Origin of the sequence: Actinoplanes sp. NPDC023714, assembly GCF_040639855.1 — a bacterium.
Classification (GTDB): Bacteria; Actinomycetota; Actinomycetes; order Mycobacteriales; family Micromonosporaceae; genus Actinoplanes.
In genome coordinates this window covers 261,312-376,654 of record NZ_JBFAAR010000004.1, presented here as the reverse complement: position 1 = coordinate 376,654, position 115,343 = coordinate 261,312, and the positions used below count along the sequence as shown (strand labels likewise).

Genomic DNA, 115,343 nt, shown 5'->3' with positions numbered 1-115,343 from the left:
GCCGGCCGGCCCCGGCCGCGAGGGCCGGAGAGGCGCGCGACCCGGACCTCGACGAGCTGCTCGGCGAGCATCGCGTCGAGGTGCTTGCGGATGGCGGCCGGGCTGAGGCCGAGCGAAGCCCCGAGCTCGGCGGCGGTGGCCGCGCCACGCTCCAGGAGCAGCTGCGCGACCCGGTCACGGGTGCGCCCGTCGGAGGCCGTGGCAGACGCCACCGCACTCACCGGGATCAGCACCTCGTTTTTCACTACGCCAACGTTACGTATTTCCGCGAGGCCCTGCAAACCCGGCCCCGGTGATCCACCCCACCGGTGACCGGAGCTGCCAAAATTCCTGTCGGGGGGCGCGCGTACGATCCGTCGGGTGAAGTCCTCCCGATCGCTCCTGGAGTCCGCTTCGCTGTCCCGTCCCGGGCGGCGCCTGGCCGCGGCGGCACGCCCCCTCGCGCTCGCCTCCCTGGTGGCGAACGCCGGGCTGATCGTCACCGGCGCGGCGGTCCGGCTCACCGGTTCCGGTCTCGGCTGCCCCACGTGGCCGAAATGCACCGACGACTCCTACACGACGACGGCCGAGATGGGCGTCCACGGCATGATCGAGTTCGGCAACCGCCTGCTCACGTTCGTGCTCGTCGCGCTCGCCTTCGCCACCTTCTTCGCCACCCTCGTCCAGCGCCCCCGCCGCCGCTCGCTGATCGTCCTGGCGATCGTGATCGCGCTCGGCATCCCCGGCCAGGGCGTCGTCGGCGGCATCACGGTCCTCACCAACCTCAACCCCTGGGTCGTGGGCCTGCACTTCATCCTCTCGATCGCCCTGATCGCCGGCTGCTACGCACTCTGGCGCCGCATCGGCGAGGGCGACGGCAGACCGGTCCCCCTGGTGCCCGCCCCGATCCGCCACCTGGCCTGGATCACCGCGGTCGTCAGCTTCGCCGTGATCGCCGTGGGCGTCGTCGTGACCGGCAGCGGCCCGCACGCCGGCGACCAGGGCGCCAAGCGCAACGGCCTCGACCCGGCCACGATCTCCCAGTTCCACGCCGACCTGGTCTTCCTGCTGATCGGCCTCTCGGTGGCCCTCTGGTTCGCCCTGCGCGCCCTCGACGCGCCGCCCGCCACCATCCGCGCAGCCGCCGTCCTGATCGCCGTCGAGTTCGGCCAGGGCCTGATCGGCTTCGTGCAGTACTTCACCCACCTCCCGGTCCTCCTGGTGGCGGCCCACATGCTGGGCGCGGCCGTGACCTGGACGGCAACCCTCGCCGTCCTCTGGTCCCTCCGCACCCGCCCGTCCCTCATCGAGCCCTCGGAGACGATCCATCCGGCGCCGGCGAGGGAGTCGGTGGCGCTTTAACTTCTGTACGACCTAAGCCGTCCCCGACCGCACCACCGCCGTCCCGTGGCGCACCACACCTGCGGCCACCTTCCGCCGGCGCACCCAGCCGCCGGCCCCGGCGCACCCTGACGCTCCCAGCCCCCGGCGTGCCCTGACGCTCCCAGCCCCGGCGTGCCCTGACGCTCCCAGCCCCGGCGTGCCCTGACGCTCCCCGGGCCCCGGCGCGCCCTGACCCTCCGCCGGCCCGTTCCCCCGACGGACAAGGCACCCACGCGCAGCCCGTCATGCGCCCGCGCAGCGCCCGGCGTCCGCCACCAAGGGGCGGGCCCATCGCCGCCCGACAGTCGTTCCGAAGCAACAGCACGCAGCCACCTGACCTGCGCACTCAGGCCGTGCCCGATTTGCCGCTCTCCCGCACAGCCAACCGCGCCCGGCTGCACGCCATCGCAACATCCACGCCCGAATTGCCGCTCTCCCGCACAGCCGGTCGACGGCAGAGGAAGGCCACGGCCGGTCGCCCGCAGCACATATCACCGTTGCCTTGAGCGTCCTAGGAACCTAGGTTGCGGGCTGGGTTCGGTGAGGGCTTTCCGGCGGGCAAGGTGCGGCCCCGGCAGACGACGCGGCTCCGGCTTGGAGGGAAGACGCGGCTCCGTGAGAAGCGAACGCCCCAGCCTCGCACCCGAGGAGCTGGGAGCCGGGAGCCGGGGCGCTCAGAGACGCTTCAGGATTGCTTCGGCGAGGCGGGGGGCCGCGTCGGGCGCCGTACGCAGGAACAGGCTCGGCTCGGTCAGCTCCAGCTCGATCAGCGTCGGCTCGCCGTCCGGGCCCGGGATCAGGTCGACGCGGGCGTAGAGCAGCGCCTCGGTGCCGCCCGGGATGGCGGCCAGCGCCCGCCGGGCCACGGCGAGCTCGGCCTCGGACGGCACGCGCGGATCGATGGTCTCGTCGCCGGGCTGGATGGAGCCGTCGGCCGGGCCGGTCAGCAGCGGGCCCTTGCGGATGGCGTGGCTGTAGGAGAGCTCGCCGGACGCGTCCGGGGTGCAGAGCACGGCGGTCTCGCCGGCCGAGTCGACGGCGGCGAGGTACGGCTGGATCATCGCGGTGCGGCCGGCCGCCTGGAGCCGGGCCACGTGCGCGGAGGCCAGGTCGGCCTGGGCGGGCAGGGCGTACCGGCCGGTGTCCTGCGCGCCGGCGCTGATCGTCGGCTTCACCACCCACTCGCCCTCGGCGGGCGGCGCCCAGGTCGCGCCGGGTGGCACGAACGTGGTCGGGATCGTGGGGATGCCGGCCTCGGCGAGGTCGCGGAGGTAGACCTTGTCGGTGTTCCACTCGACGATCGCGGCCGGGTTCAGCAGGCGCGGCACGCGGTGCGCCCAGGCCACGAAGTCGTCGCGCCGGGCCACGTAGTCCCACGGCGAGCGGATCACCGTGAGGTCGAAACGGGACCAGTCCGCGGACTCGTCGTCCCAGCGGACCGCCTCGACGGCCACCCCGCGCGAGCGCAGCGCGTCGCGCAGGGGGTGATCGTCGTCCCAGAGGTCGGGGAAGGTCGCGCAGGTGACGAGCGCGACCGCCGGCGAGGAGCTGCTCACTAGCGGGCCATGCTCCGGCGCGCCATCGAACGCCACAGGTCGTTGCTGGGCCGCATCTGCTCGAGGAGCTCGCGCTCCCACTCGTTCTCCACGGCGACGCCGGCGCCCTCGCACGCCTCGCGGGCGACACCGGTGTCCTGGGCGAACTGGTCGGACCACTCGCCGTCCTCGCCGACGAGGACGATGCGGGCGCCGCGCTTACCGACGTACTCGATCACCGCCTTCGCACCGCCGTGCCCGGCGGCGAAAGACTTGATCTCGCGGGTCAGTGTCGTTACGGAACCTTCTGCCATGGACCGAAGCCTAAGCAGTCAGACGCGCCACGCGGGTACCAGCGGAGTTCTTTTGTGACTCCAATTACCTGCAGGTTTCGAAATCCGTTGCATTGTTATGAGCGGATTACGTCCGAATTGCGAGGTCGACCGAGACCAACCCTTCGAGTGACGGACAGTGACTGACACAAGCGACAAATCCGGTCATCCGGTGCGATAAATCCGAGCGAATGCGGGGTCAGATCAACACATCGACAGCGAGCGCCATGAATACGACGGTGAGATATGTGATCGACAGGTGGAACAGCCGCATCGGCTTCACCGTGTGTCCCTGCCATGTCCGCCAGGTGAGACGGATCGCCTCGGCGAGGAAGACCACGCCCATCACGATCGCCGTGCCGCCGTAGATCCACCCCAGACCGAACTCCCCGGCGCCGAGGGGCCACGCCACGAGCGAGGCGGCCACGGTGAGGACGGTGTAGACGAGGATCTCGACGTTCACCCGGTTCATCGACCGGACCACGGGCAGCATCGGGATGCCGGCGCGGGCGTAGTCGTCCTTGTACTTCACCGCGAGCGCGTAGAAGTGCGGCATCTGCCAGAAGAAGACGACGGCGAAGAGTGCCCAGGCCAGGGACGAGATGGACCCGGTCACCGCGGCCCAGCCGATCACCACGGGCGCGGCGCCGCAGACCCCACCCCAGAAGGTGTTCGCCGGAGTCCGGCGCTTCAGCCACATCGTGTAGACCACGTCGTAGTAGAAGATCGACGCTGCGGTGAGGACGGTGGCGAGCCAGTTCGTCAGCACCGCCATCAGCACCACGGAGATGACCGCAAGGGTCAGACCGAAGATCAGTACGGCGCGCGGCGTGATCTCGTGCGCCGGCAGCGGCCGGCGCTTGGTCCGCCGCATCAGCTGGTCGATGTCGCGGTCGATGTAGCAGTTCAGCGCGCTCGCGGCGCCGCCCGCCAGACCGCCGCCCACCAGGACCGCGGCGAACGTCACGGCGTCCGGCCAGCCGCCCGCCGCGAGCATCATCGTCGGCACCGTGGTGACCAGCAGCAGCTCGACGATCTGCGGCTTGGTCAACGCCAGGTATGCCCTGAAGAGCGCCATCCGGTTGCGAGGCGCAGGCTCCGCCCCGCCGGGCGACCGTCGGTGGACGGGACGCTCGGTGATCATGCTCACGGACAGCCACCTTCCGGCATCGGCTTTATTTCGCGGCCGTTGCCGGGTATTCACCCAGCGGCCCGCCCGGACAGCCTACGCGCAGCCGTCTCCGCTGCTCGGGGCACCCAGTACGGGTGCATACCGTCACACCACTTGATCCGGCGTGTCCGCCCACAGCGTATGTGTCTAGGGCGTTCACTGCGCACGTGTTTAGCCCGACTGGATAGGGTCAAGCCGAAAAGGGTTCCATTATTTTGCCCGAGGAGCACAACCGACGTGGCTGCCACAGATCCCGCTCTCAACTGGTCCGACCTTGACCGCAAGGCGGTGGACACCACCCGGGTCCTGGCCATGGACGCCGTGGAGAAGGCCGGCAACGGCCACCCCGGTACCGCCATGAGCCTGGCGCCGGCCGCCTACCTCCTCTTCAACCGCGTGATGCGGCACGACCCCACGGACCCGGAGTGGGCGGGACGCGACCGCTTCGTGCTGTCCTGCGGTCACTCCAGCCTCACGCTCTACGTCCAGCTGTTCCTCAACGGATACAGCACTTCGCTCGATGACCTCAAGGCCCTGCGCCAGTGGGACTCGCTGACCCCGGGTCACCCGGAGTACGGCCACACCCCCGGCGTGGAGATCACCACCGGCCCGCTGGGCCAGGGCATCGGCAACGCGGTCGGCATGGCGATGTCCGCCCGCCGCGAGCGCGGCCTGTTCGACCCGGACACCGCGGCCGGCCAGTCGCCGTTCGACCACCACGTGTACGCGCTCTGCTCGGACGGTGACATCGAGGAGGGTGTCTCCCACGAGTCCAGCGCCATCGCGGCGGTGCAGAAGCTCGGCAACCTCACGGTGATCTACGACGACAACGAGATCTCCATCGAGGACGACACCCGGATCGCCAAGTCCGAGGACGTCGGCGCGCGCTACGCGGCGTACGGCTGGCACGTCCAGACCGTCAACTGGCGCGGTGAGGACGGCTACCACGAAGACGTGGAGGCCCTCTGGAACGCGATCCAGACCGCCAAGTCGGTCACCGACAAGCCGTCGTTCATCGTCCTCAAGACGATCATCGGCTGGCCGGCGCCGAAGAAGCAGAACACCGGCAAGATCCACGGTTCCGCGCTGGGCGCCGACGAGATCGCCGCGACCAAGGAGATCCTCGGTTTCGCGAACGAGCCGTTCGCCATCGACGAAGAGGTCGTGAAGCACGCGCAGCAGGTCGTGGAGCGCGGCAAGGCGGCGCGCGCCGAGTGGCAGAAGGCGTTCGACGCCTGGGCCGCCGGCAACGCCGAGGGCAAGGCGCTCTTCGACCGCCTCGCCACCCGCACCCTGCCGGAGGGCTGGCACAACGCTCTGCCCGAGTTCCCGGCGGACGAGAAGGGCCTGGCCACCCGCGCCGCGTCCGGCAAGGTCCTGAAGGCGCTCGCGCCGGTGCTGCCCGAGCTCTGGGGTGGTTCCGCCGACCTGGCGGAGAGCAACAACACCACCATGGAGGGCGAGCCGTCCTTCATCCCGTCGGAGTACGCCACCAAGGCCTTCCCGGGCCACGAGTACGGCCGCACGCTGCACTTCGGCATCCGTGAGCACGGCATGGGCTCGATCCTCAACGGCATCGCGGTGCACGGCGGCACCCGCCCGTACGGCGGCACCTTCCTGGTCTTCAGCGACTACATGCGCGGCTCGGTCCGCCTCTCCGCGCTGATGAAGCTGCCGGTCGTCTTCGTGTGGACGCACGACTCGATCGGTCTCGGCGAGGACGGCCCGACGCACCAGCCGATCGAGACGCTGACCGCGCTGCGCGCCATCGTCGGCCTCGACGTGGTCCGCCCGGCCGACGCCAACGAGACCGCGTACGCCTGGCGTGGTGCCCTCGAGCACACCGACCGGCCGACCGCGCTGGCGCTGTCCCGGCAGAACCTGCCCACGATCGACCGCAGCAAGTACGCGTCGGCCGAGGGCACCCTCAAGGGCGGCTACATCCTGTCCGAGGCGTCCACCGGCACCCCGAAGGTGATCCTGATCGCCAGCGGCTCCGAGGTGTCCATCGCGCTCACCGCGCAGGAGCGTCTCGAGGCCGAGGGGACCCCGACCCGGGTCGTCTCGATGCCCTGTCAGGAATGGTTCTTCCAGCAGGACGTTGCATATCAGCAGCAGGTTCTTCCGCACGGCGTGAAGGCCCGGGTCTCGGTCGAGGCCGGCATCCGGATGAGCTGGGACCGCATCATCGGCGACGCCGGCGAGGCCGTCAGCATCGAGCACTACGGCGCCAGCGCCCCCGCGAAGATCCTGTTCGAGCAGTTCGGCTTCACCGCGGACAACGTCGTCGCGAAGGCCAACGCTTCGCTCGCCAAGGTCGGCGAGATCACCGGCCACAAGACCGGCAACTGAACTTCGAAGGAGCAAGGCAATGACGGACAGGCTGGCTGAGCTCTCCGCCCAGGGTGTGGCGGTATGGCTCGACGATCTCTCCCGGGTACGCCTGACCAGCGGCTCGCTGGACAAGCTGCGCCGCGATCAGCACGTGGTCGGCGTGACCACGAACCCGAGCATCTTCCAGAAGGCGCTCTCCGACGCCGACGCGTACGACGAGCAGGTGCGTGACCTCTCGGTGCAGGGCGTCACGGTCGAGGAGGCCATCCGCCTCATGACCGCGAAGGACGTCCGCTGGGCGGCCGACGTGTTCCGGCCGACGTACGACGCGTCCAACGGCGTCGACGGCCGGATCTCCATCGAGGTGGACCCGCGCAAGGCGCACGAGACCACCTCCACGATCGCCGAGGCGAAGACCCTCTGGTGGCTCGTGGACCGTCCCAACCTCTACATCAAGATCCCGGCGACGGTGGCCGGCCTGCCCGCCATCACCGAGGTGCTGGCGAACGGCATCAGCGTGAACGTCACGCTGATCTTCTCGGTCGAGCGCTACCGGGCCGTCATGGACGCGTTCCTGGAGGGCCTGGAGAAGGCCAAGGCGAACGGCCACGACCTCAGCAAGATCGGCTCGGTCGCGTCGTTCTTCGTCTCCCGCGTGGACACCGAGGTCGACAAGCGCCTCGACAAGATCGGCTCGGACGAGGCGAAGGCCCTCAAGGGCAAGGCGGCGATCGCCAACGCCCGGCTCGCGTACGAGGCGTACACCGAGGTCTTCGGCGGTGACCGCTGGAAGGCCCTGGCCGCGGCCGGCGCCCACCCGCAGCGTCCGCTCTGGGCGTCCACCGGCACGAAGAACCCCGACTTCCTCGACACCATCTACGTCGAGGAGCTGGTCGCGCCCGGCACGGTCAACACCATGCCGGAGTCGGTCATCTTCGCGTACGAGGACCACGGCACCACCAAGGGCGACACCGTCACCCCGAACTTCGCCGACGCCAAGAAGGTCTTCGCCGACCTCACCGCGGCCGGCGTCGACTTCGCGGACGTCTTCAAGGTCCTCGAGGAAGAGGGCGTGGAGAAGTTCGAGGCGAGCTGGAACGAGCTCCTGGAGCACGTCACCACGTCGCTGAAGGCCGGCAAGAGCGCCTGATCGGCAACATCTGCGGCCTGTCGTGGGACTCCCGCGACAGGCCGCTCCATCTCCGAAAACCTGGCAGGATGGCAACGTGGGTAATCCGCTGCGTACCGCACAGGACCGTCGGCTTCCGCGGATTCCGGAGCCCTGCGCTCTGGTGATCTTCGGGGTCACCGGTGACCTGTCCCGAAAGAAGCTCATCCCGGCCGTGTACGACCTGGCCAACCGCGGTCTTCTGCCGCCCGGCTTCGTGGTCGTGGGCTTCGCCCGGGCCGACTGGGGAGGCGAAGGCGACTTCGAGTCGCTCGCCTACGCCGCTGCCAAGAAGGGCGCCCGGACGCCCTGGCGGGAGGACGTCTGGCAACGGCTCAACAGCCAGTTCCACTTCGTCCCCGGCTCGTTCGACGACGACGGCGACTTCGACAAGCTGGCCGAGACTCTCGACGACCTCCGTGAGCGCAACGGCATCACGGGCAACACCGCCTTCTACTTCTCCATCCCGCCGGCCGCGTTCCCGCTGGTGCTCAACCAGCTGAACCGCACCGGCCTCGCCGACAACGCGAAGCTGGGCGGCTGGCGCCGGGTGGTCGTCGAGAAGCCGTTCGGCCACGACTACGCGTCCGCGGTCAGCCTGAACGAGCTCGTCGACGACGTGTTCAACCCGCAGGACGTCTACCGGATCGACCACTACCTGGGCAAGGAGACGGTCCAGAACATCCTGGCGCTGCGCTTCGCGAACAGCCTGTTCGAGCCGGTCTGGAACTCCAAGTACGTCGACAGCGTGCAGATCACCATGGCCGAGGACGTCGGCATCGGCACCCGGGCGGCGTTCTACGACGCCTCCGGCGCCGCGCGCGACGTGCTCCAGAACCACCTCCTGCAGCTGCTCGCGCTGGTCGGCATGGAGGAGCCCACGAGCTTCGACCCCCAGGAAGTACGGGCCGAGAAGCTCAAGGTCCTGAAGGCGATCAGCCTGCCGGCCGACATCTCCAAGGGCTCGGTCCGCGGCCAGTACCTCCCCGGCTGGGTGGCCGGCGAGCGCGCACCGGGCTACCTGGAGGAGGCGAACATCCCGCCGGATTCCAAGACCGAGACGTACGCGGCGGTCCGGCTCGGCATCCAGAACCGGCGCTGGGCGGGCGTCCCGTTCTACGTACGGGTCGGCAAGCGGATGCCCCGGCGGGTCACCGAGATCGCGATCCTCTTCAAGCAGGCGCCGCACCTGCCGTTCGACCCGGCCGACGTGGAGATGCTGGGCCACAACCAGCTGGTCATCCGCGTCCAGCCGGACGAGGGCGTGGTGCTGAAGTTCGGCTCGAAGGTGCCGGGCACCGCCATGGAGGTCCGCGACATCGCGATGGACTTCCAGTACGGCGAGGCGTTCACCGAGTCCAGCCCGGAGGCGTACGAGAGGCTCGTCCTCGACGTGCTGATCGGCGACCGCACGCTCTTCCCGGACGCGGCCGAGGTGGAGCAGTCGTGGCGGGTCATCGACCCGCTGGAGGCCGCCTGGGCCGGGACGACCCCGGAGCCGTACCGGTCCGGTGAGTGGGGCCCGCGGGCCTCGGACGAGATGCTGGCCCGCGAGGGCCGCGCGTGGAGGCGAGCATGATCGGCCTTTGGGACACCACCGGCAACGAGGTCGTCAAGGCCCTGGCCGCGGAGCGACGCAGCGCCGGCGGCGTGGCGTCGGGCCTGGCGCTCACGCTGATCGCGGTGGTCGAGGAGAAGAAGGTCCGCGAGGCCGAGGCGGCGGCGACCATCGCCGCGGCGGCCCACCCGTGCCGTCTGCTCATCGTGGTGCGCTCCGATCTGGAGGGCCGCAGCCGCCTGGACGCCGAGATCGTCGTGGGCGGGCGCCTCGGCCCGGCCGAGGCGGTCGTCATGCGGATGTACGGGCGTCTCGCGCTGCACGCCGAGTCGGTCGTCATGCCGCTGCTCGCGCCGGACGTGCCGGTCGTGTCGTGGTGGCACGAGGAGCCGCCCAACATGATCGCCAACGACTTCCTCGGCGTGGTGGCGGACCGCCGGATCACCGACGCGGCGCAGTCCCCCGACCCGGTCGCCGCGCTGCGGCAGCGGGCCGTCGACTACGCCCCCGGCGACACCGACCTCACCTGGACCCGGATCACCCTGTGGCGCACGCTGGTGGCCGGCGCGTTCGACTCCACCGACGCCCGGGTGACCGGCGCCCGGATCGTCGCGCCGGAGAAGGACCCCACCGCGTGGCTCATGCTGGGCTGGCTCAAGTCCCGCCTCGGCATCGAGCCGGTGCTGGAGCACACCGACCGGGCGCCCCGCCTGCACTCGGTGGAGCTGCAGTGCGAGAACGGCGACTGCGTCCGGGTCACCCGCGAGGAGGGCACGGCGCTGTTCAGCCGGACCGGCCAGGAGGACCGGTACATGCCTCTGCCGAAGCGGGCCGTCGGTGACGAGCTCGCCGAGGAGCTGCGCCGGCTCGACGCCGACCAGATCTACGCGGACGCGCTCGGCGCGATGGCCGGGGTGCCGAACCTCAACCACCGCGCGCCGATGCGCGTACACGTCTGGAAGGACCCGGCGCTCGCCGCCCGGGCCGCCAGCGCCGCCGCCTGACGACGAACATCGACGAGAGGGCCGTCCGCCGCATCGCGGCGGGCGGCCCTTTGAGAAGAACCGAACAAGGAGAAGACCTCAATTGAGTGAGACCGTGGTCGTGGTGGTTCCGGACGCCGACGTTCTGGCGTCCACGGTGGCGGCACGGCTCGTCATCAAGATCATCGACGCGCAGGCGGTGCACGGCGACGCGAGCGTGGTGCTGACCGGCGGCCGGGTCGCCGCGAAGGTGCTGCGCGCGGTCCGCGAGCTGCCGGCCTCCGCCGCGATCGACTGGTCCCGGGTGGACCTGTGGTGGGGCGACGAGCGGTTCCTGCCGTCCGGCGACCCGGACCGCAACGAGACCCAGGCCCGCGAGGCGCTGCTCGACAAGCTGCCGCTGGACCCGGCCCGGGTGCACGCCATGCCGGCCAGCGACGGCCCGGACGGCGACGACGCCATCGCGGCCGCCGCGCGGTACATCGACGAGCTCGGCGCCACCCTCCCCCGGTTCGACGTGCTGATGCTCGGCGTCGGCGAGGACGGCCACGTGGCGTCGCTCTTCCCGGACCACCCGGGTCTGCAGGCCGAGGGCGCCGCGGCCGCGGTCTTCGACAGCCCGAAGCCGCCGCCCACCCGGGTCACGCTGACGTTCGAGACGATCCGGAGCGCCGAGGAGGTCTGGCTGATCGCGGCCGGTCCGGACAAGGCCGCTCCCATCGGGGCGGTCCATTCCGGCGCTCATCTGCCGGCCGCGAGCGCCACCGGCGTACAGAAGACGCTCTGGCTCCTGGATCAGGCTGCCGCCGCCGAGATCCGCTGAGGACGCCGTTTCCTACACTGGCCCGGTGATGATCCGCAGTTACCGGGCCAGTGACCTCGAGGCGATCTACGACATCTGTGCCCGGACCGGCGCCGCCGGCCAGGACGCGCGCGGGATGTACAGCTCGGACCGCCTGCTCGGGGACATCTGGGCGGTGCCCTATGTGGTGCGGGAGCCGGAGCACGCGCACGTGGTCGACGACGGCACCGGACGCCCGGCCGGATACATCCTCGGCACGGCGGACACCCCGGCGTTCGTGCGGTGGTACCGGGACGAGTGGCTGCCGGCCACCGCGGACCGCCTGGTCGACGGTGATCCTCGCGACGAGGTGATGCTGGATCTGCACCGCGACCCGGAGCGGATGCTCCTGCCGGAGCTCGCGGCCTATCCGGCGCACCTGCACATCGACCTGCTGCCCGGGACGCAGGGGCAGGGGCTCGGCCGGCGGCTCATGACGGCCTTCCTGGACGGCCTGCGCGCGGCCGGCGTGCCGCGGGTGCACCTCGGGATGGCGCCGGAGAACCACGGCGCCTACGCCTTCTACAAGCGGCTCGGCTTCCACGACATCGCGACGCAGGACACCGGCGCGCTCTTCCTGGGACGCGACGTGTAGGTGGTGGAGGGCCGGCTGCCCCCGTGCAGCCGGCCCGACATCATCGTTCGCCGCGGCGCTGCCGCAGCTTCGCGAGCGCCTCGGCGAGGATCGCCTGGGCGTCCTCCTCGGAGCGACGCTCCTTCACGTACGCGAGATGCGACTTGTAGGGCTCCACGCGCAGCCGTCCCGGCGGGTTCGACCGGTCGAGGCCGGCCGGCTGACCGCAGCGCGGGCAGTCCCACGTCTCCGGGGCCGCGGCCTCCGCCGCGAACCAGATCTGGCTGTCGTGGCCGGCCGCGCAGAAATACGTGATCTGCCTGCGCGGTGCGGGTTCGGTGCGCTCGTCGGGCCGCATCGGGCTGGACCCGACACGACTGCCGCGGATAGCGCTGCCACTGGACACGGACGTCACTCCTGTCTCGAGGGGCCTCAGAGGCCGTCCGGACGGGGGTTTGTTTCGAGATCGTTCGAAACCGGACGGCGAGGACAAAAAACCGCGCGGCCGGAGAAACCGGCCGCGCGGCGATTGTACGGCTAGAGGCGCCCGCCAGGAAGCATTACGCCAGGGCGAGCTTCAACCAGAATCCGAGGCCCACGATGCAGGCGAACCAGATGATGCCCACCAGCACGGTGTAACGGTCCAGGTTCTTCTCCGCGACCGAGGAACCGGCCAGGCTGGAGGTGACGCCGCCACCGAACATGCTCGACATGCCGCCGCCCTTGCCCCGGTGCAGCAGGATCAGCAGGGTCAGCAGAATGCTGGTGATGATCAGCAACACGATCAACGTGTAAGCGAACGCGATCGGCATGGTCGGGTTCATTCCTCTCGAAGGGCACAGCAAGCCGTCCCACAATAGCCGGTGCCCGGCCGTTTGTTACGGCCGGGCACCAGCGTTGTCGGAGTAAATCAGCGAGCGACGTGCTCCGGGAAGCGCACGATGGCGGCGAAGCCCTCGGCGTCCAGAGCCGCGCCACCGACCAGGGCGCCGTCCACGTCCGGCTGCGCCATGATCGAGGCGATGTTGCCCGCCTTGACCGAGCCGCCGTACTGGATGCGGACCGCCTCGGCCACCTCGGCGCCGAACTTCTCGACCAGACGGGCACGGATCGCTCCGCACACCTCCTGGGCGTCCTCCGGCGTCGCGGTCTTGCCGGTGCCGATCGCCCAGACCGGCTCGTACGCGATGACGATCTGCTTGATCTGGTCTTCCTTGAGGCCGTCGAGGCCGGCGTCCACCTGCGCGGTGCAGTGCGGGACGTGGGCGGACTCCTCGCGGATCGACAGACCCTCGCCGACGCAGAAGATCGGGGTCAGGCCGGCCGCGAAGGCCGCCTTGATCTTCGCGTTGATCAGCTCGTCGCTCTCGTTGTGGTACTCGCGGCGCTCGGAGTGCCCGATCACCACGTAGGAGCAGCCGAGCTTCGCCAGCATCGAGCCGGCGATCTCGCCGGTGTACGCGCCGGACGCGTGCTGCGAGATGTCCTGCGCGCCGTACGCGATGCCGAGCTTGTCGCCGTCCACCGCGGTCTGCACGGTGCGCAGGTCGGTGAAGGGCGGCAGCACGACCGTCTCGACGGCTTCGAGCTGGGCCGGGGTGAGGCTCGCGGCCAGCTTCTGGACCAGCAGATTCGCCTCGAAGTGGTTGAGGTTCATCTTCCAGTTGCCGGCGATGATCGGCTTACGGGGGGTCGTCATTCACTTCTCCAGTGCGGCGACGCCCGGCAGCGTCTTGCCTTCGAGGTACTCCAGGGACGCGCCCCCGCCGGTGGAGATGTGGCCGAACGCGGTCTCGTCCAGGCCGAGGGTGCGGACCGCGGCGGCCGAGTCGCCGCCGCCGACGACCGAGAAGCCGTCGATCTTGGTGATCGCCTCGGCGACGCCACGGGTGCCCGCGGCGAACGGGGCGAGCTCGAAGACGCCCATCGGGCCGTTCCAGAACACGGTCTTCGCGCCGGCGATCGCCTCAGCGAACAGCGACGTCGAACGAGGGCCGATGTCGAGGCCGAGCCGGTCGGCCGGGATGGCCGAGGCGTCGACGACGTCGTGCGTCGCGTCCGCCGAGAACTCGGTGGCGGCGACGACGTCGACCGGCAGGACGATCCGGCCGTCGGCCTGCGCCAGCAGATCGGCGCACACCGAGACCATCTCGTCCTCGAGGAGGGACTTGCCCACCTCGTGACCCTGCGCCTTCAGGAAGGTGAAGCACATGCCGCCACCGACGAGCAGCTTGTCCACCTTCGGCAGCAGCGCCTGGATGACGGCCAGCTTGTCGGAGACCTTCGAGCCGCCGAGGACGACGACGTAGGGCTGCTCCGGGCTCTCCGACACCTTCTTGAGGACCTCGACCTCCTTGAGGACGAGACCACCGGCGTAGTGCGGGAGGCGGGCCGGCACGTCGAAGACCGACGCGTGCTTGCGGTGCACCGCGCCGAACGCGTCGTCGACGTAGAAGTCGGCGAACTTCGCGAGCTCGTCGGCGAACGCGCCGCGCTCGGCGTCGTCCTTCGAGGTCTCGCCCTTGTTGAACCGCAGGTTCTCGAGGAGCAGGACCTGGCCGTCGTTCAGTTCGGCGACCGCCTGGGTGGCCTCCGGGCCGACGGTGTCGTCGGCGAAGACGACCGACGACGCCAGCAGCTCGGCGAGTCGGGTGGCGACCGGGCGAAGCGTGAACTTCGGGTCCGGCTCACCCTTCGGGCGGCCCAGGTGCGACATCACGATGACGCGGGCGCCCGCGTCACGCAGGGCGATGAGCGTCGGCAGCACCGCGCGGGCGCGGCCGTCGTCGCTGATCACTGCGCCTTCTCCCTTGGCGGGGGCATTCTTGTCGAACGGGACGTTCAGGTCGGCGCGCACGAGGACGCGCCGACCCGAGACACCCTCGCCGAGCAAGTCGTCGAGAGTCTTCAAGGCAGATCAGGCCCCGACCAGCTTGACCAGGTCGACGAGGCGGTTCGAGTAGCCCCACTCGTTGTCGTACCACGAGACGACCTTGACCTGGTTGCCGATGACCTTGGTGAGGCCGGCGTCGAAGATCGAGGAGGCCGGGTCGGTGACGATGTCGGCCGACACGATCTCGTCCTCGGTGTAGACCAGGATGCCCTTGAGCGCGCCCTCGGCGGCCGCCTTGATCACCGAGTTGACCTCCTCGACCGACGTCTCGCGAGCGGCGGTGAAGGTGAGGTCGGTGGCCGAGCCGGTGGGGATCGGCACCCGGAGGGCGTAGCCGTCCAGCTTGCCCTTGAGCTCCGGCAGCACCAGGCTGACGGCCTTGGCGGCGCCGGTCGAGGTCGGCACGATGTTCAGGGCGGCGGCGCGGGCGCGGCGCAGGTCCTTGTGCGGGCCGTCCTGCAGGTTCTGGTCCTGGGTGTACGCGTGGATCGTGGTCATCAGACCCTTCTCGATCCCGATCGTGTCGTTCAGGACCTTCGCCATCGGGGCGAGGCAGTTCGTGGTGCAGGACGCGTTCGAGATGATGTTGTGCTTCGCGGCGTCGTAGAGGTTGTCGTTGACGCCCATCACGATCGTGATGTCCTCGTTCTTGGCCGGCGCCGAGATGATGACCTTCTTGGCGCCCTTGTCGATGTGCGCCTTGGCCTTGGTGGCGTCGGTGAAGAAGCCGGTCGACTCGATGACGACGTCGGCGCCCAGGTCGCCCCACGGCAGGTTGTTCGGGTCACGCTCGGCGAACGCCTTGAACGTGTTGCCACCGACGGTGATCTCGTCGGCGGTGGCCTTCACCTCGTGGCCGAGACGGCCCAGGATGCTGTCGTACTTCAGCAGGTGAGCCAGCGTGGCGTTGTCGGTCAGGTCGTTGACGCCGACGATCTGGATGTCGGCGCCGGACGCGAGAACGGCCCGGAAGAAGTTACGACCGATACGGCCGAAGCCGTTGATGCCAACCCGGATGGTCACAGGTGGTCTCCTCGTTTCGGTCCGCCGGGTTCTGCGACCGGCGGAGGGTCTGCATGCCCGCCAGGTGGAGGGCCGCGTCCAATGGCGCCCGGCCGCCGCGCCCGAAGGAGCGGATCACAGCGGGGGGTTCGGCCGGACTGCCGGCACCGTCGCCGTCACCAGTGACCCTAGCCGAGGCCGGGTATCGCCGGAGCGGCGGGGCCGCGACCTGAACGTTATCTAAACCGGGGCCCCGCGCCGAGGGCCGGAAGTCACTAGCAGGCCATCATCTCGGGGGTGACGGCCGCTTCGGTGTCCGGAATCCCGAGATCGCGGGCGCGCTTGTCGGCGAGGGCCAGCAGGCGGCGGATCCGGCCGGCGATCGCGTCCTTGGTGAGCGGCGGGTCGGCGAGCGCGCCAAGCTCCTCGAGGGACGCCTGCCGGTGCTCGAGGCGCAGCCGGCCGGCCGAGGTCAGATGGTTAGGCGCGTCGTCGGCGAGGATCTCCAGGGCGCGGGTGACCCGGGCCGCCGCCGCGACCGCGGCCCGCGCCGAGCGGCGCAGGTTCGCGTCGTCGAAGTTGGCGAGGCGGTTCGCGGTGGCCCGGACCTCGCGGCGGACCCGGCGCTCCTCCCAGGCCAGCACGCTGGAGTGGGCGCCGATCCGGGTGAGCAGGGCCGCGATCGCGTCGCCGTCCTTGATCACCACCCGGTCGACCCCGCGGACCTCGCGCTCCTTCGCGGTGATGCCGATCCGCCGCGCGGCCCCGCGCAGCGCGAGCGCCGCCTCCGGACCCGGGCAGGTGATCTCCAGGGCGCTGGAGCGGCCCGGCTCGGTGAGCGAGCCGTGCGCCATGAACGCGCCCCGCCAGGCCGCGACCGAGCAGCAGACGTTGCCGTTCACGACGTGCTGCGGCAGGCCGCGCACCGGACGGCCGCGCACGTCGAGCAGGCCGGTCTGGCGGGCCAGCACCTCGCCGTCCTTGACGATCCGGACGATGTAGTGGCTGCCCTTGCGCAGGCCGCCGGAGGCCAGCACGTGGACCTCGCTCTGGTAGCCGTACACGTCGGCGATCTCCCGCCGCAGGCGCCGCGCGACGGCGCCGGTGTCCAGCTCCGCCTCGACCACGACCCGCCCGGAGACGATGTGCAGCCCGCCCGCGAAGCGCAGCAGGGCCGCCATCTCCGCCCTCCGGCAGCAGGGCTTGGGCACGTCGACCCGGCTCAGCTCGTCCTTGACTGCTGCCGTCATCGCCATCGTCTCGTCACCTCATGCGCCGGATAAGTGAAAAGTGAGCCTTGTGTGCCGCACTACGCCACTAACTAACGAGCGGCGCCCAATACTGGCACCAGTGCAACGCCCAACGACTCAGGATCATGCCGTGGGCTGCCGTCCGCAACGGCGACGGGTGCCAGTACGAGCTCCGCGCCGAGCGCCTGGGCGGCCGCGCGCACCGGTTCCGGCTCGCCCGCCCACTTGGCGTCGGCGAGCACGGCGTCCACCCGGAGCTCCGGGAGGTACCAGTGCAGCGCCGCCAGGTGGTCGGCCGTGGAGAGGCCGGACGTCTCCTTGTCGGCGCTCAGGTTGAGCGTGACCAGCCGCCGGGCCGGGCTCGCCACGATCGCGGCGGCCAGCTCCGGCACCAGCAGATGCGGCAGCACGCTGGTGTACCAGCTCCCCGGCCCGAAGATCAACCAGTCCGCCCCGCGAACCGCTTCGATCGCCTCCGGGCAGGCCGGCGGGTTCTCCGGCACCAACCGCAGGGCGGTCACCCTGCCGTCGGCGACCGCGACCGCGTGCTGACCTCGTACGGTGATGGTGTGGTCTTGGGAATCGTGGATGTCGGCCTCGATGCCGACCGCGTGCAGCGCCATCGGCAGCACCCGGCCCCGGGCGCCCACCATCGCGGCGGCGTGATCCAGCGCCCGCACCGGGTCGCCGAGCATCTCGATCAGCCCGAGCAGCAGCAGGTTGCCCACCGCGTGCCCGGCCAGGGAGTCCGGGGAGCGACCGGCCGGCCGCTGCTCCGGCATCGCGGCGAACCGGTGCTGCATGAGGCTCGCGGTCTGCCGGGCCGTCGGATGATCGTCCGCCAGCGCCGCGAGGGCCTGCCGCAGATCACCCGGCGGCAGCAGGGCATCCCGCTCGGCCCGCAGACGGCCGCTGGAGCCCCCGTCGTCGCCCACCGTCACGATCGCGGTGACGTCCAGGTCGAGGGTGTGGGTGCAGTGCCGCAGGGCGCGCAGCGAGGCGCTCAAGCCGTGCCCGCCGCCGAACGCGACCACCCGGATCGGCGCCGCCGTCACTCGCGCCCCAGGTCGCGGTGCGAGGTATGCGCGGAGAGCCGCATCCCGGACAGCCGCGCCGTGAGCTCCTCGGCGATCGCGACACTGCGGTGCTTGCCGCCGGTGCAGCCGATCGCGACCGTGAGGTAGCGCTTGCCCTCCCGCTCGAAGCCGGGCGCGGTCGCGGCGATCAGGCCGGCGTAGGTGCCGACGAACTCGGACGCGCCCTCCTGGCCCAGCACGTAGCCGCTCACGCCCTCCTCGAGGCCGGTGTGCTCGCGCAGCTCCGGCACCCAGAACGGGTTCGGCAGGAAGCGGGCGTCCAGCACGTAGTCGGCGTCCGGCGGAAGGCCGTACTTGAAGCCGAAGGAGAGCACGGTGATCCGCAGCCGGCGCGAGTCGTCGCCGCTGAACAGCTCCTCGACCCGGCGGCGCAGCTGGTTCACGTTCAGGTGGCTGGTGTCGATGATCACGTCGGCCTGGTCGCGGGCCTCCTCGAGCAGCTTGCGCTCGGCCGCGATCCCGTCGGCCAGCCGGCCGTCGCCCTGCAGCGGATGCGAGCGCCGCACCGACTCGAAGCGCCGGATCAGCACCTCGTCGTCGGCGTCCACGAAGACCACCCGCGGCGAGAACCCGCGCTCCTTCAGCTCCCGGACCGCGCCGGCCAGGTCGGTGGAGAACGCCCGGCTGCGCACGTCGAGCACCATGGCCGTGCGCCGGGCCGCGCCGCCGGCCGCGAACGCCAGCTCGGCCATCTCCAGCATCAGCGCCTGCGGCAGGTTGTCGACCACGTAGAAGCCGACGTTCTCCAGCGCGCGGGCGACAGTGCTGCGCCCGCCTCCGGAGAGCCCGGTCACCACCACCAGATCGGTGCCGGCCTCATCGGGCTCCACTACCTCGTCCACGCACGCCTCCCGCGTCGGTTCGCTCCCCGTCGGAGCGGACACAACATCCTAGGCCGACAGTCGCCCGCCCGGCCGCCGGACAGCCTGTCCGCTACTCGGCCGGGTTCAGGGCGGCCAGCACCGTCTCGGCCGTCCGCCGGCCGATCCCCGGCACCTCGGTGATCTCCTCCGGGGTGGCCGCGGCGAGCCGTTTCAGCGACCCGAAGTGCCGCAGCAACGCCTTGCGCCGCACCTCGCCGAGACCGGCGATGTCGTCGAGCGCCGACGCCGTCATCCGTTTCGATCGACGCTGCCGGTGGAACGTGATCGCGAATCGGTGGGCCTCGTCACGCACCCGCTGCAGGAGATAAAGAGCCTCCGACGTACGAGGGAGGATCACCGGGAAGTCCTCACCCGGCTGCCACACCTCCTCCAGCCGCTTGGCGAGGCCACACAGCGCCACGTCGGTGATGCCGAGCTCGGAGAAGACCGCCGCGACGGCGTTGACCTGCGGCTGGCCGCCGTCCACGACGACGAGCTGAGGAGGGTACGCGAAGCGGCGCGGCTTGCCGGTCAGCGGGTCGACGCCGGGAAGCTCGGGCTCGTCCGCGTCGGCCGACACCGTCATCGACTCGTCGGTCTCGCCGGTCACCGCCTCGGAGGCCTTGAACCGGGCGAACCGCCGCCGCATCACCTCGCTCATCGCGGAGAGGTCGTCGGTCGCGCCGCGGACCGCGAACTTGCGGTACTCGCTCTTGCGCGCCAGGCCGTCCTCGAAGACCACCATCGAGGCGACCACGTCGGTGCCCTGGATCTGCGACACGTCGAAGCACTCGATGCGCAGCGGCACGGTCTCCATGCCGAGCGCCTCGGCGATCTCCTCGAGCGCCTTGTTGCGGGTGGTCAGGTCGCCGGCCCGCTTCAGCTTGTGGCGCTGGAGCGACTCGGCGGCGTTCCGCGCAACGGTCTCGGCCAGCGCCTTCTTGTCGCCGCGCTGCGGGATCCGCAGGCTGACCCGGCTCCCCCGGCGGGCGCTGAGCCAGTCGGCGAGCGCGTCGGCGTCGTCGGGCAGGGCCGGGACGAGCAGCTCGCGGGGCACGTCGGCCTCGCCGGACTCGTCACCGTACATCTGGGTGCAGAAGTGGTGGACCAGGTCGCCGGTGGACAGGTCCTCCACCTTCTCCACGACCCAGCCGCGCTGGCCGCGGACCCGGCCGTCGCGGACGTGGAAGACCTGCACGGCCGCCTCGAGCGGGTCCTCGGCGAACGCCACCACGTCGGCGTCGGTGCCGTCGCCGAGCACCACGGTCTGCTTCTCCATGGCCCGGCGCAGCGCCGCGATGTCGTCGCGCAGCCGGGCGGCCCGCTCGAACTCCAGCTCCTCGGAGGCCTGGAGCATCTCGCGCTCGAGCCGTTTCACGAACGCGTCGGTGCGGCCCGACATGAAGTCGCAGAAGTCGTCGACGATGGCGCGGTGCTGCGCCGCGTCGACCTGGCCGACGCACGGGGCCGAGCACTTGCCGATGTAACCCAGCAGGCAGGGCCGGCCGATCTGGCCGTGCCGCTTGAAGACGCCGGACGAGCAGGTGCGGGCCGGGAAGACCCGGAGCAGCAGGTCGAGCGTCTCGCGGATGGCCCAGGCGTGCGAATAGGGGCCGAAGTAGCGCACGCCCTTGCGCTTGGCGCCGCGCATCACCTGGAGCCGGGGGAACTCCTCGTCGAGGGTGACGGCGAGGAACGGGTACGACTTGTCGTCCCGGTATTTCACGTTGAAGCGGGGGTCGAACTCCTTGATCCAGGAGAACTCGAGCTGGAGCGCCTCGACCTCGGTCCCGACCGTGACCCAGTCCACACTGCCCGCGGTGGTGACCATCTGCTGGGTGCGCGCGTGCAGCGACCACACGTCGGCGAAATAGGAGTTGAGCCGGTTGCGCAGGCTTTTCGCCTTGCCGACGTAGATCACCCGGCCGGCCGGGTCACGGAAGCGGTAGACGCCCGGAGCGTCCGGGATGGTACCTGGAGCGGGACGATATGTGGACGGGTCTGGCACAACTCCAACAGTAGTGCCTGGGACTGACAGAATTGCCCGACCGGAGGTCCGGTGCCGCCGCCACGGCCCCGGATCTCCGGCCCGATCCCTAGGCCGCCACGACGATGTTGTCGCCGTCCAGCTCCACCTTCGTCTCGGCGAGCGGCTGCTGCGCCGGCCCCGAGGTGGGCGCGCCGTCCTTGACCGAGAAGAAGCTGTTGTGGCAGCGGCAGATGATCTGCCCGTCGGCGATCTCGCTGACCTCGCAGCCCTGGTGGGTGCAGACCTTGCTGAACGCCTTGTAGGTGCCCTCGGTCGGCTGGGTCACCACCAGCTTGTCGGTGATCACACCGCCGCCCACCTTGACGTCGGCCGCCGCGACGACGACCTCGCCGCCGCCACCGCTGTCGCCGCCGCTGTCACCGCTGCCGGCCGCCGTGCTGCCGGCCGGGGCCGGGTCGGCGTCGAAGTCGGTGCCGTTCGGGTTCGTGCCCGTGCCGTCGGTGCCGCAGGCGGCCAGGACCGCGGTGGCGCCGATCGCACCGGCGCCGACCAGGATGCAGCGCCGCGTCGAAGTCGCGCCCGCGCCCGTGCACCGGTGCTCGGTCTCGGCCTCGGTCCTCGTCTGCACGTCGGTCATGTGTAGCCCTCCCAGTACTGGTTTCCGCTCGGCGATCAGGCGGAGTCGCCCTTGGATACGCGGCCGGGCAATTGATCAGTTCACTGCCGTCGCCGAAATCATGCCCGCGCGCCCGCCGGGCCGAGAGTAGTTTCCCGACCCGGCGGCTTTGCTGAGAGGCGTCTAAGAAATCCCTAAACAGTCGCCTTGGCGCGGGTCTTGCGGGCGGACGGCGCGGTGTTCGCCTTGGTGGCCCGGCCGACCGCGGTCTTCGAGCCCTTGGCCTCGCCGTCGAGCCCGAGCACGTGCCGCAGGAACTGCCCGGTGTGGCTCTCCGGCACCTCGGCGAGCTCCTCCGGCGTGCCGGCGGCGACCACGACGCCGCCCTTGCTGCCGCCCTCGGGGCCCATGTCGATCAGCCAGTCGGCGGTCTTGATGACGTCCAGGTTGTGCTCGATCGTGATGACCGTGTTGCCCTTGTCGACCAGGCCGTTCAGCACGATCAGCAGCTTGCGGATGTCTTCGAAGTGCAGACCGGTGGTCGGCTCGTCGAGGACGTAGACGGTCCGGCCGGTCGACCGCTTCTGCAGCTCGGACGCGAGCTTCACGCGCTGCGCCTCACCGCCGGAGAGGGTGGTCGCCGGCTGGCCGAGGCGCACGTAGCCCAGGCCGACGTCGACCAGGGTGCGCAGGTGACGGTGGATCGCCGGCAGGGCCGAGAAGAACTCGGCGGCCTCCTCGATCGGCATCTCCAGCACCTCGGAGATGGTCTTCCCCTTGTAGTGCACCTCGAGCGTCTCGCGGTTGTATCGCGCGCCCTTGCACACCTCGCACGGGACGTAGACGTCCGGGAGGAAGTTCATCTCGATCTTGATGGTGCCGTCGCCGGAGCAGTTCTCGCAGCGGCCGCCCTTCACGTTGAACGAGAAGCGGCCCGGCCCGTAGCCCCGGACCTTGGCCTCCGCGGTCTCGGCGAAGAGCTTGCGCACGTGGTCGAAGACGCCGGTGTAGGTGGCCGGGTTGGACCGCGGGGTCCGCCCGATCGGCGACTGGTCGACGCCGACCACCTTGTCGACGTTCTCCAGGCCGGTGACCTTGGTGTGCCGGCCGGGCACCTGCCGCGCGCGGTTGATCTGGTTCGCCATCACGGTGTGCAGGATGTCGTTGACCAGCGTCGACTTGCCCGAGCCGCTCACCCCGGTGACCGCGATGAACTGACCGAGCGGGAACGGCACCGTCAGGTTGCGCAGGTTGTGCTCGCGGGCGCCGTGCACCACGACCTCGCGGCCCGGCGTCTGCGGCCGGCGGGTGGCCGGGACCGGGATCGACTTCCGGCCGGAGAGGTAGGCGCCGGTCGGCGACTCCGCGTTCTTCAGCAGGCCGTCGACGGTGCCGCTGTGCACGATGTGACCGCCGTGCTCGCCCGCGCCGGGGCCGATGTCGACGATCCAGTCGGCGGTGCGGATGGTGTCCTCGTCGTGCTCCACCACGATCAGCGTGTTGCCGAGGTCGCGGAGCCGGACCAGGGTCTCGATGAGCCGGTGGTTGTCGCGCTGGTGCAGGCCGATCGACGGCTCGTCCAGAACGTAGAGGACGCCGACCAGGCCGGAGCCGATCTGGGTGGCGAGCCGGATGCGCTGCGCCTCGCCGCCGGAGAGGGTGCCGGCGCCGCGGTCGAGCGAGAGGTAGTCGAGGCCGACGTCGACCAGGAACCGCAGCCGGGCGTTGATCTCCTTGAGCACCCGCTCGGCGATCATCTTCTGCCGGTCGTCGAGCTCGATGCCGGCGAGCAGCTCGGCGCACTCGCCGACGGAGAGGTTGCAGACCTCGGCGATGCTCTTGCCGGCCACGGTCACCGCGAGCACCTCGGGCTTGAGGCGCGCGCCGCCGCAGACCTTGCAGGGCACGTCGCGCATGTACCCCTCGTATTTCTCGCGCGACCAGTCGCTCTCGGTGTCGTTGTGCCGCCGCTCGATCCACTGCACCACGCCCTCGAAGCCGGTGTAGTAGGAGCGCTCGCGACCGTACTTGTTGCGGTAGCGGACGTGGACCTGGTCCTCCGCGCCGTGCAGGATCGTCTTCTGCACGCGGCTGGGCAGCGCCCGCCACGGCACGTCGAGCGAGAAGCTCTCGGCGGACGCGAGCGCCTCCAGCAGGCGGAGGAAGTATTCCTGGGTGGTGCCGCCGGACCACGGCTGGATCGCGCCGCTGCGGAGGGTGGCCTCCTCGTCCGGGATGATCAGCTCGGGGTCGACCTCCTTCTTCGTCCCGAGGCCGGTGCACTCCGGGCAGGCGCCGTAGGGCGCGTTGAAGGAGAAGACCCGCGGCTCGAGGTCCTCGATCGCGAGCGGGTGGTCGTTGGGGCAGGCCAGGTGCTCGGAGAAGCGCCGCTCCCGCTCCGGGTCGTCCTCCGGCAGGTCGACGAAGTCGAGCAGGACGATGCCGCCGGCCAGGCCGAGCGCCGCCTCCACCGAGTCGGTGAGCCGCTGCTTGCTCGACGCCTTGACGCTGAGCCGGTCGACCACCACCTCGATGGTGTGCTTCTCCTGCTTCTTCAGCTTCGGCGGCTCGGTCAGCGGGTGCACCACGCCGTTGACCCGGGCCCGGGCGTAGCCCTTGGCCTGGAGCTCGGCGAAGAGATCGACGTATTCGCCCTTGCGGCCGCGGACCACCGGGGCCAGGACCATGAACCGGGTGCCCTCGTCCATGGCGAGGACCCGGTCGACGATCTGCTGCGGGGTCTGCTTGCTGATCCGCTCGCCGCAGACCGGGCAGTGCGGGATGCCGGTGCGGGCGAACAGGAGACGAAGGTAGTCGTAGACCTCGGTGATGGTGCCCACGGTCGAGCGCGGGTTGCGGTTCGTCGACTTCTGGTCGATCGAGACGGCCGGCGAGAGGCCCTCGATGAAGTCGACGTCGGGCTTGTCCATCTGACCGAGGAACTGACGGGCATATGACGAGAGGGACTCGACGTAGCGCCGCTGGCCCTCCGCGAAGATCGTGTCGAACGCGAGGCTGGACTTGCCGGAACCGGAGAGGCCAGTGAAGACGATCATGGCGTCACGGGGCAGGTCCAGGTTGACGTCACGCAGGTTGTGCTCGCGTGCGCCACGGATGGTGAGTCGGTCGGCCACTGCCAGCCTCTCCGTACAGGTGTTTGAAGTCAGCCAGCCATGCTAGCCGCGGGGTACGACATTTTCTGGCGACCCCGTTTCAGCGCGTGGCAGATGGCGAACATTCCCGGTCACCCTCGAGAGGGAACCTAGCGAGGCGGAACCGGCAGATCCCGGACGTCCCAGATCTCCACGCCGCCCACCAGCTCCGGCTCCCCGAGCGCGTCGACCAGCACGGCACGCTGCGCTTCCGGGTTCCGGCCGCCGGGGATCAGCACCACCACGCCCGCTCGCCAGTACACCAGATCCGCGGTGATCCGGGCGCGATCGTCGTCACTCAACCGGGGCACCTGGCCGTACTCCCGGACCCGCCACAGCAGATCGGACGTGAACCGGCGTGGCGCGTTCCACGAGCCGGTGTCGTCGTGCGGCGGGTCGGCCGGGCCCATGAAGTAGCCGCGCGGCGTCGCGTAGTCGAGGTTCATGAGGGTGGCCCAGCGCATGCCGACCCGCCCCGTGGTCACCTCCGGCAGCGGGACGGTCACCAGGGTGCGGTCGTCCGCCACGTACGTCTTGTAGGTCCCCTGGGTGAGGAAGGGCGGCATCGGCTGACCCTCGACGACCGGGAGCGGTTTCGGGATCAGCGGGACGAGCGCGAGCGTCATGCCGACCCAGAAGAGCTTCCTGTGCCGGCTCGTCCCGATCCTGTCGGCCGCGAGCGCCAGCAGCACCCCGGCCACCGTGGCCGGCACCATCGCGAATCTCGTCACACTGACCAGATCGATGATCGGCACGTGGCTGATCAGGCCGAACGGCAGCGGGATCCCGGTGTCGTGGCCGAAGACCTTCAGCACCGGGCCGAGCGACATGAGCAGCAGCACCAGCCCGGCGATCGCGGCGGCCCGGGCCGCGGCCGAGCGCCACAGCATCACCACCGACACCACGATCATGACGAACCCGATCGGGCCGAAGAACGTGTTGTCCTCGGTCGCGCTGACGCTCATCTCCCGGGTCAGGGCGGCGTTGCCGGCCAGCGACTGCCGGGCGAATCCGACGAGCGAGGCCAGGTCGGTGACGTACATGTCGGGCGAGAACGGCTGGCCGTGGTAGTTGCCGGGGGCGAAGAACTGGTACCAGAGCGGGTAGGCCAGCAGCGCGCCGGAGGTGGCCGCGGCGACGCCGAGCCCGGCCAGGAACCGCCGCCAGACCTCGCGCACCACGTCGCGGCGCATGATGCCGTAGGCCAGCACGAAGACGCCGAGGGTGAGCGCCGTGAAGAGCAGCGTCTCCTCGTTGATGAAGCACTGGACCACGATCAGCAGGCCCAGGATGACCCCGCCGCGCACGGCCCGCCCCGGCTCCCGCAGGCGCAGCACCTGCCAGACGATGAACGGGACCACGTACTGGTTCACGAAGTTCACGTGCCCGTTCGCGTGCGACACCATGGTCGGCGCGAAGCCGCAGAAGGCGCCGCCGATCGCCGCGGCGAGCCGGCTCTCCACCAGGTGCCGGGAGAGCACCCAGTACCAGGCGTAACCGGTGCCGGCCAGCCCCAGCGTGATCAGGATCGCCACCGAGACGCCCGCGCCGAGGAAGTGGGTGACCGGCGCGAGCGGCAGGCTCAGCGCCAGGATCGACGTGTTCGCCATCATGTTGACGCCGACCGGCGCGTTCAGCCGGTCCTCGAAGAACAGCGACGCGCCGTCGAACACCACGCGCTCGGCGTGCGCCAGCACGAAGAGGAAGACCCCGTGGTCGTCGTCGTTGCTGGCGAGCACCCGGCCGTTCGGATCGATCCAGAGCTGGATCATCACGACGATCGCCAGCAGCAGGAACCCGACCGGCACCGCGACGTCGGCCGGGTGGATCCGGCGCCGGGGCGGCGCCTTCTCCTCGGTCGCCACCGGCTCCGTGATCATCTCTTCTGCCGCACGCACCGGTCGAATTCTGCCAGCCCTTTATTCCGTACGGGTCACCGAGCCCTGCGAGCCAGCCGGGCAGAACGGCGGCCGCTCTCCACCGCCACCTCATGACGCAGCTTGCGCCAGCTGGCGAGACGGCGTGCCGAGAGCTCGCCCGCGGTGAGGGCCGCCTGCACCTCGCACCCCGGCTCGGACTCGTGGCCGCAGTCGTCGAACCGGCAGCGGGCGGCGAGCCCGGTGATGTCGGCGAAGGCGCGGTCCAGGCCGGCGGCGGTGTCCAGGAGGCCCACGCCTCTGATGCCGGGCGTGTCGATCACCGACCCTCCGCCGGGCAGCGTGATCAGGTTGCGGTACGCCGTGGTGTGCCGGCCCTTGCCGTCCGCGTCCCGGATGGCCTGCACCGGCATGACGGCGGTGCCGGCCAGCGCGTTCGCGAGCGTGGACTTGCCGGCGCCGGACCGGCCCAGCAGCGCCAGCGTGCGGCCGGGACCGGCGTGATCGCGCAGCTCGGCCAGGCCCTGCCCGGTCCGGGTGCTCAGCGGGATCACCGGCACGCCGGGCGCGAGCCCGGCCAGCTGCCGGGCCACCGCGGCCGGGTCGGCGGTGGTGTCGCACTTGGTCAGGACGAGGAGCGGCCGGGCGCCGGACTCCCAGGCCAGGGCGAGCAGGCGCTCGACCCGGCCGTCGTCCGGCTCGGGGTGGATCGGCTCGGTCACCGCGACGGTGTCCATGTTGGCGGCGAGGACCTGGCCGGAGGCGTCCTTGTCGGCGGTCCGGCGGATCAGCGTGGTGCGGCGGGGCAGCACGAGCTCGAGGGTGGTCCGGCGGTCGGGCCACTGGCGCAGCACCACCCAGTCGCCGGAGGTGGGCAGCCGGGCCGGGTCACGGGAGGCGTCGAGCAGGACGCCGCCGCCCAGGCTCGCGCGGCTCACCCCGCCCTCGGTCAGCACCGTGCAGATGCCGCGGTCGGCCCGCAGAACCCGGCCGGGAAGCGCGTCGGCGCGGTCGAACGGCCGGTAAGCGGATGCGAAGGTCTCGTCCCAGCCCAGCCGGGACAGGTCGTACGACATGAGAACCCTTTACGGTAGTGGGGAACTTCCTCCTCCAGAGGCCCCCGGGCAAGTGAACGCGACGTAGCGGAACTGCACGTTCCTCACCTCCTCCGCTGGGATTCGATCGACTACGCGGCTGCCGACGACGGTACGGCGACCGTGACCGGGGCGAAAGCGAATTCCGATAGGGTCGTCCCGTGACCATGGATCCGCTGGTGCTGATGACCGACGTGGAGCAGTCCACCGAGGCGCTGCTACGTGAGGCGGAGGGCTGGGACGACGCTGTGGTCGCCGAGCCGTCCGGGCTGCCGGGATGGACGGTCGGGCACGTCCTGACCCACCTGGCGCGCAACGCGGAGGCTTACACGAACCTGCTGGTCTGGGCCCGGACCGGGGTGGAGACCCCGGCGTACGCGAGCCCGGCCGCCCGCGAGGAGGGCATCGAGGCCGGGTGCCGCCGCCCGCTGGCCGAACAGCTCGACGACCTGCGGGCCGCGCACGAGCGGTTCGCCGACGCGGCCGCCGCGATGCCGGCCCCGGCCTGGGCCGTCCACCTGCCACCGATCGGCCAGTCCGCCGCCGGCGTCCCGTGGGCCCGGCTGCGCGAGGTCGAGGTGCACCGGGTCGACCTGGCCCGCGGCTACACGCCGGCCGAGTGGACCGACGCGTTCGCGCTGCGCCTGCTCCGGGAGATCGTCGCGGCGGCGCCCGAGGGGTCGCCCGCCCTCACCCTCCAGCCGCTCGGCCTCGAGCACCCGCTGCGCATCGGCGAGGGCGACGGCCCGGCGATCGGCGGGCCGACCAAGTCGCTCGCCGCCTGGCTGGCCGGCCGGGCCGACGGCGCCGACCTCACCGTCTCCCCCGACGGTGAACTACCGCAGCCTGCGAGGTGGAAATGAGCACTCCCGTCGATCTCGGCGGCGGCCTGCTGATGACGAAGGTCTCGGTCGGACCGATGGACAACAACGCCTACCTGCTGCAGTCCGGCGGCGAGCAGCTGCTGATCGACGCGGCGAACGACCCGGAGACGCTGCTCGACCTGATCGGGGCGCGCGGCCTGCGGGCCGTCGTGACCACCCACCGGCACCAGGACCACTGGGTCGCGCTCGAGGAGATCGTGCTGGCGACCGGCGCCGAGTCGCTCGCGCACACCGACGACGCCGAGGGCATCCCGGTGGTGACCCGCACCCTCGCCGACGGCGACACGGTCCGGGTCGGCGATCACTCCCTCGACGTCATCCACATCGTCGGGCACACGCCGGGCTCGATCGTGCTGGCGTACCCCGGGCATCTCTTCACCGGCGACAGCCTCTTCCCCGGCGGCGTCGGCAACACCCGGGGCGTCAAGGAGAACTTCGCGTCCCTGATCGGCGACGTGGAGGCCAAGCTGTTCGCCCGCTTCGGCGACGACACGGTCTTCCACCCGGGCCACGGCAGGGACTCCACGCTCGGCGCCGAGCGCCCGCAGCTGCCCGAGTGGCGTGCGCGCGGCTGGTAGACATGGCGGGAGGGAGACCGGGGCACCTCAACTGCTCCGGTCTCCCCCATCGGCCGTCGGTCAGCCGACGCTCTTCGTGGCGTTCTCGTTCACGTGGATGCCGGCCGCGAACTCCAGCACCTGCTTCTCACCCCAGCCCAGGCCGTCCCAGACCTGGATCACCAGGTAGCCGCGGTCCGGCACCTGGAGGAACAGGGCCGAGCCGTCGGTCTGGTCGAGCATCTTGGTGAGCACGCCCGGGTTGCCGCCCACCTCGATCTTCTTGCCGCCCAGCTCGGCCGGCGCGCCGGTGTCCTGGAGCATCACAGCGATCTTGCCGACGAAGCTGTGCGGGTCGCTGGTGGCGACGTCCTCGTCGCCGCCGGGCGGTGGCGTGCCGGCGTCCCGGTCCGCGGTGCCGGTCGACGGCTCGGCGAGCGGGCCCTCCGGCGCCAGCACGAGGCCGCCCTCGTCGGAGTTCTGCACCACCCAGCCCTCCGGGACCCGGTCGATCTCGAAGGCGTCGGGCTGCTCACCCTGGTAGGCGACCAGCCTGGTGGGCACGAGCGTGCTCACCGCCGGGGCGGGGCCGTCGGCGAGCGTGCCGGCCGGGCCCGACGCCGGGGCGCCGGTGGTGGCGAACGCCACGGCCGCGGCGACGGCGGCGACCGCGAAGGCGGACGCGCCACCGCTCCGGACGAGGCGGCGCCGGCGCAGGGCACGGCGGCCGCGGGCCAGGTCGGCCTCGATCTGGTCGGGTGTCGGCGCGGCGCCGGGGCCGGCGATCCGCTCCAATCCGTCGTACAGATTCATCGTGTTCTCCAGGTCAGCGCAGGGCTAGGGACGGGTTCTCGCCGATGACCGCTCGCAGCCGGTCGAGGGCCCGGGCGGTCTGGCTCTTCACCGTGCCCTCGGAGCAGCCGAGGGCGTCGGCGGTGTCGGCGACGTCGAGGTCGTAGAAGTAGCGGAAGACCAGGGCCGCCCGCATCCGCGGTGGGAGTTCCCTCAGGGCCGCGCGCAGCCCGTCCGAGATCCCGCCGCCGGCCACCTCCGCGGCCGCCCGCTCGGGCAGCTCGGCGACCGACCGCTCCCGCCTCCGCCACCAGCGCCGCCGCTCGTCGGTCAGCGCGTTCACCAGCGTCCGCCGGACGTAGCCGTCCGGGTTGTCGGCGCGCTGGAACGCCGGCCAAGCGACGTAGAGCTTCGTCAGCGTGGACTGGACCAGGTCCTCGGCCAGGTGGGCGTCGCCCGCCGTGAGCAGAGTCGCCGTACGCACCATCCCGGCCCGCCGGGTCGCCACGAATCGGTGGAATTGCTCATCACGCTCGTTCTTCACACGAGCCCCTCCTTCGCTCTCACGCCTCCTTGACGACCGCCGGCACCGCGGGGTTGCATCAGCCGCACAAACGGATCACGCGTCCTGGTACGGTGCGCCGTCAGTCATGATCACCGATCGAGGAGTCCGCCAGTGACCACGGCCGTGGCCGCCGAACCGACCGCCCGACGGCTGCACCCGGAGACGGTCCGATGGCTGGGCGGCGCGGCCGCCGCGATGGCTCTCTACGCCGCTCTGCGCATCGTCAACGTGCTCGTCCTGATCGTCTACGCGCGGCGGGACGAGAAGACCCCGTCCTGGCGGGAGCTGCTGCTCGCCTGGGACGCGAAATGGTACGAGGGCATCGCCGCCCACGGCTACGACACCGCCATCGCGTTCGGCGACAAGGGCACGCCGGAGATGTCCAACCTGGCGTTCTTCCCGCTGTACCCGGGCCTGTCGGCGGCCGTCGAGTTCGTCCTGCCGGTCTCCACCGGCACCGCGATGCTGCTCGTCGCCTGGGGCTGCGGCCTGATCGCGGCGGCGACGCTCTACGCGCTCGGCAGCTACCTGCGGGACCGGATGACCGGCATCCTGCTGGCCGCGCTCTGGGCCGTCGTGCCGCACGGCATCGTGCTCTCGATGGGCTACAGCGAGCCGCTGTTCACCGCCCTCGCGGCCGGTTCGCTGCTCGCCACGCTCCGGAAGAACTGGCTGACCGCCGGCGTGCTCTGCCTGCTCGCCGGCCTGACCCGGCCGACCGGCGCCGCCGTGATCGCCGCGGTCGGCCTCGCCGCCCTGGTCGCGGTGGTCCGCAACCCGCGGGAGTGGCGGCCCTGGGCCGCCGGCGTCCTCGCGCCGCTCGGCCTGCTCGGCTACATGGCCTGGGTCGGCGCCCGGCTGGGCCGCGCCGACGGCTACTTCTACGTGCAGAACGAGACCTGGAACATGGGCTTCGACGGCGGCGCCTACACGCTGTCGACGTTCTCCGACATGCTCATGGACACCCGGATCAACGTGGAGCTGGCCGAGGTGAGCCTCGTCCTGCTGCTGGCCGTGGCGCTGTTCGTCACCGCGATCGGCGAGCGCCTGCCGTGGCAGCTGCTCGTCTACGCCGGGGTGATCGTGGTGATCGCGCTCGCCGGCGACTGGTTCTACTGGGCCAAGGCCCGGATGCTCATCCCGGCCTTCCCGCTGCTGCTGCCGATCGTGTACGGGATCAGGCGCAGTCACAACCGCACGGTGCCGTACGTGGTCGTCGGCACGCTCGCCCTCTTCTCCGTCATGGTGAGCGTCTTCCTGACCCTGACCTGGCATCGCTCGTTCTGAAAAGATCATCGGCCGAGGACCTGTCCATCCTCTGAGACGACGGCATCCCCGACGTTCGGGCGACCCCCACCGGGGCCGCCCGCTCGGAGATCAACTACCTTCGGCCCCACTCCGCATTAGTTCAGGGTTCGAGCAAATTCCGCGTGTCACTGTTGGGCCCGCAACCCCCGAACACCTCTCAAATGACGGAGTACCAGCAGTGAATATCGAGACTGCCCTGAGGGAAGCTATGGGCATCGAGGGCGCGATCGGTGTGGCGCTCGTGGACTACACCAGCGGCCTGACGCTGGGCATCCTGGGCGGCGGTCAGCAGATGGACATGAACGTCGCCGCGGCCGGCAACACCGACGTGATCCGGGCCAAGGTCCGCACCCTCGAGATGCTCGGCATGCAGGACGGCATCGAGGACATCCTGATCACCCTCGACTCGCAGTACCACCTGATCCGCCTGCTCCAGAACAAGCGGCACGGCGAGTCGTTCTTCCTCTACCTGTCGCTCGACAAGACCCGGGCCAACCTCGGCCTGGCCCGCCACCAGCTCCGCAAGATCGAGCAGGACCTGGACGTATGACAGCCCCCGGCGACGCGTACAAGCCCGTCTACGCCGAGCTCGCCCACCTGCGCTACCAGGTGCCCGGCGTGCTGGGCTGCGTGGTGGCCGGAGTCGACGGCCTGCTCATCCTGCACGACCAGACGTCCGGCCCGGAGCCGCACGACGTGGCGGCCCTCGCGGCCGGCGCGCACGGGATCAGCCGTACCACCGGCGCGGTCCTGCACCAGGGCGGCTTCGCCGACGTCACGATCCACAACCAGAACGGCTACCTCTCGGTCTACGCGATCGGCGACCTCGCCCTGCTCGCGGTGATCGGCGACGGTGGTCTGAACATCGCCCGCCTGCACCTGGAGGCCCGCCCGGTCACCGCCCGCCTGGCGACCCTCCTGCAGCTGCGCAGCGTCCACTAGGCGTCTTCCTCTTCACGACCTCTTCACGACGATGAGCTGCGGCCACCTTCATCCGGCCGCAGCTCATCGTCGTCTGTGCCTCCGCTTTCGGCCGTGAGCGGAACCCTCGTCGATGTCCGGGGGCGGCTGGCTACCCTGGCGGGAACCCCCGGACGACTGGAGGTAGCGGTGAGAGGCCGACACGATCCGAATCGGTGGGGTTTCCCGCCGCACCCGCAACCCGACTGGCAGCCGCCGCACCTGCCCGGCGCCGGCCCCGGCCTGCCCGGCTGGCTGGAGGAACGGCTCTTCGACCAGCGCATCGTGATGCTCCGCGGTCAGCTGTCCACCGAGGTGGCGACCGGCGTCGTGGCCGCCCTGCTCACCCTCGACTCGGCCGGACCCGACCCGATCCACCTGCACGTCGCGAGCCCCGGCGGCGACCTCAGCGCCGCCCTGTCGATCATCGACGTGGTGGACGCGCTGACCGCCCCGGTGCACGCCCTCGTCACGTCCGAGGCCGGTGGCGCCGTCCTGGCGGTGCTCGCGGCGGCCGATCGGCGGGCGGCCTACCGGCATGCCCGGTTCAAGCTGGCCGAGCCGCGCGCCGCCGGCGTGACCGGCACGGCCGACGAGGTGGCCGCCGCGGCCGGGCAGCATCTGCGTGAGCTGGAGGAGGCGGTGGTCCGGCTCGCCGAGGTGACCGGTCAGCCCCGCAGCCGGGTCGAGGACGACCTCTCCAACGGCCGGACGCTGAGTGCCGCCGAGGCCCTCGAATACGGCCTGATCGACGAAGTGATCACCCCGAAGGGCCGCTGAGCGCGCCAAGAAAGCTGGGCGCGCCAAGAAGGCTGAACGCGCGAAGAGCTGAGCCCATCAAAGGCTGAGCCCACGAAAAACGGGCCCCGGCGAAAGCCGGGGCCCGTTTCACAAGGCGACTCAGGCGACCTTGACACCCATCGACCGGGCAGTGCCCTTGACGATCTGGATGGCGGCGTCGAGGTCGTTCGCGTTGAGGTCGGGCAGCTTGCGCTCCGCGATCTCCTTGACCTGGTCGGCGCTGAGCGTGCCGACGGTCGTGGTGAGCGGGTTCGCCGCGCCGGACGGGATGCCGAGGCTCTTCTTGATGAGGAAGCTGGTCGGCGGCGTCTTGTAGGCGAGCGTGTGGCTGCGGTCCTCGTAGACCGAGACGATGACCGGGATGATCTCGCCGCGGTTCTTCGCGGTGGCCTCGTCGTACTCGACCTTGACGGCACGCATGTTGGCGCCGGTCGGACCGAGCATCTTACCGAGGTCGACCATCGCGGCGTTACCCGCCTCAAGCGCGAGGGTTACCTCATGGGTCTTCTTCTTGGGAGGCATCGGGTAAGGCTCCTTAGGGTGAGCTGCGGGCCGAGACAAACGCAGCTCGCCAGCATCAACGACACACGACAACCCCGAGACCCTACTACCGCCGCGACGCGAGGGTCAAAACGGCTGATGATGGGGGTCCCGGGTTCTACCACCCAGTGTAACGCGCGACTTCAGAGAACTCGGAACCGGCCTGCTCAGTACCGGTCGCAGTAGCAGTCCCGCATGAGATGACGGACCACGCTCACGTACTCCGGGTTGACCAGCTCGCCGCTCGCGTAGCCCTCGTCGACCGAGCCGCGGCCCATGTTGTAGCCGGCGATCACCATGTTGAGCAGGCAGAGCGACGAGTCGGACTTGCACTTCGACGGGCTCAGGCTGTAGTTGCCCTTGAAGTAGCTGTCCCCGAACGCCTTGGTCAGCCAGGCCAGGTAGTTCGCACCGAGCACCGCGTTCTGCTTGTAGGCGTGCGAGTCGTAGGACTGCTCGAACCGCTGGTTGATGAAGGCCTCGGTGTCCGGCATCACCTGCATCAGGCCGAAACCGCCGTCGCAGTTCACGATGTTCGACGTCCAGCCGCTCTCGTGCCACGACACCGCCCGGATCAGGTCGGCCGGCACCTTCAGCTTCGGCGCCGACCCCGGCCAGTACGTCTTGGTGGCCGCCGCGTTCAGCGCCGCCTTCGCCTTGGCCTTGGAGACCTCCTTGCCCTCGAACTCGGCGCACTCCGGCGCCTGGAAGTTGTTCGGGTCCTCGGTGGGCGTGGGCGACGGCTTCTTCGAGGCCTTCTTCTTCTTCGACGGCGAGGGTGACGCGGTGGGGGACTCCTCGGCGACCGGCTCCTCGGTGAACTCCGGCAGCGGGGACTGCGGCGACGCCACGACAGCCGACTCGGTGATCGGGGCCGGCGCGGCCACCTTCTCACCCTCGGAAGCGCCGGCCAGACCACAGCCACTCGCCACGGCGAGCACCACGAGACCGGCGAACAACCTGGTCCGCAACGTCGCATTCATTGATGAGACCCTCCCCCGAACGTCGTCGAGGACGGACGTTAACAGCTGTCTGACGATTCGCGCAGACCGTAAAACCGGCCAAACGGCCACAAGTCCTGGGACTTGACCCCGGTGTCACGTTCCGCAACCTGAATCGCGGACAATGGCTCCATGCAGACCCGCACCGACCTACGCAACGTCGCCATCATCGCTCACGTCGACCATGGCAAAACCACCCTGGTCGACGCCATGCTGCGCCAGGGCAGCCAGTCCCACGCGCGCGGCGAGATGGCCGACCGCGTCATGGACTCCATGGACCTGGAGCGGGAAAAGGGCATCACCATTCTCGCCAAGAACACGGCGATCAGCTACCAGCCCGCCGAGGGCGACCCGGTCACCATCAACATCATCGACACTCCCGGCCACGCCGACTTCGGCGGTGAGGTCGAGCGCGGCCTCACCATGGTCGACGGTGTCGCGCTGCTCGTCGACGCGTCCGAGGGCCCGCTGCCGCAGACCCGTTTCGTGCTGCGCAAGGCGCTCGCCGCCAAGCTGCCGATCATCCTGATCATCAACAAGGTGGACCGGCCGGACGCCCGGATCAAGGAGGTCGTCGACGAGACGTACGAGCTCTTCCTCGACCTCGACGCCGACGAGCACCAGATCGAGTTCCCGATCGTCTACGCCTGCGCCCGCGACGGCATCGCCTCGCTGACCCAGCCGAAGGACGGCGCCGTCCCCGAGGACAGCGACGACCTCGAGCCGCTGTTCAGCACGATTCTCGACACCATCCCGGCGCCGAAGTACACCGAGGACGCCCCGCTGCAGGCGCACGTCGTCAACCTCGACGCCTCGCCGTTCCTCGGCCGTCTCGCGCTCTGCCGCGTGCACGAGGGCACCATCCGCAAGGGCCAGACCGTCGCCTGGTGCAAGACCGACGGCACGATCGCCAACGTGCGCATCTCCGAGCTGCTGGTGACCGAGGGCCTCGAGCGCAAGCCGGCCGAGAGCGCCGGCCCCGGCGACATCATCGCCCTCGCCGGCATCCCGGACATCATGATCGGTGAGACCCTCGCCGACGCGGAGAACCCGATCCCGCTGCCGCTGATCACCGTCGACGAGCCGGCCATCTCGATGGTCCTCGGCACCAACACCTCGCCGCTGGTCGGCAAGGTCAAGGGCGCCAAGGTCACCGCCCGGATGGTCAAGGACCGCCTCGACAAGGAGCTGATCGGCAACGTCTCGCTCCGCATCCTCCCGACCGACCGCCCGGACGCCTGGGAGGTCCAGGGCCGTGGTGAGCTGGCGCTCGCCATCCTGGTCGAGCAGATGCGCCGCGAGGGCTACGAGCTGACCGTCGGCAAGCCGCAGGTGGTCACCAAGGTCGTCGACGGCAAGGTGCACGAGCCGGTCGAGCGGGTCACCATCGACGCCCCCGACGAATACATGGGCGCCATCACCCAGCTGCTCTCCACCCGCAAGGGCCGGATGGAAGAGCTGATCAACCACGGCACCGGCTGGCTGCGGATGGAGTGGCTGGTCCCGGCGCGTGGCCTGATCGGCTTCCGCACCGAGTTCCTCACCGAGACCCGCGGCACCGGCATCATGCACCACCTCTACGAGCGCCACGAGCCGTGGTTCGGCGAGCTCCGCACCCGCCAGAACGGCTCCCTGGTCGCCGACCGGGCCGGCGCCGTCACCGCCTTCGCGATGATCAACCTGCAGGAGCGCGGCCAGCTCTTCGTCGAGCCGGGCACCGAGGTCTACGAAGGCATGATCGTCGGCGAGAACTCCCGTGAAGACGACATGGATGTCAACATCACCAAGGAGAAGAAGCTCACCAACATGCGTGCGGCCAGCGCGGACAACACCGAGAAGGTGATCCCGCCGCGCAAGCTGTCCCTCGAGCAGTCCCTCGAGTTCTGCCGCGAGGACGAGTGCGTCGAGGTCACCCCGAACGCCGTCCGCATCCGCAAGGTCGAGCTCGACCAGACGGTCCGCGGTCGCGCCGCCGCTCGCCGCAAGCACCAGTAGTCGTTTGCCCTCCAGGCCCGGTCCGCGCTGTTCGGACCGGGCCTTTTGGTTGCGCTGGGACGGTTTTGGGCGGGGGATGGCCCACTCCGGGCGGTCAGGCTTGATCCCTGCGTGGACCATCCCCCGCCCAAAACCTTGCAACGCCATCGGACCTTGGTTGCGGTGGGTGGGTCACTTGCGGTTCAGGCCCATGGGTACGAGGGAAAGCGTGAGCCCGGACGACAGGGCGCCGTCCGGGCTCGCGATGTTCTCGGGTTGTCCTCCGGCACGGCGCTCCGGCCGTACCCAAGAGGGGTTGTCAGTTGCTGATCAGCTCTTTCTTGCGGTCCCGGGACGACTTGATCAGGCTTGCCACCGTGGCGATCGCGAGCGTGCCGAGGATCACGAGCAGGGACAGCCAGATCGGGATCTCGGGGGCCCAGTGGAAACCGTGGCCGCCGTTGATGAAGGACAGCGTGTTGGTGTGCAGCGCCTCGAGGACCAGCTTCACGCCGATGAAGGCGAGCACCACGGCCAGGCCGATGTTGAGGTAGACCAGGCGCTGCAGCAGGCCGCCGAGCAGGAAGAAGAGCTGGCGCAGACCCATCAGCGCGAAGACGTTCGCGGTGAAGACGAGGTACGGCTCCTTGGTGATGCCGAAGATCGCCGGGATGGAGTCGAGCGCGAAGATCAGGTCGGTGGTGCCGATCGCGATCATGACGATCAGCATCGGGGTGAAGAGACGCTTGCCGGTCTCGGTCACCACGCTGAAACGGCCGTCGCCGAAGGACGAGGAGAGCGGCAGCGCCCGCTTCGCCCAGCGGATGAGCAGGTTCTCCTTGAAGTCCTCCTCGTCGTTCTCGCCGCCCTTCAGCAACGTGATCGCCGTGTAGACGAGGAACGCGCCGAAGATGTAGAACACCCAGGAGAACTGCGAGATCAGCGCGGCGCCGGCGGCGATGAACGCGCCGCGCATCACCAGCGCCAGCACGATGCCGATGAGCAGCACCTTCTGTTGCAGATGCCGCGGCACGGCGAAGCGCGCCATGATGATCACGAAGACGAAGAGATTGTCGACGCTCAGCGAGTATTCAGTCAGCCAGCCGGTGTAGAACTCACCGGCGGCCTGACCGCCCGCCGTCGCCCAGACCCCGATGCCGAAGAGGACCGCCAGGCCGACGTAGAACGCGACCCAGCCACCGGCTTCCTTCATGCTGGGCTCGTGTGGTCTGCGCCCGATGATCAGCAGATCGACGGCGAGAACGGCCACCAACGCGACGAGGGTGGCGCCCCAGACCCAGACAGGAACGTTCAACGAGGACCTCCGGCAGACACGGGTCGTCGCTGCACCCATTCGAATGCGAGTTTCATCGTGGGTAACGGGTTACCCGGATTCCGAGATCGAGACTCGTCGGCTCGGTGAGTGAGCCACGAGTGACCGGAACCCGACACGATGAGACTCGTGGCCGAGCGAGGGCAGCGACGTGCGACTGTCGGAGGTCTCTTCCGCCGAGGCTCGTCGAGCCACGACCGCCGGTCCCGGGCCCGCCGCGAGCGGCGTTCCGTGCTGACGAGACCGGAGCAGGGGAATACTCCCCTCCCACGGGAGCCATTGTTGCGCATCCTGTCCCGGAAACGCACACCGGGAGACCCAAGAGTGGCGGGGATCCCGCCGCGCGTCGCATTCATTCGCGTTTCATCCCAGGCTAACCCCGGTGACGGTCAGTTTTCGGGCGAACCCTCACAGTTCCCAAGGCATCCTAGTAAGCTTTCCATCCCGCCCGTATGGGACGCTTGCCAACATGGTTCTCGAAGTAACGCTGATCGACGTACTGCCCGGCCGCGACGGCGACTTCCTGGAGGCTTACCGCCTGGCCCGCCCCACCATCGCGGGCGCACCGGGCTGCCGCTCGGTCCGGGTCAAACGCGGCGTCGAGGGAACCACCCGCTTCATGCTCCTGGTCGAGTGGGACAGCATGGAGGCCCAGGAGCACAACTTCCGCCGCACCGAGCGCTTCGCCCAGTGGCGAGCCCTCATCGCGACGACGCTGGCCCAGCCCCCGCTGGCCGAGTTCTTCACCGACGTGGTCCCGGCCGGAGCCCGTCCCGACCCCGACCACGACTTCTTCGCGGCCTGAGAAGGCTTGCAGCGGCCCCCGACGGAGGCTTCGCAAGGGCTTAGCCCGGGGCTTAGAAGCCGGCGGCGACTCACCCAGGACGAGCCCGCCCCGGGCTTGGGAGCCGGCGGCGAGGCACCGAGGATGAACCGCCCGGGGTTTGGAAGCCGGCAGCGACCCACCCAGGATGAACCGCCCGGGGTTTGGAAGCCGGCAGCGACCCACCCAGGACGAGCACCCGCGCCACCCACCAAGCCGGCACCGGCCCACCCAGCCCAAGGCACGCCTGCCCCCACACACCGTGGCCCCCGGCCCCGGCCCAACCGGTCCGCCCCTCCAGCCCGGCCCCCTCCGGCCCCGGCCCGGGCCCGCCGGCCCCGACGGCCAAACCCGAAAACCCTTATTTCACCCCCGCCATATCCATCCCCCGCAACTCCTTCTTCAGCTCCGCCACCTCATCCCGGATCCGGGCCGCCAGCTCGAACTGCAACTCCCGCGCCGCCGCCAGCATCTGATCGCTGAGATCCTGGATCAGCTGTGCCAGCTCGGCCCGGGCCATGCCCTCGCGAGCCGGCCCACCGGCGCTGCGGGCCTTTGAGCGCGTCTCCGGCACCGGACCCTTGCCGCGGGACATCTGGCGGCCGGCGCCGCCCACGATCGCGGCGTCGGTGTCCTCGGCTTCGCGGTAGATGTCGTCGAGGATGTCGTGGATCTTCTTGCGGAGGGCCTGCGGCTTGATGCCGTTGGCCTCGTTGTGGGCGATCTGCTTGGCCCGGCGCCGGTCGGTCTCCTCGATCGCGTCGCGCATCGAGGGGGTGATCTTGTCGGCGTACATGTGGACCTCGCCGGAGACGTTTCGCGCGGCCCGGCCGATCGTCTGGATCAGTGAACGGCCGCTGCGCAGGAAGCCCTCCTTGTCGGCGTCGAGGATCGCGACGAGCGACACCTCGGGCAGGTCGAGGCCCTCGCGCAGCAGGTTGATGCCGACGAGGACGTCGTAGTCGCCCTTGCGCAGCTCCTTCAGCAGCTCGACCCGGCGCAGCGTGTCGACCTCGGAGTGCAGGTAGCGCACCCGGATGCCGTTCTCCAGGAGGTAGTCGGTGAGGTCCTCGGCCATCTTCTTGGTGAGCGTGGTGACCAGGACGCGCTCGTCCCGCTCGGTACGCAGCTTGATCTCGTGCATCAGGTCGTCGATCTGGCCCTTCGTGGGCTTCACCACGACCTCCGGGTCGACCAGGCCGGTCGGCCGGATGACCTGCTCGACGAACTCGCCCTGGGCGTGCTCCATCTCCCACGGGCCGGGCGTGGCCGACAGGAACACCATCTGGCCGACCCGCTCGAGGAACTCGTCGAAGCGCAGCGGGCGGTTGTCGGCGGCGCTGGGCAGCCGGAACCCGTGCTCGATGAGGATGCGCTTGCGGGAGGCGTCTCCCTCGTACATCCCGCCGATCTGCGGGATCGTCACGTGTGACTCGTCGATGACCGTGACGAAGTCGTCGGGGAAGTAGTCGAGCAGGGTGTAGGCCGGCTCGCCGGGGCGGCGGCCGTCCATGTGCATCGAGTAGTTCTCGATGCCGTTGCAGAAGCCGACCTGGCGCATCATCTCGATGTCGTACGTCGTCCGCATCCGCAGCCGCTGCGCCTCGAGCAGCTTGCCCTGCCGCTCGAACTCGGCGAGCCGCTCCTCCAGCTCGGCCTCGATGTCGCGGATCGCCCGCTCCATCCGCTCCGGGCCGGCCACGTAGTGCGTCGCCGGGAAGATGACCAGCTCGTCGACCTCGCGGACCACCTCGCCGGTGAGCGGGTGGAGGTAGTAGAGCTTCTCCACCTCGTCGCCGAAGAGCTCGACCCGGACGGCCAGCTCCTCGTAGGCCGGGATGATCTCGAGGGTGTCGCCCCGGACCCGGAACGTGCCGCGCTGGAACGCCATGTCGTTGCGTGTGTATTGGATGTCGACGAGGCGGCGCAGCAGCTTGTCGCGGTCGATCTCGCCGCCGACCTTCACCTTGACGGCGCGTTCGACGTATTCCTGAGGGGTGCCGAGGCCGTAGATCGCGCTCACCGTGGCGACCACGACCGTGTCGCGCCGGGTCAGCAGCGACATGGTCGCCGAGTGGCGCAGGCGCTCCACCTCTTCGTTGACCGACGAGTCCTTCTCGATGTAGGTGTCGGTCTGGGCGATGTAGGCCTCGGGCTGGTAGTAGTCGTAGTAACTGACGAAGTATTCGACGGCGTTGTTGGGCAGCAGCTCGCGGAACTCCTTGGCGAGCTGGGCACAGAGCGTCTTGTTGGGCGCGAGCACGAGGGCGGGCCGCTGGAGCCGCTCGATGAGCCAGGCCGTCGTGGCGCTCTTGCCGGTGCCGGTGGCGCCGAGCAGCACGGTGTGCCGATCGCCGCGGCGCACGCGCCGCTCGAGCTCGTCGATCGCGGCGGGCTGGTCGCCCGCGGGCTGGAATTCGCTGACGACCTCGAACCGGTTGTCGAGTCGTGGGATGTCGAGCGCCATGCCCCACACGGTACGTCGGGGGTATGACAAGTTGCCGCCGAGCCGTGCGGTGGGTGCACAAAACGCCCAGGCCTGCGGCATTGTCGCGGCCTTGACGGGCCACCTACCCTGGCTGGGTAGGCCGCTCGCGGCGGCCGCAGGCACCGGTGATCCACCGAGATCACCTGCCGCACCGTGGTCGATGCGCTCCCGGGATCACCCGGCCGGGCGCACCCGCGGTGGGTCGCACCGACCGGCCGCCGCGAGAGCCCCCAAAGCCGGGCAGTCACCCAAAGCCGGGCAGCCACCCAAAGCCGGGCAGTCACCCAAAGCCGGGCAGCCACCCAAAGCCGGACAGGCGCCCAAAGCCGGGCAGGCACGATCAGGGGCCCGGCTGCCAGCCCACCTCTTCCGCCCAGTCGTCGGCGGCCTGTGCTTCGGCGTCGAACCAGGGTTCCTTCGCTTCGGCGTACCCGATCCGGTCCTGGAAGCTCTCCGCCCACGCGGCCTTGGCCGCGGCATAGGCGTCTCGCGCCTCCGGCACCGCGCGCAGGTGATCCCGCATGAGCAGCGCGAACCGCCAGCCCGGCGACCCCGCCACCCGCACGTGGAGATTGACCTCACAGCCCGGGTCGGCGCTCCCGTGAAACCGTTTCGGCCAGGTCAGACCGGGTGTCCCGCGGGCGTTGTCGAACCACTCCCCGGCCCGCCGCGGGAACCCGATCTCGCCGAGCCGGCCGGCCAGCGCGTCCGCCTCGGCCAGGGTGCGCACGCTCAGCATGAGGTCGATGACGTCCTTCGCCGGCAGGCCGGGCACCGAGGTCGAGCCGATGTGCCGCACGTCGGCGTCGCCGCCGAGGCCGTGCCTGATGCGTGCCATCAGCCGTTCGGCGCGCACCGGCCACTCCGGATCGGCCGGCAGGATCCGCACGTCGTGGGTGTTCACGACGGATCTGCCGGTCCGCAGATTGCGCTCGAACCCGACGATCCGGTCCCGCCACAGCACATCCACCCGGGCGTGCAGATCGTCGAGATCGGCGTCGTTCGTGATCACCACGTCGCCGGCGGCACGGCGGCGCCCGTCGTCGGTCTGGGCGCCGATGCGGGCGGCGGCTTCCGCCGCCGTCATGCCGCGCAGCTGCGTGAGACGCTTGATGCGCAGGTCACGGTCGGTTTGGACGACCAGGACCAGATGGTACGAGGGAGCCAGCCCCGCCTCGACGAGAAGTGGCACGTCGTTCACGACGATCGCGTCCGGGGCCGCCGCGCGGGTCAGTTCGGCCGTCCGGGTGCGCACCCGGGGGTGGATGATCCCTTCGAGGGTCCGCCGGGCGTGCTCGTCGCCGAAGACCTTGGCGCCCAGGGCCGGCCGGTCCAGCTCGCCGCCGGCGGTCAGCACCCCGGCCCCGAACGCCGCCACGATCTCGGCGAGGCCCTCCGTCCCGGGCCGGACCACCTCGCGGGAGAGCAGGTCGGCGTCGATGATCACGGCGCCGCGTTCGGCGAGGCGCTTCGCCACGGCACTCTTACCCGCGCCGATCCCGCCCGTCAGTCCCACCCTCAGCATGGGGACCAGTATCCCGGTGCACTCGATCGACAGCGCTCCCCGGCCCGGGAAATCCCGTCATCCGGCGATCTCGGTCCCGCCTGTTCTGGACCGGCTGTTTCCGGGCGGCTGCTCCGGGCCGGCTCCTTCCCGGCGGCTGCTCCGAACCGGCTCCTTCCGGGCGGCTGCTCCCGGAAAGGCGAAAGGCCGCCCCGACCGGAGTCGGGACGGCCTTTCGTCGATCTAACCTTCGGCTACTGCCTGCGTCAGCTCTTGCCGCCGGCAAGCTTCTCGCGCAGAGCGGCGAGAGCCTCGTCGGTGGCCAGGGTGCCGGCCGGCTCCTCGGCCGAGCGCGCCGGGGCCGACGAGCTCGAGGAGGACGACGACGAGGTGGTCACGCCGCCGGCCGGAGCCGGGTTGAGCGCGGCCTCGGCGTCGGCGTCGCGGGACGCCTGCACCTGCTTGGTGTGGGCCTCCCAGCGCTCGCGGGCGTCGGCGTACTGCTTCTCCCACGTCTCGCGCTGCTTCTCGTAGCCCTCGAGCCACTCGCCCGTCTCCGGGTCGAAGCCCTCCGGGTAGATGTAGTTGCCCTCGGCGTCGTACGTCGCGGCCATGCCGTAGAGGGTCGGGTCGAAGTGCTCCTCGCCCTCGACGAAGCCCTCGTTGGCCTGCTTGAGCGACAGCGAGATCCGGCGGCGCTCCAGGTCGATGTCGATGACCTTGACCAGGACGTCCGAGCCGACCTGCACGACCTGCTCGGGCAGCTCGACGTGACGCTCGGCGAGCTCGGAGATGTGGACGAGGCCCTCGATGCCGTCGTCGACGCGGACGAACGCGCCGAACGGAACGAGCTTCGTGACCTTACCCGGGACGATCTGGTTGATCGCGTGGGTCCGGGCGAACTGACGCCACGGGTCCTCCTGGGTCGCCTTCAGCGACAGCGAGACGCGCTCGCGGTCCAGGTCGACGTCGAGCACCTCGACCTCGACCTCCTGGCCGACCTCGACGACCTCGGACGGGTGGTCGATGTGCTTCCAGGAGAGCTCGGAGACGTGCACCAGGCCGTCCACGCCACCCAGGTCCACGAAGGCGCCGAAGTTGACGATGGAGGACACGACGCCCTTGCGGACCTGGCCCTTCTGCAGCTTGTTGAGGAACTCGGTGCGAACCTCGGACTGCGTCTGCTCGAGCCAGGCGCGGCGGGACAGGACCACGTTGTTGCGGTTCTTGTCCAGCTCGATGATCTTCGCCTCGAGCTCACGGCCGACGTACGGCTGGAGGTCGCGGACGCGGCGCATCTCGACCAGGGAGGCCGGGAGGAAGCCACGGAGGCCGATGTCGAGGATGAGACCACCCTTGACGACCTCGATGACCGAGCCGCGGACGACGCCGTCGTCTTCCTTGATCTTCTCGATGGTGCCCCAGGCACGCTCGTACTGAGCGCGCTTCTTCGAGAGGATCAGACGACCCTCCTTGTCCTCCTTGGTGAGGACGAGGGCTTCGATGTGGTCACCAACCGACACCACTTCCGCGGGGTCCACGTCATGCTTGATCGACAACTCGCGCGAGGGGATGACGCCCTCGGTCTTGTAGCCGATGTCGAGCAGGACCTCGTCCCGATCGACCTTGACGACGGTGCCTTCGACAATGTCGCCGTCGTTGAAGTACTTGATGGTCTCGTCGATGGCGGCGAGGAAAGCTTCCTCAGAACCGAGATCGTCGACGGTGACCTTGTTGGCGCTCGAGGTGGCCTCGATGCTGCTCGTCATGTGGACAGTTGCTCCGAACGGATGGATTCGTGGTGTCTCCCGCGCTCGACGGAACTGCCGCAGGCCGCGACACGAACGAGCGAGACGACCCACCCGAAGCGAGTCAGATCAATGCAGTCGATCATGCCGAGACCGGCGACCACGGAACCTGCTCCCTGCCGAGGCACACGATCCGCGAGCGCATCGACTAGCTTACCGTGCGCATTACCACAGGTTGCAAGCCCTCCTGAGTACCGCGGCACATTGTTGGTCCGGAACCAGCCAGCATGACCCATATGGGCCGAATCGTAACCGGCGACACGCCTGCCGTACCGTTGCCGCGTGACTGAGATCGCTCCCCTTTCGGCCCGGCCCGCCGCGTCCTCTCCGGCCGTGACCGAGTCGGAGGCCCGGCGGGCGAACCGCTCCTGGTGGGATCTGGACGCCGACGACTACCAGGACGAGCACGGGGCCTTCCTCGGCGACGCCGACTTCGTGTGGTGCCCCGAACGTCTGCGGGAAGCGGACGCGGGACTTCTGGGCGACGTACGCGGAAAGAAGATCCTGGAACTCGGAGCCGGCGCCGCGGCAGCGAGCCGGTGGTTGCGCCTGCAGGGCGCGTACCCGATGGCCCTCGATCTTTCGGCGGGGATGTTGCGGCATGCGCTGGAGGCGGCCGCGCGCAGCGGGGTGAGCGTGCCGCTCGTGCAGGCCGACGCGCTGGCGCTGCCCTTCGCGGACGACGCGTTCGACATCGTGTGCACGGCGTTCGGGGCGATCCCGTTCGTCGCCGACTCGGCCGCCGCCATGCGCGAAGTGGCCCGGGTGCTGCGGCCGGGCGGCAGCTGGGTGTTCTCGGTGACGCATCCGATGCGGTGGGCGTTCTGGGACGAGCCGGACGAGTCGGGGCTTGTGGTGCGGAACTCGTATTTCGACCGTACGCCGTATGTCGAGCGGGATGAGGACGGCTCGGTCACCTACCTGGAGCAGCACCGGACGCTCGGCGATCGGATCCGGGAGATCGTGGGGGCGGGGTTCGTGCTGCGCGATCTGGTCGAGCCGGAATGGCCGGAAGGGCACACGCAGATCTGGGGGCAGTGGAGTCCGCTGAGGGGGCGGCTCTTCCCTGGCACCGCGATCTTCGTCTGCGACCTGCCGCGCTGATCGGGGTTCTCGGGCCGGGCCGGGCCGGGCCGGGCCGGGCCGTGCCGCGCTGGCGGCGTGGCCTGGCTGGCGGAGTGGCCCGGCTGCACGCCAGAGCGACAAATCGGGCGCGGAAGCAGCCGTGGCGTTCAGCCAGAGTGGCTGGCTGCACGCCAGAGCGACAAAACGGGCGCGGAAGCAGCCCTGACGTTCAGCCAGAGTGGCCGGCTGCACGCTAGAGCGACAAAACGGGCGCAGAAGCAGCCGTGGCGTTCAGCCAGAGTGGCTGGCTGCACGCTAGAGCGACAAAACGGGCGCAGAAGCAGCCCTGACGTTCAGCCAGGTTGGGCTGGCTGCACGCTAGAGCGACAAAACGGGCGCAGAAGCAGCCCTGACGTTCAGCCAGAGTGGCCGGCTGCACGCCGGGGCGACAAAACGGGCGCGGAGAGAGCGCTGACGTGCAGCCGGCTCGGTGCGCGGGACGGCTCGGTGCGCGGGACGGCTGCAGCGTATTGCTCCCGCAACCGGCGTGTCACCACCATGCACTGCAGCCGAGCCAACCCGGCTGCAGCCCATCGCTCCCCGACCGGCGTGTCACGACCATGGGCTGCAGCCGGCGACCGGGACCCGATTGGGGCGGGGCTGTTTCCGGGGGGCGGTGGCGGGTATCGAGCAGGGCATGAGCAGCGAGAAGAAAAGCCTGAAAAAAGGCGATAAAGTGACCTGGCGCAGTCACGGCGAAGACGTCCGCGGCACCGTCGAGCAGAAGATCACCAAGCGGACCGAAGCGGCCGGCCGCACCGTGGCGGCCTCGGCGGACGAGCCGCAGTACAAGGTGAAGAGCGACAAGACCGGGCGCGAGGCCGTGCACAAGCCGGGGTCGTTGCGCCATGGCTGACGTGCACGCGGAGTTCCGCGACGCCGTGAACATGACCGCCTCGGAGCTCAGCAAGTGGCTGGAGAGCGACGAGTCGAAGGACGTCGGTCAGAAGTCGTCGTCCGGGGCCGAGTCGGTGGGGCACGACTCCGGGCGGAAGATCGTCAAGATTCTCGGGAAGAAGAAGTCCGAGCTGAGCGACGGCGACGAGGAGCACATGCGGAAGGTCGTCGGATACGTGCACCGGCACGCCGCCCAGCGCCCCGACGGGGACGTGACCGAGACGCGGTGGCGGTACTCGTTGATGAACTGGGGACACGATCCGCTCAAGGGCTGAGAGGACTGACTTCCAGCACGTCCGCCAGCAGCGAGAGCGTCTCCGGCACCGCGCGGTAGTAGACCCAGGTGCCGCGCCGGTCGCAGTCGACGACCCCGGCCTCGCGGAGGATCCGCAGGTGGTGCGAGATCGTCGGCCCGGTCAGCGCGAACTCTCCGCTCAGGTCGCAGACGCAGATCTCGCCCTCCGGCGCCGAGGCGATCATCGACAGCAGGCGGAGCCGGACCGGGTCGCCGAGGGCCTTGAACATGCCGGCGATCACGGCTGCCCGATCGGCCTCGAGCGACCCGCGCACCAGGGTCGCCCCCGCGACCTGGGCGATGATCGAGAGCACCGGTGAGGGCCGGGACTCGGTGATCTCCATCGACATCGATCCACTCGGCATCGGACCAGAGTGGCAGATCACCGCAAGATATGGGGAAATGCCACCCGTCCGATTACGGACTTCAGTGGTCCGCGCTGTTCCAGTCCCGGCCGCCGCCGACCGACACCTCCAGCGGCACCGAGAGCGGGAACGCGCCGCCCATCTCCCGGCGGACCAGCTCCTCGAGCTGCTCCCGCTCGCCGGGCGCCACCTCGAACACCAGCTCGTCGTGCACCTGGAGCAGCATCTTCGAGGCGAGGCCGGAATCCTCGAGCGCCTCGTCGACCCGCAGCATCGCGATCTTGATGATGTCGGCGGCGGAGCCCTGGATCGGCGCGTTCAACGCCATCCGCTGGGCCATCTCGCGGCGCTGGCGGTTGTCGCTGAGCAGGTCGGGCAGGTAACGCCGGCGGCCCAGGATGGTCGCCGTGTAACCGTCCTTGCCGGCCTGCGCCACCACGGCCTGGAGGTAGTCGCGGACGCCGCCGAAGCGTTCGAAGTATTCCTCCATGAGGCCGCGGGCCTCCTCGGTGGAGATGGTGAGCTGGTTCGAGAGGCCGAACGCGCTCAGACCGTACGCAAGGCCGTAGTTCATCGCCTTGATCTTGCGACGCTGGTCGGCCGTGACCTCGTCGAGCCCGACGTGGAAGACCGAGGACGCGGTGGCAGCGTGGAAGTCGGCCCCCGAGTTGAACGCGGCGATCAGCGCGTCGTCGCCGGAGAGGTGCGCCATGATCCGCATCTCGATCTGGCTGTAGTCGGCCGTCATGAGCTGCTCGAGGCCCGGTCCGACGACGAAGGCGCGGCGGATCCGGCGGCCCTCCTCCGTACGGATGGGGATGTTCTGCAGGTTGGGATCGGTCGACGAGAGCCGGCCGGTCGCCGCGACGGTCTGGTTGAACGTCGTGTGGATCCGCCCGTCGTCGGAGACCGACTTGAGCAGGCCGTCGACGGTGGATTTCAGCTTCGCCACGTCGCGGTGGCGCAGCAGGTGCTCCAGCAGCGGGTCGGCGGTCTGCGCGAAGAGGCTCTGCAGCGCGTCGGCGTCGGTGGTGTAGCCCGACTTGATCTTCTTGGTCTTCGGCAGGTTGCGCTCGACGAAGAGGATCTCCTGGAGCTGCTTGGGCGAGCCCAGGTTGAACTCCCGGCCGACCACCTCGTGCGCCGCCTGCTGGGCGGCTTTGACCTCGGCGGCGAAGTGCGCCTCGAGCTCGGAGAGGTAGTGCGTGTCGGCCGCGATGCCGAGCTGCTCCATCCCGGCGAGCACCACCGAGAGCGGCTGCTCCACGTCGGCCAGAAGGCGCATCGACTCGCCGCCGTCGCGGGACAGCTCGGCGGTGAGCACCTCGGCCAGGTCGAGCGTGGCGCGGGCGCGGAGCATCAGGTTCATCTCGGCGGCGCCCTGGTCGCCGAGGCCGTCCATGAGGCTCATCTGGCCGTTGTCGGGCTCGTCGACCCGCAGCTCGCGCTTGAGGTAGCGCAGGGCCAGGTCGTTCAGGTCGTAGGCGCGCTGGTCGGGCTTGGCGAGGTAGGCCGCGAGGGCGGTGTCGGTGGTGACGCCGGCCAGCTCCCAGCCGTGTGCCCGGAACGCGAGCAGCGCCGGTTTCGCGTCGTGCACCACCTTGGGGCGGCCGGGCTCGGCCAGCCAGGCGGCGACGGCGCGCTCGTCGTCCTCGTCGAGCGCGGCCGGGTCGAACCACCCGGCCGGGCCGCCCGCCGTGGCGACCGCGACGCCGGTCAGCTCGCCGGTGCCGCGGCCGAAGCGGCCGGTGACCGCGACGCCGACCGGGGCGGTGCCGGCGTGCTCGCGCAGCCAGGCCGAGACGGCGCCGGTGGCGAGGATCGCGCCGTCGAGGTCGAAGCCGGACTCGGCCTCGGGCTCGACCGACTCGAGATAGGAGTAGAGCCGCTCGCGCAGCACCCGGAACTCCAGGGCGTCGAAGACGGCGTGCACCGCCTCGCGGTCCCACCCCGGCCAGCGGACGTCCTCCGGGCGCAGCGGCAGCTCGAGGTCGCAGACCAGCTGGTTGAGCTCGTAGTTGCGCATCACGTCGGCGAGGTGGGCGCGCAGGCTCTCGCCGGCCTTGCCCTTGATCTTGTCGACGTTGGCGATGATGCCGTCCAGGCCGCCGTACTCATTGATCCACTTGGCGGCGGTCTTGTCGCCCACGCCGGGCACGCCGGTCAGGTTGTCGCTGGCCTCGCCGACCAGGGCCGCCTTGTCGCGGTAGAGGTGGGGCGGCACGAAGTATTTCGCCTCGATCGCCTCCGGCGTCATCCGCCAGACCTCGGAGACGCCGCGGACCGGGTAGATGATCGTGACGTGCTCGCCGGAGAGCTGGAACGCGTCCCGGTCACCGGTGGAGATGACCACCTCCATGCCGCTCGCGCGCGCCTGGGTGGCGAGCGTCGCGATGACGTCGTCGGCCTCGTAGTTCTCCTTCTCCACGACCGGGATGCGCAGCGCCTCGAGCACCTCCTTGATCAGGCTGACCTGACCCTGGAAGGGCTGTGGCGTCTCCGAGCGGCCGGCCTTGTAGTCGGCGTATTTCTCGGTGCGGAAGCTCCGGCGGGACAGGTCGAACGCCACCACGATGTGCGTCGGCTTCTCGTCGCGCAGCATGTTGATGAGCATCGAGGTGAAGCCGAAGACAGCGTTCGTCGGCTGGCCGGTGGCGGTGCTGAAGTTCTCCACCGGGAGCGCGAAATAAGCCCGGTAGGCCAGGGAGTGGCCGTCGAGCAGCAGGAGGCGTGGAGTCTGGGCGTCGTCGCTCACGTCGGAGAACTCTAGTCGCCGGGTACGACAATCCCGGACGCGCCGCTCTCGGGACGCCAATCGTCTGACACTTGCGGAAGGTTACGGATAGGCAACTCTCCTGTTGCAGCCAGCGTCCAGCCCTAGTGCGGAGGACTTCGGCCCTTTAAGTTTCCACAGCATCAGCGTCATGGCAGTGGGAGCCCACCAACGCACCCACCGCGCTGGACAAAGGAGAATTGATGATCCGCCGCAACTTCGCATGGCGCAGCGTCGCCGTGCTTGGTGCCGCTTGCCTTGCCCTGGGCGCGTGCTCGAACTCCGACGACGAGCCGACCGAGGGTTCCTCCTCGGCTCCCGCTGCCGCTGCCGGCGACGGTGTGCTGAAGATCGGCACCCTGCTGCCGCAGACCGGTTCGCTCGCGTTCCTCGGCCCGCCCGAGTTCGCCGGCGTCGACCTGGCCGCCAAGGAGATCAACGCCGCCGGTGGCGTCCTGGGCAAGGACGTCGTCGTCAGCGACACCGACTCCGGCGACACCTCCACCGACATCGCCAGCCAGTCCGTGAACAAGCTGCTCGCCGAGAAGGTCGACGTCATCATCGGCGCCGCCTCGTCCTCGGTCTCCCTCTCCGTGATCGACAAGATCACCGGTGCGGGCGTGGTGCAGATCTCGCCGGCCAACACGTCGGACCAGTTCACCACGTACAACGACAAGGGCCTCTACTACCGGACCGCCCCGCCGGACGTGCTCCAGGGCCGCGTCCTCGGTGACCTCGTCGTCGCCGACGGCAACGCCACCGTCGGCATGCTGGTCCTCCAGGACGCCTACGGCACCGGCCTCGCGAAGTCGGCCCGCGCCGCGATCGAGAGCGGTGGCGGCCAGGTCGTCGCCGAGGAGGTCTACGACCCGAAGGCGGCCGACTTCTCGGCCGAGATCGGCAAGATCAAGCAGGCCAACCCGTCGGCGATCATCATGATCGGCTTCGACGAGACCAAGAAGATCGTCCCGAAGCTGGTCGAGGCCGGCCTCACCGCCAAGTCGAAGAAGTGGTACTTCGTCGACGGCAACCTGTCGAACTACGGCTCGGAGTTCCCGAACGGGACCTTCGAGGGCGCCAAGGGCACCCTGCCCGGCGCGAAGGCGGGCGACGACTTCCAGAAGAAGCTCCTCGAGGTCGACCCGGCCCTGAAGGACTTCTCCTACGCCGCCGAGTCCTACGACGCCGCGATCCTGACCGCGCTGGCCGCCGAGGCCGCCAAGAGCGACGCCCCCGGCGACTACTCGAAGCAGCTCGCCGCGGTCTCCAAGGACGGCGAGAAGTGCACCACCTTCCAGCAGTGCAAGGAAGCCCTCGCCGGCGGCAAGGACATCGACTACGACGGCGTGAGCGGCCCGATCTCGTTCAACGACGCCGGTGACCCGTCCGAGGCCACCATCGGCATCTACCAGTACGGCGCCGACAACACCTACAAGAACGTCGCCTACCAGACCGGCAAGATCGACGGCTGATAGCAGGTTCGCGTAGCAGCTCCACCTTCTCAGCGAGGGCCCGGCCATCTGGCCGGGCCCTCGCCCGTTCTGCCGCGGCCTGAGAGCTTCCCTCACGCCCTTTCGGGGTACGGGGGACCGCCGGCGCCACGCCGGCCTCCACGTCCCGCCGGCCGGGCGGCGGAGGGTGTTGCCGGGGCGAGGACGCTCCACGCCGACCGGGCCGCGGAGGGTGTCGCCGGGGGCGAGGACGCACCACGCCGCTCGGGCTGCTGAGGGTGTTGCCGAAGGCGAGTGCGCGCCACGCCGGCCGGGCGGCGGAGGGTGATGCGGGGCCGGGGGTGGCCGGGTGCGCGCCGTCGCCCGTGGGCGGGGACCGGGCGGCCCCCTCGTACCCATGAAGGAGAGCGCAAGGGGAAGTCCTGGCGTGACCCACGCACGGCGAAGGCCCCGGAACCAGGCGGTTCCGGGGCCTTCGGGCGAAGCGGGCGGATCAGGCCTTGGCGAGCGTGCCCAGGTAGAGCTCGATCACCTTGGGGTCGTGGATCAGGTCGCGGCCGGACGCGGTGTAGGCGTTGCGGCCCTGGTCCAGGACGTAGCCCCGGTCGCAGATCTGGAGGCAGCGGCGGGCGTTCTGCTCGACCATGATGACGGTCACGCCGGTCTCGTTGATCTGCTTGGTACGGAAGAAGACCTCGTCCTGCATGGCCGGCGAGAGACCCGCCGACGGCTCGTCGAGCAGCAGGACGCTGGGCTCCATCATCAGGGCGCGGCCCATCGCCACCATCTGCCGCTCACCGCCGGAGAGCGAGCCGGCGCGCTGCTTGCGCCGGGTGCCCAGGGCGGGGAAGAGGCCGGCGACGAAGTCGAACCGCTCCTTGAAGCGCTTCGGGCGCAGGAACGTGCCCATCTCCAGGTTCTCCTCGATGGTGAGGGTCCCGAAGACGTTGTTGGTCTGCGGCACGAAGCCGATCCCCTTGGCGACCAGCTTGTTCGCCTTGACGTTGGTGATCTCCTCGCCGCGCAGGGTGACCTGCCCGGACCGGATCGTCACCAGGCCGAAGAGGGCCTTGAGCAATGTCGACTTGCCGGCGCCGTTGGGGCCGATGATGCCGACCAGCTCGCCTTCCTTGGCGTACAGGTCACAGCCGTTGAGGATGTTCACGCCCGGCAGGTAGCCGGCGATCACGTCGTCCACCCGGACCAGAGCGCCGTCGGCCGCGCTCAGGTGCTCGGAGCGGCCCTCGACCTCGTTGCCGGAGGTTGCGTCACTCATCGTTCTTACCTCCCTCGAGCACATCGGTGGCAGCGACCGGCACCTCCGCCGAGACCTCGGCGGCGTCGTGCTCGGTGCCGTCGTGGTGCGAGCCCAGGTAGGCGTCGATGACCCGCGGGTCCGCCATCACCGTGTCCGGCGTGCCCTCGGCGATCACCTTGCCCTGGCCCATCACGATGACCCAGTCGCTGATGTCGCGGACCATGTCCATGTCGTGCTCGACGAAGAGGACGGTCATGCCGTCCTCCCGCAGGCTCTTCACGTGGCCGAGCAGCGACTGCGTCAGAGCCGGGTTCACGCCGGCCATCGGCTCGTCCAGCATGACCATGTCGGGCTGGACCATCAGCGCCCGGGCCATCTCGAGCAGCTTGCGCTGGCCGCCGGAGAGGCTGCCCGCGAAGTCGGCCCGCTTGGCGTCGAGCTTGAACCGGGTGAGCAGCTCGTCGGCCCGCTCGGTGATCTCCTGCTCCTGCTTCTTCCAGATGCCGGGGATCAGCGAACGCCAGAAGGACTCGCCCTTCTGGCCGGTGCCGCCGAGGCGCATGTTGTCGATGACCGTGAGCCGGGACAGCGCCTTGGTCAGCTGGAACGTGCGGACCATGCCCTGCTTCGCGACCTTGTGCGCGGGCACGCCGGCGAGCGGCTTGCCGTTGAACTTCCAGTCGCCCTCGTCCGGCCGGTCGAAACCGGTCAGCAGGTTGAAGAACGTGGTCTTGCCGGCCCCGTTCGGGCCGATCAGCGCGGTGATCGCACCACGCTGGATCTCGATGTGGTCGACCGCGACGGCGGTCAGGCCGCCGAAGCGCCGGACCACGTTGTCGGCGACCAGGATCGGGTCCTTCTTGGGCGCGCCGGGCTCGTGCGGGACGTCCTTGAGAGCCTCGCGCGCTTTCGCCACACCGGGCGGGACGGTGACGTCATCGGCCATCGAGCATGACCTCCTTCTTGTCGCCGAAGATGCCCTGTGGGCGGAAAATCAGCAAGAGGACGAGGCCGAGACCCACCAGGATGAACCCGACCGCACCCGCCTGGTTGGCGTCCATGATCCAGCTCGGGATGTACCCGGCCGAGATCGCCGAGGGCAGCACCGCGTTGACGAACGCGAGCAGGAACCAGAAGATCATCGACCCGACGACCGGGCCGAAGACGCGGGCGGCGCCACCGAGGATGACGATCGTGTACATGTAGAACGTGAACTCGGTGCCGTAGGTGTCCGGCTGCACGGCCGCGCGGCTCAGCGCGAAGATGAAGCCGCCGAGCGAGCCGAGCACGCCGCCCAGGATGAGCGACTGCATCTTGTACGAGACGACGTTCTTGCCGAGGCTGCGCACGGCGTCCTCGTCCTCGCGGATGGCCTTGATGACCCGGCCCCACGGGCTGCGCATCGACAGCCAGACGATGAGCAGCGAGATCGCGATGAGGATCCAGCCGACCGTCATGACCCAGAGCTCACGCTCGTCGAAGCTGACGATCCCGATCTCCAGCGACGAGCTGTACGGGTTCATCGCGAAGAAGTCGTCGGAGAACCGCTGCAGACCGTCGGAGCCGCCGGTCCACTCGCTCAGCGACACCGAGCGGAAGAGCAGGCGGACGATCTCGGCGGCGGCGATCGTCACGATCGCCAGGTAGTCGGCGCGCAGGCGCAGCGTCGGGATGCCGAGCAGCAGCGCGAGCAGGACGGCACCGAAGAGGCCGACCAGGATGCCGGTCCAGAACGGCAGGCCGAACGTCGACACCGTCATGGCGAGGCCGTACGCGGCGACGCCGAGGAACGCCGACTGGCCGAAGTTCAGCAGGCCGGTGTAGCCGAAATGCACGTTCAGGCCGATGGCGGCGAGCGCGTACGCGATCATGGTGGCGTTGACCAGCGACTCGAGAGAGACGCCGAAGATGATGTCCCAGTTCATCGTTCCCCCCTCAGCCGATCCGCTCGCGGCGGCCCAGGATGCCCTGCGGCCGGATCAGAATGATGACGATGAGCACGAACAGCGCGCCGACGTTCTTCAGCTCGGTCGGGATCCAGAGCGTCGACAGCTGGGTGGCGAGGCCGACGACCATGCTGCCGAGCAGCGCGCCGAAGGCCGTGCCGAGACCGCCGAGGGTGACCGCGGCGAAGACCAGCAGCAGGATCTGGAAGCCCATCTGGTAGTTCACGCCCTGGAAGAGGGCGAGCATGACACCGCTGAGCGCGGCGAGGGCGCCACCGAGCGTCCAGACCAGGCGGATGACCGAGTCGACGCTGATACCGGAAGCGGCGGCGAGCGACGGGTTGGTCGCCACCGCACGGGTCGCCTTGCCGAGCCGGGTCTTGATCAGCGCGAGCGAGACGACGACCAGGACCACGATCGCGATCCCGTCCATCACCAGGTTCTTCGGCGCCACCGCGATGAGACCGAGGTCCATGCCGGGCTGGGCGACGTACTGCGCGTACTGCTGGGTGTCGCCGCGGAAGAAGAACAGGTACAGGTAGCGCAGGATCAGGGCCACGCCGATCGAGATGATCATCATGCCGATCAGGCCGGTACGGCGGTTGCGCAGCCAGCCCCAGAAGAAGCGGTCCTGGAAGTACCCGAAGGCGCCACCGAGGACGACGGCCAGCACGGCCGCCAGCTCGAGCGGCAGCCCGACGGTGACGTTGAACAGGAAACAGGCCAGGGCGCCGAACGTGACCAGCTCACCGTGGGCGAAGTTGGTGAGGCCCATGGTCCCGAAGATGAGCGAGAGGCCGAGGGCCGCCAGCGCGATGATGAGACCGAAATGGATACCCGTATAGACCAGGTCGGCGACCCGCGAGGCAGTCGAGCTCCCCGACTCCTCGGGCTCCTCGGTGCCCGGTGCGCCGGCCGCCGGACCGAGCGGGAACAGCACGTTACGTGCGGCGCCCTCGAAGACGGTCAGCGTCAGGCTGGTCCGGCCGGTCGTGACGGTGACGCCTTGCGGGAGCGTCGCAGGGTCGAGGTCGACTTTGTATGTTCCGGCCTTCGGGACCGCTACCGACCACTTTCCGTCAGCAGCCGAAGTCGAGTCACCGACCGGAGTGCCGCTCTCTTCCGTCACCTTGATAACCACGCCCGCCACTGGCTGGCCGGCATTGATCAACGTGCCCTGTAACGACTCACCCTCGGCCAGTGCGCTCGTGGCGCCGAAACCCAGGGAGGTGAACAGGAATCCGAGAACGGCCGTGAAGATGATCACGGCTCTACGCAACGATGCTCCTTGTGTTTAGCAGCAGAAATCCCCGCCAGACGTCTCGCGAAGGACTGGCGGGGATCATAGCTTGCAGAGGAGCGTTGCAGCCGGTCGTAACAGAGCCGTTACGAAGCCTCAATCTTCGGTCAAGAGCCAATCCCGGAACGGTGGCTCGACATCGATCTACTCAGGGGTTGCGCCCTCGTCCTCGGACTCCTTCAGAATCCGATCGGCGACCTCGCGCATCGTCATCCGGTGATCCATCGCGGTCCGCTGGATCCACTTGAACGCCTGCGGCTCAGTCATCGCGTATTTCGTCATGAGCTCACCCTTGGCGCGCTCCACGGACTTGCGCGTCTCCAGCCGATCGGTCAGCCCGGCCACCTCGGACTCCAGCGCGGCGATCTCGGCATAGCGCGAGAGGGCGATCTCGATGGCCGGCACCAGATCGGATTTCTGGAACGGCTTCACGAGGTAGGCCATCGCACCGGCCTCGCGGGCCCGCTCGACGAGCTCGCGCTGACTGAACGCGGTCAGCATGACGACCGGGGCGATCCGCCCGCCGGCGATCCGCTCGGCCGCGGCCAGCCCATCCATGATCGGCATCTTGATGTCCAGGATGACGAGATCGGGCTTGAGGTCCTCGGCCAGGCGCACCGCGGTCTCCCCGTCACCGGCCTCGCCGACGACGTCGTAGCCCTCCTCGACCAGCATCTCGGCGAGGTCCAGCCGGATCAGGGCCTCGTCCTCGGCGATGAGCACCCGCTTGCGCTCGGCACCAGCCTGCGTGTCGGCCACGGAAACCCCTACTCCCAGAACGTCGATGTCGCGACACCCGGTATGTGGGTGTCGCCTCCCTAAGCCTAGTAGGTAGGCTGTCGGAGTCTCATCCTGGCGTGACCATCTCACGCCTTGATCAGGCGTGCCACGATGAGTGGATTGCCCCTGTATTCCAACCGGCAGAGAAGATGGTCTCAAACACCATACAGTGTGGGTTCGAATCCCACCGGGGGCACCAAATCCAGATCGGCGTCAATGTCGTGCACGCCCGGCCCGACCAGCGGACCAGCCACTTTCGATCTTGCTGACCCCATTTCAGGGCCAATTCTTGGGTACGCCTTTCATTTCGCTCGCATGAACGCCGTGTCACAGGTGTGCGATAGCGAATCCTGAGAGCTTCCCCGGCAATCTGAGCGAACCCCCGACCACGGCTCGCGGCGGGTGCTGTCATGTCAGGGACAGCTTCGTCGGGAGGCCTCATGCTGGTGTCCGGTTCCTCGCCCCTGACCGTCGCACGCGGGAGCATGTGGGGCTTCCTGATGTTCGCGGGAGCGGCGTGGCTGGTCGTCGCCTGGGCCGTGATGCGCCTCGAACCCGCCGACATCGCGGCGGTCGCCGGCCCGGTGATCCTCTTCGGCGCGGTCTGCGAACTGCTGCGCACCCTGGCCGGCACCCGCACCTGGTGGCTGAACGCGGGCCTCACCCTGATCTTCGGCGCCACCGCGGCGGCGACCGTCTTCGCCCCCGGCTCGGAACTCGCCACCCCGGCCGCCATGGTCGGCTGGTACCTGATGGTCCGCGGCGCCGTGGACGTCGCCGTCGGGATCATGACCCGCGGCTCCGATCGGGTGTGGAGCCTCATCGTCACGGTCGGCGTGCTGGAGACCGCCCTCGGCTACTTCTCGGCCGGCCCGTTCGCGGCCGCCGCCGACCTGATCGTGGTGACCCTCGGCGCCCTCGCCGTGCTGCGCGCGGTCGCCGACCTGGTGACCTCGCTGCGCCTGCGGGAGCTGGCTCCCGTCGTACGCAAGGAGATCCTGGAATTGCCGCCGGAGCGCGCCGCCGGGCTCGCGGGCTACTCGGCCGGGCATGCGGACTTCACCGCCGCTCCCGCCGTCACGAAGGCCGGGCATACGGACCTCACCGCCGCTTCCGCCGTCACGAAGGCCGGGCATGCGGACCTCACCGCCGCTCCTGCCGCCACGAAGGCCGGGCATGCAGACTTCGCCGCCACTCCTGCCGCCACGAAGGCCGGGCATGCAGACTTCGTCGCCACCCCCGCCGGCACGAAGGCCCGGCACCGCGCCGAGGACACCGTGCCGGCCGTCTCCCCCGCGGGCGGCAACCCCGATCCGGCCGGGACCACCTATCACGAGCACGTCGTGCGCACCACCGCCGACCTCGACGCCATGCTCCTCCAGGCCGGGATCACCGGACCCCGGGCGGGCACGGCACGGCACGCCGAACCGGCCGACCTGCCTGCGGTGCCGGACACCCCGGAGGGCGCGGCCGAGACCGCTCCGGCCGGGCGGGCGCGCGACGACAATCCGGGCAAGATCTGACAGAGGCCCTGTCCCCGGCCCCGCCGGTCGGCGGATCCGCCAGAACGGTCAGTCGCCAGACCGGGATCCCCGACCGGCGGGGTGCCCGATGCCAGTGCGGGTCCCCAATCCCAGCCCGAGGCGCCCGATCCCAGCCCGAGGCGCGCCGCACGCGATCGCAAGCCGTCCGCCCAAACCGCCAATCTTGAACGCCTCACCACCTATTCCGCGATCTTGAACGCTCCACCACCCATTTAGCGATCTTGAACGCCTCACCACCGGAATCGGTGGGCAAGCGTCCAAGATCCACAGCGGGAGGCGGGAGACGGTGAGAGCGGGCGCCCCTTCCTCGCCGGGCCCCGTACTTCCGGAGCAACTCCCCTGCGCGGCGCGGGCGATGCACAGGCGTCCCCGATCTTGGACGCTTCACCACCGCTGCCGCGATCTTGGACGTACGTACCCCGCTCATACGGCAATCTTGGACGCTCGCACCCCGCCCACGCAGCGATCTTGGACGTTCGCACCCCGCCCGCGCGGCAATCTTGGACGTTCGCAACCCGCTCGGACCGGGATCTTGAACGTCTCGCCACCCATTTCGGGATCTTGGAGGTCTCACCGCCGGAATCGGTGGGCAAGCGTCCAAGATCCACAGCGGGAGGGTGGTGGGCGCGGGAACGTGGGGCTGGGGGCGCGGGGGGCGGGTCAGGCGCCTACTCTGCGGAGCAGGCCCTCCTGGACGGCGCTGGCTATGTGCCGGCCGTCGCGAGTGAACATCCGGCCACTGGCCAGGCCGCGGGCGCCGCTGGCGGACGGGCTCGCGCTGTCGTAGAGGAACCACTCGTCGGCGCGGAAGGGGCGGTGCAGCCAGAGCGCGTGGTCCAGCGAAGCGCCGATCACGCCGCCCGGTCCCCACACCTCGCCGTGCGTGGAGAGCACCGCGTCGAGCAGGGACAGGTCGGAGGCGTACGTGAGGGCGCACGCGTGGATCAGCGGGTCGTCCGGCAGCGTGCCGTTGATCCGCATCCACACCCGCTGCTCGGGCTGGATCTCGCGGTCGCCCGGCGGCACCCAGCCCGGCACGCCGACGTAGCGCACGTCGACGGCCTGCGGCGAGGCCCGGAACAGGCCCATCCGCTCCGGGTAGCGCTCCACCCAGTCGAGCATGGTGGGCACGTCCTCGGGCGCCGGGACGCCGGTCGGCGGCGGGGTGTGGTGGTCGAGACCCTCCTCCGGCACCTGGAACGACGCCGACATGAAGAAGATCGTCTTGCCGTGCTGCTTAGCCGTGGAGCGCCGGACCGAGAACGACCGGCCGTCCCGGATGTTCTCCACGTGGAACGTGATCGGCACGGTCGGGTCGCCGGCCCGGACGAAGTATCCGTGCAGCGAGTGGACCTGGCGGGACGGGTCGACAGTCCGGCCCGCCGCCACCAGCGCCTGCCCGGCGACCTGGCCGCCGAACACACGCTGGGCGCCCGTCTGCGGGCTCTCGCCCTCAAAGGTGGCCGCGTCGACCTGCTTCAGGTCGAGGAGACCCAGAAGCTGGTCGACGGCGGCCTGTCCCTGAGACGGCAAGGTCACACCGACGCCGGGTCGACGAGCGAGCCGAGCTGGTGGACCCGCAGGGTGTTGGTGGAGCCGGGCGCGTTCGGCGGGGAGCCCGCCACGACGACCACGTAGTCGCCGGGCTTGGCCAGGCCGAGGCCCAGCATCTTCGCGTCGACCTGACGGAACATGTCGTCGGTGTGCTCGACGAAGTCGGTCAGGAACGTCTCGACGCCCCAGCTCAGTGCCAGCGTGTTGCGCACCTCGGAGACCGGGGTGAACGCGTAGAGCGGCAGGTCGCAGTGGAGACGCGCGAGCCGGCGTACGGTGTCGCCGGTCTGCGAGAACGCCACCAGGGCCTTCGCGCCGATGTTGCGGGCGATCTGCGAGGCCGCGACGGTGAGCGCGCCACCGTGCGTCCGCGGGTCGTGCTGCAGGCGCGGGACGCCCATGCCGCCGGCCTCGGTGGTGCTCACGATCTTCGCCATCGTGCTGACGGTGAGGACCGGGTACTTGCCGACCGAGGTCTCGCCGGACAGCATCACGGCGTCGGCGCCGTCGAGCACGGCGTTCGCCACGTCGGAGGCCTCGGCGCGGGTCGGGCGCGAGTTCTCGATCATCGAGTCGAGCATCTGGGTCGCGACGATGACCGGCTTCGCGTTCTCCCGGCAGAGCTGCACGGCGCGCTTCTGCACCAGCGGGACCTGGTCGAGCGGGAGCTCGACGCCGAGGTCACCGCGGGCGACCATGACGCCGTCGAAGGCGAGCACGATGGCCTCGAGGTGATCGACGGCCTCCGGCTTCTCCACCTTGGCGATGACCGGGACCCGGCGGCCCTCCTCGTCCATCACCTGGTGAACCAGCTTGATGTCCTCCGGCGAGCGGACGAACGAGAGCGCGACCAGGTCGACGCCGAGCTTCAGCGCGAACCGCAGGTCCTCCTCGTCCTTGTCGCTCATCGCGGGGACGCTGACCGCGACGTTCGGCAGCGAGACACCCTTGTTGTTGCTGACCGGGCCACCCTCGGTGACCAGGCACTGGATGTCCTTGCCGTCCTCGACGCCGGTCACCTCGACGGCGACCTTGCCGTCGTCGATCAGGAGCCGGTCGCCGGCCTTGACCTCCTGCGGCAGCTTCGTATAGGTGCAGGAGACCCGGTCCTTGGTGCCCAGGATGTCGTCGCTGGTGATGACGACACGGTCACCGGTCTCCCAGCGGTGCGGCCCGTCGGCGAACTTGCCCAGCCGGATCTTCGGACCCTGGAGGTCGGCGAGGATGGCGACCGGCCGGTCGGCCTGCTCAGCGGCGGAGCGGACCAGCTCGTACATCTCCCGGTGGTTCTCCCGGGTGTCGTGGCTGAAGTTCATCCGGGCCACGTTCATGCCCGCCTCGACCAGGCCGAGCATGCGCTCCGGCGACTTGGTGGCGGGTCCCATCGTGCAGACGATCTTTACGCGGCGTGTCACGGCCATCAGGCTAGTCCTTCTCCCCGGTCGGCTCGGCGGCCGACCCCCGGCAACGTCGTGAACTGCGGGTGTCGACGGCGAGGTCAAACCCGCGTCCACACGGGTGAGCTGCGTCGTCCGGCGGGCGTCGGCGACCGCGGGGTTCAGCTTATCGGGCGTCTCAGGGCGGTCGTCGGCACATGCCGACCTCGAACACAGCCTCAGCGGCCTTAACGCTCGGTAACCAATTTCGAATTTGCTCCCGGAGCACGCAAAATAGCGACGGCCCGCCGCCTTTCCTAGGCAGCGGGCCGTCGCGCGAAAATCGTCAGACCGAAAGCGGCTGGGAATCCGATCGCACCGGCGCCGGCAGTTCCCCGGAGGCGCCGAGATAACTGTGGATCGCGGAGGCCGCGGCCCGGCCCTCGGCGATCGCCCAGACGATCAGGGATGCGCCCTTGTGCATGTCGCCCGCGACGAACACGCCCTCGGCCGCGGTCTGCCAGCCGCGGTCCGCGTCCAGCACGTTGCGCCGGTTGCGGGTCAGCCCGAACTGGGACAGCAGCGGCTGGTCCTCGGTGCCCTCGAAGCCGATCGCGAGCAGGACCAGGTCGGCGCGGAGCTCCCGCTCGGTGCCCGGGACGATCGTGACGGTACGGACCCCGTCGATCCGCTGCACCTGCACCTCGGCGAGCCGGATCGCGACCAGGTTCCCGTTCTCGTCGCCGACGAACTCCTGCACCGCGACGCCGAAGACCCGGTCGCCGCCCTCCTCGTGGGCCGCGTAGTTGCGCAGGATCATCGGCCAGGTCGGCCACGGGTCCTTCACACCGGTGCGCACGTCCGGGGGCAGCGGGTACTGGTCCAGCTGGGTCACCGAGGCGGCGCCCTGGCGGTGGGCCACGCCGAGGCAGTCCGCCCCGGTGTCGCCGCCGCCGATGATGATCACGTGCTTGCCCTTGGCGTCGATCGGCGTGGTGTCCTGCAGACCCGCGACGATCCGGTTGGCCGGGACGAGGTGCTCCATGGCCAGATGTACGCCGTTCAGCCCGCGACCCGCCGTCTCCGGGGTGTCCCGGCCGGCCAGGGCGCCGGCCGCGAGCAGCACCGCGTCGTAGCGCTCCCGCAGGTCGTCGGCGGTGATGTCGACGCCGACGTTCACGCCGGTCTGGAAGACGACGCCCTCGGCCTCCATCTGCGCGAGCCGCGTGTCGATGACATGCTTCTCGATCTTGAAGTCCGGGATGCCGTACCGGAGAAGCCCGCCGATGCGGTCGTCGCGCTCGTAGACGGTGACCGCATGCCCAGCTCGCGCCAGCTGCTGGGCGGCCGCCAGGCCGGCCGGGCCGGAACCGACCACCGCGACCGACTTGCCGGAGGACGCCGGCGCCGGCTGCGGCACCAGGCCCCGCCCGAAGGCGTGGTTGGCGATCTCCACCTCGACCTGCTTGATGGTCACCGGGTCGTCGGCGATGCCCAGCACGCAGGCCGCCTCGCACGGCGCCGGGCAGAGCCGGCCGGTGAACTCCGGGAAGTTGTTCGTCGCGTGCAGCGACTCGATCGCCGACTCCCAGTTGCCGGTCCGGACCAGGTCGTTCCAGTCCGGGATCCGGTTGCCGAGCGGGCAGCCGTCGTGGCAGAACGGGATGCCGCAGTCCATGCAGCGGGTGGCCTGGTCGCGGATGAGCTCCTCGCCCGCGGGCGGGTACACCTCTTTCCAGTCCATGATCCGCAGCGGGACCGGGCGGCGCTTCGGCAGCTGCCGCTCGTACCGGAGGAAACCGTTCGGATCAGGCACTGGTGACCCCCATGACCGCCTCGTCGACGTTGCGACCGGCGGCTTCGGCGGTCCTGATCAGTTCCATCACGCGCTTGTAGTCCCGCGGCACGACCGCGGTGAACCGCTCCACCGACGCGGACCAGTCCTTGAGCAGCTTGCCGGCGACCGCGGAGTCGGTCTCGGCGTGGTGCTTCTCGACGAGCGAGCGCAGCACCTCGCGCTCGTCCTCGGTCAGCGGCGCGAGGTCGACCAGCTCCGGGTTGACCAGCGAGGCGTCCAGGTCGAGCAGGAACGCCTTGCCGCCGCTCATGCCGGCCGCGAAGTTGCGCCCGGTCGGGCCGAGCACCACCACGACACCGCCGGTCATGTACTCGCAGCCGTGGTCGCCCACGCCCTCGACGACCGCCTGGCCGCCGGAGTTGCGGACCGCGAACCGCTCGCCCACCCGGCCGCGCAGGAAGATCTCGCCGCCGGTGGCGCCGTACAGGATCGTGTTGCCGGCGATCGTGTTCTCCTCCGCCACGAACGGCGCGTCCTCGGACGGGCGGATGATCACCCGGCCGCCGGACAGGCCCTTCGCGACGTAGTCGTTCGTGTCGCCGATCAGCCGCAGGGTCACGCCGCGCGGCAGGAACGCGCCGAACGACTGCCCGCCCGTGCCCCGCAGGGTGAACGAGATGGTGTCGTCGGGCAGGCCGTTGCCGCCGTACCGCCGGCTCACCTCGCCGCCCAGCATCGCGCCGACGCTGCGCTGGTCGTTGCGGGTGGCCACCTCGGCGCGGACCGGCGTGCCCTTGATCAGGGCCGGCTGGGCCAGCGCGATCAGCTCGTTGTCCAGGGCCTTCTCCAGGCCGTGGTCCTGCGCCACGATGCCGCGCCGGGACGCGCCCTCGGGCAGCTCGGGAACGTAGAGCACCGGCGCGAGGTCGAGGCCCTTCGCCTTCCAGTGGTCGACCGCCTGGACCACGTCGAGCACCTCGGCCTGGCCGATCGCCTCGTCGATGCTCCGGAAACCGAGCTCGGCCAGGATCTCCCGGACCTCCTCGGCGAGGAACAGGAAGAAGTTCTCGACGAACTCCGGCTTGCCGGTGTAGCGCTCGCGCAGCACCGGGTTCTGGGTGGCGATGCCGACCGGGCAGGTGTCCAGGTGGCAGACCCGCATCATGATGCAGCCCGAGACGATCAGCGGAGCGGTCGCGAAACCGAACTCCTCGGCGCCGAGCAGCGCCGCGATCACCACGTCCCGGCCGGTCTTGAGCTGGCCGTCGACCTGCACGGTGACCCGGTCGCGCAGCTTGTTGAGCAGCAGCGTCTGCTGGGCCTCGGCCAGGCCGAGCTCCCACGGGGTGCCGGCGTGCTTCAGCGAGTTCAGCGGGGACGCGCCGGTGCCGCCGTCGTGGCCGGAGATCAGGATGACGTCGGCCTTGAGCTTCGCGACACCCGCCGCGACCGTGCCGACGCCGATCTCGGAGACCAGCTTCACGTGCACCCGGGACGCCGGGTTGACCATCTTGAGGTCGTGGACCAGCTGGGCCAGGTCCTCGATGGAGTAGATGTCGTGGTGCGGCGGCGGCGAGATCAGGCCGACGCCCGGGGTGGCGTGCCGGGTCTTGGCGACCCACGGCCACACCTTGTTGCCGGGCAGCTGGCCACCCTCGCCGGGCTTCGCGCCCTGCGCCATCTTGATCTGCAGGTCGTCCGCGTTGACCAGGTACTCGCTGGTCACGCCGAAGCGGCCGGACGCGATCTGCTTGACGCTCGAGCGGCGCTCGGGGTCGTACAGGCGCTCGACGTCCTCGCCGCCCTCGCCGGTGTTGGACTTGCCGCCGAGGCGGTTCATCGCGATGGCGAGGGTCTCGTGCGACTCGGCGGAGATCGAGCCGTAGCTCATCGCGCCGGTCGCGAAGCGCTTCACGATCTCGGAGGCCGGCTCGACCTCGTCCAGCGAGACAGGGGTCCGGCCCGGCTTGAACCGGAAGAGCCCACGGAGGTGACCGGCCTCGGCAGCCAGCTGGTCGACCTTGGAAGTGTATTTGCGGAAGACGTCGTACTGCTTGGACCGCGTAGCGTGCTGGAGAAGGAAGACCGTCTCCGGGTTGAACAGGTGGATCTCGCCCTCGCGGCGCCACTGGTACTCGCCGCCGACCTCGAGCCGGCGGTGCGCCCGCTCGGCCGGGTTGGCCGGGTACGCCTTCTCGTGCCGCGCCTTGACCTCGGCGTGGATGCCGGCCAGGCCGACGCCGCCGATCCGGCCGGAGGTGCCCGCGAAGTAGCGCTGGAGCAGCTTGTTCTCCAGGCCGACCGCCTCGAAGACCTGTGCGCCGCAGTACGACGACACCGTCGAGATGCCCATCTTCGACATGATCTTCAGGACGCCCTTGCCGAGCGCCTTCACGTAGTTGCGGACCGCCTTGCGCGGGTCGATCCCGGCCAGCGCGCCGGTCGCGATCAGGTCGTCCACGCTCTCGAAGGCGAGGTACGGATTCACCGCCGCGGCGCCGAAGCCGATCAGCGTGGCGACGTGGTGCACCTCGCGGCAGTCGCCGGACTCGACGACGAGCGCCACCTGGGTGCGGGTCTGCTCGCGGACCAGGTGCTGGTGCACGGCCGCGGTGAGCAGCAGCGACGGGATCGGCGCCAGGTCGGCGTTGGAGTCCCGGTCGGAGAGGACCAGGATGCGTACGCCGTCCTCGATCGCCTCGGACACGTGCCGGCAGATCTGGGTGAGCCGGGCCTTGATGCCGGCCGCGCCGTCCCGCAGCGGGTACAGGCCGGACACCCGTACCGCCTTGAAGCCGGGCAGGTCGCCGTCCTCGTCGATGGAGAGCAGCTTCGCCAGCTCGTCGTTGTCGATCACCGGGTAGGGCAGGACCACCTGACGGCAGCTCGCCGGGCCCGGGTCGAGCAGGTTGGCCTCCGGGCCGATCGTCATCGAGAGGCTGGTCACCAGCTCCTCGCGGATCGCGTCCAGCGGCGGGTTCGTCACCTGCGCGAACAGCTGGTGGAAGTAGTCGAACAGCAGCCGGGGCCGGCTGGAGAGCGGCGAGATCGGGGTGTCGGTGCCCATCGAGCCGAGCGGCTCGGCGCCGGTCCGCGCCATCGGCGCCACCAGGATCTTCAGCTCCTCCTCGGTGTAGCCGAAGACCTGCTGCCGGCGGGTCACCGAGTCGTGCGTGTAGATCACGTGCTCACGGGCCGGCAGGTCGCTCAGCTCGATCAGACCGGCGTGCAGCCAGTCCGCGTACGGCTCGGCGGCGGCCAGCTCGGCCTTGATCTCGGCGTCGTGCACGATCCGGCCTGCAGCGGTGTCGACCAGGAACATCTTGCCGGGCTGGAGGCGGCCCTTGGCCACGACCTGACCGGGCGCGAAGTCGATGACACCGGCCTCGGAGCCGAGCACCACGAGGCCGTCGGCGGTGTGCCACCAGCGGCCCGGGCGCAGTCCGTTGCGGTCCAGCACCGCGCCGATGACCGTGCCGTCGGTGAACGCCACGGCGGCCGGGCCGTCCCACGGCTCCATGAGGCTCGCGTGGAACCGGTAGAACGCGCGGCGCGCCGGCTCCATCTCCGGGTCGTTCTCCCACGCCTCGGGGATCATCATGAGCACCGCGTGCGGCAGGCTGCGGCCGGCCAGGTGCAGCAGCTCGAGGACCTCGTCGAAGCTCGCCGAGTCGGACGCCTCCGGCGAGTTGATCGGGAAGAGCCGCTTGATGTTGCCCGGCAGGTTCGCCGAGGAGAGCAGCGCCTCGCGGGCCGCCATCCAGTTCTTGTTGCCCCGGATCGTGTTGATCTCGCCGTTGTGGGCGATCAGCCGGTACGGGTGGGACAGCGGCCACGACGGGAACGTGTTCGTGGAGAACCGCGAGTGGACCAGCGCGATGGCGCTGTCGACCCGCTCGTCCGTCAGGTCCGGGAAGAACGCGGGCAGCTGCTCGGGCGTGAGCATGCCCTTGTACGTGATGGTCCGCGAGGAGAGCGACGGGAAGTACAGCGCGACGCCGCGCTGCGACGTCTCCCGCTCGGCCTGCTTGCGGATGCAGAACGTCACGCGGTCGAGCTCGATGCCGGACAGCCGCTCGCCGGCCGGGCCGGCGGGCGAGGCCGAGAGCCGGTGCGCGGCCAGGAAGACCTGGCGGATCGCGGGGCGGGCGTCCTCGGCGGTGGCGCCCAGGTCGGACGGGTCCACCGGCACGTCACGCCAGCCGAGGACCTCGCCGCCCTCGACGAGCACGTACTTCTCGAAGACCTTGATCGCCCGGGCCGCGTCGTCGGGGTCCGTCGGCAGGAAGACCAGACCGGCCGCGTACGAGCCCGCCGGCGGCAGCTCGAAGCCGGCGACCGCGCGGTAGTACCGGTCCGGTACCTGGATCATGATGCCGGCGCCGTCGCCGGTGTTCTGCTCGGCGCCACGGGCGCCCCGGTGGTCCAGGCGGATAAGCGCCGAAAGGCCCTTGGAGACCACGTCATGGGAGCGACGGCCGTGAATGTCGGCAACAAAGGCCACACCACACGCGTCACGCTCGTACGCCGGGTCGTACATCCCCTGGGGGTGCGGATATGCCACCGGGCCTCCTGTCGTCACTGGTGTTTCATTCTGAGGTCGGGACGACGTCGGCCCTGCAAAGTCTCTTGAGTCTACGTTAAGAGCCACTGATCTCCGCCAGATGCGGATTGATCACACCTCGCACCGTTGGGCGGAGGAACTGAATAGCACAGCCGGTGCGTGGACCGGTAGTCTCGCGCGATGGCGCCAGTGGATTCCGGCCTCTTCGACCGGCTCGAACGGTTCTACGACGCTTTGCCCCGACCCTGGGCGCGGGCCGAGGAGATCGGTTCGCTGAATCTCTTCGTCCGCGAGGGCGAGGGCTGGCCCTACTATGCCCGTCCGCGGCTCGGTTCGCACGCCCCTTCCGCGGCCGACATCCTGGAGACCCGCCGCCGCCAGCGCGATCTCGGCCTGCCGGAGTCCTTCGAGTGGGTGCACGAGACCACGCCCGACCTCCTCGCGGTGGCCCGTTCCGCGGGCCTCGACGTGCTGCTCGCGCCCCTGCTCGTGCTCGATCCGGCGGCGCTCGTCCCGGACCTGCCGATCCGCGACGCCCGGATCCGCTACCTCGATCCGGCGGCGCCCAGTTTCCCGGCCGACCTGCGCGCGTCCCGGGCCGTGGCCCGGCTCGGATTCGGCGCCCCGGCCTACCGCGCTCCCCTCGAAGTCGTGGAGAACACGCTGGTCATCGATGGTGCCGGACCGGCCGAGCGGGACGCCGCCGAGGAGCTGACCCCGGAGGCCGTGGAGGGCACCCGGCGGATGCTGGAGAGCGGGGACTACGTGACCGCCGTCGCCGAGTCGCCGACCGAGGGCATCCTCGCCACGGCGACCAGCCAGCGCGTCGGCACGGTCGCCGAGATCGTCGGGGTCGCGACGCTGCCGTCGGCGCGCAACCGGGGCTACGCGTCGCAGCTCACGGCCACGCTGACCGGCCGCCTGCTGGCCCGCGGGGTCGATCTCGTGCTGCTGTCGGCCGGCGACGACGACGTGGCCCGCCTCTACACCCGCGTCGGTTTCCGGCGGGTGGGCACCGCCTGCATCGCGGAGCCGACGGCCGTCCCGCTGTGATCTTCCCGGCTCGCCCGACTCCCTCACAATTCCCAGGATCTGGTACGCCGTAAGCACCGTGGCCCCACCCGGCCCTTACCTACGTGATCGTTGTTAGCGCTCACAGGGGTCCGGCCCGACCCGGCGGCCGAAAGCGTCCCCGTCCCAGACTGTGATCTCCGCCGGCACCCGGCTGTACGCCAGGGCTCACCTCACGCCCGAAATGTCGCTCTCCGGTACAGCCACCCGAACCTGGCTGCACGCCAGCGCCCACTTCACGCCCGAAATGTCGCCCTCCAGTACAGCCACCCGAACCTGGCTGCACGCCAGCGCCCACTTCGCGCCCGAAATGTCGCCCCCTGGTACAGCCGGGCGGGGTGCAGCCGGGCGGATCGGGAGCCGGCGGGTCGGGGCTCAGTCCGGCGGGGACCAGTCGGTGACCGGGTCGAGGGTGCGGCCGAGGATCCGCGGGCGCATGTGGTTGAGGGCGGCGTCCCGGGCCCGCAGCGCCAACCGGCCGCGGGCCTGGACCACCGCCGACATCCGCCGGTTCTGCCGGATCACCGTGGTGGTGCGGGGACGGCGCAGCCGGCTGTACTCCTCGACGGCCGCGCCCAGGTCACCGCCGGACGCCACCCCGGCCGCCAGCGAGCGCAGCGTCGCCGCGTCCTCGAACGCGAGGCAGGCGCCCTGACCGAGGTGGTGCGGCATGGCGTGGGCGGCGTCCCCGATCAGCACGACCCCGCCCGGGCCGGACCGGAACCCGTACGCCCGGGGCAGTGGCCGCAGCTCCCGGACCCCCTGCGGGATCAGCTCCTCGGGCCGGGTGGCGGCGAGCAGCGCGCCGATCGGCTCGTGCCAGCCCGCGAACCACCGCCGCAGCAGGGTCAGCTGGGTGGCCGGCGACTCGGGCCGGGCCGCGCCGGCTGCGGTCGCCACCCAGTAGACGCCGCCCCGGAGCGGTCCCAGCGGGATCGCCACGAACCGGTAGCCGGACCCGAGCGTCTCCCCGCCCACGAAACCGGGCAGGTCCGGCACCCGGAAGCCGGGGATCACCGCCTGCCAGGCGGCCAGCCCGGCGCCGAGCGCCACGGCCTCCGGCGCCACCGCGGCGCGGACCCGGCTGTCGATCCCGTCGGCGCCGACCACGAGGTCGGCCTCGATCACGGTACGGCCGTCGCCCACCGCGGGCCGCCGTCCCTCGCCGGCGACGACCGTGGTCACCTCGAAGCCGGTCCGGATCTCCACCCCGTCGCCCAGTCCGGCGATCAGGGCGTCGTACAGATCCTCCAGATGGACCGCCGCAGGGGCCGGACCGGTCCCGGGCCGGACGTGCGGCGCCACCAGCCACTGGCCGTCGGGCCGGCGCACTCCCCCGTCGGGCAGCGGCGACCAGACCGCCGACCACCCGCCGTCCGGGTCGAGCGCCGCGAGGGCCCGCTGACCGTTCGGCCAGAGCACCACGGCGGTGGGCGGGGCCGCGACGCGTTCGGCCCGCTCCAGGAGGAGGACCCGCCAGCCGGAGCGGGCCAGCGCCCCGGCGGCGGCCAGCCCGGACATGCCGGCGCCGACTACTACGGCCGTACGCATGCCCGGGTCCTGACGTCTAGTTCTTCTCTTCCGGGGAGGAGGGTGTGGCCGGGACCGTCTCCTCCTCCGAGGAAGCGGGATCGGAGGGGGAAGCAGCGGGCGGCAGGATCCCGGTCCGCTGATAGGCGAGGAAGCGCTCCTCGCTGACCACCTGGTAGGCGGTCGGCATCTTCCGGCCCTCCTCCTCGCCGCCGGCGACGTCGACCTGCGAGACGTCACTGCCGGCGGCCGGCGCGGGCGCGGTCTCCGGCGCGTCGATCGGGACCACGTACTCGCGGGGGCCCTTCATCACGACGAAGTAGATCGCCGCGCCGATGAAGATCACGATCGCGGTGAAGACGTTGAGCCGGATGCCGAAGAAGTGGTTGGCCTCGTCGGTGCGCAGCATCTCGATCCAGACCCGGCCCGCCGTGTACGCCATGACGTAGAGCGCGAACGCCCGGCCCCGGCCGAACTTGAACTTCCGGTCGAGCAGCCAGACCAGGCCGGCCACGCCGAGGTTCCAGACCACCTCGTAGAGGAAGGTCGGGTGGTAGAGCTCGGGCTTGGTGACCGGCTCGCCGTCGATCACGGTGGCGTGGCCCGGGTTGGCCGAGTCCATCTCGTGGATCTCGAGGCCCCACGGGAGCGTCGTGACCTTGCCGTAGAGCTCGTTGTTGAACCAGTTGCCGAACCGGCCGATCGCCTGGGCCACCGGCAGCGCCGGGGCGAGCGCGTCGGCGAAGACGCTGAGCGGCAGGCCGATCTGCCGGGCGGCGATCCAGGCGCCGAGCGCGCCGCCGGCCACCGCGCCCCAGATGCCGAGGCCGCCCTCCCAGATGTAGAAGGCGCGGATCGGGTCGCCACCGGCGCCGAAGTAGTCCTGCGGCGAGGTGATCAGGTGGTAGATGCGGGCGCCGATGATGCCGAACGGCACCGCCCACACCACCATGTCCAGCGAGACCCACGGCGCGACACCACGGTTGCGCAGTCGCTTCTCCATGAGGAGGGTGGCGACGACCATGCCGAGGATGATGCAGAGCGCGTAGGCACGGACCGGGAACGGCCCGAGGTGCCACACGGACGTCGTGGGGCTGGGGATGGCGGCGATAATCACGGGCACACGCTACCGCCGCCAGGCTCCCGGGTCAGTGCCGGGCGGGCTGCGATTTCATGAAGCCCCGCGAACGCCCTCGGCCAGCTCGGCGCTGAGCGCGCGCAGCCGGTCCAGGCCGGTCGTGCGGTCCGGGGCGTCGAGCATGCACCGGATCAGGGCGCTGCCCACGATCACCCCGTCGGCGAACGCGGCCACCTCGGCGGCCTGCCTGCCGTTGCCGACGCCGAGCCCGACGCCGACCGGCAGGTCCGGGTCGATCTTCCGGATCCGGGAGACCAGCTCGGGCGCCTGCGAGGAGACCGAGGTCCGGGCGCCGGTCACGCCCATCAGCGCGGTGGCGTAGACGAAGCCCCGGCAGTTCTCCAGGGTCATCGCGATCCGCTCGTCGGTCGAGCTCGGCGCGACCAGGAACGTCCGGTCGATCCGGTGGGCGTCGGACGCGGCGATCCACTCCTGCGCCTCGTCCGGGATCAGGTCGGGCGTGATCAGCCCGGTGGCCCCGGCCGCCGCGAGGTCGCGGGCGAACGCGTCGACGCCGTACTTCTCGATCGGGTTCCAGTAGGTCATCAGCACCACGGTGGCGCCGGCCGACGAGACCGCGTCGATGATCTTCAGGGTGTCCCGGGTGCGGACCCCGTTCGCGAGCGCGATGTCGCTCGCCTTCTGGATCACCGGGCCGTCCATGACCGGGTCCGAGTACGGCAGCTCGACCTCGATGACGTCGCACCCGGACCGGTGCATCTCGATCATCTGCTCGATGCTGTCGTCCACCGTCGGGAAGCCGGCCGGCATGCAGCCGACCAGCACCGAGCGGTTCTCCGCCTTCGCCCGGGCGAACGTCTCCGAAATGCTCACGTGTTCTCCCCTGGGACGACGGTCTCGACCGGGTCGAGGATGCCGAAGTAGGCGCCGGCCGTGTGCACGTCCTTGTCGCCGCGGCCGGACAGGTTGACCACGATGGTCGGGGTCCGGCCGAGCTCCTCGCGCAGCCGCGGCGCGATCTTCGCGGCACCCGCGAGGGCATGCGCGCTCTCGATCGCGGGGATGATGCCTTCGGTACGGCAGAGCAGCTGGAACGCCGACATCGCCTCCGCGTCGGTCACCGGCTCGTAGGTGGCCCGCCCGGTGTCGTGCAGCCAGGAGTGCTCCGGCCCGACGCCCGGGTAGTCCAGGCCCGCCGAGATGGAGTGCGACTCGATGGTCTGGCCGTCGTCGTCCTGCAGCAGGTACGTCCGGTTGCCGTGCAGCACGCCGACCGACCCGCCGGTGATCGACGCGGCGTGCCGGCCGGTCTCCACGCCGTCGCCGCCCGCCTCGAAGCCGTACAGCCGCACCGACTCGTCGGGGACGAACGCGTGGAAGATGCCGATCGCGTTGGAGCCGCCGCCGACGCACGCCGCCACGGCGTCCGGCAGCCGGCCGGTCATCTCCAGGACCTGGGCCCGCGCCTCGACGCCGATGCCGCCGACGAAGTCGCGGACCAGCTCGGGGAACGGGTGCGGCCCGGCCGCCGTGCCCAGCAGGTAGTGCGTGGTGTCGACGGTGGTGACCCAGTCCCGGAGCGCCTCGTTGAGCGCGTCCTTGAGGGTCCGCGAGCCGTTCGTCACCGGTACGACGGTGGCGCCGAGCATCCGCATCCGCGCCACGTTCAGCGCCTGCCGCTCGGTGTCCATCTCGCCCATGTAGACCACGCACTCGAGGTCGAGCAGCGCGGCCGCCGTGGCGCTCGCGACACCGTGCTGGCCCGCGCCGGTCTCGGCGATGACCCGGGGCTTGCCCATCCGCTTGGCGAGCAGCGCCTGGCCCAGCACGTTGCGCACCTTGTGGGCGCCGGTGTGGTTCAGGTCCTCCCGCTTCAGCAGGATCTCCGCCCCCAGCGCCTCGGAGAGCCGGGTCGCCCGGTAGAGCAGCGACGGCACGCCGGCGTAGTTGAGCAGCAGGTCCTGGAACCGGGCCTGGAACTCCGGGTCGGCCTTGGCGGACCGGTACGCGGCGTCCAGCTCGTCGAGGGCCTTGATCAGCGCCTCCGGGACGAACCGGCCGCCGAACCGGCCGAAGTGCCCGGCTAGATCCGGTAGTGACGGCGCGGTCATCGGACCGGCCGCGGCGTCGCCGGGTGGTTGCCCGCGTTGACCAGCTCGGCCACCGCGTCGCGCGGGGACTTCTGGGTCACCAGGCCCTCACCGACCAGCACGGCGTCGGCGCCCGCCGACGCGTACCGGATCAGGTCGTGCGGGCCGCGCACGCCGGACTCGGCGATCTTGACCACGTTGTTCGGCAGGCCGGGCGCGATGCGCTCGAAGACCGAGCGGTCCACCTCGAGGGTGCGCAGGTCGCGGGCGTTCACCCCGATCACCTTCGCGTTGGCCTCCAGTGCCCGGTCGGCCTCCTCCTCGTTGTGCACCTCGACGAGGGCGGTCATGCCCAGCGACTCGATGCGCTCCAGGAGGCCGACAAGCACGTTCTGCTCGAGGGCCGCGACGATCAGCAGCACCAGGTCGGCGCCGTGGGCCCGCGCCTCGTGCACCTGGTAGCTGGAGACCACGAAGTCCTTGCGCAGAACCGGGATCTTCACCGACTTGCGTACGGCCACGAGGTCGTCCAGCGAGCCGCCGAACCAGCGGCCCTCGGTGAGCACGCTGATGCAGCGCGCGCCACCGGCCGCGTACTCCCCGGCCAGCTCGGCCGGGTCCGGGATGTCGGCGAGCGTGCCCTTGGACGGCGACGACCGCTTCACCTCGGCGATCACCGCCACGCCGGGCTTGCGCAGGGCCGCGTAGGCGTCGATCGCCGGCGGCGCCGCCGCCGCGAGCTCACGCACCTTCTCCAGCGGCGTGCGCTCCTGGCGTGCCGCTACGTCCTCCCGCACACCGGCGAGGATCTCCTCGAGAACGTTCTGCGGAGCCGCTCCGCGCTGCGCGGGGCCGCCACTGCCCGCTTCCGCCTGATCGGATGTCACGTAATGACTCCCCTCTCCGGGTGTCTTCGGCCCGATGCTAGGAGGTGACGACGGTCCCCGGGCTGCCGGGGTATGGCGCGCCTCACGGATTGGGCTGGGGCATAATGCCAGGCTGCCCGGCGCGGATGTCTCCTCCCTCACATCTGCTCCGATGCTGTCAAGCCGCTGTGCAGGGACCCCTCCCCCGAACGGTCGATACCACGGCGCGTTGACCCGACCGTCACCGTGCGGAAATAGGACTCCACCATCATGGGCGTGGGGCAGACTTGTCCCGGCGCCACAGTCCGAGGACGAGTGCGCCAGCCGGACGATGATGCGGAGCCGACCTCATGTCTCAGCCGTTGAACCCTCAGCAGCCGACGAATCTCGCCACCGTCTCCCGGACCCTCGTCGCTCTCGCGGCGGACGTCGTCACCGGCGTGCAGAAGGTGGTGGTCGGTCCCGGCAACGTGCGCACCGCGCGGGACAACGCGTGGGCGGCGATCCAGGCCGACCGTGCCCGCGCCGCGGCCCGTGCCGAGACGAGCCGCGCGGTGGCCGCGATGATCGCGACCAGTCCGCGCCGCCCCGCCCGGGCGAAGAAGATGGCCGCCGCCCGCTGAGGGAATGCCCCATATGGGTGATTCAGCGGACTGTCGGATCGTCCCCCCGGTCCAGCGCGTCCCAGAGTGACCGGGTATCGGTCTCCCCGGCCGCCGATCGGGCTACCGGCCGGTCCGGCGTCGCGGTGCTTCGTTCGTACCGGGCAGACATGGCCGACCACCGATGACCGTGACGCGCGGCAAGCAGGCCGCCCGCCGCGACGGCCGCGCCTCCCAGCACGCACGCCACCGGCCAGAGATAGGCCGAGGCGCCGGCCTCGCCGGCGTCGAGGGTGACGCGCGCCAGCACGCCGCCCACGACGATGGCCGCGCCGATCAGCGTGAGCAGCACGCCCAGCCCACGCCGCACCCTGCCGCGAGTCGCCAGCAGCGCGCCGGTCCCGGCCAGCGCCACCAGCGCGAGGCCGATCAGCCAGGGCTGCGACGCGGCGCCGGTCTGCTCGGTGCGCAGGTCGGAGAGGCCGGGCCGGATCTCCACCTGGACCGACCAGACCCGGGTCACGGCATAGAGGGTGAGCCCGCCGCCGGCCAGGCAGGCCAGGATCGACACCAGCTGGGAACGACGGCTCATCGGGCGGCGCGCAGCGTCTCGGCGGCGGCGATCGCGGCGAGCACCGCGGCCGCCTTGTTCCGGGTCTCCTGCTCCTCGGCGGCCGGGTCGGAGTCGGCCACGATGCCGGCGCCCGCGCCGACGTAGGCCACCCCGTCCTTGAGCAGCGCGGTCCGGATCGCGATCGCCATGTCCATGTCGCCGGCGAACCCGAAGTAGCCGACCGTGCCGCCGTAGAGGCCGCGCCGGGTCGGCTCGAGCTCCTCGATGATCTCCATGGCCCGGACCTTCGGCGCGCCGGAGAGCGTCCCGGCCGGGAACGTCGCGGCGAGCGCGTCGAACGCCGACCGGTCCTCGCGCAGCCGGCCGACCACCGTGGACACGATGTGCATGACGTGGCTGTAGCGCTCGATGCGGGCGAACTCCGGCACCTCGACCGAGCCCGGCTCGCTGACCCGGCCCAGGTCGTTGCGGCCCAGGTCGACGAGCATGACGTGCTCGGAGCGCTCCTTCGGGTCGGCGAGCAGCTCGGCGGCGAGCGCGGCGTCCTGCTCCGGGGTGGCGCCGCGCCAGCGGGTGCCGGCGATCGGGTGCAGCAGCGCGGTGCGGTTCGCGCTGACCTTGAGGTGCGCCTCCGGCGAGGACCCGACGATGTCGAAGTCGTCGAAGCGGAGCAGGTACATGTACGGGCTCGGGTTGGTGGCCCGCAGGACCCGGTAGACGTCGAGCGCGTTCGCGTCGGTCGGGCGCTCGAACCGCTGCGCCACCACGATCTGGAAGCACTCGCCGGCCCGGATCGCCTCCTTCGCGCTCTCCACCGCCTTCTGGTACTCCCCCGGCGCGGTCCGGCTCACCGGCTCGCCGGTCGGCCGCCGCTCCACCGTGGAGACCATCGGCGGGGTCGGCCGGGACAGCGCCGTCGTCATCGCGTCGAGCCGGCCGATCGCCTGGTGGTAGGCGGCGCGCCGGGCCGCCTCGCCGGCGTCCTCGGCGAGCACCGCGTTCGCCACCAGCAGGGCCGAGCCCTCGTGGTGGTCGAGCACGACGAGGTCGGTGGCGAGCATCATGCCGAGCTCGGGCAGGGGCACGTCGTCGGTCGCGGTGGAGGGCAGCCGCTCGAAGCGCCGCACCAGGTCGTAGCTGAGATAGCCGACCATGCCACCGGTGAGCGGCGGAAGATCCTCGTCGGGTTGCGCTCCGGCGGTCAGCGCGGCCACCGTCTCGCGCAGGGCCGCGACAGGATCACCCCCCAGGGGTACGCCGTCAGGCGGCGTCCCCAGCCACTCCGCCTCTCCGTTCCTCTCCACCAGCGTGGCGGCGCTGCGGACCCCGATGAACGAGTAGCGCGACCAGGCGACGCCCTGCTCCGCCGACTCCAGCAGGAAGGTCCCCGGCCCGCCGGCCAGCTTGGTGTAGACACCGACCGGCGTCTCACCGTCTGCGAGCAGCTTGCGGGTGACCGGCACGACCCGTTTCCGGCTGCGCAGGAAGTCCGCCTCGCTGGGGGTGGTGGCTCCGCTCGTCATTCCTCCCCCTCCTTCTCCAGCTTCTCCAGCGCAAGATCGTCGGTGAAGCAGGTGTGCGTGCCGTTGTGGCAGGCCGCGCCGGTCTGCACGACGGTGACCAGCAGCGCGTCGCCGTCGCAGTCCAGCGACACCCGCTTCACGTGCTGGTGGTGGCCGGACGTCGCGCCCTTCACCCAGTACTCCTGGCGGCTCCGGGACCAGTACGTGGCACGGCCGGTCGCGAGGGTGCGGCGCAGCGCCTCGTCGTCCATCCAGCCGAGCATCAGCACCTCACCGGTGCCGTGCTCCTGCACGACCGCGGCGACCAGTCCGTCGGGATTGCGCTTGAGCCTCGCGGCGATCGCCGGGTCGAGGGTCGTCTCTGTTTCGGGTACGGGCACGGACTGGATTCTCCCCCATCGGCTCGCGGACCGGTAACGCCCCGCGGAGGGCCCACGATCCGGTAACCGGGGGTGTGCTGGGCCTTGCGGAGCGGTACCGTCGCCCCAGCGCGCGCTCATGCCTGACTGCCCGGCGCCTGCCGTCTCGGTCGTTTCCGGACCGCCTCCGGCGGGCGCGCACCCGCAACGGGAGTGGTGAAAACCGAGATGGAGCCGACGTCCAGCCCCGACAACACCCGGCCCTCGCCCGGCCTCGCCCGGTTCTGGCAGGTCCGCCCGGACGCGGACACGCCCGCCCCGGCGGCCCGCCCGGCCGGGGAGGACGCGGAGATGATGGCGCTCGGCTCCCGCCCCAAACCGGAACAGCCTCTGGAGACCCCGGCCGATCTGCTCACCGGCTTTGGCGTCCGGCCGGCCGTGCCCACCCCACGGTCCTCCCCCGCCGACCCCTTCGGCCTGAACCGCGCGGGCCGGCGCTCCGCTCAGCGCCAGCCCGCAGGCGGTCGCCCGTCCCCGGCGCCGCCGGCCCGCGATACTGATCACTCAGCCCCGGCGGACGAGCGGCCCCAGCCCGTCCAGGACGTAAAGTCCCAGGGGCCCGAGGCCGGCGAGCAGTCGCCGGGCCGGGACGGCGCGTTCGGCGGATTCCGTCTCGGCGGGACCGGGCGGTTCCTGTTCGGCGGCCGGGGTGCGGCCGCCGAGTCCCCGGGAAAGGCGTCCGGCCAGGAACGGGACGGGCGCGCCGGCGGCGCGAACGCCGGGGAAGCCGACCCGGAACCGGACGAACCTCCGGTTGCGGAACCGGCCGAACCCGGCGACCCTCTAGGCGCCGGCAAAGCCGATCAGGACGGCCGGGACACCTCGGCCGACCAGACGGAACAGGACGACTCGGCCGGACCGATCGGACAGGACGGCTCGGCCGGCCGGACCGGACAGGACGGCTCGGCCGGCCGGACCGGACAGGACGGTCTGGACGACTCGGCCGGACGGACCGGACAGGACGGCCGGGACGCCTCGGCTGACCGGACCGGACAGGACGACTCGGCCGGACGGGCCGGCGAGGGCGGCGGGGACGACCAGGCCGACAGGGCCGAACAGCCGGACGGCGAGGAGCCGGACGGAGCGACACCGGCGGACGAACCCGCGGCGGAGACGACCGCGGACGCCGACCAGGACGCCGCCGACGGGGCGGGGCCCAGTGACGAGAACGGACGTGAGGACATGAACGGACGGGCAGGAGCGCCCGGCTACGCCCAGACCGGCGAGGTGGCAGGCCTCGACGGCACGGCGGCAGCGGGCGACGCGGGCGAGGAGAGCCCGGCCTCGGACGGCGCTTCGCGTACCGCCGCCGGCTGGGCGTCGGTGCCGAGTGCGAACCACCCGGTCACGCCGACCTCGGGGAACCCGGCGCCCGCCCAGGTCTCGAGCAGCCCGATCTCCGGCAGCCCGATGTCCGGCAGCGCGAGCGCCTCGGTCTCGGGCGCTCCGGCGTCCGGTGTGCCCGCCTCCGGTGTGCCCGCGCCTGGTCTGGCCGGCTCCGGTGTGCCCTCGCCCGGCCTGGCCGGCTCCGGTGTGCCCGGGTCGGCTGTGCCCGCGTCCGGGATTCCGGTGTCCGGTGGGCCGGCTCCCGACCCGCTGGCTGCCGGTGTCCCGGTCTCGCCCGGCTTCGCCTACCCGCCGGTGCCGAACTTCACGCCGGACCACCCGGCCGTCACGCTCGAACCGGTCTCCGGCATGCCGCTCGACGACGACGCCGCCTTGCCCGAGGGGGACGCGGGACCGTTCGGTGACTTCGGCGACCCGGGTCGCTTCCCGGACGCCGGCCAGGGTCCCGGCGACAACGGCCGGGTGTCCGGCGTGGCCCGGCCCACCGGCTTCGACCGGCCTTCCGGCTTCGGCCGTCCCTCCACCGCGGCGCAGGCCTCCGACGGCGACCGGCCCTCCAACACGGACCGGGCCAACACGGATCGGGCCAACACGGATCGGGCCTCCAACACCGACCGGGCCTCCAGCGCCGACCGGGCCTCCGACGGCGACCGGCCCTTCGGCACCGCGGAACTCTCCGACGGCGATCGGGGCTTCGAGGGCGACCGGTCCTTCGACAACGGCCGGCCGGCCGGCGAGGCGCCCACCTCGGGCGGTCCGGCGGTCTCCAGCGCGAAGGCCGCGGCGATCCAGTTCCCGACCGTGCAGATCCCGGCGACGCGTACCCCGTCGGACTCCCCGGTGGACCGCTCGGACGACACGCCGGCCGCCGACCCCGCCCTCGGATTCCACCCGGGCGGGTACGCGCCGAGCGGCTACCCGCTGGGCCGGTCCCCCGAGGCGTTCGGCGTGGCGTCGGTCACCCCGGCCGCGCCCGGGATCGGATCGGTGACGCCGCCGCCGGCCGAATTCCCGTCCTTCCCGTTCCCGGAGAACGGAGCGTTTCCGCAGAACGGAGCCTTCCCGGAGAGCAGCGCGTTCCCGGAGAACGGCGTGACCGGCCACGCGGTCGGCGCCCGCCGCGGTTTCGAGGACGACGAGCCGATCGCGCCGCGGCGCTCGGCCAGCCTCGAGGACGCCGAGCCGGTGCGCCGCCCGGGCCGACGGTCGGCGGCCGAGGAGGAGACCGCGGCCGGTGAGGCCGAGATCACCCGGACGGTCTGGGACGAGGACGCGGCCCGGCACTTCCGGGCGGCGTGGCACGAGGTGAAGGCGGAGTTCGTCGACGACCCGGTCAACGCGCTCACCCGGGCGCACGACCTGCTCACCGACGCGGTGAACGAGCTCACCGAGGTGCTGCTGGCCGAGCGGGACGACCTGGACCCGCTGCGCGGCGGCACCCCGGACACCGAGAGCATGCGGATGGCGATGCGGAACTACCGCGAATTCCTGGAGCGCATCCTCTCCCTCTAGCTCCCGCCCTCTCGCGAGGACGGAAACGCGAGGACGGAAACGCGAGGAAGAGGAAGGAAGAAAAAGTGTGCTCTGCCGGCCGCGGCACCGGCCGGCAGAGCACGAGGTGGGATTCCGCAGCCCGACGGCGGCAGAAGGGGGCTGCGGGATCCCACCCGTCAGCGGGCCGCGTCAGGCGGCGGTGTGATCCGCGGCGCTGCTGTCCGGCGTGCAGCGGCGGCACAGGATCGGGTGCAGCAGGTGAGCCAGGTCGTGCCGGTCGGTGACCGGGCGCGGGAAGGCCAGGCGGGCGCTGCGCTTGCCCATCCGGACCAGGAAGCCGTACCGGTCCATGCGCACCACGCGCGGCTCGTCGCCGGGCCGGGCGGCCGCGCCGAGCTGGCGCTTCACGTAGTCGCTCATCTCCTCGACGTGGTGGTCGGCCAGGTCGGCGATGAGGTCGAACTCGACGGCGCGCAGCGGGTCCGGGGTGGCCTCCGCGTAGTCGTCCGGGTCGATCTCGACGAGGTTCTCGTGGCGCTCGTACCGCACCTCGGCCACGTCCATCCGGTAGAGCGTCTGGCTCTCGCCGATGTCGAGCAGGTCGCCGCAGGCGTCGGTGTCGGCGTAGTCGAGCGCGGCGGCCCGGGCGTCCTCGCCGGTGAGCCGGGCGGCCCAGCCGGACACCCAGACCCGGCCGAGCGACGGCGAGGCGGCCATCGGCGGCACGTCCCGGATGTCCAGGACGAGGGCGGTGTCGTCGTTCCCGTCTTGTGGCCGCAGCGCGGTGGCGAGGGTACCCTCGCTGGGCACTAGCAGAAGCACGCGTCCCTGTGCGTCGGTCACGTGCCGGACCGGAACCGGTCCGGGACGGCAGGCGATGTGGGCGACGGCGGGCAGGTGACCGGCGGCGAGCGTGCGCGCGATCTCGGCGGGACTGGGTTGCATGACGAGCACCTCCGGGCACCGGTTAGGCTTACCTAAGTTAGGCAAGGCTTACCGTAACAGGAGATCTCTGTTGAACAACTCTCGACCCAAGGCGAAGCTCTCGCGGGCGCTGGGAATCCCTCTGACGCGCAAGTGCGTCAAGTACTTCGAGCGCCGCCCGTTCCCGCCGGGCGTCCACGGCCGTGGCCGCCGCAAGAGCTCGGACTACCAGGTCCGTCTGCTGGAGAAGCAGCGCCTCCGCCACCAGTACAACATCAGTGAGGTCCAGATGCGGGCCGCGTACGACGCCGCCCACAAGGCTGAGGGCAAGACCGGCGAGACCATGGTCACGCTGCTCGAGCGCCGCCTCGACGCGACCGTCTTCCGCGCCGGCTTCACCCGGACCATCTACCAGGCCCGCCAGCTGGTCGTGCACGGCCACTTCACCGTGGACGGCAAGAAGGTGGACCGCCCCGGCTACAAGCTGAAGCCGGGTCAGGTCATCGAGGTCAAGGAGACCAGCCGCTCGAAGCCGCCGTTCCAGATCGCCGCGACCGGCACCCACATCGATGGGCCGACCGCGCCGTACCTGTCGACGGTTCTCGAGGAGCTGCGCACCACCGTGGTCCGGGCGCCGCAGCGCTCCGAGGTCCCGGTCCTCTGCGACGAGCAGCTGGTCGTGGAGTACTACGCCCGCTGATGAAGCGGCTCACGAATCGCTGAGATGGCGGGTTTCCCGCCGCGGTTGCCCGGCTCCTGAGGGGCCGGCAGCAGCCGCGGCGGGCGACGCGCCTATCTCACCGGGAACCACATCCGGTCAGCGCGTCTGTTCCAACCAGCTGGCGTAGAGCTTGGCGTAGATAGAACCCTCCTCGGCGACGAGGCGTGCGTGCGGGCCGCGTTGCACGACGCGGCCCGCGTCCACGACGATCACCTCGTCGGCGGCCTGGGCCGTCGACAGCCGGTGCGCGATCGCCACCGTGGTCCGTCCGCGGGTGACCAGGTCGAGCGCGTGCTGCAACCGCACCTCGGTGGCCGGGTCCACCGCGCTGGTCGCCTCGTCGAGCACCAGCAGATCCGGGTCGGCCACGTACGCCCGGACCAGCGCCACCAGCTGCCGCTCCCCCACGCTGAGCGCTTCGCCGCGCTCGCCCACCGGGGTCTCGAGCCCGTCCGGCAGCCCGGCCAGCCAGTCCCCGAGCCCCAGCTCCGTGAAGGCGTCCCGGAGCTGCTCGTCGGTCAGCGACGGCTCGGCGAACCGGATGTTCTCGGCCACCGTCGCGTCGAACAGGAATCCGTCCTGCGGCACCATCACCACCCGCGAGCGCAGCGACGAGAAACGTACGCCGGTGAGCGGCACCCCGCCGAGCAGCACCGCGCCGCCGACCGGGTCCATCAGGCGGGTCAGCAGCTTCGCGAAGGTGGTCTTGCCACTGCCGGTCTCGCCCACCACGGCGACCTTGGTCCGCGCCGGGATCTCCAGGTCGACGTCGGCGAGCACGATCGGCCCGCCCGGGTACCGGAACGACACGTCCGCGAACCGGACCCCGAGCGGACCCGCCGGCAGTGCCACACCGCTGTCGTCCGGGTCGGCGACGTCCGGCTCCACGTCGAGCACGTCGAGGATGCGGCGCCAGCCGGCCACCGCGTTCTGCGCCTCGTTCAGCATGTCGGTGGCGATCTGCACCGGCTGGATGAAGAGCGTCACCAGGAACAGGAACGCGGTGAGCTGCCCGGCCGTGAGGCCGCCGTCCACGCCGAGCAGGGTGCCCACCACGACCACCCCGGCGAGCGCCAGGCCGGCGCCGATCTCGCCGCTGGAGAAGCTGGTCACGCTGGTCTTGAGCGCCTTCTGCTGGGCCAGCCGCAGGTCCTCGATCGAGGAGTCGAGCCGCTCGCCGGTGCGGTCCGCCACCCCGTACGACCGGATCACCGTGGCGCCGACGACGCTCTCCGCCACGGCGCCGAGCATCACCCCGGTGCGCTCGCGGACCGCGCGGTAGACCGCCGCGAGCCGCTTCTGGAAGAGCCGGATCACCGCGACCGCCGGCCCGAAGGCGAGCAGCACCACGATGGTGAGCTGCCACGAGTAAATCGCCATCACCACCGTCGACACGATCAGCTGGCCGCTCGCGAGCAGCAGCTGGATGCCGCCGGTCTGCAGGAACGTGGAGATCTGGTCGACGTCGCTGGTCACCCGGGACACCATCGAGCCGCGCCGCTCGGACTGCTGGTGCAGCATCGACAGGTCGTGGATGTGCCGGAACGTCCGGGACCGCAGCGAGCCGAGCGCCGTCTCGCTCACGGTGAACAGCCGCCGGGTCATCAGGTACCCGCAGACCGTCGAGACGAGCAGCGCGAGCAGGGTGAGCGCCACCACCGAGAGGACGACCCGGGGGTTCGGGCCGCCGGGGGCGTTGACGCCGCGGTCGATGCCCTGCTGCACGGCGATCGGCACGGCGACCCGGCCGCTCATCTGCAGCAGCGCGAGACCGACCGTGCCGGGCAGGCCGGTCCGGAGCTCCGGGGAGAGCGCGAGCCCCCGCTTGATCGTGGCGAGCGTGCCGTCCGTCACTGCTGATCCGCTTTCTCGTACGCCGTGACCAGGTCCCGGTAGCCGGGCTGGGTCGCCATCAGCTCGAGGTGGGTGCCGGTCGCGACGACCCGGCCCTGGTGCAGGTAGACCACCCGGTCGGCGAGCGCGATGGTGGCCCGCCGGTACGCCACGACCAGGATCGAGGTGCCGGAGTCCCGGTCGCGCAGCGCGCCCAGGATGGCGGCCTCGACCCGCGGGTCGACCGCGCTGGTGGCGTCGTCGAGCACGAGCAGGCGGGGCCGGCCGGCGAGCGCGCGGGCCAGGGTGAGCCGTTGGCGCTGGCCGCCGGAGAGCGAGGTGCCGCGCTCGCCCACCTCGGTGCCGAGCCCGTCCGGCAGGCCGCCGACGAATCCGTCGGCCTGGGCCAGCCGCAGCGCGTGCCAGACCTCGTCGTCGGTGATGCCGTCCCGGTCCAGCGAGATGTTGCCGCGCACGGTGTCGTCGAAGACGAACGGGATCTGCGGCACCAGCGCGGTGGCCCCGGCCAGCGCCGAGCCGGCCAGATCGGGCAGTTTCACGCCGTCGATCGCCACGCTGCCGGACTCCGGGTCGACGAGCCGGACCGCGAGCGAGGCGATCGTGGACTTGCCGGAGCCGGTCGCGCCGACCAGCGCGACGGTCTGGCCGGCGGGGACCGTGAATGTCACGTCGGTGAGCACCGCCGGACCATTCGCGTAGCGGTAGTTCACCTGCTCGAAGGTGAGCTCGGCCGGGCCGGTGCCGGGGACCGTGCTCCGCCCGTACGGAAGATCGCCTGACGCCGAAAGCACCGCCTGGACCCTCTCCCATCCGGCCACGCTGCGCGGCAGCTCCCCGACCACCCACCCGATCGCGCGCACCGGGAAGGCCAGCACCGTGAAGAGGAACGCGACGCTGACGAGCTCGGCCACGCTGATCGCGCCGGTCTGCAGACGCCAGGTGCCGATCAGCAGCACGGCGAGGGTGCCGACGCTGGGCAGGCTGTCCATGAGCGGGTCGAAGACGCCGCGCAGCCGGCCCACCGCGATCAGCGCGTCGCGCAGCTCGGCGACGAAGACGCCGAACCGGCGCGACTCGTCGGCCTCCCGGCCCATCGTCTTGACCACGAGCGCGCCGTCGAAGCTCTCGTGCGCGACCGCGCTGACCTTGGCACGCATCCGCTGGGCGTGGATCTGCCGCGGCGACATCCGGCGGGAGTAGGCCAGGTTCAGCGCGAACAGCGTCGGGAAGAGCGCGACGCCGACCAGGGCGAGCACCCAGTCGGTGGCGAAGAGGACGATCATCGCGCCGGCGATCATCACGATGGTGCCGACCGCGAACGGCAGCGGCGCGATCGGGACGAACGCCGCCTCGACGTCGGAGTTCGCGTTGGAGAGCAGCGTCCCGGTGGCGTGCTTCTGGTGCCAGGAGGGCGGCAGCGACAGATAGCGCCGGGTCACCGCGCGGCGATATCGGGCCTGGAGCCGGAACTGCATGTAGCCGGCGCCGAGACGACGGCCGAAGATGCTCGCCACCCGCAGTCCGCTGATGCCCACGAGGATCGCCACGATCGACGCGAGCGAGGCGGTGGTCACGCTCCCCGCGGCGAACGCCGGCACGACGACGTGGCCGGTCACAAAGCCGATCACGTACGAGTTGGCGATGATCAGCAGGCCGAAGAGGCTGCTGCCGATCGTGCCGATGACGAAGAGCCGTGGTTCGGTACGGATCGCGTGGCCGAGCACCCGGAGTCCCCGTACCAGCACGTCACTGCCGGCCTTGCCGCTCAATTTCCTACCCGACCTGGTAAGCGTTCGCCGGGGCACCCGGCCTTACCTTCCCATCCTGCCCGCTACACAGGTTGTTTACATTGTGTGCAGCGTTACAGCGGCTAGGATCGACAGGTGACGAATCATGCCCGCCGGGAACGCGCTCTCCTCGCCGACCTGCTGCTCGCCGAGGGCCCGGACGCGCCGACTCTCTGCGAGGGCTGGACCACCCGCGACCTGGCCGCGCACCTGGTGGTCCGGGAGCGGAGGCCTGATGCCTCGGCAGGCGTCATGATCAAACCCTTGGCCGGGTACGCGGAGAAGGTCCGCCTCGCCCGCGCCGCCCTCCCCTATGAACGACTCGTGGCCGAGCTTCGCACCCCACCCTCCTGGGGACCGCTGACCAACCCGGTCGTCGACCCGCTCGCCAACACCCTCGAGTTCTTCATCCACCACGAGGACGTGCGCCGCGCCGGCCCGTCCTGGGAGCCCCGCGCGCTGCCGCCGGACTTCGAGGCGACCATCTGGCGCAACGTGAAGCTGATCGCCCGGGTGTCGCTGCGCCGCCTCGGGGTCGCCGCCACGGTCGCCCCGACCGGCCTGCCCCCGGTGTCCTTCGGCTCTCCCGAGCAGGTCCGGATCGCGGGTCCGGCGGGCGAGCTGGCGGTCTTCTTCTTCGGCCGGCAGCGCGCCGCCCGGGTGACCGTCGAGGGCGACCCGGCCGTCGTCGAGCGGCTCCGGACGGCCAAGCTCGGCGTCTAGCGATTGGCCCATCCAGACCGGGCGTAATTGGCTCGATCGCTGGGCCGATCGCCGCTTAGGTTCGGGCCATGAACAACCGCACCGGCCTCTCCGTCTCCCAGGGCGCCGCGCTCTCCGTCGGCGCCGTCCTCGGCACCGGGCTGATCTCCCTGCCCGCGCTCGCCGCCGAGGTGGCCGGCCCGGCCTCGCTCCTCGCCTGGCTCGCCCTGATCATCCTCTCCGCACCCCTGGCCTGGACGTTCGCGGCGCTCGGCGCCCGGCACCCGGACAGCGGCGGCGTCTCCACCTATGCCCGGCTGGCCTTCGGCCCCCGGGTCGCCGCGGCCGTCGGCTGGTGCTTCTACTTCGCGGTGCCGCTCGGCGCGCCGGTCGCGGCCGCGTTCACCGGCGGCTATGTGGCCGACGTGATCGGCGGCGGCTGGACCACCGAGTTCGTCACGTTCCTGGCCATCGTCGGAACCGCCTTCGCGATGAACTGGTTCGGCCTCCGGATCTCCGGCCGGGTCCAGCTCGTCCTCTCCGCCTCGCTGGCCGGCCTCCTCGTCGTCACCGTGGTGGCGGCCCTCCCGCACGCCCGCTGGGAGAACGCGCAGCCGTTCGCCCCGCACGGCTGGACCGGGATCGGCGCGGCCGCGGCCATCCTGGTCTGGGGCTTCGCCGGCTGGGAGGCGCTGTCCTCGCTCTCCGCCGAATACCGGAACCCGCAGCGCGACGTCCCCCGCGCCACCATGATCGCGGTGCTGCTCGTCGGCGTCCTCTACCTCGCCGTCGCCGCGGTCAGCGTGCTGGCCCTCGGCCCGGCGCTGGCCGGCAGCCGCGCACCCCTCGCCGACCTCCTCGCGATCGGCCTCGGCGGCCCGGTCCGGATCGTCACGGCCGTCGTCGCCGTGGTCCTCACCCTCGGCGCGGTCAACGCGTACTACGCCGGCGCCAGCCGCCTCGGCGCCGCCCTCGCCGCCGAGGGCGCCCTGCCCGCCCGCGTCTTCGGCACCCAGCGGCGGGCGATGACGTTCATCCTGGCCGGCAGCGTCGTCGCGGCCCTGCTCCGCCTCGACCTGAACACCGCGGCCCTCCTGGTGACCGGCTGCTTCACCCTGGTCTACGTGATCGGCACGGCGGCCGCCCTCCGCCTCCTGCCGGCCGGCCGGCCACGCGTCGTGGCGGGCACCGCCTTCGTCGCGGTGGTCGCCCTCCTCTGGCTCAACGGAAAGCCCGCCCTCCTGTCGCTGGCCATCGCCGCGGGAGCAGTCCTCTACCAGACGATCCGTTCCCGCTTCGCCCCCGGCCGGCGCCCACAGCACGAACCGGCGCCGCCTTTCGAGCCGGTGCCGCATTCTGAGCCGGTGCCGCCTTCTGAGCCGGCTGCCCAGCCGCTCGCCGCGCCAACCCCCGAGCCGGCTGCAGCCCAGCGCTCCTGAAAGCGCTCCCCACCGACAACAGGCTGCAGCCACCGCCGATCAACAACCGGCTGCAGCCCACCACTCCAGAAACCACCCGCTCTCCGAAAGCAATGCGGCTAAAGCGTCCTGGCCAGCTGGGATAGTCCCTCGTCGATCACGGCGGGGTCGACCGCGCCGAACCCGAGCACCAGCCCCGGCTGGACCGCGACGCCCGGGGGCACATAGTCGCCGAGGTGGTCGAGCGCCACCCCGGCCCGCCGGGCGGCCGCGACGATCCGCGCCGGATCCCGCGCCCGCGAACCCGAGCCGGCGCGGGAGGAGGAAACGGGCCGCAGGAGAGCGGTCACGTGCAGGCCGGCCGCCGACGGGACGACCTCCACGCCCGGCATCTCATGGAGGCCGGCCACGATGCGGGCATGGCGGTCGGCGTAGGCGCGGCGGGCTCGGCGCACGTGACGGGCCAGTTCGCCGTCGTCGATGAAACGGGCCAGGGCTGCCTGGACGGCCGTCTGCCCGTACCCGTCGCTCAGTTGTCTCGCGGCGATCAGCGCAGGCCGCAGTCCTGGCGGGACCAGCACGAAGCCGGTGCGGAGGGCCGGCAGCATGCACTTGGAGAAGGTGCCGACGTAGAGGACGCGGCCGCTGCCGTCGAGCGTGCGGAGCGGCTCCAGCGGACGGGCCGAGAAGCGGAACTCGCTGTCGTAGTCGTCCTCCACGATGGCGGCCCGGCGGCGGCGCGCCCAGTCGAGGAGCTCGTGCCGGCGGGCCAGGCTCATCACCCGGCCGAGCGGGAACTGGTGGGACGGCGTCACGTAGACGAGCCGCGCCGCGGCCGGGAGGTCCGCGACGACCAGGCCCTCCTCGTCGACCGGTACGCCGGCCACGCGGACGCCGAGGGATGCGAAGAGGCGGCGGGCCGGCGGATAGCCGGGTTCCTCGACGGCGACGACGTCGCCGGGGCGCAGCATCACCCGGGCGATCAGGTCGAGCGCGTGCTGGGTGCCGTTCGTGACCACTACGTCGTCGGCGGTGGTACGGACCGAGCGGGCGTAGCCGAGGTAGCGCGCGATCGCCGCCCGCAGGGCCGGGTGGCCGGCCGGATCCCCGTACGTCCCGGGGTTGTTCGCCCGCAGGCGGAGTTCCGCGCCGACCAGCCGCCGCCAGGTGTCGAACGGGAACAGCGACGGATCCGGGATCCCGGTACGGAAGTCGTAGCGCGGCTTCGGCACTGAACCGCTGGCCGGCAGCGGGGTGAGCGTCCACCCGGCACGCGGCCGCAGCGGATCGGCGACCGGCCGGGCCGCCCGCACCGAAGCGGGCCCGGACGCCACGAACGTGCCGGCCCCGACCTTCGCGATGAGGTGGCCCTCGGCCGCGAGGCGTTCGTACGCCCCGGCCACGCTGCCCCGGGAGACGCCCAGGTCGGCGGCGAGCACCCGGGTCGCCGGCAGCCGATGACCGGCCGGCGCCCGCCCGTCGGCGATGGCGGAGCGCAGGGCGCGGTAGACCGCGGCGGTCGTCCCGCCGCCCCCGGGCTCGACCTCGATCACCAGATCCACGGGCTGGACCTCACATGTGGGCTGACTAGGATAGAGGGCGTTCCGCCGGTGAAGTTGGTTGATCCCGCAGTCTAGCCGTGGTGCCGGACACACATTACCCTGCGGTAACACCGACGTTACTAGCTCTCCGTTCAGGTCGAAGGCGGCGCCCGATATGGCTCTCGAGGTTCCCTACCGGTCAATTCCGGACATGCTCTTCCAGCGCGTGGCGAAAACCCCCGATGCCCGGGCTCTCGCGCGTCCCAACGCGACCGACACCGGCCCGGAGTGGCTGACCTGGCGCGAGGTCGGCGAGCGGGTCCGCGCCATCGGCGCCGGCCTGCGCGAGCTGGGCGTCGGCCTGGAGGACCGGGTCGCGATCCTCTCCAACACCCGCCTCGAGTGGGTCCTCGCCGACCTCGGCATCAACGTGGCCGGCGCGGCCGCCACGACGGTCTACCCGACCACCGAGCCCGAGGACACCGCGTTCATCGTCACCGACTCCGGGTCGAAGGTGCTGATCGCGGAGAACGCCAAGCAGGCGCTGAAGATCGCCGGCGCGGAGACCGCCGTGACCAAGGTCGTGGTGATCGACGGCCCGGCCGACGCCGGCGCCACCCCGCCGCAGATCACCCTGGCCGAGCTGGAGGCGCTGGGCGCCTCGGCGCTCAAGGCGAACCCGTCGCTCATCGACGACGTGGTGGCCCAGCTCGGGCCGGACAACGTCGCCACCCTGATCTACACCTCGGGCACGACCGGCCGCCCCAAGGGCGTCGTGCTGCTGCACAAGGGCTGGACCTGGGAGGGTGTCGCGCAGGAGGACCTGGGCCTGTTCTCCCCGGACGACCTGCACTACCTCTGGCTGCCGATGTCGCACGCGTTCGGCAAGACGCTGCTCTGCGGCATCCTGCACGTGGGCGTGCCGACCTACGTGGACGGCCGGGTCGACAAGCTGATCGACCTGCTCGCGGTGATCAAGCCGACGCTGATGTGCGCCCCGCCCCGCATCTTCGAGAAGGTCTACAACAAGACCGTCACGAGCGGCACGAGCGGCGGCGGCCTGAAGCCGAAGATCTTCGCCTGGGCGGTCGCGACCGGCAAGAAGAAGGTCGCGCTCGAGCAGGCCGGCAAGCCGGTCCCGGCGGGGCTCAGGATGCAGTACGCGATCGGCGAGAAGCTGGTCTTCTCGAAGCTTCAGCAGAAGCTCGGCGGCAACCTGAAGGTGCTGGTCAGCGGCTCGGCGGCGCTGAGCCGGGACATCTCGGAGTTCTTCGCGGCGGCGAACCTGCCGATCCTCGAGGGCTACGGCATGACCGAGGCCTGCGCGGCCAACTTCGTGAACCGCAACGGCCGCCTGAAGATCGGCACGGTCGGCGAGGCGGTGGGCGACCTGGAGGTCCGCATCGACACCGACGGCGAGGTGCTGCTGCGCGGCGCGCCGGTGATGCGGGGCTACCACAACCTGCCGGAGGCCACCGCCGAGGCGTTCACCGAGGACGGCTTCCTGCGTACCGGTGACATCGGCGAGCTCGACGCCGACGGCTACCTCAAGATCACGGACCGGAAGAAGGACCTGGTCAAGACGTCCGGCGGCAAGTTCATCGCGCCGTCGTCGATCGAGGGTCAGTTCAAGGCGGTCTGCCCGTACACCTCGCAGGCGATCGTGATCGGCCAGAACCGGAACTTCGTCACCATGCTGATCGCCCTCGACGAGGACGCGATCAAGACGTGGGCCGAGGGCACCCCGCTGGCCGGCAAGAGCTACGACGAGATCGTGGCGGCGCCGGAGACGGAGAAGCTGGTCGAGGGCTTCATCGCCGAGCTCAACGCCAAGCTGAACCGCTGGGAGACGATCAAGAAGTTCGCGATCCTCCCGCGCGACCTCAGCATCGAGGCGGGCGAGGTCACCCCGTCCATGAAGATCAAGCGGCGCAGCGTCGAGACGAACTTCGCCGAGCAGATCGACAAGATGTACGCGGGATCCCTCGCGCAGCTCTGACCGGTGGTTTGCTGGGACCGTGACGATTTCCACGATCACGGTCCCGGTCGCCGACCTGGAGAAGGCGAAGGCCCTCTACCGCGCCCTGCTCGGCGTGGAGCCCTCCGCCGAGCACGGTTACCACGTCGCCTTCCGCCCGCCGGGCGCGCCGGAGGTCGCTCTCGATCCGCACGGTGACGTGGCGGCCGGCCCGATCGTCTATTGGCGCACCGACGACATCGCGGCCGCTGTCGCGGCCTTGGTGGTGGCGGGGGCCTCCGAGGAACGCTCACCCCACGAGGTGGGTCAAGGCGCGTTCATGGCAACGGTACGGGATACCGAAGGTCACCTGATCGGCCTCCACCAGCCCGCGACCGCCTGATCAGGTGATCACGGCGGGCGTCCGCCAGGTCGGCCGCGGGGCGTGGTCGAGGTCGTGGCGGACCGCCGAGATGCGGCGCACCGACTCGACGAGGTCGTCGGCGGCGAGGGTGAACGGCAGCCGCAGGAACCGTTCCAGCGTGCCGTCCAGGCCGAACCGGGGACCGGGCGCAAGCCGTACCCCGAGGTCTTCCGCTGCCCGGGAAAGGGCGCTCGAAATCGGCCCGTCGAGCTCGGCCCAGAGCGTCACCCCGCCGGCCGGGACGATGAACCGCCACTCGGGCAGCATCTCCCGGATCGCCGCCACCAGGGCGTCCCGGCGGAACCGCAGCTGGGCCCGCCGCGCCGCGACGATCTCCGGGGCGAGGCGCAGCAGGTGCACGGCGACCAGTTGCTCCAGGACCGGGCTGCCCATGTCGACGCCGACCCGGATCGCGGCGAGGCGCTGCACGAGCGGCGCCGACGCGCGCACCCAGCCGATCCGCAGGCCACCCCAGTACGCCTTGCTCATCCCGCCGATCGAGGTGACCCGCGAATGCCTGTCGAACAGGGCCACCGGCGGCGGCATCTCCTGGCCCTCGAGCGGCAGGTCGACGAAGGACTCGTCGACGACCAGCTCGGCCCCGGCCGCGTGCGCCCCGGCCACGAGACGTTCACGCAGCTCGGCCGGCATGAGGTGGCCGGTCGGATTGTGGAACTCCGGGATCACGTACGCGAGGCGCGGCCTGGTCTGGCGCAGCGCGCCGAGGAGCATCTCGGAGTCCCAGCCGGTCTCGATGTCGAGCCCGTGGGTGCTGATCCGGGCCCGGCGGGCGGCCAGGGCGGCGAGCGCGTTCGGATAGGTGGGCGTCTCGACGAGCACCGGTGAGCCGACCGGCACGGAGAGGCGCAGCACCAGGTCGAGGGCCTGCTGGGTGCCGCTGGTGATCATGATCTGCTCGGGGCTCGTCGGGACACCCCGGGCCGTGTACGACTCCGCGACCGCGGCCCGGAGCTCGGGCAGGCCGGTCGGGTGGTACCCGGCGCTGCCCAGATAGCGTGGCAGGTCGTCGGCGGCGGCGCGGGCGGCCGGCACCAGCTCGACCGGAGCGGCGGACGCGGCGCAGCCCAGGTCGATCATGTCGAGGTCGTCGTCCGGGGTCCACAGACCGGAGGTGGCGACGCGGTGCCCGTTCGGCAGCGTCGTCCAGCTGCCGGCCCCGCGGCGGCTGGTGAGGTGGCCGGTCTCGCGCAGCGACCGGTACGCCGCCGACACGGTGGTCCGGCTGACCGCGAGCGCCTCGGCCAGTTCCCGCTCGGCGGGCAGGCGCACGCCGAGCGCCAGCCGGCCGTCGGCGAGCAGGCCGCGGACCGAGCCGGCCAGCGCGGCGTAGTCCGGGCTGCGACGCCGGCCCGGCAGTGAGTGCCACCGACCCAGCAAGCGGGCCAATTGATCGCCTCGCACCGACGTTGTCATAGCCACCTCCACTCGATTGGCACTTTAACATCCGCCAATTGGCATCAAGAGTGGCAGCATGGACCTCTTTCGGCGCGTGCCACAACTGTTCGTCGGCCTGATCCTCTACGGCGTCTCGATGGCCCTCATGATCGAATCCGATCTGGGCCTCAACCCGTGGGACGTGTTCCACCAGGGACTCGCCGAGGTGACCGGCGTCAGCTTCGGCTGGGTCGTGCTGCTCACCGGCATACCGGTGCTGCTGCTCTGGATCCCGCTGCGGCAGCGCCCCGGATTCGGCACGGTGGCGAACCTCGTGGTGGTCGGCTTCGCGGCCGACGCGGCCCTCGCCGTGCTCCCGGCCGGCGGCCCGATCCCGGCCCGCGTCGGCTACCTGGTCGGCGGCATCCTGCTCAACGGCTTCGCCACCGGCCTCTACATCGGCTCCCGGATGGGACCCGGCCCGCGCGACGGCCTGATGACCGGGCTGGCCGGCCGGTTCCCGCGGATCCCGCTGCGGGTGATCCGCACCGGCATCGAGCTCACCGTGCTGGCGGCCGGCTTCCTGCTGGGCGGCACGGTCGGGATCGGGACCATCGCGTACGCCCTGGCGATCGGCCCCCTGGTCCACCTGTTCCTGCCGAAGCTCACCGTCCCGGCACGCGCGCCCCGGGATCGGGAGCCGACAACGGTCCGGTGATCATCCGGACACATTCGCTTCCCGGTGACGCAACCACACGGCATCATTGCGGCATGGGGGACGGCGGCTGGAATTGGAACGACGCTTGGATCTTCGTCTCCGCGGTCATCGCCGAGCGCCTGGAGCGTGACAGGGCACTGCACGCTGCCCTGCCGGTCACCGGCGCGACCCTGGCCGACCTGCTGGCCGCCGCCGACTTCCTGCACCACAGCGTCCCGAGCCGGGACGACGTCGAGGAATCGGTGCGCCGCCTCTCCGGCGCCGGGCTGATCACCGTGGACGACGACCTCATCGAGGTGGCGCCGGCCGGCGAACAGCTGTGGCGGACCCGGCCGTTCAGCGGCCTCTCCTCGGCCGTGATGACGTTGCAGGCCCAGCTCAACCGAGGACCGGTGCCCGGCGACGCCAACTGGGTCCTCGACGAGCAGACCTACCAGGCCGCCCTCCGCGAATACCGCCTACGCCTCGCCGACGGCCGCTGAGCCCGCCCCGCCCCCTCCCCCCTCCCTCCCCGCGATCTTGTTGATCTGTACGGGAACGGGTCGCCCCCGATCAACAAGATCGGGGAAGAGGGGGACGCTCAGCGCACCGGGTTGCCGGCCTCGCGCAGGGAGTCCTTGACCTCGCCGATCGTCAGGTCGCCGAAGTGGAAGACGCTGGCGGCCAGCACCGCGTCGGCGCCCGCGTCGACGGCCGGCGGGAAGTGCTCGACCGCGCCGGCGCCGCCGCTCGCGATCACCGGGATGTCCACGACGGCCCGGACCGCGCGGATCAGCTCGAGGTCGAAGCCGGCCTTCGTGCCGTCGGCGTCCATCGAGTTCAGCAGGATCTCCCCGGCGCCGAGCGACGCGACCCGGGCCGCCCACTCGACCGCGTCGAGGCCGGCGCTGCGGCGTCCGCCGTGCGTCGTGACCTCCCAGCCGCTCGGCTGGTCGGCGGACCGGCGCACGTCCAGCGAGAGCACCAGGACCTGGTTGCCGAACCGCTCAGCGATCTCCTGGATCAGCTCGGGGCGGGCGATCGCCGCGGTGTTGACGCCCACCTTGTCGGCGCCGGCGCGCAGCAGCACGTCCACGTTCTCCACCGAGCGGACCCCGCCGCCGACGGTGAGCGGGATGAAGACCGACTCGGCGGTGCGGCGGACCACGTCGAGCATGGTGCCGCGGTCGTCGGAGGAGGCGGTCACGTCGAGGAAGGTCAGCTCGTCGGCGCCGGCCGCGTCGTACGCCGCCGCCAGCTCGACCGGGTCGCCCGCGTCGCGCAGGTCGACGAAGTTGACGCCCTTCACCACCCGTCCGGCGTCCACGTCCAGGCAGGGAATCACACGAACCGCGACCGTCATGCCCCCACCCTAACCAGCTCGGATCGGACCGCGGGCCGGGCCCTGACCAGTCCCAGAAGCACTCCTCCGACGACCAGGACACCGCCCGCGACGTCGACCAGGAAGATCCGTTCGCCGAGCAGCAGCGCGGCCGAGGCCATGCCGAAGAAGGGGACGAGCATCGAGAAGGGCGCGACGGTCGCCGCCCCGTACGTGCGCAGCAGGAATCCCCAGCCGGCGAAGCCGGCGAGAGTGGAGATCAGCGCGATGTAGAGCAGCGACAGCAACGCCTCGGTGTCGATCGCGCGCAGCGCGGCGAGGTCCGCCGAGGGCCCGTCGATCAGCAGCGAGAGCACGATCAGCGGCCCGGTCGCGAGGGCGCTCACCCAGACCATGAAGCGCAGGCTGTCCGGCGGTGAGGCCTTGCGGGTGGCCACGTTCGACAGTCCCCAGGCCACCGCCGCACCGATGACCAGCAGGAAGGCGGCCGGGTTGGCGCCCATCCGGGTGGCGACCAGGAGGACGCCGGCGACCGCGACGGCGAGGCCGGCGATCTGCACCCGGCGCGGGCGTTCGCGCAGGAACAGCACCGCGAAGAGCATCGTGAAGATCGCTTGGCTCTGCAGCACGAGCGAGCTGAGGCCGGCCGGCATCCCGGCGGCCATGCCGGCGAAGAGCAGCGAGAACTTCGTGACGCCGAGCACCAGCGCGACGGCGGCGACCCAGCGCCACGGCACCTGCGGGCGGCCCACGAAGAGGATCGCCGGGAACGCCGCGAGCCCGAATCGGAGGGCGGAGAAGAGCAGCGGCGGGAAGTGGTCCAGCCCGGCGTCGATGGCGACGAAGTTGAAGCCCCAGATCGCGGCGACGGCGACGGCCAGGGCGAGGTGGCGCGCTTTCATGCCTGTCAGCCTCACGGCCGGAACCGTTAAGCACCAGCAAAATAAGCTACAGGTACGATGTAGCATCGCTACATGATTGACCTGGGACGGCTGCGCGCCCTGCACGCGGTGGCCAGCTACGGCACGGTTCTGGCGGCCGGCGAGGCGCTGCACTGCACGCCCTCCGCGATCTCCCAGCAGATCGCGAAGCTGGAGCGGGAGACCGGCGCCACCCTGGTCGAGAAGGACGGCCGCCGGCTGCGCCTCACCGAGGCCGGCCGCGTCCTGGCCGATCACGCCGAGCGGGTGCTGACCAGCGTGCACGAGGCCGAGTCGGCGCTCGCGGCGCACCGCGACACGGTCACCGGCAGGCTCACCGTGGCCGCGTTCGCGACGGCGTGCCGGGCCTTGATGCCCCATGCGCTGAGCCGCCTCGCCGAGCGATACCCGCAGCTCACCACCGGGCTGATCGAGGTGAATCCGCACGAGGGGCTGGAGCTGCTGCGGCGGGGGCACGTGGATCTTGCGGTCCTCGACGACTGGCCGGAGGTGGGCCTGCGCTACCCCGACTCGGTCAGAAAAACTCAGCTGGGTGAGGATCATGCGGATCTGATCGTGCCGCTTAAGAGCGACATTTCCGAAAATGTCGCACTGGAGGACGTCCGGCATGAACGCTGGATCGGCGTCCGGGCCGGCGACGTCTGCTACGAATACCTCGTCCGGAGACTGCCCGGCCTCGTCCCGGACTTCCAGGTCGGCGAGTTCGAGACCCAGCTCACCCTGATCGCGGCCGGCCTCGGCGTCGGGCTCATCCCCCGGCTCGCCCGCCCGGCGCTGCCCGAAGGGGTCCGGGTCGTCGCTGTCACCCCGCTGCCCACCCGGCGCGTCGTGATCGCCTGGCGGGACTCCTCGGCGGCCCGGCCCGCGATCAGGGCCGCCGAGGAGGTGCTGCGTGAAGCCTGGAGTCAGGCGGAGGCCAGCGCCGTCAGCGCCTCGCGGACCGTGAACGCGCCGGCGTAGAGCGCCTTGCCCGCGATCACGCCCTCCACGCCGACCGGCTCGAGGGTGGCGAGGGCCCGCAGGTCCTCCAGGCTGGAGACGCCGCCGCTGGCGATCACCGGCTTGTCGGTGGCCGCGCAGACCTCGCGGAGCAGGTCCAGGTTCGGGCCCTTGAGGGTGCCGTCCTTGGTGATGTCGGTGACGACGTAGCGGGACGCGCCCGCCTTGTCGAGCCGGGCCAGCACCTCGTACAGGTCGCCGCCGTCGCGGGTCCAGCCGCGGGCCGCGAGGGTGCGGCCGCGGACGTCCAGGCCGATCGCGACGCGGTCGCCGTACTCGCCGCAGATCCGGTCGCACCACTCCGGGTCCTCGAGCGCGGCGGTGCCGATGTTGACGCGGGTGGCGCCGGTCGCGAGGGCGCGGGTCAGCGACTCGTCGTCGCGGATGCCGCCGGAGAGCTCCACCTTCACGTCCAGCCGGCGGACCACGTCGGCGAGCAGCTCGGCGTTCGAGCCCCGGCCGAAGGCGGCGTCCAGGTCGACCAGGTGGATCCACTCGGCGCCGTCGTTCTGCCAGGCCAGGGCGGCCTCGAGCGGGTCGCCGTAGGCGGTCTCCGAGCCGGCGGCGCCCTGCACCAGGCGGACGGCCTGGCCGTCGGCGACGTCGACGGCGGGCAGCAGTTGGAGTGTCACTTCTTCTCCTACGAGGAACGGCGGCCGAGCACCACGACGACGAGGGCCGGCACAGCGAGAACGATGAGGGCGGTGAGGATGACCCGGAGCGCGAGCTCCGGGATGAACGTCCAGACGGCGGCGATCGCCAGCAGCGTCACGACGACGATGCCGGCCCGCTGCCGGCGGCTGCGGTGGTAGAGCCGTCCGTTGCGGCCGAAGCGCGGGGTGATCCTGCGCCGGAAGGAGCGGAGCCCGTCGCGCCGGGCGACCCGGCGGGCCCGGGCCGCCTTCTCCTTCTCCAGGACGGCGAGCCTCTCGGCCCGCCGCCGCGCGCGTTCCTTGCTCACCCCAGCCCTGCGACCCAGTTGCGGAGCAGCAGATATCCGGCGTCCGCCGACTTCTCCGGGTGGAATTGCGCCGCGCTGAGCGCGCCGGCTTCCACCACGGCCGCGAAGGGCAGGTCGTGGCTCGCGGTGGTCACATCGGCGCCGGCTCCGGCGAGCAATTCAAGATCTTGAGCCGCGTACGAGTGGACGAAGTAGAACCGGTCGTCGGCGTCGAGCCCGTCGAGCAGCCGGGAGCCGGAGGGCACGGTCACGGTGTTCCAGCCCATGTGCGGGATGCGCTCGGCGGTGAGCTTGGTGACCGAGCCGGGCAGCAGGCCCAGCCCCTTGGTCTCCACGCCGTGCTCCACCCCGGAGTCGAACATGACCTGCATGCCCACGCAGATGCCGAGCACCGGCCGGCCGGCCGCCACCCGTTCGGCGATCACCGGTCCGGCGCCGAGCGCCTCGATGCCGGCCATGCAGGCCGCGTACGCCCCGACGCCGGGCACGACGAGGCCGTCCGCCCCGGCCGCGGCAGCGAGGTCGCTGGTCACCGTGACGTCGGCGCCGGTGCGGGCGACCGCCCGCTCGGCCGAGCGCAGGTTCCCGGAGCCGTAGTCGAGGATGACGACGTTCTTCGCGGTCATGAGTCCCCCATCGGCCACCAGGCCAGCCCGCCGGCCGTGGCGATGGCCGCCAGCACGCCGGTGATCCCGATGCTGAACTTCGTGGCGCCCGCCTTGACCAGCTGGATGACCCCGCCGACCAGGATGCCGGCGAGCGCGAACAGGATCAGGGAGATCACAGGACCCCCTTCGTGGACGGCAGCGAGCCGGCGTTCCGCGGGTCGATCTCGACGGCCTCGCGCAGCGCCCGGGAGAACGCCTTGAACTGGGCCTCCACCACGTGGTGCGCGTCCGGGTGGCCGCCCGGGCGGCAGGCGCGCAGCACGTCGACGTGCAGGGTCACCTTGGCGGCGTGCCCGAACGCCTCGAAGATGTGCCGGGTCATGCTCGTCGCGTAGACCGGCCCGATGTACGGCGTGAGCAGCGGCTCGTCGTGCACCACGTACGGCCGGCCGGAGAGGTCGACGGCGGCCCGGACCAGCACCTCGTCCATCGGGATGGTCGCCGACCCGTACCGCCGGATGCCCCGCTTGTCGCCGAGCGCCTGCGCGAAGGCCTCGCCCAGCGCGATCGCGGTGTCCTCCATGGTGTGGTGCGAGTCGATCTCCAGGTCGCCCTCGGTCCGCACCAGCAGGTCGAACCCGCCGTGCTTGGCGAGCTGGTTGAGCATGTGGTCGTAGAAGCCCACGCCGGTGCTCAGGTCGCCCTTGCCGGTGCCGTCGAGGTCGATCTCGACGAGCACCTTGGTCTCGTTGGTGACGCGGTCGATGCGGCCGGTCCTGCTCACGAAAGAATCTCCTCGGCGGCGTTCAGGAAGGCGGTGGTCTCGGATTCGGTGCCGGCGGTCACCCGCAGCCAGCCGGCCAGGCCGACGTCGCGGATCAGCACCCCGCGGTCGAGGAAGGCCTGCCAGGCGGCCTTCTGATCGTCACCGGCCGCGAACAGCACGAAGTTGGCGTCGCTGTCGGCGACCCGCACGCCCCGGCCGCGCAGGGTGGTGACGATCCGGTCGCGCTGCTCCTTGATCGCCTCGACGGTGGCGAGCAGCGAGGCCCGGTGCACGACCGCGGCCCGCGCCGCGGCCTGGCTGATCGCGGACAGGTGGTAGGGCAGCCGGACCAGCTGGACGGCGTCGACCACGGCCGGGTCGGCGGCGAGGTAGCCCAGCCGGCCGCCGGCGAAGCCGAACGCCTTGCTCATGGTGCGGCTCACCACCAGGCGCGGGTGGCCGGGCAGCAGGGTCAGCGCGCTGAGCGTGCCGGGGCGGGCGAATTCGGTGTACGCCTCGTCGACGATCACCATGCCGCGGGCGGTCGCCAGGATCGCGTCCACCACGGACGGGTCCAGCGCGGTGCCGGTCGGGTTGTTCGGCGAGCAGACGAAGACCAGGTCGGGGTCGTGCTTCTCGATCTCGGCGACCGCCGCCTCGGCGCTCAGCCCGAAGTCCGGGTCGCGCAGCGCGCCGATCCATCGGGTGCCGGTGCCCTGGGCCAGGAGCGGGTGCATCGAGTACGACGGGCCGAAGCCCAGCGCCGACCGGCCCGGCCCGCCGAACGCCTGGAGCAGCTGCTGCTGCACCTCGTTCGAGCCGTTCGCGGCCCAGACGTTCGCCGTGGTCAGGTCGTGGCCGAGGTATCCGGCCAGCTCGTTGCGGAGCGCGATCGCGTCGCGGTCCGGGTAGCGGTTGAGGTCGCGCAGCTCGGCCTGCACGGCCTTGCCGATCGCCTCGACCACGTCCTCCGGGACCGCGTACGAGTTCTCGTTCGTGTTCAGCCGGACCGGGACGTCGAGCTGCGGCGCGCCGTACGGCGTCTTGCCACGCAGGTCGTCCCGGATCGGCAGGTCGTCAATGGTCGTCACTTGGAAAACCGGGCCTTCACTGCGTCACCGTGGGCGGGGAGGTCTTCGGCCGTGGACAGCGCCACCACATGGCCGGCGACGTCCTTGAGGGCCGCCTCGTCGTATTCCACGACGTGGATGCCGCGCAGGAACGACTGCACCGACAGGCCGGACGAGTGCCGCGCGCAGCCACCGGTCGGCAGCACGTGGTTGGAGCCGGCCGCGTAGTCGCCCAGCGACACCGGCGACCAGGCGCCCACGAAGATCGCGCCGGCGTTGCGGACCCGCAGGGCCCACTCCCGCGCGTCCCGGGTCTGGATCTCCAGGTGCTCGGCGGCGTATTCGTCGACCACCCGCAGGCCCTGCTCCAGGTCGTCGACGAGCACCACACCGGACTGCTCGCCGGTGAGTGCGGTGCGCACCCGCTCGTCGTGCTTCGTGGCGGCCACCTGGACGGCGAGCTCCGCCTCGACCGCGTCGGCCAGCGCCGGCGAGTCGGTGACCAGCACGCTCGCGGCGAGCGGGTCGTGCTCGGCCTGGCTGATCAGGTCGGCGGCGACGTGTCGCGGGTCGGCGGTCTCGTCGGCGAGGATCGCGATCTCGGTGGGACCGGCCTCGGCGTCGATCCCGACCACGCCGCGGAGCAGCCGCTTCGCGGCGGTCACCCAGATGTTGCCCGGCCCGGTGATCACGTCGACCGGCTCGCACCGGTCGCCCGCGTCGACGCCGTCGGCGCCGTAGCCCAGCATCGCGATCGCCTGGGCGCCGCCGACCGCGTAGACCTCGGTCACCCCGAGCAGCGCGCACGCGGCGAGCACCCGGGCGTCCGGCAGGCCGCCGTTCTCCGGCTGCGGCGGGCTGGCCACCACGAGGCCCTCGACGCCCGCCTCCTGGGCCGGCACCACGTTCATGACCACGGTGGACGGGTAGACCGCGAGGCCGCCCGGCACGTAGAGGCCGACCCGGCGGACCGGCACCCAGCGCTCGGTGACCGTGCCGCCCGGCACGACCTGCGTGGTGGTGTCGGTGCGACGCTGATCACGGTGGACCTTGCGGGCCCGCTTGATCGCTTCGAGCAGCGCGGCGCGCACCTCGGGGTCGAGGGTCGCCTCGGCCGCCGTGATCGCCTCGGCCGGGACGCGCAGGCGCTCCAGCTTCACGCCGTCGAATCTCTCGGTCGCCTCCCGGATCGCGCTGAATCCATGCTCATGAACCGCCTCGACGACCGGGCGGATCCGCTCGACGGCCACGGAGACGTCGAGCTGGGCACGGGGCAGCAGTCCGCGCGGGTCACGAGTGGAGCCGCGCAGGTCGATCCGATTCAGCACGGCACCAGTCTAGGCCGCGACCAGCGAGGGCTGCGAAGCCGACGCCCCCGGCCCAGGCGTTGAGACATGGTGCGGGCCGATGCGGCGGGTTGACCAAGGTCAGTGCTCGACTAGGCTGACAGCGTGAGCGATCGGCTGCCGGTCTTCCCGTTGAGCACGGTGCTCTTTCCCGGCCTGGTGCTGCCCCTGCACATCTTCGAGGAGCGATACCGCACCCTGGTGCGGGAGCTGGTGGCGCAGCCCGCCGACGAGCCGCACGAGTTCGGCGTGGTGACGCTGCGGCACGGCAGCGAGGTCGCGCCCGATCCGGTCGACGGCGAGGAGCCGTCGGCGCCTCCGGTGCGGGCCGAGGATCTGTACGAGGTGGGCTGCACCGCCGAGCTGCGGCACGTCACCGAGCTGCCGGACGGCCGGTTCGACATCATGACCGTGGGGCGGCGCCGGTTCACGGTGCTGAGCCTCGAACAGGGTCCGGAGCCGTACCTCACGGCACGGGTCCGCTGGCTCGCCGGCGAGGACGAGGCCGACCAGGTCGCGCATCTGCTGGCCCCGAGGGTGCTCACGGCGTTCCGGGCGTACCTCGAACTGCTGCGGCCGAACAGCGAGGTGCTCGACCAGGTGCCGGACGACCCGACGGTGCTCTCCCACCTGGTCGCCGCGACAGCGCAGCTCACCGTGGAGGAGCGTCAGCTGCTCCTCGCCACGCCCGACACGGCCACCCGGCTGCGCACCGAGCTGCGGCTGCTCAACCGCGAGTCAGGCCTGCTGGCGCGGGTCCGCGCCGTCCCCGTCCCGCTGTCCGACCTCGCCCGTCCCGCCAGCCCCAACTGACCTCTCCGGCCCGGTCGGACCGTGCGGCCCGGCGGCGCCGTAGGGCCCGGCCACGCCATGCGGCCCCTGCGGCCCGGCGCCATGCGGCCCGCCCAAGCCCTGCGGCCCGGCGGCGCCATACGGCTCGGCGACGCCGTGCGGCCCGGTGGGCCCGATCGGCACGTCGTAGGCGTCGTAGGGCGGGTGGTTCGGGCCGTACCCCGGCGCCGCGCCCGGCTGATCCAGGTCGGGGTCGTTCGACCAGCCGGCCAGCAGCGTCAGCACGATCGCGGCGGCGAACGCCGGGACCAGCGTCGGGCCGAGCGCGTGCACCTCGGGCGGCGCGAGATAGCTCGCGCCCTGCGCGGCCGAGGTGCGCCACTGCTCGTAGGCGTCCCGGCCGATCATCTCGCCGATCAGCGGGGCCACCCAGTGCCCGGCCACGAACGTCCCGCCCACGACGCCGATCAGCAGGAACGGTCCCCGGTCGCGGCGCAGCACCAGCCAGGCGGCGATCGCGACGAGCACCCCGAACGCGAGGCCGAGGAGCGTGAACCAGCCGTCGGCGGCGATGTACTGCTCGGGCGACGGGTCGTTCACGACGATGCCGTTGTCGCCGGCGTCGACCACCGGGACGCCCGGGGCGAGCCACCGCCAGAGCAGGCCGAGCGGCGCGCCCAGCGCCGCCACCACGGCGAACGTGACGAGCGTGACGGTCACGGTCCGCCGCACCGGGCGGCGGGCGCCGCGCTGGAACCGCCACCACTGCTCCGATCGCCAGGACGGCGGCGGAGCGGGATCGTAGGGCGGCGGTTCGAGGTCACTCGGTTGCACCCTACGATCCTTCCAGACTGCGCTGTGAACTCAGGCGACGGCCGACGGGCCGAGAATCATCTTGAGGTCGGCCCGCAGCGCCGGGGTCGGCGCGACCCGCACCCCGCCCAGCCGCATCACCGTGGTCCGGCTGCCGTTCTGCAGGTGGACGTGCACCTCGGTGTCGCCGGGGTGGCTGACCAGGATCTCCTTGAGCTCGTCCACGAGCGGCGGCGTGCACCGGGTGATCGGCATGGTCAGGGTGACCGGCTTGCTGTCCGGGTTGCTGGTGACATCCGGGATGGACATGTCCATCGCCATGATCCGCGGGGTGTCGTCGCGCCGGTCCACCCGGCCCTTGACCACCACGATGGCGTCCTCGGCGATGTACTGCCCGACCAGCTCGTAGGTGTTCGGGAAGAAGAGCGCCTCGACGCCGCCGGCCAGGTCCTCCAGGGTGGCCGAGGCCCATGCCCGGCCCTGCTTCGTGATCCGCCGCTGGACGCCGGTGAGGATGCCGGCCAGCGTGACGACCTGGCCGTCCGGGACCGAGCCCTCCTCGTTGAGCGCCGCGATGCTGGTGTCCGCGGCGTTCTGGAGCAGCACCTCGAGGCCGGCGAGCGGGTGGTCGGAGACGTAGAGGCCGAGCATCTCCCGCTCGAACGCGAGCTTGTCGCGCTTGTCCCACTCGGAGTCGCCGATGACCGGCATGGCGACCGTCGAGGAGACGCCGGAGTCGGTGTCGCCGAACGCGCCGAACAGGTCGAACTGGCCGGCCGCCTCGTTCCGCTTCACGTCGGCGTACGCGTCGATCGCCTCGGCGTGCACCGCGAGCAGGCCCTTGCGGCTGTGCTTCATCGAGTCGAACGCGCCCGCCTTGATCAGCGATTCGATGGTCCGCTTGTTGCAGGCGACCGCGTCCACCTTAGACAGGAAGTCGTAGAAGTCGTTGTAGTCGCCCTTCTCCTTGCGGCAGCGGGCGATCGCCTCCACCACGTTGCCGCCGACGTTGCGGACCGCGCCGAGGCCGAACCGGATGTTCTTCCCGACCGGGGTGAACGGCCCGGAGGACTGGTTCACGTCCGGCGGCAGCACCTGGATGCCCATCCGCCGGCACTCGGCCAGGTAGACGGCCATCTTGTCCTTGTCGTCGCCGACGCTGGTGAGCAGACCGGCCATGTACTCCGCCGGGTAGTGCGCCTTCAGGTACGCCGTCCAGTACGACACCAGGCCGTACGCGGCGGAGTGCGCCTTGTTGAACGCGTAGCCGGCGAACGGGACCAGCACGTCCCACACGGCCTGGATCGCCTCGTCGGAGTAGCCGTGCTCGCGGCAGCCGTCCCGGAACGGGATGAACTCCTTGTCGAGGATCTCCTTCTTCTTCTTACCCATGGCGCGGCGCAGCAGGTCGGCCTGGCCGAGGCTGTAGCCGGCGAGGATCTGCGCGGCGCGCTGCACCTGCTCCTGGTAGACGATCAGGCCGTACGTCGGCTCCAGGATCTCCCGCAGCGGCTCCTCGAGCTCCGGGTGGATCGGGGTGATCTCCTGGAGCTTGTTCTTCCGGAGCGCGTAGTTGGTGTGCGAGTCGACGCCCATCGGACCCGGCCGGTAGAGCGCCAGGACCGCGGAGATGTCCTCGAAGTTGTCCGGCTTCATGAGGCGCAGCAGCGACCGCATCGGGCCGCCGTCGAGCTGGAAGACGCCGAGCGTGTCGCCCCGGGCGAGCAGCTCGTAGGCCTTCGGGTCGTCCAGTGGCAGCGCCAGCAGGTCGAGCTTCGCGCCGTGGTTCAGCTCGATGTTCTTGTTGGCGTCGTCCAGGATCGTCAGGTTCCGCAGGCCGAGGAAGTCCATCTTCAGCAGGCCGAGCGTCTCGCAGGTCGGGTAGTCGAACTGCGTGATGATGACGCCGTCGCTGGCCCGGCGCATGAGCGGGATGTGGTCGATGATCGGCTCGGCGGACATGATGACGCCGGCGGCGTGCACGCCGGTCTGCCGGATCAGACCCTCGATGCCGCGCGCCGTGTCGATGACCTTCTTGACGTCCGGGTCGGTCTCGTAGAGCCCCCGGATCTCACCGGCCTCGTTGTAGCGCTTGTCCTCCTTGTTGAAGATGCCGCCGAGGGTGATGCCCTTGCCCATGACGTCCGGCGGCATCGCCTTGGTGATCCGGTCGCCGACCGCGAACGGGTAGCCGAGCACCCGGGCCGAGTCCTTGATCGCGGCCTTCGCCTTGATCGTTCCGAACGTGGCGATCTGGGCGACCTTGTCCTCGCCCCACTTCTCGGTGACGTAGCGGATCACCTCGGCGCGCCGGCGCTCGTCGAAGTCGATGTCGACATCGGGCATCGAGACGCGCTCGGGGTTGAGGAACCGCTCGAAGATCAGGCCGTGCGGGAGGGGGTCGAGGTCGGTGATGCCCATCGCGTACGCCACCAGCGAGCCCGCCGCCGAGCCACGGCCCGGGCCGACCGCGATGTCGTTGTTCTTGGCCCACTGGATGAAGTCGGCGACCACGAGGAAGTACGCCGGGAAGCCCATCTGGATGATGACGCCCAGCTCGTACTCGGCCTGCTTCACGTGGGTGTCCGGGATGCCGTCCGGGAAGCGCCGGCGCAGACCCTCGAACGCGACGTGCCGGAAGTACTCCTCCTCGGTGTACCCGTCCGGGATGGGGAAGCGCGGCATCAGGTTCTTGAACGTGAACATCCCGTCGGTGTCCACCTTCTCGGCCACCAGCAGGGTGTTGCGGCAGCCCTCCTGCCAGGCCTCGGAGGAGTCGACGGCGCGCATCTGGTCGGCCGACTTCACGAAGTAGCCGGAGCCGTCGAAGCGGAACCGGTTCGGGTCGGCCACGTTGCTGCCAGTCTGCACGCAGAGCAGCACGTCGTGCGCCTCGGACTGGGCCTCGTGCACGTAGTGCGAGTCGTTCGTCACCAGCGGCGGGATGCCGAGCTTCTTGCTGATCTCCAGCAGGCCGTCCCGGACCCGCTTCTCGATCGACAGGCCGTGGTCCATGATCTCGAGGAAGTAGTTGTCCTTCCCGAGGGCTTCCTGGTACATCGCGGCGGACTTGAGCGCCTCGTCGAACTGGCCGAGCCGGAGCCGGGTCTGCACCGCGCCGGACGGGCAGCCGGTGGTGCCCATGATGCCCTCGGCGTGCTCCGCGATGATGTCGAAGTCCATCCGCGGGTACTTGCCGAGCTGGCCCTCGATGGAGCCCCGCGAGTTGAGCCGGAACAGGTTCTTCAGGCCGACCGCGTTGCGCGCCCACATCGTCATGTGCGTGTACGCACCGTTACCGGAGATGTCGTCCGACTTCTGCTCCGGCCGGCCCCACTTGATCCGGCTCTTGGTGAGCCGGGACTCCGGCGCGACGTAGGCCTCGACCCCGATCACCGGGATCAGGTCGGCGGCCGTCGCCTGCTTGTAGAAGTCGTACGCCCCGTGCATGTTGCCGTGGTCGGTGATCGCCGCGGCCGGCATGCCGAGGCGCTTCGCCTCGGCGAGGAGTTCCTTGACGCGGGCGGCCCCGTCGAGCATCGAATACTCAGTGTGAACATGAAGATGCACGAACGAGTCGGACACCCGAGCCCCCCTTTAAGTCGACGGCCCAGATTACTACTCGGCGAAGGGCTCCAGCATCGTCGACGCGGCCCGCAGCCACGCCTGCCTCGTCTCGGCCTGGAGGTCCCCGTACTCGATCGAGGAACCAACCTCCAGCGCCGGGTCGTAGGGCACCACGGCGACCGCGCGGGTGCGCGTCGCGAAGTGCTTCTTGAAATCTTCCAGCAGCGGCAGGTGACCCGGCGACGGACACGAGATCAACGTCACGGCGTTCGCCACCATGTCGCCCATCCCGCTCTCCTCGAGCACGTCGAGCATCCAGTCGGCGGTGAACGCGGCGTCCTCGCGCGGCACCGTGGTGATCACCAACTGGTCGGCGGTGCGCATCACCGTCTGCCAGTTGACGCTCTCCACGTTGTTGCCGGTGTCGACACAGATGACGTCGTGGGTGCGGCGCAGCAGGTCCATCACCCGGCGCACGGTCCCCTGGTCGAGCCGCTGGGCGAACCGCGGGTTCTCCTCGCCGGCCAGCACGTCGTAGGAGCCGTCCGAGGCGTGCCGCAGGTAGGCGTCGAGCTCCTGGAGCAGCGTGTCGCCGTGCAGGTTCTCGATCCGCATGAGATCGGCGAGCAGATGCTTGATCGTCCGGGCGTGGCGGGCGCTGCCGGCCCGCAGCCCGAGCGTGCCGCGCAGCTCGTTGTCGTCCCAGGCCAGCACGCCCCGGCCGCGCACGCTGCCGATGGTCGCGGCGGCCAGCACGGTCGCGGTGGTCTTGTGCACGCCGCCCTTCGGGTTGGCGAACGCCAGCACCCGGGGCTTGCCGAGCTTGCGCCGCAGCACCGAGGCGGCGCGGTCCACCCCGTCGTCCACCCGGGTCTGCCGCCACTCGATCCGGGCGCCGGCTGCGGGCGCGGCGGCCGGCGAGATCGGCGCCGGCTGCACGGCGGGGATGCGCGGGGCGGCCTGGGGAGGCACGACCGGACCTTGAGCGGCGGGATTGCGAGGGTACGCCGGACCGGCCGGCGCCGGAGGATAGGCCGTCGCCGGAGCCGGGGCGGCCGGGGGTCCCGCGGCAGCGGCCGGCGGGGCATAGGCCGATGCGCCGTAGCCGTTCGCCGGAGGAGCGGGCGGGGCCGCATAGCCGTTGGCTGACGCGGCCGGAGACGAGCCCGGGAAGCCGTTCGCCGGAAGATCGGCCGCGGCCGGAGACGAGCCCGGGTAGCCGTTCGCCGGGGTCGCCGGGGATGACCCCGGGAAGCCGTTCGCCGGGTAGTCGGTCGCGGGCGACGCCGGATAGCCACCGGCCGGGGACGGCGCCGCGTAGCCGTTGGCGGGGTAATCACGGGACTGCCCGGCGTACCCCGAAGTGGCCGCACCGAAATCGCGCGCCGGCGGCGGAGATGGCGGCTGCTGCGCCGCAGGCGCAGGCCGCGCACCCGGATCGAAGTAGCTCGACGGCTGCTCCGGCTCACGGCGGGCCTGCCAGCGCGGGTCGAGCGGATTGATCGGCCGCTGCGGCATCGGGCGCTCGGCAGCGGGCGGCTCGGGAGAGCGGCGCTCGGGAGCGGCCTGCGCCCGGGGATCGAGGGGGTTGAACGGCCGGCGCTCCACCGGGGCGGACCGGCCCGGCTGGCCCTGCGGCGAACCCGGCTGCTGGCCCCACGGCGCCTGCTGCTGCGGATCCTGGTGCTGGCGATCCTGGTGCTGGCGATCCTGGTGCTGCCGATCCTGGTGCTGCGGAGTCTCCTCCGGCTCGTCGCTGCGGCCACCATGCCGGGCCCGATCGAGCAGCGCCCGCCAGCGCGGGGCTGGTTCCGCAGGCCGGCCCCAGCCGGTCTCGGTCCCGTCCACGGCTCGTCCTTTCTGCGCCTACCCGATTGTCATCCTCGGCGATGGTCACCCGATGGGCGATGTTCCCGCCCGATGACAGGCTACGGACGAGACCCTATTCGGGCCACCGGCCGACCGCCCATCCTCCGGTCATTCTTGATCACATAGCGGCACGCTGGTCGTGCATGTGCATCCGCCCGAACGTTTCGCGGTCGAGAAAACTAACGGCCGGACGCCCGTCAGGGTGTGCCGGACCCGTCGCGAACAGGACTCACGTCCGCCGCAGAGGGTACGGCAACCTCCCCCTCCGAGGGGAGTACGGACATCGGCGGGGCCGGGGTCGAGCTTCCGGGTGAGGCGGATGTCACAGGCGCCCCGATCGACGACGGTATAGGCGCGGGTGTGGTGGTGGCAACGGCGACTTCCGGTGATGGCCCGAGCGGGCCGGGCGTCTCCTCCGGCGTGGCCGTCTCGCCCTCCTCCGGCGTGGCCGTCTCCCCCTCCTCCGGCGTGGCCGTCTCCCCCTCCTCCGGCGTGGCCGTCTCCCCTTCTTCCGGCAGTGGGGGGCGGAACTCGGTCCGGTCCAGCTGGCGCACCTCCGGCGCCGGGTCGACCACCCGCACCACCGGGGCGCCGGCCAGATTCCCGAGCACCTCCGGAGCGGCCCGCACCACCGCCGCGAAGACGCAGTCGCAGCCGGCCCGGTAGGCGGCCGCCTCCGCCGCCGCGGTCCGCGCCGCGGCCTGGTACGCGGCCCGCAGGCGTTGCTCGTTGCGGCCGTCGCCGGTCAGCGCCTCGCTGAGCCTGCGGTACTCGGCCTCCTCGCGGTCCCGGGTCACCGCGGCCGCGAGCATCCCGTCGGTGACGTCGCCGGGCAGCCGGTAGACCGGGATCCGGGTGACCGGGGTGCGGGCGTCCGGCAGCGGCACCCGCGCGTAGACCTGGGCCACCGTGGCGCCGGCCAGCAGATCGGGCAGGCTCGCCGGCGCGGCGTAGTCCCACAGCGTCACGAGCGCCCAGGTGTCGCCGGACAGGGTGAGCGCCTCGACCTCGTGGCGGGCCGCGTCCTCGTACCCGGTGATCGACTGCCCCTCGACGACACCGACCCGGACCACCTCGCCGGTGGCCTCGCCGGCCGGCGTGCCGCGATCGATCCCGGCGAGGACCGCGATCAGGGCGAGGATGGCGGCCACCGCCGCACCGGCCATGAACACTGACCGGAGCGAGCCGCCCCCGAACCTGACGAGGACCGCCCGCCATTGGTGCGCGGGGCCCACGGTAACTCCCGACTCGTCAGCCGGCGTCCTCCAGGACGTCCAGCGCGTATTTCAGGTCGTCAGGGTAGTCGCTGACGAAGCGGACCTCATCGTGCGTCCGGGGGTGAAGGAAAGCCAGTTCGCGGGCGTGCAGCCACTGACGGTCCAGCTTCAGCCTGGCCGCGAGGGTGGGGTCGGCCCCGTACGTGAGGTCGCCGGCGCACGGGTGCCGCATCGCCGAGAAGTGCACCCGGATCTGGTGGGTGCGGCCGGTCTCCAGCCTCACGTCCACGAGGCTGGCCGACCGGAACGCCTCGAGCGTGTCGTAGTGGGTCACGCTCGGCTTGCCGCCGGACATGACCGCGAACTTCCAGTCCGAGGTCGGGTGCCTGTCGATCGGCGCGTCGATGGTGCCGCGCAGCGGGTCCATGTGTCCCTGGACCACGGCGTGGTAGCGCTTCTCCACCTCGCGCTCCTTGAAAGCGCGCTTCAGGGCGGTGTACGCCATCTCGCTCTTGGCGACGACCATGATGCCGGTGGTGCCGACGTCGAGCCGGTGCACCACGCCCTGCCGCTCGGCCGCGCCGCTGGTCGCCACGTTCTGGCCCATCGCGGCCAGCCCGCCGATCACGGTCGGGCCGGTCCAGCCCGGGCTCGGGTGGGCGGCCACGCCGACCGGCTTGTCCACCACGACGATGTCGTCGTCGCTGTAGATGATCTTCATGCCGTGCACCGGCTCGGCCACCACGGCCGGGGCGCTCACCGGCGCCGGGAGGGTGACCTCCAGCCAGGAGCCGGCGTTGACCTTCTCCGACTTGGCCCGGACCACGCCGTCGACCAGCGCGTCGCCGGCCTCGACGAGGTCGGCCGCGGCCGTGCGGGAGAGGCCGAACAGCCGGGACACCGCCTGGTCCAGGCGCATGCCGTGCAAGCCGTCCGGCACCGGCAGGGAACGCTGCCCGCTCATGCCGGCTCCTCCGTCTTCTTCTTCACGCTGACCCGGCTGCCGTCACGCTGGCGCCCGGTCAGTTCCAGCAGGACCGCGAGCACGACGCCGACGCTCAGGCAGCTGTCGGCGATGTTGAAGATCGCGAAGTACTGCCCGTTCGGCCCGAACACGCTGATCATGTCGACCACGTGGCCGTGCAGGAAGCTCGGCGCCCGGAACAGCCGGTCGCCGAGGTTGCCCAGCGCGCCGCCGAGGACCAGGCCGAGCGCGATCGCCCACGGCACCGACCGCAGCCGGCTCGCCATCCAGCCGATCCAGCCGACCACGATCAGCGTGATCAGCGGGAAGACCCAGGTGTAGTCGCTGCCCAGGCTGAACGCCGCCCCGCCGTTGCGGAACAGCGACAGGTAGACCAGTCCACCGAGGATGCGGACCGGCTCACCCGGCTCGAGGTTCTCGGTGGAGAGGTGTTTCACCCACTGGTCGACCGCGACGGCGATCACAGCGGTCGCGGCCAGCACGGCCACGGCGCGGGGGGCGAACCGCGGTTTCACGGTCGCCGGCTCGTCGGCGTTCAGCGTCGTTCCTCCAACTGCTTACAAGAGACACAGAGCGTCGCGGACGGGAACGCCGCCAGCCGCTCGACCGGGATCTGGTTACCGCACCGCTCGCACCAACCGTAGTTGCCCGACCCGAGCCGATCGATGGCGCGTTCCACCTGTGTGATCCGCTCGAGCAGGTTGTTGGCCAGCGTGATCTCCTGCTCCCGCTCGAACGTCTTGGTGCCGGTGTCGGCCTGGTCGTCCCCGGCCGAGTCGGCGAACCGCTCGCGCTGCAGCTCGGTGATCTCGCTGAGCGACTGATCGTACTCGGCCTGCAGCTCGTCGAGCCGCGCGACCAGAGCCTGCCGGATCTCCTCGGTCTCCGCCGCGGAGCGGCTCCGCTCAGCGGCGGACGAACCGGACCGGACGTCGGTTGCCTTGGCCATCGTCGCTCCCTCGGCCGCGCTCTGCGCGGCGGTCAGCTGATTGTCTTGCCCTCAGGGGGTCGCCGCCGTAGATCTTCCCTCAACTGCACAAATGGCGCGGCAGGAAACAGCCGGGCACTCATGAGGGTGGCAAGGATACGGAAGGTGAAGGTGTCCCGACAACCGTCGCCGGGCCGTCGGATGTACGACGATACACCTCACGTGACCCACCGATCACCACGAGTCAGCAGAGCAGGGCGGCGAGCCGCGGCTCCCATTCCTCGGGCGGAGCCGCGACCGCGTAGACCTTGTCCCGGCTCGTCGCGCCGATCTTCAGCTCGACGTCGGCGGCCCGCACGCCCAGCGCCTTGGCGAGCGCCCGGCGGACCGCCTCGGTGGCCCGGCCGTCCACCGCCGGGGCGCTCACCGCGACGATCAGAGCCGGGCCGTGCGGCCCGTCGTGGCGGCCACCGACCCGATCCCGCCCGGCGCCCGGCTTGACCCGGACCGCGACGCTGCCCGCGGACCGGCCGGTGCCGGGCCGCGCGGAGCGATCAGTGCCGGGCTGCGCGGAGCGATCAGTGCCGGACCGCGCGGAGCGATCAGTGCCGGGCCGCGCGGACCCGCCGGTGCCGGGTCTCATGGATTGGTCAGCGCGGGGCCACGGCGGCGACCAGCCGGTCCACCGGCCGGCACAGGCCGCACGGGCTGAAGCCGAGCTCGACCGCCTCGTTCACCGGCAGCGGCTCGGTGAGCCGGCCGACCAGGTGAGGGCAGTCCGCCATGTGGTAGCGGGGGCGCCCGTCGACCACAAGCACCTCGGCGTCGAGCCGGGCCACCAGGACCGCGTCGGCCGGCCGCACCGACTGCGGCAGGGGCTCGTCGTCCGGGTCGTCGTCGTCCGGCTCGCCGAACTCGTCGGCGCCGTTCGGGCTCTCGGCGGCGGTGGCGACGGTCTCGGTCACCGGAGTCTCGGTCACCGGAGTCTGGGCCATCGGGGTCTGGGCCACCGGGGTCTGGGCCACCGGGGTCTCGGTCACCGGAGTCTGGGCCGCCGGGCTCTCGGCAACGGGGGCCGGAACATCCTCGGCCTCGGCCGAGCGGCGCCAGGATGGATCGTCGGCCTCGGCCGGGCGGCGCCAGGACGGATCGTCGGATTCCGGCGCGCGGGCGGCGCCGATCGTGGAGGCGGCGCGGTCGTAATCGGGTGCGGAGTCGGAATCGGCATAGTCTGCGCGCACGTCCCGCTCACCCGCCTCGCGGGCCTCCCAGGCGTCCCATTCGGGGTCGTTCTCCGGGGTTGCCGCCGCGGCGGCGGGGGCTGCGGCGCCGACCTGATCCGCGAAGCCTGATTCGGCTGCGAACGGCGTCCCCGCCGGTGCAGAATCTTCGACGTAGGAACCCCGCGGGCCGTCCTCCCCGGGGAGCGGCGGCTCCGGCATCGGGCCGGGGCGCTCCCAGACGGGGTCGCGGGGCCGGTCGGACTCCTCGGCGAGCCGGCGCGCGGCCGACTGGCGGGCCGCGAGGACCAGCGCGACGGCGATGAGCAGGCTCGTCACGATCGCGGCTATCAGAAGACTGCTCGACCCGTTCAGGAAACCGAGCGCGAGAAACAACACCGCGACGGGGATGAGCAGGAGACTAGCAACGATCATGGCTCATCCTCGTCGCGGTACGGTTTCGACCAGGGGTTTCGGTCAGCGGCCCGACTCGATGGAGTTGGCACGGCCGCCGTACGAGCCGGCGAGGCCGGCCGCGGCGAGACCGCCGGAACCGCCCACCGCGCGGCCCGAGTCGGCGCGGGTCAGCTCGGCCTCCAGGCCCTGACCACGGCCGTCCAGGTCACGCAGCTGGCTCTCGAGGTAGGCCTTCAGCCGCGTGCGGTATTCCCGCTCGAACTGCTTCAGCTCCTCGATGTGCTTCTGCAGCGCGGTCCGCTTCGCGTCCAGGCCGCCCATGGCCTCCTGGTGACGCTGACGGGCGTCGCGCTCGAGGGCATCGGCCTTGGCCCGCGCCTCGCGGGTGACCTCCTCCGCCTTGGAACGGGCGTCGGAGAGAAGCTTGTCGGCCTCGCGGCGCGCGTCGGACACGTGGTCGTCGGCGGTGCGCTGGGCCATCATGAGCACCCGCAGCGCCTGCTGCTCGCCGTCGGCGGCGGAGGCGCCGGCGCCCGGGCCGGGGCCCTGCGCGCGGACCTGCTCGAGCTCGGCCTGCATCTGGCGGGCGGCCTGCTCGGCGGCCGACTTGTCCCGCTGCACGCGGTCGAGCTGGGCCTTCAGGTCGTTGAGCTCGGCGGCCATGCGGGGGTCGGCACCCGGGGCCACTGGCGCGCCACCCCGGCCACCGCGCTCCACCTGGGCGCGCAGCTCGTTGTTCTCCTCGATCAGACGGGCGAGCTCACGCTCGACCTCGTCCAGGAAGGCGTCGACCTCCTCCTCGTCATACCCCCGCTTGCCGATCGGGGGCTTCTTGAAGGCGACGTTATGAACGTCGGCCGGGGTCAGCGGCATCGAAACTCCTCGGGTCAGTCGCGGCCGCGGTTGGGGCTGCTGTCTAGCTGTATGTCTTGATCAGTGGAACCAGCACGAAGTTCATGAGCACGAACAGGATAACCAGCAGCACGATGGAAGCCAGGTCCAAACTCACGTTACCAATGCGCAGCGGTGGGATCACACGCCTCAACGCCTTGAGGGGCGGATCCGTGACGCTCCACACCGATTCGAGTCCGGCGGACGCACCTCGGCTGGGCTGCCACCGTCGTCCGTACTGGAGTACCGCACCCAGCACGAACCTGGCCAGCAGCACCATGAAGAAGAGGTACAGCAAGATATAGAGAATCTGGAACACGATCGACAGCACGTTCGGCGGATCCCTCGTTCGGGTCAACTCTGAGTGAAGAAGCCGCCCTCAGCGATCTTGGCCTTGTCCTCTGCGGTGACCTGGACATTCGCCGGTGAGAGCAGGAAAACCCGGTTGGTCACGCGCTCGATCGTACCGCGAAGACCGAAAGCCAGCCCGGCGGCGAAGTCGACCAGCCGGCGAGCGTCC

General features: G+C 70.9%; 99 protein-coding genes, 1 tRNA gene and 3 pseudogenes (2 of these 103 cut by a window edge). 33 read left to right on the top strand and 70 right to left on the bottom strand.

Features of this window, described 5'->3' with window-relative positions:
* Positions 1 to 245, bottom strand: partial view of a transcriptional regulator gene (locus AB0G10_RS21025; RefSeq protein WP_360923955.1) — the beginning only. It extends 457 nt beyond the left edge of the window; 245 of the gene's 702 nt are visible here — the first part of the coding sequence; its start codon is at positions 243 to 245; the stop codon falls past the left edge of the window.
* 151 nt (positions 246 to 396) lie between these two features.
* Here AB0G10_RS21025 and AB0G10_RS21020 point away from each other — a divergent pair, with 151 nt between their 5' ends.
* Entirely contained in the window at positions 397 to 1,341 is a 945-nt protein-coding gene (locus AB0G10_RS21020) for a COX15/CtaA family protein (RefSeq protein ID WP_360924997.1), read from the top strand.
* Between the two features lie 695 nt (positions 1,342 to 2,036).
* On the opposite strand, the gene AB0G10_RS21015 is transcribed toward AB0G10_RS21020, so the two are convergent.
* The 3 genes from AB0G10_RS21015 to AB0G10_RS21005 form a co-directional block, all read right to left on the bottom strand.
* On the bottom strand, positions 2,037 to 2,918 hold the full coding sequence (locus AB0G10_RS21015) for a hypothetical protein (protein WP_360923952.1): 882 nt from the start codon (positions 2,916 to 2,918) through the stop codon (positions 2,037 to 2,039).
* Positions 2,918 to 3,211: a hypothetical protein gene (locus AB0G10_RS21010; RefSeq protein WP_360923949.1), complete on the bottom strand. Its 294-nt coding sequence runs from the start codon at positions 3,209 to 3,211 to the stop codon at positions 2,918 to 2,920. Before AB0G10_RS21010 ends, AB0G10_RS21015 begins: the two co-directional genes overlap by 1 nt.
* A 217-nt stretch (positions 3,212 to 3,428) precedes the next feature.
* Positions 3,429 to 4,373, bottom strand: a complete 945-nt coding sequence (locus tag AB0G10_RS21005; RefSeq protein WP_360924994.1) for a heme o synthase — start codon at positions 4,371 to 4,373, stop codon at positions 3,429 to 3,431.
* 264 nt (positions 4,374 to 4,637) lie between these two features.
* On the opposite strand from AB0G10_RS21005, the gene tkt reads away from it, so the two are divergent.
* The 6 genes from tkt to AB0G10_RS20975 all read left to right on the top strand — a co-directional run bounded on the left by tkt (position 4,638) and on the right by AB0G10_RS20975 (position 11,879).
* A complete protein-coding gene (tkt, locus tag AB0G10_RS21000; RefSeq protein ID WP_360923946.1) occupies positions 4,638 to 6,752 on the top strand; it encodes a transketolase in 2,115 nt (704 codons plus the stop codon).
* 19 nt (positions 6,753 to 6,771) lie between these two features.
* Positions 6,772 to 7,884: a transaldolase gene (gene tal, locus AB0G10_RS20995; RefSeq protein WP_360923943.1), complete on the top strand. Its 1,113-nt coding sequence runs from the start codon at positions 6,772 to 6,774 to the stop codon at positions 7,882 to 7,884.
* 76 nt (positions 7,885 to 7,960) lie between these two features.
* Positions 7,961 to 9,481, top strand: coding sequence for a glucose-6-phosphate dehydrogenase (gene zwf, locus AB0G10_RS20990; protein ID WP_360923940.1), 1,521 nt, complete (start codon positions 7,961 to 7,963; stop codon positions 9,479 to 9,481).
* Positions 9,478 to 10,464: a glucose-6-phosphate dehydrogenase assembly protein OpcA gene (locus AB0G10_RS20985; RefSeq protein ID WP_360923937.1), complete on the top strand. Its 987-nt coding sequence runs from the start codon at positions 9,478 to 9,480 to the stop codon at positions 10,462 to 10,464. Before zwf ends, AB0G10_RS20985 begins: the two co-directional genes overlap by 4 nt.
* A gap of 82 nt (positions 10,465 to 10,546) precedes the next feature.
* Positions 10,547 to 11,266, top strand: coding sequence for a 6-phosphogluconolactonase (pgl, locus tag AB0G10_RS20980; RefSeq protein WP_360923934.1), 720 nt, complete (start codon positions 10,547 to 10,549; stop codon positions 11,264 to 11,266).
* Between the two features lie 28 nt (positions 11,267 to 11,294).
* The gene (locus AB0G10_RS20975; protein ID WP_360924991.1) at positions 11,295 to 11,879 is read left to right on the top strand and encodes a GNAT family N-acetyltransferase; all 585 of its coding nucleotides are present in this window, start codon (positions 11,295 to 11,297) and stop codon (positions 11,877 to 11,879) included.
* A gap of 40 nt (positions 11,880 to 11,919) precedes the next feature.
* On the opposite strand, the gene AB0G10_RS20970 is transcribed toward AB0G10_RS20975, so the two are convergent.
* The 13 genes from AB0G10_RS20970 to rsgA form a co-directional block, all read right to left on the bottom strand.
* Positions 11,920 to 12,264, bottom strand: coding sequence for an RNA polymerase-binding protein RbpA (locus tag AB0G10_RS20970; protein WP_360923931.1), 345 nt, complete (start codon positions 12,262 to 12,264; stop codon positions 11,920 to 11,922).
* Positions 12,265 to 12,418: 154 nt separating this feature from the next.
* Positions 12,419 to 12,670, bottom strand: coding sequence for a preprotein translocase subunit SecG (secG, locus tag AB0G10_RS20965; protein ID WP_360923928.1), 252 nt, complete (start codon positions 12,668 to 12,670; stop codon positions 12,419 to 12,421).
* Between the two features lie 98 nt (positions 12,671 to 12,768).
* Positions 12,769 to 13,557 (bottom strand): triose-phosphate isomerase, encoded by a 789-nt coding sequence (tpiA, locus tag AB0G10_RS20960; RefSeq protein ID WP_360923925.1) that lies wholly within the window; start codon positions 13,555 to 13,557, stop codon positions 12,769 to 12,771.
* Positions 13,558 to 14,769: a phosphoglycerate kinase gene (locus tag AB0G10_RS20955; protein ID WP_360923922.1), complete on the bottom strand. Its 1,212-nt coding sequence runs from the start codon at positions 14,767 to 14,769 to the stop codon at positions 13,558 to 13,560.
* Positions 14,770 to 14,775: 6 nt separating this feature from the next.
* A complete protein-coding gene (gene gap, locus AB0G10_RS20950; RefSeq protein ID WP_360923919.1) occupies positions 14,776 to 15,774 on the bottom strand; it encodes a type I glyceraldehyde-3-phosphate dehydrogenase in 999 nt (332 codons plus the stop codon).
* Positions 15,775 to 16,028: 254 nt separating this feature from the next.
* Positions 16,029 to 17,009, bottom strand: a complete 981-nt coding sequence (gene whiA / locus AB0G10_RS20945) for a DNA-binding protein WhiA (RefSeq protein ID WP_127547765.1) — start codon at positions 17,007 to 17,009, stop codon at positions 16,029 to 16,031.
* Positions 17,010 to 17,074: 65 nt separating this feature from the next.
* On the bottom strand, positions 17,075 to 18,058 hold the full coding sequence (gene yvcK / locus AB0G10_RS20940) for a uridine diphosphate-N-acetylglucosamine-binding protein YvcK (RefSeq protein WP_360923915.1): 984 nt from the start codon (positions 18,056 to 18,058) through the stop codon (positions 17,075 to 17,077).
* The gene (rapZ, locus tag AB0G10_RS20935; RefSeq protein WP_360923912.1) at positions 18,055 to 18,942 is read right to left on the bottom strand and encodes an RNase adapter RapZ; all 888 of its coding nucleotides are present in this window, start codon (positions 18,940 to 18,942) and stop codon (positions 18,055 to 18,057) included. Before rapZ ends, yvcK begins: the two co-directional genes overlap by 4 nt.
* Before the next feature lie 91 nt (positions 18,943 to 19,033).
* Positions 19,034 to 20,971 carry an excinuclease ABC subunit UvrC gene (gene uvrC, locus AB0G10_RS20930; protein WP_360923910.1) on the bottom strand — a complete coding sequence of 646 codons (1,938 nt, stop codon included), beginning with the start codon at positions 20,969 to 20,971 and terminating at the stop codon, positions 19,034 to 19,036.
* An 88-nt stretch (positions 20,972 to 21,059) separates the two neighbouring features.
* Positions 21,060 to 21,590 carry a Rieske (2Fe-2S) protein gene (locus AB0G10_RS20925; RefSeq protein WP_360923907.1) on the bottom strand — a complete coding sequence of 177 codons (531 nt, stop codon included), beginning with the start codon at positions 21,588 to 21,590 and terminating at the stop codon, positions 21,060 to 21,062.
* Between the two features lie 173 nt (positions 21,591 to 21,763).
* Positions 21,764 to 24,703: an excinuclease ABC subunit UvrA gene (gene uvrA / locus AB0G10_RS20920; RefSeq protein WP_360923904.1), complete on the bottom strand. Its 2,940-nt coding sequence runs from the start codon at positions 24,701 to 24,703 to the stop codon at positions 21,764 to 21,766.
* Positions 24,704 to 24,831: 128 nt separating this feature from the next.
* A complete protein-coding gene (locus AB0G10_RS20915) occupies positions 24,832 to 26,619 on the bottom strand; it encodes a hypothetical protein (protein WP_360923901.1) in 1,788 nt (595 codons plus the stop codon).
* 35 nt (positions 26,620 to 26,654) lie between these two features.
* A complete protein-coding gene (rsgA, locus tag AB0G10_RS20910) occupies positions 26,655 to 27,674 on the bottom strand; it encodes a ribosome small subunit-dependent GTPase A (RefSeq protein WP_360923898.1) in 1,020 nt (339 codons plus the stop codon).
* 179 nt (positions 27,675 to 27,853) lie between these two features.
* Between rsgA and AB0G10_RS20905 the strand changes: the two genes are divergently transcribed.
* Both AB0G10_RS20905 and AB0G10_RS20900 read left to right on the top strand, forming a co-directional pair.
* On the top strand, positions 27,854 to 28,555 hold the full coding sequence (locus AB0G10_RS20905) for a maleylpyruvate isomerase family mycothiol-dependent enzyme (protein ID WP_360923895.1): 702 nt from the start codon (positions 27,854 to 27,856) through the stop codon (positions 28,553 to 28,555).
* Positions 28,552 to 29,154, top strand: coding sequence for an MBL fold metallo-hydrolase (locus tag AB0G10_RS20900; protein ID WP_360923892.1), 603 nt, complete (start codon positions 28,552 to 28,554; stop codon positions 29,152 to 29,154). Before AB0G10_RS20905 ends, AB0G10_RS20900 begins: the two co-directional genes overlap by 4 nt.
* 60 nt (positions 29,155 to 29,214) lie before the next feature.
* On the opposite strand, the gene AB0G10_RS20895 is transcribed toward AB0G10_RS20900, so the two are convergent.
* Entirely contained in the window at positions 29,215 to 29,946 is a 732-nt protein-coding gene (locus tag AB0G10_RS20895) for a hypothetical protein (RefSeq protein ID WP_360923889.1), read from the bottom strand.
* A gap of 13 nt (positions 29,947 to 29,959) precedes the next feature.
* Positions 29,960 to 30,469 carry a SigE family RNA polymerase sigma factor gene (locus AB0G10_RS20890; protein WP_360923886.1) on the bottom strand — a complete coding sequence of 170 codons (510 nt, stop codon included), beginning with the start codon at positions 30,467 to 30,469 and terminating at the stop codon, positions 29,960 to 29,962.
* 132 nt (positions 30,470 to 30,601) lie between these two features.
* On the opposite strand from AB0G10_RS20890, the gene AB0G10_RS20885 reads away from it, so the two are divergent.
* From AB0G10_RS20885 to AB0G10_RS20870, 4 genes are all read left to right on the top strand, one after another.
* On the top strand, positions 30,602 to 31,777 hold the full coding sequence (locus AB0G10_RS20885; protein WP_360923883.1) for a hypothetical protein: 1,176 nt from the start codon (positions 30,602 to 30,604) through the stop codon (positions 31,775 to 31,777).
* A 229-nt stretch (positions 31,778 to 32,006) separates the two neighbouring features.
* Positions 32,007 to 32,348 carry a hypothetical protein gene (locus AB0G10_RS20880; protein ID WP_360924988.1) on the top strand — a complete coding sequence of 114 codons (342 nt, stop codon included), beginning with the start codon at positions 32,007 to 32,009 and terminating at the stop codon, positions 32,346 to 32,348.
* Positions 32,345 to 32,740 carry a roadblock/LC7 domain-containing protein gene (locus AB0G10_RS20875; RefSeq protein ID WP_360923880.1) on the top strand — a complete coding sequence of 132 codons (396 nt, stop codon included), beginning with the start codon at positions 32,345 to 32,347 and terminating at the stop codon, positions 32,738 to 32,740. Before AB0G10_RS20880 ends, AB0G10_RS20875 begins: the two co-directional genes overlap by 4 nt.
* Before the next feature lie 168 nt (positions 32,741 to 32,908).
* The gene (locus tag AB0G10_RS20870) at positions 32,909 to 33,538 is read left to right on the top strand and encodes an ATP-dependent Clp protease proteolytic subunit (RefSeq protein WP_360923877.1); all 630 of its coding nucleotides are present in this window, start codon (positions 32,909 to 32,911) and stop codon (positions 33,536 to 33,538) included.
* 120 nt (positions 33,539 to 33,658) lie between these two features.
* Here AB0G10_RS20870 and AB0G10_RS20865 read toward each other — a convergent pair whose 3' ends face one another.
* The gene (locus AB0G10_RS20865) at positions 33,659 to 34,081 is read right to left on the bottom strand and encodes a 50S ribosomal protein L11 (protein ID WP_229075265.1); all 423 of its coding nucleotides are present in this window, start codon (positions 34,079 to 34,081) and stop codon (positions 33,659 to 33,661) included.
* Between the two features lie 185 nt (positions 34,082 to 34,266).
* Positions 34,267 to 35,082, bottom strand: a complete 816-nt coding sequence (locus AB0G10_RS20860) for a lytic transglycosylase domain-containing protein (protein WP_360923874.1) — start codon at positions 35,080 to 35,082, stop codon at positions 34,267 to 34,269.
* A 150-nt stretch (positions 35,083 to 35,232) separates the two neighbouring features.
* On the opposite strand from AB0G10_RS20860, the gene typA reads away from it, so the two are divergent.
* Positions 35,233 to 37,095, top strand: coding sequence for a translational GTPase TypA (typA, locus tag AB0G10_RS20855; RefSeq protein ID WP_360923871.1), 1,863 nt, complete (start codon positions 35,233 to 35,235; stop codon positions 37,093 to 37,095).
* Between the two features lie 298 nt (positions 37,096 to 37,393).
* Here typA and AB0G10_RS20850 read toward each other — a convergent pair whose 3' ends face one another.
* Entirely contained in the window at positions 37,394 to 38,428 is a 1,035-nt protein-coding gene (locus AB0G10_RS20850; RefSeq protein WP_360923868.1) for a TerC family protein, read from the bottom strand.
* A 448-nt stretch (positions 38,429 to 38,876) separates the two neighbouring features.
* On the opposite strand from AB0G10_RS20850, the gene AB0G10_RS20845 reads away from it, so the two are divergent.
* Positions 38,877 to 39,212: an antibiotic biosynthesis monooxygenase family protein gene (locus AB0G10_RS20845; RefSeq protein WP_360923865.1), complete on the top strand. Its 336-nt coding sequence runs from the start codon at positions 38,877 to 38,879 to the stop codon at positions 39,210 to 39,212.
* A 379-nt stretch (positions 39,213 to 39,591) separates the two neighbouring features.
* Here AB0G10_RS20845 and uvrB read toward each other — a convergent pair whose 3' ends face one another.
* From uvrB to rpsA, 3 genes are all read right to left on the bottom strand, one after another.
* Complete coding sequence (gene uvrB, locus AB0G10_RS20840; RefSeq protein ID WP_360923862.1) at positions 39,592 to 41,697, bottom strand: excinuclease ABC subunit UvrB; 2,106 nt, start codon at positions 41,695 to 41,697, stop codon at positions 39,592 to 39,594.
* Positions 41,698 to 42,058: 361 nt separating this feature from the next.
* Positions 42,059 to 43,243 (bottom strand): dephospho-CoA kinase, encoded by a 1,185-nt coding sequence (coaE, locus tag AB0G10_RS20835; RefSeq protein ID WP_360923859.1) that lies wholly within the window; start codon positions 43,241 to 43,243, stop codon positions 42,059 to 42,061.
* 245 nt (positions 43,244 to 43,488) lie between these two features.
* Complete coding sequence (gene rpsA / locus AB0G10_RS20830; RefSeq protein WP_360923856.1) at positions 43,489 to 44,991, bottom strand: 30S ribosomal protein S1; 1,503 nt, start codon at positions 44,989 to 44,991, stop codon at positions 43,489 to 43,491.
* Between the two features lie 330 nt (positions 44,992 to 45,321).
* Between rpsA and AB0G10_RS20825 the strand changes: the two genes are divergently transcribed.
* The 3 genes and pseudogenes from AB0G10_RS20825 to AB0G10_RS20815 form a co-directional block, all read left to right on the top strand.
* Positions 45,322 to 46,134, top strand: coding sequence for a methyltransferase domain-containing protein (locus AB0G10_RS20825; RefSeq protein ID WP_360924985.1), 813 nt, complete (start codon positions 45,322 to 45,324; stop codon positions 46,132 to 46,134).
* Positions 46,135 to 46,792: 658 nt separating this feature from the next.
* Positions 46,793 to 47,011 (top strand): DUF2945 domain-containing protein, encoded by a 219-nt coding sequence (locus AB0G10_RS20820; protein ID WP_360923853.1) that lies wholly within the window; start codon positions 46,793 to 46,795, stop codon positions 47,009 to 47,011.
* Positions 47,004 to 47,324: pseudogene (locus AB0G10_RS20815) on the top strand (DUF3140 domain-containing protein); the annotation flags it as partial. The gene AB0G10_RS20820 and the pseudogene AB0G10_RS20815, both read left to right, overlap by 8 nt.
* On the opposite strand, the gene AB0G10_RS20810 reads toward AB0G10_RS20815, so the two are convergent.
* Both AB0G10_RS20810 and polA read right to left on the bottom strand, forming a co-directional pair.
* Positions 47,317 to 47,712 carry a metalloregulator ArsR/SmtB family transcription factor gene (locus tag AB0G10_RS20810; protein WP_360923850.1) on the bottom strand — a complete coding sequence of 132 codons (396 nt, stop codon included), beginning with the start codon at positions 47,710 to 47,712 and terminating at the stop codon, positions 47,317 to 47,319. The pseudogene AB0G10_RS20815 and the gene AB0G10_RS20810 sit on opposite strands and share 8 nt — an antisense overlap.
* Before the next feature lie 61 nt (positions 47,713 to 47,773).
* Positions 47,774 to 50,467, bottom strand: coding sequence for a DNA polymerase I (gene polA / locus AB0G10_RS20805; protein ID WP_360923847.1), 2,694 nt, complete (start codon positions 50,465 to 50,467; stop codon positions 47,774 to 47,776).
* Positions 50,468 to 50,688: 221 nt separating this feature from the next.
* Between polA and AB0G10_RS20800 the strand changes: the two genes are divergently transcribed.
* The gene (locus AB0G10_RS20800) at positions 50,689 to 51,957 is read left to right on the top strand and encodes an ABC transporter substrate-binding protein (protein WP_360923844.1); all 1,269 of its coding nucleotides are present in this window, start codon (positions 50,689 to 50,691) and stop codon (positions 51,955 to 51,957) included.
* Between the two features lie 472 nt (positions 51,958 to 52,429).
* Here the strand turns inward: AB0G10_RS20800 and AB0G10_RS20795 are convergent, their stop codons facing one another.
* The 5 genes from AB0G10_RS20795 to AB0G10_RS20775 form a co-directional block, all read right to left on the bottom strand.
* Positions 52,430 to 53,212: an ABC transporter ATP-binding protein gene (locus AB0G10_RS20795; protein WP_360923842.1), complete on the bottom strand. Its 783-nt coding sequence runs from the start codon at positions 53,210 to 53,212 to the stop codon at positions 52,430 to 52,432.
* Positions 53,205 to 54,140, bottom strand: a complete 936-nt coding sequence (locus AB0G10_RS20790; protein WP_360923839.1) for an ABC transporter ATP-binding protein — start codon at positions 54,138 to 54,140, stop codon at positions 53,205 to 53,207. Before AB0G10_RS20790 ends, AB0G10_RS20795 begins: the two co-directional genes overlap by 8 nt.
* Positions 54,130 to 55,119, bottom strand: a complete 990-nt coding sequence (locus tag AB0G10_RS20785; RefSeq protein ID WP_360923836.1) for a branched-chain amino acid ABC transporter permease — start codon at positions 55,117 to 55,119, stop codon at positions 54,130 to 54,132. Before AB0G10_RS20785 ends, AB0G10_RS20790 begins: the two co-directional genes overlap by 11 nt.
* A 10-nt stretch (positions 55,120 to 55,129) precedes the next feature.
* Entirely contained in the window at positions 55,130 to 56,419 is a 1,290-nt protein-coding gene (locus tag AB0G10_RS20780; protein ID WP_360923834.1) for a branched-chain amino acid ABC transporter permease, read from the bottom strand.
* A 165-nt stretch (positions 56,420 to 56,584) separates the two neighbouring features.
* Positions 56,585 to 57,199, bottom strand: coding sequence for a response regulator (locus tag AB0G10_RS20775; protein ID WP_360923831.1), 615 nt, complete (start codon positions 57,197 to 57,199; stop codon positions 56,585 to 56,587).
* A gap of 143 nt (positions 57,200 to 57,342) precedes the next feature.
* On the opposite strand from AB0G10_RS20775, the gene AB0G10_RS20770 reads away from it, so the two are divergent.
* Positions 57,343 to 57,419 (top strand) — tRNA-Leu (locus AB0G10_RS20770).
* Between the two features lie 211 nt (positions 57,420 to 57,630).
* A complete protein-coding gene (locus AB0G10_RS20765) occupies positions 57,631 to 58,743 on the top strand; it encodes a hypothetical protein (RefSeq protein WP_360923828.1) in 1,113 nt (370 codons plus the stop codon).
* A 681-nt stretch (positions 58,744 to 59,424) separates the two neighbouring features.
* Here AB0G10_RS20765 and AB0G10_RS20760 read toward each other — a convergent pair.
* From AB0G10_RS20760 to gltB, 4 genes are all read right to left on the bottom strand, one after another.
* Positions 59,425 to 60,303, bottom strand: coding sequence for an acyl-CoA thioesterase II (locus AB0G10_RS20760; RefSeq protein WP_360923825.1), 879 nt, complete (start codon positions 60,301 to 60,303; stop codon positions 59,425 to 59,427).
* A complete protein-coding gene (gene pyk, locus AB0G10_RS20755; RefSeq protein ID WP_360923822.1) occupies positions 60,300 to 61,739 on the bottom strand; it encodes a pyruvate kinase in 1,440 nt (479 codons plus the stop codon). The genes AB0G10_RS20760 and pyk overlap by 4 nt, the downstream gene beginning before the upstream one ends.
* Positions 61,740 to 62,040: 301 nt before the next feature.
* Complete coding sequence (locus AB0G10_RS20750) at positions 62,041 to 63,510, bottom strand: glutamate synthase subunit beta (RefSeq protein WP_360923819.1); 1,470 nt, start codon at positions 63,508 to 63,510, stop codon at positions 62,041 to 62,043.
* A complete protein-coding gene (gene gltB, locus AB0G10_RS20745) occupies positions 63,503 to 68,032 on the bottom strand; it encodes a glutamate synthase large subunit (RefSeq protein ID WP_360924979.1) in 4,530 nt (1,509 codons plus the stop codon). The genes AB0G10_RS20750 and gltB overlap by 8 nt, the downstream gene beginning before the upstream one ends.
* Positions 68,033 to 68,236: 204 nt before the next feature.
* Here gltB and AB0G10_RS20740 point away from each other — a divergent pair, with 204 nt between their 5' ends.
* Complete coding sequence (locus AB0G10_RS20740; RefSeq protein WP_360923816.1) at positions 68,237 to 69,109, top strand: GNAT family N-acetyltransferase; 873 nt, start codon at positions 68,237 to 68,239, stop codon at positions 69,107 to 69,109.
* A gap of 393 nt (positions 69,110 to 69,502) precedes the next feature.
* Here the strand turns inward: AB0G10_RS20740 and AB0G10_RS20735 are convergent, their stop codons facing one another.
* The 5 genes from AB0G10_RS20735 to trpC are packed head-to-tail and all read right to left on the bottom strand — an operon-like array spanning position 69,503 to position 74,655.
* Positions 69,503 to 70,678 (bottom strand): NAD(P)/FAD-dependent oxidoreductase, encoded by a 1,176-nt coding sequence (locus tag AB0G10_RS20735; protein ID WP_360923813.1) that lies wholly within the window; start codon positions 70,676 to 70,678, stop codon positions 69,503 to 69,505.
* 16 nt (positions 70,679 to 70,694) lie between these two features.
* A complete protein-coding gene (lgt, locus tag AB0G10_RS20730; protein WP_360923810.1) occupies positions 70,695 to 71,774 on the bottom strand; it encodes a prolipoprotein diacylglyceryl transferase in 1,080 nt (359 codons plus the stop codon).
* Positions 71,775 to 71,828: 54 nt separating this feature from the next.
* Positions 71,829 to 72,629: a tryptophan synthase subunit alpha gene (gene trpA, locus AB0G10_RS20725; RefSeq protein ID WP_360923807.1), complete on the bottom strand. Its 801-nt coding sequence runs from the start codon at positions 72,627 to 72,629 to the stop codon at positions 71,829 to 71,831.
* Positions 72,626 to 73,867 (bottom strand): tryptophan synthase subunit beta, encoded by a 1,242-nt coding sequence (gene trpB / locus AB0G10_RS20720; protein ID WP_360923804.1) that lies wholly within the window; start codon positions 73,865 to 73,867, stop codon positions 72,626 to 72,628. Before trpB ends, trpA begins: the two co-directional genes overlap by 4 nt.
* Complete coding sequence (gene trpC, locus AB0G10_RS20715) at positions 73,864 to 74,655, bottom strand: indole-3-glycerol phosphate synthase TrpC (protein WP_041830607.1); 792 nt, start codon at positions 74,653 to 74,655, stop codon at positions 73,864 to 73,866. The genes trpB and trpC overlap by 4 nt, the downstream gene beginning before the upstream one ends.
* 407 nt (positions 74,656 to 75,062) lie before the next feature.
* On the opposite strand from trpC, the gene AB0G10_RS20710 reads away from it, so the two are divergent.
* Positions 75,063 to 75,335, top strand: coding sequence for a hypothetical protein (locus tag AB0G10_RS20710; protein WP_360923801.1), 273 nt, complete (start codon positions 75,063 to 75,065; stop codon positions 75,333 to 75,335).
* A gap of 22 nt (positions 75,336 to 75,357) precedes the next feature.
* On the opposite strand, the gene AB0G10_RS20705 is transcribed toward AB0G10_RS20710, so the two are convergent.
* Genes AB0G10_RS20705 through hisI form a run of 3 tightly spaced genes read right to left on the bottom strand, consistent with a single transcriptional unit; the run spans position 75,358 to position 77,791 of the window.
* The gene (locus AB0G10_RS20705; protein WP_360923798.1) at positions 75,358 to 75,906 is read right to left on the bottom strand and encodes a Trp biosynthesis-associated membrane protein; all 549 of its coding nucleotides are present in this window, start codon (positions 75,904 to 75,906) and stop codon (positions 75,358 to 75,360) included.
* Entirely contained in the window at positions 75,903 to 77,411 is a 1,509-nt protein-coding gene (locus tag AB0G10_RS20700; protein ID WP_360923795.1) for an anthranilate synthase component I, read from the bottom strand. The genes AB0G10_RS20705 and AB0G10_RS20700 overlap by 4 nt, the downstream gene beginning before the upstream one ends.
* Positions 77,408 to 77,791, bottom strand: coding sequence for a phosphoribosyl-AMP cyclohydrolase (gene hisI / locus AB0G10_RS20695; RefSeq protein ID WP_360923792.1), 384 nt, complete (start codon positions 77,789 to 77,791; stop codon positions 77,408 to 77,410). The genes AB0G10_RS20700 and hisI overlap by 4 nt, the downstream gene beginning before the upstream one ends.
* 207 nt (positions 77,792 to 77,998) lie before the next feature.
* On the opposite strand from hisI, the gene AB0G10_RS20690 reads away from it, so the two are divergent.
* Positions 77,999 to 80,689: a hypothetical protein gene (locus tag AB0G10_RS20690; protein WP_360923789.1), complete on the top strand. Its 2,691-nt coding sequence runs from the start codon at positions 77,999 to 78,001 to the stop codon at positions 80,687 to 80,689.
* Between the two features lie 171 nt (positions 80,690 to 80,860).
* On the opposite strand, the gene AB0G10_RS20685 is transcribed toward AB0G10_RS20690, so the two are convergent.
* Positions 80,861 to 81,616, bottom strand: a complete 756-nt coding sequence (locus tag AB0G10_RS20685; protein ID WP_360923786.1) for a DUF2470 domain-containing protein — start codon at positions 81,614 to 81,616, stop codon at positions 80,861 to 80,863.
* A 70-nt stretch (positions 81,617 to 81,686) separates the two neighbouring features.
* Here AB0G10_RS20685 and rpsD point away from each other — a divergent pair, with 70 nt between their 5' ends.
* Positions 81,687 to 82,295 (top strand): 30S ribosomal protein S4, encoded by a 609-nt coding sequence (gene rpsD, locus AB0G10_RS20680; RefSeq protein ID WP_014441675.1) that lies wholly within the window; start codon positions 81,687 to 81,689, stop codon positions 82,293 to 82,295.
* A 117-nt stretch (positions 82,296 to 82,412) separates the two neighbouring features.
* Here rpsD and AB0G10_RS20675 read toward each other — a convergent pair whose 3' ends face one another.
* The gene (locus AB0G10_RS20675; RefSeq protein WP_360923783.1) at positions 82,413 to 84,170 is read right to left on the bottom strand and encodes an ABC transporter ATP-binding protein; all 1,758 of its coding nucleotides are present in this window, start codon (positions 84,168 to 84,170) and stop codon (positions 82,413 to 82,415) included.
* Positions 84,167 to 85,915, bottom strand: coding sequence for an ABC transporter ATP-binding protein (locus AB0G10_RS20670; RefSeq protein ID WP_360924976.1), 1,749 nt, complete (start codon positions 85,913 to 85,915; stop codon positions 84,167 to 84,169). Before AB0G10_RS20670 ends, AB0G10_RS20675 begins: the two co-directional genes overlap by 4 nt.
* Before the next feature lie 138 nt (positions 85,916 to 86,053).
* Between AB0G10_RS20670 and AB0G10_RS20665 the strand changes: the two genes are divergently transcribed.
* Together AB0G10_RS20665 and AB0G10_RS20660 are read left to right on the top strand one after the other, a co-directional pair.
* Positions 86,054 to 86,680: a TIGR03085 family metal-binding protein gene (locus tag AB0G10_RS20665; RefSeq protein ID WP_360923780.1), complete on the top strand. Its 627-nt coding sequence runs from the start codon at positions 86,054 to 86,056 to the stop codon at positions 86,678 to 86,680.
* Between the two features lie 68 nt (positions 86,681 to 86,748).
* On the top strand, positions 86,749 to 88,098 hold the full coding sequence (locus tag AB0G10_RS20660) for an amino acid permease (RefSeq protein ID WP_360923777.1): 1,350 nt from the start codon (positions 86,749 to 86,751) through the stop codon (positions 88,096 to 88,098).
* Positions 88,099 to 88,196: 98 nt separating this feature from the next.
* On the opposite strand, the gene AB0G10_RS20655 is transcribed toward AB0G10_RS20660, so the two are convergent.
* Positions 88,197 to 89,639 (bottom strand): PLP-dependent aminotransferase family protein, encoded by a 1,443-nt coding sequence (locus tag AB0G10_RS20655; RefSeq protein WP_360923774.1) that lies wholly within the window; start codon positions 89,637 to 89,639, stop codon positions 88,197 to 88,199.
* A 154-nt stretch (positions 89,640 to 89,793) separates the two neighbouring features.
* Here AB0G10_RS20655 and AB0G10_RS20650 point away from each other — a divergent pair, with 154 nt between their 5' ends.
* On the top strand, positions 89,794 to 91,617 hold the full coding sequence (locus AB0G10_RS20650) for a long-chain fatty acid--CoA ligase (protein WP_360923771.1): 1,824 nt from the start codon (positions 89,794 to 89,796) through the stop codon (positions 91,615 to 91,617).
* A 19-nt stretch (positions 91,618 to 91,636) separates the two neighbouring features.
* Entirely contained in the window at positions 91,637 to 91,978 is a 342-nt protein-coding gene (locus tag AB0G10_RS20645; protein WP_360923768.1) for a VOC family protein, read from the top strand.
* Here AB0G10_RS20645 and AB0G10_RS20640 read toward each other — a convergent pair whose 3' ends face one another.
* A complete protein-coding gene (locus AB0G10_RS20640) occupies positions 91,979 to 93,433 on the bottom strand; it encodes a PLP-dependent aminotransferase family protein (RefSeq protein WP_360923766.1) in 1,455 nt (484 codons plus the stop codon). It abuts the gene before it with no gap.
* A gap of 58 nt (positions 93,434 to 93,491) precedes the next feature.
* On the opposite strand from AB0G10_RS20640, the gene AB0G10_RS20635 reads away from it, so the two are divergent.
* Together AB0G10_RS20635 and AB0G10_RS20630 are read left to right on the top strand one after the other, a co-directional pair.
* The gene (locus AB0G10_RS20635; protein WP_360923763.1) at positions 93,492 to 94,112 is read left to right on the top strand and encodes a hypothetical protein; all 621 of its coding nucleotides are present in this window, start codon (positions 93,492 to 93,494) and stop codon (positions 94,110 to 94,112) included.
* 53 nt (positions 94,113 to 94,165) lie between these two features.
* Positions 94,166 to 94,594, top strand: a complete 429-nt coding sequence (locus AB0G10_RS20630; RefSeq protein ID WP_360923760.1) for a hypothetical protein — start codon at positions 94,166 to 94,168, stop codon at positions 94,592 to 94,594.
* Positions 94,595 to 94,692: 98 nt separating this feature from the next.
* Here AB0G10_RS20630 and hisF read toward each other — a convergent pair whose 3' ends face one another.
* Entirely contained in the window at positions 94,693 to 95,454 is a 762-nt protein-coding gene (gene hisF / locus AB0G10_RS20625) for an imidazole glycerol phosphate synthase subunit HisF (protein WP_360923757.1), read from the bottom strand.
* A complete protein-coding gene (locus AB0G10_RS20620; protein WP_360923754.1) occupies positions 95,451 to 96,335 on the bottom strand; it encodes an EamA family transporter in 885 nt (294 codons plus the stop codon). Before AB0G10_RS20620 ends, hisF begins: the two co-directional genes overlap by 4 nt.
* 72 nt (positions 96,336 to 96,407) lie before the next feature.
* Here AB0G10_RS20620 and AB0G10_RS20615 point away from each other — a divergent pair, with 72 nt between their 5' ends.
* A complete protein-coding gene (locus tag AB0G10_RS20615) occupies positions 96,408 to 97,334 on the top strand; it encodes a LysR substrate-binding domain-containing protein (RefSeq protein WP_360923751.1) in 927 nt (308 codons plus the stop codon).
* Here AB0G10_RS20615 and priA read toward each other — a convergent pair.
* The 7 genes from priA to hisD are packed head-to-tail and all read right to left on the bottom strand — an operon-like array spanning position 97,280 to position 102,106.
* Positions 97,280 to 98,005, bottom strand: coding sequence for a bifunctional 1-(5-phosphoribosyl)-5-((5-phosphoribosylamino)methylideneamino)imidazole-4-carboxamide isomerase/phosphoribosylanthranilate isomerase PriA (gene priA / locus AB0G10_RS20610; protein WP_360923748.1), 726 nt, complete (start codon positions 98,003 to 98,005; stop codon positions 97,280 to 97,282). The genes AB0G10_RS20615 and priA overlap by 55 nt on opposite strands.
* Before the next feature lie 8 nt (positions 98,006 to 98,013).
* The gene (locus AB0G10_RS20605; RefSeq protein WP_360923745.1) at positions 98,014 to 98,334 is read right to left on the bottom strand and encodes a hypothetical protein; all 321 of its coding nucleotides are present in this window, start codon (positions 98,332 to 98,334) and stop codon (positions 98,014 to 98,016) included.
* A complete protein-coding gene (hisH, locus tag AB0G10_RS20600) occupies positions 98,331 to 98,960 on the bottom strand; it encodes an imidazole glycerol phosphate synthase subunit HisH (protein WP_360923742.1) in 630 nt (209 codons plus the stop codon). The genes AB0G10_RS20605 and hisH overlap by 4 nt, the downstream gene beginning before the upstream one ends.
* Positions 98,957 to 99,118, bottom strand: coding sequence for a hypothetical protein (locus tag AB0G10_RS20595; RefSeq protein WP_360923739.1), 162 nt, complete (start codon positions 99,116 to 99,118; stop codon positions 98,957 to 98,959). The genes hisH and AB0G10_RS20595 overlap by 4 nt, the downstream gene beginning before the upstream one ends.
* On the bottom strand, positions 99,115 to 99,726 hold the full coding sequence (gene hisB / locus AB0G10_RS20590) for an imidazoleglycerol-phosphate dehydratase HisB (protein WP_360923736.1): 612 nt from the start codon (positions 99,724 to 99,726) through the stop codon (positions 99,115 to 99,117). Before hisB ends, AB0G10_RS20595 begins: the two co-directional genes overlap by 4 nt.
* Positions 99,723 to 100,799 (bottom strand): histidinol-phosphate transaminase, encoded by a 1,077-nt coding sequence (locus AB0G10_RS20585; protein WP_360923734.1) that lies wholly within the window; start codon positions 100,797 to 100,799, stop codon positions 99,723 to 99,725. Before AB0G10_RS20585 ends, hisB begins: the two co-directional genes overlap by 4 nt.
* Positions 100,796 to 102,106 carry a histidinol dehydrogenase gene (gene hisD, locus AB0G10_RS20580; RefSeq protein ID WP_360923731.1) on the bottom strand — a complete coding sequence of 437 codons (1,311 nt, stop codon included), beginning with the start codon at positions 102,104 to 102,106 and terminating at the stop codon, positions 100,796 to 100,798. The genes AB0G10_RS20585 and hisD overlap by 4 nt, the downstream gene beginning before the upstream one ends.
* A gap of 123 nt (positions 102,107 to 102,229) precedes the next feature.
* On the opposite strand from hisD, the gene AB0G10_RS20575 reads away from it, so the two are divergent.
* Complete coding sequence (locus AB0G10_RS20575; RefSeq protein ID WP_360923728.1) at positions 102,230 to 102,937, top strand: LON peptidase substrate-binding domain-containing protein; 708 nt, start codon at positions 102,230 to 102,232, stop codon at positions 102,935 to 102,937.
* On the opposite strand, the gene AB0G10_RS20570 is transcribed toward AB0G10_RS20575, so the two are convergent.
* The 12 genes and pseudogenes from AB0G10_RS20570 to sepF form a co-directional block, all read right to left on the bottom strand.
* Complete coding sequence (locus AB0G10_RS20570; RefSeq protein ID WP_360923725.1) at positions 102,863 to 103,750, bottom strand: hypothetical protein; 888 nt, start codon at positions 103,748 to 103,750, stop codon at positions 102,863 to 102,865. The genes AB0G10_RS20575 and AB0G10_RS20570 overlap by 75 nt on opposite strands.
* 30 nt (positions 103,751 to 103,780) lie before the next feature.
* Positions 103,781 to 107,314, bottom strand: coding sequence for a DNA polymerase III subunit alpha (gene dnaE, locus AB0G10_RS20565; protein ID WP_360923722.1), 3,534 nt, complete (start codon positions 107,312 to 107,314; stop codon positions 103,781 to 103,783).
* Positions 107,315 to 107,347: 33 nt separating this feature from the next.
* Positions 107,348 to 109,144: an AAA family ATPase gene (locus tag AB0G10_RS20560; protein ID WP_360923719.1), complete on the bottom strand. Its 1,797-nt coding sequence runs from the start codon at positions 109,142 to 109,144 to the stop codon at positions 107,348 to 107,350.
* Positions 109,145 to 109,362: 218 nt separating this feature from the next.
* Positions 109,363 to 110,331, bottom strand: a complete 969-nt coding sequence (locus AB0G10_RS20555) for a hypothetical protein (RefSeq protein WP_360923716.1) — start codon at positions 110,329 to 110,331, stop codon at positions 109,363 to 109,365.
* A gap of 85 nt (positions 110,332 to 110,416) precedes the next feature.
* Positions 110,417 to 111,346 (bottom strand): RluA family pseudouridine synthase, encoded by a 930-nt coding sequence (locus tag AB0G10_RS20550; protein ID WP_360923713.1) that lies wholly within the window; start codon positions 111,344 to 111,346, stop codon positions 110,417 to 110,419.
* Positions 111,343 to 111,882, bottom strand: a complete 540-nt coding sequence (gene lspA / locus AB0G10_RS20545) for a signal peptidase II (protein ID WP_360923710.1) — start codon at positions 111,880 to 111,882, stop codon at positions 111,343 to 111,345. The genes AB0G10_RS20550 and lspA overlap by 4 nt, the downstream gene beginning before the upstream one ends.
* A 20-nt stretch (positions 111,883 to 111,902) precedes the next feature.
* Positions 111,903 to 112,316, bottom strand: coding sequence for a TraR/DksA family transcriptional regulator (locus AB0G10_RS20540; RefSeq protein WP_360923707.1), 414 nt, complete (start codon positions 112,314 to 112,316; stop codon positions 111,903 to 111,905).
* Between the two features lie 223 nt (positions 112,317 to 112,539).
* Positions 112,540 to 112,812 (bottom strand): annotated as a pseudogene (locus tag AB0G10_RS20535) (DUF167 domain-containing protein); the annotation flags it as partial.
* A 133-nt stretch (positions 112,813 to 112,945) separates the two neighbouring features.
* Positions 112,946 to 113,182 (bottom strand): annotated as a pseudogene (locus AB0G10_RS20530) (hypothetical protein); the annotation flags it as partial.
* 810 nt (positions 113,183 to 113,992) lie between these two features.
* Entirely contained in the window at positions 113,993 to 114,805 is an 813-nt protein-coding gene (locus AB0G10_RS20525) for a DivIVA domain-containing protein (RefSeq protein WP_360923704.1), read from the bottom strand.
* A 43-nt stretch (positions 114,806 to 114,848) separates the two neighbouring features.
* Positions 114,849 to 115,154 (bottom strand): YggT family protein, encoded by a 306-nt coding sequence (locus AB0G10_RS20520; RefSeq protein ID WP_360923701.1) that lies wholly within the window; start codon positions 115,152 to 115,154, stop codon positions 114,849 to 114,851.
* Between the two features lie 23 nt (positions 115,155 to 115,177).
* Positions 115,178 to 115,343 carry the 3' end of a cell division protein SepF gene (gene sepF / locus AB0G10_RS20515; protein WP_360923698.1) on the bottom strand. It continues 548 nt past the right edge of the window, so 166 of the gene's 714 nt are visible here — the last part of the coding sequence; its start codon lies beyond the right edge, outside the window — the gene reads right to left on this strand; the stop codon is at positions 115,178 to 115,180.

What these genes read in the sequence shown, in the direction of transcription:
- AB0G10_RS21010 (WP_360923949.1), bottom strand. Translation starts at nt 3,211, where the DNA reads ATGGCAGAAGGTTCCGTAACGACACTGACCCGCGAGATCAAGTCTTTC.
- AB0G10_RS21005 (WP_360924994.1), bottom strand. Translation starts at nt 4,373, where the DNA reads ATGATCACCGAGCGTCCCGTCCACCGACGGTCGCCCGGCGGGGCGGAG.
- tal (WP_360923943.1), top strand. Translation starts at nt 6,772, where the DNA reads ATGACGGACAGGCTGGCTGAGCTCTCCGCCCAGGGTGTGGCGGTATGG.
- AB0G10_RS20985 (WP_360923937.1), top strand. Translation starts at nt 9,478, where the DNA reads ATGATCGGCCTTTGGGACACCACCGGCAACGAGGTCGTCAAGGCCCTG.
- AB0G10_RS20975 (WP_360924991.1), top strand. Translation starts at nt 11,295, where the DNA reads ATGATCCGCAGTTACCGGGCCAGTGACCTCGAGGCGATCTACGACATC.
- secG (WP_360923928.1), bottom strand. Translation starts at nt 12,670, where the DNA reads ATGCCGATCGCGTTCGCTTACACGTTGATCGTGTTGCTGATCATCACC.
- tpiA (WP_360923925.1), bottom strand. Translation starts at nt 13,557, where the DNA reads ATGACGACCCCCCGTAAGCCGATCATCGCCGGCAACTGGAAGATGAAC.
- whiA (WP_127547765.1), bottom strand. Translation starts at nt 17,009, where the DNA reads ATGGCGATGACGGCAGCAGTCAAGGACGAGCTGAGCCGGGTCGACGTG.
- AB0G10_RS20925 (WP_360923907.1), bottom strand. Translation starts at nt 21,590, where the DNA reads ATGACCGACGTGCAGACGAGGACCGAGGCCGAGACCGAGCACCGGTGC.
- rsgA (WP_360923898.1), bottom strand. Translation starts at nt 27,674, where the DNA reads ATGTCGTACGACCTGTCCCGGCTGGGCTGGGACGAGACCTTCGCATCC.
- AB0G10_RS20900 (WP_360923892.1), top strand. Translation starts at nt 28,552, where the DNA reads ATGAGCACTCCCGTCGATCTCGGCGGCGGCCTGCTGATGACGAAGGTC.
- AB0G10_RS20895 (WP_360923889.1), bottom strand. Translation starts at nt 29,946, where the DNA reads ATGAATCTGTACGACGGATTGGAGCGGATCGCCGGCCCCGGCGCCGCG.
- AB0G10_RS20880 (WP_360924988.1), top strand. Translation starts at nt 32,007, where the DNA reads ATGGGCATCGAGGGCGCGATCGGTGTGGCGCTCGTGGACTACACCAGC.
- AB0G10_RS20875 (WP_360923880.1), top strand. Translation starts at nt 32,345, where the DNA reads ATGACAGCCCCCGGCGACGCGTACAAGCCCGTCTACGCCGAGCTCGCC.
- AB0G10_RS20865 (WP_229075265.1), bottom strand. Translation starts at nt 34,081, where the DNA reads ATGCCTCCCAAGAAGAAGACCCATGAGGTAACCCTCGCGCTTGAGGCG.
- AB0G10_RS20860 (WP_360923874.1), bottom strand. Translation starts at nt 35,082, where the DNA reads ATGAATGCGACGTTGCGGACCAGGTTGTTCGCCGGTCTCGTGGTGCTC.
- typA (WP_360923871.1), top strand. Translation starts at nt 35,233, where the DNA reads ATGCAGACCCGCACCGACCTACGCAACGTCGCCATCATCGCTCACGTC.
- AB0G10_RS20850 (WP_360923868.1), bottom strand. Translation starts at nt 38,428, where the DNA reads ATGGGTGCAGCGACGACCCGTGTCTGCCGGAGGTCCTCGTTGAACGTT.
- AB0G10_RS20845 (WP_360923865.1), top strand. Translation starts at nt 38,877, where the DNA reads ATGGTTCTCGAAGTAACGCTGATCGACGTACTGCCCGGCCGCGACGGC.
- uvrB (WP_360923862.1), bottom strand. Translation starts at nt 41,697, where the DNA reads ATGGCGCTCGACATCCCACGACTCGACAACCGGTTCGAGGTCGTCAGC.
- coaE (WP_360923859.1), bottom strand. Translation starts at nt 43,243, where the DNA reads ATGCTGAGGGTGGGACTGACGGGCGGGATCGGCGCGGGTAAGAGTGCC.
- rpsA (WP_360923856.1), bottom strand. Translation starts at nt 44,991, where the DNA reads ATGACGAGCAGCATCGAGGCCACCTCGAGCGCCAACAAGGTCACCGTC.
- AB0G10_RS20820 (WP_360923853.1), top strand. Translation starts at nt 46,793, where the DNA reads ATGAGCAGCGAGAAGAAAAGCCTGAAAAAAGGCGATAAAGTGACCTGG.
- AB0G10_RS20810 (WP_360923850.1), bottom strand. Translation starts at nt 47,712, where the DNA reads ATGCCGAGTGGATCGATGTCGATGGAGATCACCGAGTCCCGGCCCTCA.
- AB0G10_RS20800 (WP_360923844.1), top strand. Translation starts at nt 50,689, where the DNA reads ATGATCCGCCGCAACTTCGCATGGCGCAGCGTCGCCGTGCTTGGTGCC.
- AB0G10_RS20795 (WP_360923842.1), bottom strand. Translation starts at nt 53,212, where the DNA reads ATGAGTGACGCAACCTCCGGCAACGAGGTCGAGGGCCGCTCCGAGCAC.
- AB0G10_RS20790 (WP_360923839.1), bottom strand. Translation starts at nt 54,140, where the DNA reads ATGGCCGATGACGTCACCGTCCCGCCCGGTGTGGCGAAAGCGCGCGAG.
- AB0G10_RS20785 (WP_360923836.1), bottom strand. Translation starts at nt 55,119, where the DNA reads ATGAACTGGGACATCATCTTCGGCGTCTCTCTCGAGTCGCTGGTCAAC.
- AB0G10_RS20765 (WP_360923828.1), top strand. Translation starts at nt 57,631, where the DNA reads ATGTCAGGGACAGCTTCGTCGGGAGGCCTCATGCTGGTGTCCGGTTCC.
- pyk (WP_360923822.1), bottom strand. Translation starts at nt 61,739, where the DNA reads ATGGCCGTGACACGCCGCGTAAAGATCGTCTGCACGATGGGACCCGCC.
- gltB (WP_360924979.1), bottom strand. Translation starts at nt 68,032, where the DNA reads ATGTACGACCCGGCGTACGAGCGTGACGCGTGTGGTGTGGCCTTTGTT.
- AB0G10_RS20740 (WP_360923816.1), top strand. Translation starts at nt 68,237, where the DNA reads ATGGCGCCAGTGGATTCCGGCCTCTTCGACCGGCTCGAACGGTTCTAC.
- AB0G10_RS20735 (WP_360923813.1), bottom strand. Translation starts at nt 70,678, where the DNA reads ATGCGTACGGCCGTAGTAGTCGGCGCCGGCATGTCCGGGCTGGCCGCC.
- trpB (WP_360923804.1), bottom strand. Translation starts at nt 73,867, where the DNA reads ATGACCGCGCCGTCACTACCGGATCTAGCCGGGCACTTCGGCCGGTTC.
- AB0G10_RS20710 (WP_360923801.1), top strand. Translation starts at nt 75,063, where the DNA reads ATGTCTCAGCCGTTGAACCCTCAGCAGCCGACGAATCTCGCCACCGTC.
- AB0G10_RS20705 (WP_360923798.1), bottom strand. Translation starts at nt 75,906, where the DNA reads ATGAGCCGTCGTTCCCAGCTGGTGTCGATCCTGGCCTGCCTGGCCGGC.
- AB0G10_RS20700 (WP_360923795.1), bottom strand. Translation starts at nt 77,411, where the DNA reads ATGACGAGCGGAGCCACCACCCCCAGCGAGGCGGACTTCCTGCGCAGC.
- AB0G10_RS20690 (WP_360923789.1), top strand. Translation starts at nt 77,999, where the DNA reads ATGGAGCCGACGTCCAGCCCCGACAACACCCGGCCCTCGCCCGGCCTC.
- AB0G10_RS20685 (WP_360923786.1), bottom strand. Translation starts at nt 81,616, where the DNA reads ATGCAACCCAGTCCCGCCGAGATCGCGCGCACGCTCGCCGCCGGTCAC.
- AB0G10_RS20660 (WP_360923777.1), top strand. Translation starts at nt 86,749, where the DNA reads ATGAACAACCGCACCGGCCTCTCCGTCTCCCAGGGCGCCGCGCTCTCC.
- AB0G10_RS20650 (WP_360923771.1), top strand. Translation starts at nt 89,794, where the DNA reads ATGGCTCTCGAGGTTCCCTACCGGTCAATTCCGGACATGCTCTTCCAG.
- AB0G10_RS20640 (WP_360923766.1), bottom strand. Translation starts at nt 93,433, where the DNA reads ATGACAACGTCGGTGCGAGGCGATCAATTGGCCCGCTTGCTGGGTCGG.
- AB0G10_RS20635 (WP_360923763.1), top strand. Translation starts at nt 93,492, where the DNA reads ATGGACCTCTTTCGGCGCGTGCCACAACTGTTCGTCGGCCTGATCCTC.
- AB0G10_RS20630 (WP_360923760.1), top strand. Translation starts at nt 94,166, where the DNA reads ATGGGGGACGGCGGCTGGAATTGGAACGACGCTTGGATCTTCGTCTCC.
- hisF (WP_360923757.1), bottom strand. Translation starts at nt 95,454, where the DNA reads ATGACGGTCGCGGTTCGTGTGATTCCCTGCCTGGACGTGGACGCCGGA.
- AB0G10_RS20620 (WP_360923754.1), bottom strand. Translation starts at nt 96,335, where the DNA reads ATGAAAGCGCGCCACCTCGCCCTGGCCGTCGCCGTCGCCGCGATCTGG.
- AB0G10_RS20615 (WP_360923751.1), top strand. Translation starts at nt 96,408, where the DNA reads ATGATTGACCTGGGACGGCTGCGCGCCCTGCACGCGGTGGCCAGCTAC.
- hisH (WP_360923742.1), bottom strand. Translation starts at nt 98,960, where the DNA reads ATGACCGCGAAGAACGTCGTCATCCTCGACTACGGCTCCGGGAACCTG.
- AB0G10_RS20555 (WP_360923716.1), bottom strand. Translation starts at nt 110,331, where the DNA reads ATGGCCGGTGCGGCGGTGGCCGCCATCCTCGCCCTGATCGCGGTCCTC.
- AB0G10_RS20550 (WP_360923713.1), bottom strand. Translation starts at nt 111,346, where the DNA reads ATGAGCGGGCAGCGTTCCCTGCCGGTGCCGGACGGCTTGCACGGCATG.
- AB0G10_RS20540 (WP_360923707.1), bottom strand. Translation starts at nt 112,316, where the DNA reads ATGGCCAAGGCAACCGACGTCCGGTCCGGTTCGTCCGCCGCTGAGCGG.
- AB0G10_RS20525 (WP_360923704.1), bottom strand. Translation starts at nt 114,805, where the DNA reads ATGCCGCTGACCCCGGCCGACGTTCATAACGTCGCCTTCAAGAAGCCC.